Source organism: Dactylosporangium sp. NPDC049742 (genome assembly GCF_040674675.1).
Taxonomy (GTDB): Bacteria; Actinomycetota; Actinomycetes; order Mycobacteriales; family Micromonosporaceae; genus Dactylosporangium; species Dactylosporangium maewongense.
This window is the reverse complement of sequence record NZ_JBFANF010000025.1, coordinates 57672-160408: the sequence shown is the minus strand read 5'-3', so window position 1 is coordinate 160408 and position 102737 is coordinate 57672. Positions and strand designations below refer to the sequence as shown.

Here is a 102737-nt window from a genome sequence, read left to right as displayed (position 1 = left end):
CAATGCGAACGCTCAACGTCGGCGTGTCCGGTCGGCGGCGGCGAGGACGGCGGGCCGGTGCGCGACGACGAGCACGGCGCAGCCACGGGCGGCGAGGGCGTGCAGTTCGGCGAGGGCCCGACGTTCGGCGGCGGCGTCGAGGTGGGCGGTCGGCTCGTCCAGCAGCACGACGGCGGGCGCGGCGGCGGCCTGGCGCAGCAGCCGGGCCAGGGCGAGCCGCTGCCGCTGCCCGGAGGAGAGGCCCTGACCGCGTTCGCCGAGGGGCGTGTCGAGGCCGCCGGGCAGGGCCAGGATCTCCGTGTCGAGGCCGACGGTCCGCAGCGCGCCGAGCACGACCGCGTCGGCCGGGCGGGTCTCGCCGTCGAGGGCGACCGCCTCGGCGACCGTGCGGGCGTGCGGCAGCGTCGGGTCCTGCGGCAGGTACAGCGGCCGCCCCCCACCCACGGCGACCGACCCGGCCGACACGGGTTGCAGCCCGGCCAGCACCCGCAGCGTCGTGGTCTTCCCGGCGCCGGACGGCCCGCGCAGCGCCACGAGCTCTCCACTGTGGACGGCCAGGGCGGGCAGCCGCAGCGCGTCGACGGCGGCACCGGGGTGCCGGACGCGGACACCGGCCGCCACCACGCCGGGCGCTTCACCGGTCGTGGTGGACCCCCGCGAGGGGGCGGCGTCGGTCAGGATCTGGTCGACGTCGGCGATGACGGCGGCCGCGTCGGCGCTGGCGTGGAAGCGGGCGGCGACCTCGCGCAGCGGCCGGTACGCCTCGGGGGCGAGCAGGATCACCAGGAGCGCGGGGCCGAGGTCGAGGTGGCCGGCGGCGACGCGGAGCCCGGCCTCGACCGCGACGAGCCCGACGGACAGCGTGCCGACCAGGTCCAGGGCGGTCGAGGAGAGGAACGCGACCCGCAGCACCCGCACGGTCGCGGCGCGGTGGGCGTCGGTCATGCGGGCGACGGCGGCGGTCTGGCGTTCGGCGCGGCCGTACAGGCGCAGCGTCGCGATGCCGCGGACGGCGTCGAGGAAGTGTCCGGCGAGCCGGGCGCTGGCCTGCCAGCGTTCCTGGGCGCGCCGCTGGGTGGCCCAGCCGATGAGCGCGCCGAGCAGCGGCACGAGCGGGAGGGTGGCGAGGACGACGACGGCGGAGGCGGGGTCGGCGAAGAACATCGCGGCGACGACGAGCGGCGGCAGGGCCACGCCGAGGACGAGCGACGGCAGGTATCCGCTGAACCACGGCCGGAGCGTGTCGATGCCGCCGCCGAGGACCGCGACGAGCCGCCCGCTGCCGTGCCCGGCGACCCAGGCGGGCCCGCGCCGCAGCGCCGCGGCCAGCACGGACCGGCGCAGCTCGTCGGTGACGCGGGCGGCGGTGCGGCGGCCGGCGACCTGCTCCGCCCACGTCAGGGCGGCCCGGGCGGCGTACACCCCGGCGAGCGCGGCGAGGGCCCCGGCGCCGACGGGCTCCGCCGCGGCGAGGCGCACGACGATGCCGGTGACCACCACGGCGAGCGCGACGGTCGCGGCGGCCTGCGCGGCCCCGATGGCGGCGAGCAGCGCGATCCCCGCCCGGCTGCTGCGCGCGTGCCGCAGCAGCCTCGGGTCGACGGGCCCCCGGCTGCGACGCCCGCCCTCCGCGACGGCCGTCCCCGCGACGCTGGTCACGAGGCGACCCGCTCGCTGGCGACGCGCTGCCGGAAGACGCGGTACGACCACGCCTGGTAGACGAGGACGCCGGGGAGCACGACGACGGCGGCGGCGCTGATCAGGCGCAGCGCGGGGCCGGTCGCGGCGGCCTCGGACATCGTCAGCGACCACGCGCCCGACAGGGTGCTCGGCAGCACCACGTCGCCGTTGGCGGTCAGCGTGGCCACGACGGCGCCGGCGACCGCGATCGCGACCAGGGCGAACGAGCCGGCCTCCCACCGCGTCCCGGCCCGGCGGGTCAGGACGGCGACCCCGGCGAGGGGCACGGCGACGGCCGACGCGACCAGTACCGTGGCGGCGGCCCCGGCCAGTGCGGCACCGGCGGCGACGACGAGCGCCGCGACGGCGGCCGCGAGGGCGACCCGGCGGGCCAGCAGCCCGGCCCGCCGGCGGACGGGGCCGGTGGTGCGCAGGGCCAGGAAGGTGGCGCCGAGCAGGACGGCGGCGGTGAGGGCGAGCAGCGCGCCGAGGCCGGCCGCCGGGGTGAGGACCGGCGTGAGGGTGCGGGCCAGGCCGCCGCCGGTGACCTCGCCGCCGGCGTCGAGGGCGAGCCCGCGGACGAAGACGGTGAGCACGGCGCCCCACAGCAGCACGACGCCGGCCGAGCAGGCGGCGAGGACCAGGTCGCACCGGCGGCGCCAGCGCGGCGAGTCGTGCTTGCCGCGGAACTCCAGGGCCACGCCGCGGCCGGCGAGCAGCAGCAGGATCGCCACCATCGGCAGGTACAGGCCGGACAGCAGCGCCGCGTACCAGGACGGGAACGCGGCGAACGTGACGCCGATCGCGGCGACCAGCCACACCTCGTTGCCGTCCCAGAACGGGCCGATGGTGCGCACGGCGGCGGCGCGTTCGTGCTCGTCGCGGCCGAGCAGCGGGGTGAGCAGCCCGACGCCGAAGTCGAACCCCTCCAGGACGAAGAACAGGACCCAGCAGAGGACGATCAGCGCGTACCAGATGACGACGAGGCTCATCGGGGTCTCCTCAGTAGCTCAGGGCGGGTTCGGGGTCGGCGGCCACCGGTACGGGTGCCGACAACGGCTTGCGGGCGAGGTGCCGCACGAGGCGCAGCCAGACGACCGCGAGGACGCCGTAGACGGCGGTGAACGCGAGCAGCGACGCGAGGACCTCGCCGGCGGTGAGCCCCGGGGAGATGCCGTCGGCGACCTTCGACAGGCCGAACGCGATCCACGGCTGCCGGGCGGTCTCGGTGAAGATCCAGCCGAGGCTGTTGGCGGCGGCGGGCAGCAGCGGCAGCAGGATCGCCACCCGGAGCATCCACGCCGCGGGCCGGCGGCCGCGCCGGGTGCGCCACAGGTACAGCAGCGCGAACCCCATCGCGAGCATGCCGGCGCCGATCATGAGGCGGAAGGTCCAGAACGCCACCGGGATCATCGGCACGTAGCTGCCGGGACCGTACGCGGCGCTGTACTGCGCCTGGAGGTCGTCCATGCCGGCGACGGTCGCGTCGGGGCTGCCGTACGCGAGGATCGACAGCAGCCGGGGCACCTCGATGCTGAAGCCGGGGACCGCGAAGATGGAGAACGGCGCGCCGGTCGTGGTGGCGTAGAGCGCTTCCGCGGCGGCCATCTTCATCGGCTGCACCTGCGTGATGACCTTGCCGAGGTGGTCGCCGGTGAGCGCGGTGAGCGCGCCGCCGGCGGCGGTCATCCAGGCGCCGACCCGGGCCAGGGTGGCGAACGCGGCGCCGTCGGCGGCATCCCTCAGGCGCCAGGCGCCGACGGCGAGCAGGAGCGCGCCGCCGACCATGACCGCCCCGGCCATGGTGTGCGGGAACGCGGCGAGGTTGACCTTGTTGAGCAGCAGCTCGCTGAAGCTGGTGAGGCGGGCGCGGCCGGTGGCGGGGTCGAGCTCGTATGCGACCGGGTGCTGCATGAACGAGTTCGCGGCGAGGATGATGAACGCCGACAGCAGGGTGCCGACCGCAACAACGACGATGGTCGCCAGGTGGACCCGGCGCGACAGCCGGTCCCAGCCGAAGTACCACAGCGCGAGGAACGTGGCCTCGAGGAAGAACGCGAGCATGCCCTCGATGGCGAGGGTGGGCCCGAAGACGTCGCCGTAGAAGCGGGCGAACTCGCTCCAGGCGAGCCCGAACTGGAACTCCTGCACCAGGCCGGTGACGACGCCGACGGCGAAGGTGACGATGAGCAGCTTGCCGACGAGCATCGTGAGCTGCCGGTACTTGTCGTCGCCGGTGCGCATCCAGGCGATCTGCAGGCCGGCGGTCGCCGCGGACAGGCTGATCGACAGCGGCACGAACAGGTAGTGGTAGAGCGTGACGACCGCGAACTGCAGCCGGGTCAGGTCGAGCACGTCCATGAGTCCCCCTCTACGACATCTCGTAGTAGATACTACGGGTTGTAGTACGACGCGCACCGTAATCCCGGTTACACTGGCTGCATGGCCGGACTTGGGGACCTCGAGCGCGAGGTCATGGCGCAGCTGTGGGACGCCGGGGAGCCGCTGACGGTCCGGCAGGTGCACGAGCGGCTCGACCCTTCGCGCGGCCTCGCGTACACGACCGTGATGACGGTGCTGGACCGGCTGGCCAAGAAGGGCGTGGTCACGCAGCAGAAGGCGGACCGCGCCTACCGCTATGCCGCCGCCCAGACGCGCGAGGAGATGACCGCGGCCCTCATGCTCGACGCCCTCAGCGGCGCACCGGACGGCGCCGCCCGCGACGCGGCCCTCGCGCACTTCGTCGGGCGGATCGGCCCTGACGCGCTCGCCGCGGCGATCAAGGCCGCCAGAGACCGGTGACCGCGCTCCTGCTGGGTGCGCTCGGCCTGACCCTGTCGCTCGTCGTCCCCGGCCCCCTCGCCAGGGCGCGCTGGACGGCCCGGGCCCCCGGCGCCGCCGTCGCGCTGTGGCAGGCGATCACCCTCGCCGCCGTCCTGTGCGCGCTGGGCGTGGTGCTCGCCGGCCCCGAGGAGCTGGTCCGGGCCCGCGGCACCACGCTCGCCGTCGCCGCCCTCGTCGCGGCCCTGGCCGTCGCCGCCGTCATCGTCGTGCGGCTGCTCGTGTCGCTGTTCCTGGTGGCGTACCGGTCGCGGGTGCGCCGTGCCCGCCACCGCCTGCTCGCCGACCTGCTCTCCCGGGCCACGATCGACGGCGACGTGCCGCTGCGGGTCCTGGAGGGCGGGCTGCCGTTCGCGTACTGCGTGCCGGGCCGCTCCCCCAGGATCGTGCTCAGCGAGGGCACCCTGCGCCTGCTCAGCGAGCCGCAGGTGGCCGCGGTCCTCACCCACGAGCGGGCCCACCTGCGCGCCCGCCACGACGTGGTGATGGAGTCGTTCACCGCCTTCTACCGCGCGGTCCCGGCCCCGCTGCGCAGCCGCGCTCCCCTGGACGCCGTCCACCTGCTCCTGGAGGCCCTGGCCGACGACGCCGCCCGCCGCGTCCACGGCGACGAGCCGGTGCACGCGGCCCTCCGGTCACTCAGCGGCCCCGCCGGCGACCTCGAGCTGGAGCCGCACGACACCGACCGCGAGCGCCGGTGGCGCCTCGACCGCCTGGCTCCGGGCGCCGCCCCCACCGACCGCCGCCTCGCCGCCGCCGTCTACACCCTGGCCGCCGCGATCCTCGTCCTGCCGACGGTCCTGCTGGTCGTCCCCTGGCTGGACACCGCCGTGCGGCACTGGCCGCTCTAGGTCTCGACCTGGCCCGAGCGCCCTGCCGAGCCACTGCAGTGTGGGGGGCCGGTTGCGCGGCTACGGGCGGACAGCCGATGCGTCGCCGGCCGCCGCCCGTCCGGGTCACCCGGCGGCACGGATAGGAGCGGACGACCCGGGGTATCCGCAGGGGCCGTGACAACCGACGCCCAGGTTTCGCTCAGGCCGGCCAGGCGCGACGACGTTCCGCCCGCACGCCCCAGGCGCCTGGCTCGACCGCGTACTGCCGGCCCGACCCGGGCGGTGCTGACGGTCGCCGTGCTCCTGGCCGCGCTCTTGACGCCGGGCCGGGCGCACGCCGCCGAGCCGCACATCGGCATCCAGGTTCGTGACGGCCGGCTCGTCGAGGCGAACGGCAGCGACCTCGTGCTGCGCGGCGTCAACCACGACTTCATGTGGTACCCGGACCACAACAGCTCCTTCGCGGCCATCAAGGCGGCGGGCGCCAACGCGGTGCGGGTCACCCTCGGCATCGGCCACCAGTTTCGGCGGGCCCCGGCACGGGAGGTGGCAACCGTCGTCGAGCTGTGCCAGCAGAACCGGTTGATCTGTATCTTCGACGCCCACGACACCGCCGGCTTCGGCCAGGACAAGAAGGCGGCACCGATGTCGGAAGCGGTGCAGTTCTGGCTCAGCCTGCGCGACACGCTGGCCGGCCACGAGGACAACGTCCTCGTCAACATCGCCGACGAACCGTTCGCAAACGGCACCACGTGGCCCTGGGTGCAGCAGACCTCCGACGCGATCCGCCGGCTGCGCGCCGCCGGCTTCAAGCACACGCTGCTGGTCGACGGCCCCGGCTGGGGCCAGGACGAGTCGTTCATCATGCGCGACAACGCCGAGCGGGTGCTCGCCGCCGACCCCACCGGCAACACCGCGTTCGACATCCACATGTACGGCATGTTCAACACCGCGCCGAAGGTCAGCGGCTACCTCACCTCGTTCACCGAGCGCCACCTGCCGATCCTCATCGGCGAGTTCTCCAGCCAGCACGAGTGGGGCAAGCCGGACGAGGACGCCATCATGGCCACCGCGCAGGCACAGCACCTCGGCTACCTCGGCTGGTCCTGGAGCGGCAACGACAAGCAGTTCAGCTACCTGGACCTGGTGAACAACTTCGACGGCAACAGCCGCACGGCGTGGGGACGGCGGTTCATCGACGGCCCCAACGGCCTTGATTCGGACACGCGCGAGGCGACGGTGTTCCGCAACACCGCGGCCGCGGTCGGCGTCGACCCCAAGAGCCGCGCCCCGCGGGGGTTGACCGTGACGGACGTGACCCCGAGCAGCGTCCGACTTACCTGGCAGCGCCGCCCGGACAGGTTCGGCGGCACGACGTACCTGGTGGTCGCCGTCAACGGCGCGGCCGAGACACGGGTCGTGACGACCAACCGCGCCGACGTGACGCTCAAGGGCCTGAAGGGCTCGACGGAGTACACCTACGCCGTGTATGCCCGGAGCCTGCTCGGCAAGCGCTCACCGCGCTCGGCCATGGTCGCCGCGGTCACGCCCCCGGCCCGCTAGGCGGCGACGGTGAGGCGGAGGGTGACGGTGTCGCCGAGGTCGATGGTCTCGGCCCTGCGGACGCGGTCCTTCAGCGGGACCACGTAGCCGCCGTCCTTCGGGAAGAGCGACGTCGTCCAGGTGGTGCCGCCGATGCGGGCGGTGACCGGGATCATGCCCCAGCCGTAGGTGACGAGGGCGGCCGCGGAACGCAGGGCCGCGCACTCGTCCTCCGGCACCGTCACGAAGTGGAACGGGGACGGGCCGCGCCAGTGCCACACCTCGCCGCTGAACTCCAGGTCCACGCGGACCAGCCTAGAAGACGCCGGTCAGCGGCGGCGGCCCCGCTGGGCGCGGCGGGCGAGCGGGGCGTTGTCGAGGATGACGACGCACTTGTGCTCCAGGCGGACCCAGCCGCGGGCGGCGTACTCGGCGAGGACCTTGTTCACCGACTCCCGTGAGGCGCCGACGAACTGGGCGAGCTCCGTCTGCGTGAGGTCGTGCACGACGCGGGTGGCGCCGTCCTCGGCGACCCCGAAGCGCTGGGCGAGCTGGACGAGCCGTCCGGCGACCCGGCCGGGCACGTCACTGAACAGGCGGTCGTCGACGGCGGCGCGGTGGCCGCGGATGCCCCGGGCGATGACCCGCAGCAGCTGCTCCGCCACGTGCGGGTGGTGCGCGATCCACCGGTCCAGGACCGTCTTGGGCAGCACGGCGAGGCGGGCGTCGGAGACGACGGTCGCGGCCGCGACCCGGGGGCCGCCGTCGAGCAGCTCGAAGTCGCCGAAGTGGTCGGTCGGGCCGAGCAGCGCCATGAGGCCCTCGCGGCCGTCGCGGGAGCGGCGGCTCAGCTTCACCTTGCCCGACAGCACGATGAAGAGCCGGTCGCCGGGGTCGCCCTCGGTGAACAGGACCGTGCCCCGGTCCGCGTCGACCCGCTCGAACTCCTGGGCCAGCGCGGCGGCGGAGTCGGGGTCGACGCTGCGGAACAGGTCCGTGGAACGCAGTACCGGGTCGTAGGCCAGCGCGCGGGCCGTAGCGGCGCTGGAACCGAACGTCAGGACCATGTGTCCTCCCCAGATCGATGCGGTACTGCGTACCATTAGGACGGTACTGGATACCGGGACCGGAAAGCAACAGGTCAGAGCGATGCGGGAGGATGGGGACTGTGACCGCGATTCCCGTACGTGACCGGCTCGTCGACGCCGCCCTCGCGCTGTTCGACGAACGCGGCTACGAGCAGACGACCGCCGACGACATCGCCGACCGGGCGGGCGTCGGCCGCACCACCCTGTTCCGCCACTACCGGTCGAAGGAGGACGTGATCTTCCCCGATCACGACCGCCTCCTCGCGACCGTGAAGGAGCGCCTCGCGACGTCGACGGCGGACACGGCGATCGTGGCGGTCACCGAAGCGGTGCGCCTCGTCCTGCTGCGGTACCTGGAGGAGGGGGACCGGGCCCGCCTGCGCTATGCGCTCACCAGCCGGATCGCGACCCTGCGGGACCGGGAGATCGCCAGCGTCGCGCGGTACCAGCGACTCTTCCGCGAGTTCATCGCCGAGTCGTGGGGTTCCGCTCCCGGCGCGGCGCTGCGGGCCGAGCTGATGGCGGCCGCCGTCGTCTCCGCCCACAACCACGTGCTCCGGCGGTGGCTGCGGCGCGACACCGCCGAGCCCGTCGCGGAGCTCGACGCCGCCATGGCGCAGGTGGTGTCGCTGTTCGCGACCACCGAAGCGAACCCCGGAGCGGGCCTTGGAGCGGTGTCTGGAGCGGGCCCTGAGACGGGCGCGGGAGCCGCCGGCGCCACGAGCAAGGGCAACGGGACCGCCGTCATCGTCGTGCATGACCAGCGCGACCCCGAGCACGTCGCCGCCGCCATCCGCCGGGCGCTCCAGCAGGTCTGAAGCGCCCGGCGGCGGAGGACCTCAGGCGGCGGCGCAGCCGGTGGCGGCGAGACCCGACACCGGCCCGGTGCCCTGGAAGCCGAACTCGGTCGACGCCCCGGCGCCGAGCGATCCGTTCCAGGTCGCGTTGGCCACCGATGTACCGGTGAGCCTGCCGTTCCACACGTTGGTGATCGCGCTGCCGGCGGGCAGGGCGAGCCGGACCGTCCACCCCGAGATCGGCGCGCCCCCGGCGGTCACGCGCCCGGCGGCGACGAACCCGCCGTCCCAGACGTTCTGCACCGTCACCACCGCCGTGCACCCCTGCCCCGCGGACTGCGAGGCCGGCGGCGACGGGGACCGCGACACCGACGGCGACACGGACGGCGACACGGAGACCGACGCGGACGGCGACGGCGACTGCGACTGCGGGGGCCCGTCGCTCAGCACCGGGGTCTGCCAGTCGGACCAGTCGGACAGCCGCCCCGCCGCCCGGCTGGAGATGCGGAACGTGCCCGCGCTGCTGCCGGTGTGCAGCAGGAACCGCTGGATGTGCTGCTGCAACGGGGTCCGCCACTCGGGCCGGTTCGCGCAGTGCGTGCCGTCCTGCACGTCCGACCAGTACGTGATCGCGTCGCCCGCGCCGAGCGCCTTGTACACCTCGGCGCCGCCCAGCGCCGCGACGCTCGCCGAGCGCGGCCCGAGGTTCGCGATGTGCGGGTTGTCCATGATGAACAGCCCGCGCGGCGCGACCATCGCGACCATCTCGTGCGTGTCCACGGGCAGCCGCGCGGGGTTGCCCGTGAAGCTGCCAAAGGCGTCGCCGAGCCACGGCTGCTCGCCGTAGGCGCTGCTCAGGCTCTGCGCGCCCTCGCCGGGGATGCCGCGGAAGATGGGCACGCCGGCGCTGCCGGACTCGATCGGCATCGTCAGCGCGATCCGCTGGTCGAACGCGCCGACCACGAACGCGCCCTTGCCGAAGCGGGAGCATCCGGTGACGCCCATCGCGTCGGCCCTGAGGATCCGGCCGTCGGACTGGGCGACGACGTCGATGATCCGGCTGACGCCCCACGCCCACGCCATCAGCAGCCCGGTGCCGCTCTGCGCGCCGTAGACGCTGTAGAACGCGCCCTGCTTGTTGGTGCGGGGCGTGCCCTCCTTGCCGACGGCGTACGGGTCGTAGCTGATCACGGCGGCGCCGGCGGCCTTGATGGCGGCGGTGTCGGCGCCGAACCCGCCGAGCACCACCACGGCCGGGAACGGGCCGGTGCCGCCGGGCAGCTCCACCCGGGCGGAGAACGAGGCGCTCTTCCCGTTGTGGGTGACGTTGACGGTGACGCCGGTGCTGGACACGGTGCCGGTGACGCTCTGCGGCCGCGTGGGCTTCTCGCCGTAGACGAACTTCTCCGCCAGCTTCTTCACCTCCTCGCGCCGGCACCGCCAGTCGGACTTCGCGGTGATCCTGGTGCCGTCGAGGCGTTTGAACGGGTCGGGTAGCTTCGCGTTGGTGGGCAGCGCGCCGGCGTCGGGCAGCGCCGGCACCGGGCAGTCGGCGCCCTCGTCCTCCACTGTGGATGCCGCTGCGGACACGGTGACGGCCGCGCCGGCGGACGCGATGGTGACGCCGGCCGCGACCGTCATCGCCACGGCCAGCGCGACGGCGATCAGGCGGGGTCTGGTCATCGGTGCTCCCTTCGGGTCAGGGGATCCGGCGTCCGTGGGCGTCACGGACGCCGGACTTGCGGTAGAAGTACGCGTTGATCTGGTCGCGCCACTCGGCGGCGCTGCGCACCTGCTCGTCGAGCAGCGCCGACACCCGCGCGGCGAACGCCGGGCCGACCGATGCCGCGGGCAGCCGCGCCCAGCGGTCCCGCATCGCCACGACCGCGCCGGCGCCGGCGAAGTGGGTGTCGTAGATGTGCTGGATGACGGTGCCGCCGTCGTGCAGGATGTGCCCGTACGGCACGTGGTGGAAGAACAGCAGCAGCTCGTCGGGGCAGTCGTAGACCGACTCGTACACGCGGGCCAGCGCCGGCGGGTACTGCCCGGCGAAGCCGGTCCCGGTCGCGCACGTGCGGTCCACGCCGACGCCGTCGCGGTCGGCGAAGTGGTAGGTCCCCCACGGGGTGTACTCGTAACCGTCGACGTCCGGGCCGTAGTGGTGCCCGGGGCGGACCATGAACCCGACGCCGAGCGGCGCGGTGTAGGCCTCGTAGGTGCGCCACGAGTCGTCCATGACCGCGTGCAGCGTCTCCCGCAGCTCGTCGGGGGCGCCCGGGAACGTCAGGCCGATCCACTCGTCGAGGATCGCGACGGGGTCCAGGTCCGGCGCCCACGCGAGCCGGCCGAACGCGTACAGGTTGGCCTGCGCGAGCGGGTGCCCGGTCCAGAACGGGTCGTCGCCGGCGTTGGAGACGCCGGCGAGACCGTCCAGCGCCGCCATCCCGCGGGCGCACCGGAGCACCTCGCTCCACATCGGCGCGAGGTAGCACACGTGGCGCTGCTGGCCGGTGTATTCCTGGGTCACCTGCAGCTCGACGGCGACGTTCGTGGCGGGCACGGCGGCGATCAGCGGCGACACCGGCTCGCGCGGCTGGAAGTCGATCGGGCCGTGCTTCACCTGCAGCACCACGTTGTCGAGGAACCGGCCGTCGAGCGGCACGAAGTGGTCGTGCGCGGCGCGGGCCCGGTCGGTGCGCCGGTCGCGCCAGTCCTGCCGGTGGTCGTAGACGAAGGCCCGCCAGTGCACGACGCCGCCGTGCGGGGCGAGCGCCGCGGCGAGGACGTTCGCGCCGTCGGCGTGGGTCCGTCCGTACGCGAACGGTCCCGGCTGCCCCTCGGAGTCGGCCTTCACGACGTACCCGCCGAAGTCGGGGATCGCCGCGTAGACGGCGTCGGTCGCGAGGGCCCACCAGGCCCGCACCCGCGGGTCGAGGGGGTCGGCGGTGCCCAGGTCGTCGCGCGGCGCGGCGAAGTTCACCGACAGGTGGACGCGGATTCCGTACGGGCGGAAGACGCCGGCGAGGGTGGCGACGTCGCCGAGCCGGTCGGTGAGCAGCCGCGCCTCCGTCGCGTGGACGTTGACGTTGTTCACGGTCACGGCGTTGATGCCGCACGCCGCGAGCAGCCGCGCGTAGCCGGTGACCCGGCCGAGGTCCTCGCGCAGGGCGCCGTCGTGCCAGAACAGCGAGCCGCCCGAGTAGCCGCGCTCGACCTGGCCCATGACGGGGTGCACGGCGACGTTGTCCCAGTGGTCCAGCATGCGGCGGGCGTACCCGGGCCGGTGCACCTCCGGCGGGAACGGGTCGCCGAACGCGGCCTCGCCGAGCCGCGCGAGGTGGAACAGCCCGTACAGCAGCCCGGCAGGGTCGGCGGCGGCGATGGTGGTGACCCCGCCGTCGCGGGACACCGCGAACCCCTCCGGGCCGCAGGCCGGCGTGGACACCGTGAGCACCAGGTCGGCGCCGTCGGACACGACCGCGCCGCCGTAACGCCCGCACGCCTGCGCGACCTCGGCGATCACGGTGCGCACGAGCAGGCCGTCGCCGCGGACGGACACGCGGCGGGAGCCGATCGCCCGCAGCGCCGCCGGGGGCAGCCAGGCCGGGTGGACATCCGTCATGGGACCTCGACGACGGCCACGCCGAGCGGCTCCAGGGTCACCGCGCCCTCCAGGATCCGGCCGGTGAGCAGGTCGGTGCCGTCCGCCGGCACCGTGACCGCCTCGGCCGTCGAGTGGTTGAGCAGGAACAGGAACCGGCCGCGCCGGGTCGCCTCCACATGGGACGGTGCGCCCGCGACGACCGGCTGGACGCCCGCGGCGGCGACCGCGCCGAGGATCACGTCCCGCAGCGCCTCGGGTTCGAGCCGCGTGCCGATGTACGTGACCCGGCCGTCGGCGATGATCGCGGGCCACCCGGCGAGGTCACCGTCCACGTAGGAGGCGACGACGGACGCGGTCGAGGGGTGGATGCGCTCCTGCCACCAGTCGGCCCGGACGGTGCGCCCGCCGGTGAACCGCACGCCGAACGAGGACCCGGCCGGGAGGTACTCGTCGATCCAGGCGCCGATGAGCCGCCCGAACGCGCCCGGATAGGCGGGCTGCCGCACCTGGTTGGCCTCGTCGACGACGCCGGAGAAGAACGAGCACACCACGGTCCCGCCGGCGGCGGCGAAGTCCTCGAGGGCCGCCGCGCAGCGGTCGTCGACGAGGTACGCGTTCGGCACGACCACCACCCGGTACCGGCCCAGTTCGGAGCCGAACGACACCAGGTCGACCGCGTGGTGCGCCTCCAGCAGCGGCCGGTAGTGCGCGGTCACGGTCGCCGGGTAGTCGAAGTCGTTGCGCGGCAGCCCGTGCGTGACCTCCAGCCCCCACCAGGCGTTCCAGTCGAACAGGACCGCCACCTCGGCGCGCGAGCCGGTGCCGGCGACGGACGCGATCCGCGGCAGCTCGGCGCCGAGCGCCGAGACCTCCCGCCAGGTCCGGGCCCGCGGGCCGGAGTGCGGCAGCATCGCGGAGTGGAAGCGTTCGTGGCCGCCGCGGCCCGCCCGCCACTGGAAGAACAGGACGCTGTCGGCGCCGTGCGCGACCGCCTGGTAGGAGCCGAGCCGCATCAGCCCGGGGCGCTTCGCGTGGTTGACCCGCCACTGCGAGACGGCGCCGGCGGCCTGCTCCATGAGCAGCCACGGCTCGCCGCGCAGCGACCGCATCAGGTCGAAGTTGAGCGCGGCGGCGACGTGCGCGTCCGGCTGCCCCGGGTCCGGGTAGATGTCGAGGGCCGCGGCGTCGACGTGCGGCGCCCACCGCCACAGGTCGGCGCCGCGGTGGAAGCGCATGAAGTTGGTGACGACCGGCAGGTCGTCGCGGTGCGCGCGGACGATGTCGCGCTCCATGACGAAGCACTCCAGCAGCGCGTCGGAGGCGAACCGGTGGAAGTCGAGGCGGCGGGCCGGGTTGGACCACGACCGCGGCACCTCCGGCGGGTTCACCTGCTCCCAGGCGGTGTAGCGCTGGCTCCAGAACGTCGTGTACCAGGCGGCGTTGAGCGCGTCGAGGTCGCCGTACCGGCGGCGCAGCCACTCCCGGAACGCGGCCGCCGCGGACGGCGTGTACGCGACCGGGCCGTACTCGTTGCCGATGTGCCACATCGCGAGGGCCGGGTGGTGGGAGTACCGCTCGGCGAGCGCGGTCGTGATCCGGGCGGCGTGCTCGCGGTACCGCGGCGAGGTCGGGTCATAGTGCATCCGGTTGCCGAACCCGAACACCTCGCCGTCCTCCATGACGGGCAGCACCTCGGGGTGCCCGTGGGACAGCCACACCGGCGGCGCCGCGGTCGGGGTGGCGAGGTCGACGCTGATCCCGTTGCCGTGCAACAGGTCCATGACCTCGTCGAGCCATTCGAAGGTGAAGCGGCCGGGCGACGGCTCCAGGGCCGCCCACGCGAACACGCCGACGGTGACGAGGTTGACGCCGGCCTCGCGCATGAGGGTGACGTCCTCGTCCCACACGGCGCGGTCCCACTGCTCGGGGTTGTAGTCACCGCCGAACGCGATCCCGCCGAGCCGGGCCCGCAGCGCGTCCGATCTGAAACTCATGCCCGTGCTCATGCCAGGAACCGTTCGGTGATGCCGGCGATCATCGGCCGGCAGACGACCAGCAGCGCGGCGGCGAACCCGGCGGCGAGGAGCAGCAGCACCGCCTCGGACAGCAGCACCGTGACGCCGAGCGCCGCCAGCAGCAGGCCCGCAGTGCCGAGGGTCACGGCCGGCCGGGCGGCGAGGAAGTGGGCGGCGAGCCGCAGGACGTCGGCGGGCCGGAACACGAACAGCGACGCGATGACGAGCGCGGTGACGGCGACCAGTGCGGCCGCCGCGGCGAGGAGCACGAGCAGGCCCGACCACCACACCGGTACACCCGCCGCATCCCGGTGCAGGAGACTGACGGCCACCACGGTCAGCACCGCCACCAGCGGCGCCCAGATCCGCAGCGCCGCGGCGGCGTTGAGCCGGTAGCCGCGCCAGAACGCGGCGGCGGGGTGCAGGTCGGCGAGATCGGCCGGCTGCCGGTGCAGCGCGTAGAGCGCGGCGGACAGCGCCGGCCCGACCGGCAGGACGCCCACGGCCACGAGCACGCCCCGGTCGAGCAGGACCAGCAGCGCCAGGCCCGGCACCGTGGTCGCGACCAGCAGGAGCTCCACCACCAGCAGCGTGTAGACCCGCGCCGCGAACCGCCCGAGCTTCATGCCGGGCCGCCCAGGAGCCGCGTGTCGTCCCACCACGGCGGCGTCTCGTCGCGCACCGCGGTCACCTCGACCAGGGTCACCTCGTGCGTGGCGAGGGTCAGGTCGAGCTCCGCCAGGCCGTTCACGACCGGCGCGCTCCAGTGGCGGCGGGCCGGCTCGGACGCCTCCCGCAGCGCGTCGAGCTGCCGCACACCGGGCGATCGCGGGCTCCCCATCTCCCGCCACGCCGCCCAGGCGTTGCCCGCCTCCTCCGACACCGACGAGCGGGCCACGTACGCGGTGACGGCCGGGGATCCGACGGGCACCGACAGCCGGACGCGGTGTCCTTGCCCGGCGGCCCACGCCAGGACGGTGACCCGGCCGGTGCCGTCGCGGGTGACGAGGTGGTCGCCGCCGCGCGCGAGGACCTCGCCGCCCATCCGGGCGAGGAACGCGTACAGGTGGAAGGTGGGCTTGCGGATCTGCCGGTGGGTGAGCAGCCCGAACCCGCCGTGGAACAGCGCCGCCGGGACCCCGGCCTCCTCGAACACGTCGCAGAACGTCCAGTAGGAGAACGAGTCCACGAGGTCGCCCGCCGCCGCGACGACCGGCGCCAGGTACGCGGCGTGGAACGCGGTGTCGTGGACGGGGTTGTCGGGGCGGTAGGAGGAGTTGAACTCGGTGATGTGCACCGGCAGCCCCTCCAGGGCCGTGCCGGCGAGCTGCCGGCCCGGCGCGGCGAACTGCTCCAGGAGCGTCGCCGCCGGCGCGAGCGTCTGGTGCACGCCGAAGGGCACGTGCTGGGCGGCGCCGGAGGTGTACGCGTGGCGGCTCACGAAGTCGATCGGGACGCCGCGCGCGGACACGAACTCGGCGAACCGCGGCAGCCAGCCGTCGTCCGCGCCCGGCGACAGGGCCGGCCCGCCCACCTGGAGCCCGGCGTCGACGTCCTTCACGGCGTGCGCGGTGACCTCGTACAGGTCGTGGTAGGCGTCCTGGTCGGCGTGCTGCCAGAAGTCCTTCAGGTCCGGCTCGTTCCACACCTCGATCGGCCAGCCGCGCACCTCGTCGAGGCCGTACCGGTCGACGAGGTGCGCGACCGTGCCGCGGACCAGCGCCGCCCACTCGGCCCGGTCGCTCGGCGGCGTCACGTTGCCCCGCCACCAGAACACCGTCTGGTCCCCGGACGCGAGGCCCGGCGGCATGAAGCCCAGCTCGACGAACGGCCGGATCCCGAGCTCCAGGTACATGTCGACGACCTGGTCGACGTAGGTGAAGGAGTGCAGGACCCGCCGCTCGCCGCCGTACTCGTACGGCCGGTGCACGCCCGCCCCGGCGCTGAACAGCCCGTGCTGGCGGATGTGCCGGAACCCGATCTCCCGCTGGAGCAGCGCCAGGGAGTCCTGGTAGTCGCGGCGCAGCGCGAGCTCGAACCGCCCGGCCCCGATGCAGTGCCGCCACGCGTCGCCGAGCTGCCCTGTCATCCGTGGGCTTTCTTGTACCGGTTGTACGCGGCGTTGACGACCTCGATGTAGCGGGTCATGTTCTTGCCCTTGAGCTCGCTCACGTAGGCGTCCCACTCGCTCAGCGGGCGCTGCCCGAGGATGAACTTCAGCGTCTGCTGGTTGACGTGGTCCTTGAGCGTCGTCTCCCACAGCGTCGCCTGCTCGCGCTCGTCGGCGTTGAGCGGGTGCGGCGGTGCGAGGGGCTGGTTCTTCCGGGCGTTCATCACGTCCTGGAACGCCTGCTCCTCCTTGGGGAACTGGGAGTTGAGCAGCTTCGTGGTGCCGCCGTAGACGAAGACGCCGTTGAGGAAGCCGTACTCGACCTGGAGGTTCTTCGTGCCGGCGGGGTTGAGGCCGCCCCAGTTGACGTCGGGCGCGAGCTTCAGCGTGCCGTCGTCGACGCTGCCGGTGTACGTGGTGCCCTCCACGCCCCACTTGGCGAAGAGCTTGCCCTGCGGCGAGTAGTACAGCCAGTCCATGAACTGCATGAGCGCGACGAAGTTCTTGCTGTCGCGGGCCTTCGCCGAGATCATGACGCCGCCCTCGAGGCGGCTGCCGGCCTTCGTGTCGCCCATCGGGCCGGTCGGCGTGGGGATCTTCAGGACGGTCGCCCCGGGGATCTTCGCGATGCTGGGGCGCAGCTCGTTGACGAGGGTCTGGGCGTTGCAGCTCATCACGAACGACCGGCCGTTGGCGAACTTCTGCTTGGCGATGTCGTCGGACTGGGTGAAGCTCTCCGGGTCGACGAGCTTCTCGGCGACGAGCGAGTTGAGGTACTCGACCATCTGCTTGTACTGCGGGGTCGTGCCGGTGTAGACGAACGCCTTCGCCGCGTCGTCCCAGCTGGCGTGCTGGTAGCTCCAGCCGGCCAGGGTGCCGTACGCGGTGCCGGCGATCGACAGCAGGTTGTTGCCGCCGGGGTTCGGCGGGCTGCTCCAGCGGTCCGACAGCGGGTACACGTCGGGGTGCGCGGCCTTCATCGCCCGCAGCACCGTCCGCAGGTCCTCCCAGGTCTTCGGGATCTGCAGGCCGAGCTGCTGCAGCACGTCGGTGCGCACCGCGAGGGAGTAGTCGGCCCAGACGTCCTCGTGCAGGCCGGGCAGCAGGTAGAACTTGCCGTCCTCCTGCCGGAACTGGTCGAGGTCGGCCTGCAGGTTCCACTTGGCGACCTGGTCGCGGAAGTTGGGCATGAGGTCGAGGTGGTCGCTGACCGGCAGGATCGCCCCGCTGGCGATGTATGCCTCCTCGTCGGGGTGGTACGTCTTCGGGATGATCATCGGTGCGTCGCCGGCCGCGACGACGACGCTGCGCTTCTGGTTGTAGTCGCTGCCGGGCACGACCGTGGCCTGCAGCGTCACGTTGGTGCGCTTCGCGAGCTCCTTGAAGAACAGCCAGTCGGCCTTGTACGGGTAGCCGGCGTTGCTCAGCATCATGATGGAGAACGTCAGCGGCTGGGCGGCGGTGAACTGCTTGCCCATGGCGTAGCCGTCCATGGCGCCGTCGCGGTGCCCGGTGTAGTCCTGGCCTTTCGCCTGGTCGTCGTCGTCACCGCAGCCGGCGAGCGAGACGAGCGCGGCGGCGCCGGCCGCGCCGAGCAGGGTGCGCCGTTTCAAGTGCGACATGGGGAGCTCCTTGAAGGGGTGCTGCGACTGATGAAGGGCGGCGCGTCATCCCTTGACCGCGCCGAGGGTGATCCCGGAGACGAAGTACCGCTGGACGAAGGGGTAGACGAGCATGATCGGCAGCGCGGTGAGCACGATCGTCACCGCCTGGATGTTGGCGGCGATCTGCAGCGCCGTGTCCGACGGCGTGGAGATGTCGGACCCGCCGGTCGAGCCGGCGATGAGGTTGCGCAGGTAGATGGTGACGGGGAACAGGTCGGCGTCGTCGAGGTACAGGAACGCCGGGAACCACGAGTTCCAGAAGGCCACCGCGTAGAACAGGACCATCGTGGCGATGACGGCCTTCGACAGCGGCAGCACGATCCGCCAGAGGATGCCGTAGGTGCCGAGGCCGTCGACGGCGGCGGCCTCCTCCAGTTCGACCGGCAGCCCTTCGAAGAACGACTTCATGACGAGGAGGTTGAAGACGCTGATGGCGTTGGGCAGCACGACCGCCCACATGGTGTTGCGCAGCCCGAGCCCGCTGACGAGCACATAGTTGGGGATCAGGCCACCGTTGAAGAACATGGTGAACACGGCGACGCCGACGAGCAGCGCCCGGCCCTTCAGGTGCCGCTTCGACAGCACGTACGCGTAGCAGGTGGTCAGCAGCATCGAGATGGCGGTCGCGACGACCGTGTAGACGACGGTGTTGCGGTAGTTGGTCCAGAACACGGGGTCGGACATGACCACCTGGTAGGTGGTCGTGTTGAAGCCGCGCGGCAGCAGGTTGACCTCGCCGGCCTGGATCGCCTGCTCCTCGCTGAACGAGCGGGCGATGACGTTGCAGAACGGGTACAGCGTCAGCACCACGACGGAGGTGAGGACCAGCCCGATGACGGCGCGCTTCACCACAGCCCCGCTCCGACCGTCCGCTTCGACACGAAGTTCGCCGTGAGGACGAGGGTCAGGCCGATCACCGACTCGAAGAGGCCGATCGCGGCGGCGTAGCTGAAGCTGCCGGAGACCACGCCGACCCGGTACAGGTAGGTGGAGATGACGTCGGCGGTCGGGAACGTGAGCGGGTTGTACAGCAGCAGGACCTTCTCGAACCCGACCGACAGGAACGTGCCGACGTTGAGGATCAGCAGGGTCACCATCGTCGGGCGGATGCCGGGCAGCGTCACGTGCCACGTCTGCCGCCACCGGCTGGCGCCGTCGATCCGGGCCGCCTCGTAGAGCTCGTGGTCGATGGTGGTGAGCGCGGCGAGGTACAGGATCGTGCCCCAGCCGACGGTCTGCCACACCTCGGAGGAGATGTAGATGGTGCGGAACCAGCCGGGCCGCTGCAGGAACGGCACGGCGTCGGCGCCGACGGCCCGCAGGCCCGCGTTGACCGCGCCGTCCAGGGCGAGCAGCTGGAAGACGATGCCGGCCACGACGACGATCGACAGGAAGTGCGGCAGGTAGGAGACGGTCTGCACGAAGCGCTTGAGCCAGCGGGTGCGCACCTCGTTGAGCAGCAGCGCGAGCACGATCGGCAGCGGGAAGACGAACAGCAGGGTCAGGCCGCCGAGGACCAGCGTGTTGGTGAAGACGTGCCAGAACGTCGGGTCCTGCCAGAACATCCTGAAGTAGCGCAGGCCGACCCAGGTGTCGCCGAAGAGGTCGCCGCCGGGGCGGAACCGCCGGAACGCGATGACGTTGCCGGCCATCGGCAGGTACCGGAAGACGACGAAGAACAGCAGCGGCAGCACGGCGAGGGAGTACAGCTGCCAGTCGCGGCGCAGCGCGGACCGCCAGGTGCGACGTCTCATGCCCCTCCCTCCACGGTCGAAAGTTTCGGCAAACATTCGGAAGGCATCGGGTAATGTAGATTCATCACTACGCCCTGTCAAGGACTCGATCTAGGCGGCATGACCTGCGCACACTGTTCCTGGTCAATGGATGGACCGCCCTGGAAACTTTCGGTCGAGGAGACCCATGCCGCAGTTCGACCTCCCACTGCCCGAGCTGCTGCGGTACGCCCCCGCGGTGGCCGAACCCGCGGACTTCGACGCGTTCTGGGCCGCGACGCTCGGCGACGCGCGGGCCGTGCCGCCGGTCCTCGCCGCCGACCGGGTGGCCACCGGGCTGCGGCTCGCCGACACCTGGGACGTGACCTTCGCCGGCTTCGGCGGCGACCCGGTCCGTGCCTGGTTCAGCCGGCCCGCAGACGTGTCCGCGGGGCTGCCCGCCGTGGTGGAGTTCGCCGGCTACGGGCGCGGCCGGGGCCTGCCGCACGAGCGCCTCACCTGGGTCACGGCCGGCTACGCGCACCTGCTGATGGACAACCGCGGGCAGGGCGACCTGTACGGCAACGGCGGCGCCACCCCCGACCCGCACGCCGGCGGGTACCGGCCCGTCACCGAGGGGATCCTGGCGCCGCACGACTACTACTACCGGCGGCTCGTCACCGACGCCGTCCGGGCCGTCGACACGGTCCGGGCGCTGCCGGGCGTCGACCCGGCGCGGGTCGCGGTCGCCGGCAACAGCCAGGGCGGCGGGCTCGCCCTCGCCGTCGCGGGGCTCGTCCCCGACGTCGCGGCGCTGCTGGCGACCGCGCCGTTCCTGTGCCACTTCCAGCGGGCGGTCGCGCTGACCGACGCCTCGCCGTACGGGGAGATCGCCCAGCACCTTGCCGTGCACCGCGGCATCGAGGACCAGGTATGGCGCACGCTGTCCTACGTGGACGGTGTCAGCTTCGCCCGGCGCGCGAGGGCACCCGGCCACTTCGGCGCCGGCCTGCGCGACACCGTGTGCCCGCCGAGCACGGTGTTCGCCGCGTACAACGCGTACGGGTGCGCCGACCGCGTGATGCACGCCTACCCGTACAACGGCCACGAGGGCGGCGACGCGGTCCACGTGCGGCGCCAGCTGGACTGGCTGCCATCGAAACTTTCGGCGTAGACTCGCGGGCTATGCCTACTCCGAGGCCGACCCCCAGGCCGCCGCACAGCAGGGCCACCATGTCGGAGATCGCGGCCGAGGCCGGGGTGTCCGTCCCCACCGTGTCGAAGGTGCTCAACGGCCGGCGCGACGTCGCCCCGGCGACCCGGGAGCGGGTCGAGGCGCTGCTGCGCGCCCGCAGCTACCTGCCCCGCCGCACGCCGCCGGCCCGCACCGCCGGCCTCATCGACGTCGTCTTCGTCGACCTCGGCAGCCCGTGGGCGATGCAGATCCTCGCCGGCGTCGAGGAGGTCGCGCACCGCGCCGGCACCGGCGTCGTGGTCTCCGCCGTGCACGGGCGCACCCGCACCGCGCCCGACCGCCGCTGGCTGGAGCACCTCGCCGCGCGCCGCTCCGACGGGGTCCTGCTCGTGCTGTCCGAACTCGCCGCCGACCAGCGCGAGCGCCTCGCCGACCTCGGCATCCCCGTCGTCGTCGTCGACCCGGCGGGGCAGCCCGACCCGAGCGTCCCGTCGGTCGGCGCCACCAACTGGACCGGCGCGCTCACGGCCACCGAGCACCTGATCGGCCTCGGCCACCGGCGGATCGCCGTCATCGGCGGCCCCGGCGACGTGCTGTGCGCCCGCGCCCGCGTCGACGGCTACCGGGCGGCGATGCACGCCGCCGGCCTCGACGTCCCCGCCGGCTACGAGCGCACCGGCGACTTCACCAGCCCGACCGGCCACCGGGAGACCCTCGCCCTGCTGGACCTCCCGGAGCCGCCGACCGCGATCTTCGCGTGCGCCGACGAGATGGCCCGCGGCGCCTACGAGGCCCTGTACGAGCGCGGCCTGCGCGTCCCGGACGACCTGAGCGTCGTCGGGTTCGACGACCTGGAGCAGGCCCGCTGGTCGATCCCGCCGCTGACCACCGTGCGGCAGCCGCTGACCGAGATGGCCGGCCTGGCGACCCGGATGCTGCTGTCCCTCGCCGCCGGCGAGACCCTGGACTCGACCCGCCTGGAGCTGGCCACCCCGCTCGTCGTGCGCTCCAGCACCTCGCCGCCTGGAAATGTTTCCATGTCCTTCGAACGACGGCGGCCATAGACTGGCGTCGTGGACTCCGCGAGCGCGCCAGCCCCCGGCGGCCGCCGGCGCCGCGGCGAGGTCACCGTGGCGACCATCGCCCGGCTCGCCGGGGTGTCGCCGCCGACGGTTTCGAAAGTTCTGAACGGTCGGTCCGGCATCGCCGTGGAGACCCGCGACCGGGTCGAGGCGCTGCTGCGCGAGCACGGCTACCGGCGCGGCGAGCAGCACGGCGGCGCGGCCGCGACGCCGAGCGTCGAGGTCGCGTTCTACGGCCTGGAGAGCCACCTGGCGATGGAGATCCTGCGCGGCGTCGAGCAGGTCGTCCGCGACCGGGGCCTCGCCGTCGGGTTCACCGACCTGCAGGGCCCCGCGCCCGGCGGGCGCCGCACCGCCGACCGGCTCCTCGCCCGCCGCCCCACTGGCGTCATCGCGGTCAACTCGGCGTTCCGGGCCCGCCAGTACGAGCAGCTCGCCGCCGGCGGCGTGCCGATGGTGGTGCTCGACCCGACCGGCGAGCCGATGCACCCGATCCCGTCGGTCGGCGCGACGAACTGGAGCGGCGGCATCGCCGCGACCCGGCACCTGCTCGACCTCGGCCACCGGCGGGTCGGCGTGATCACCGGCCCGATGGAGTACCTGTGCGCCCGGGCCCGCCTCGAGGCCTGCCGCGGCGCCCTCGACGCCGCCGGCGCCCCGCTCGACCCGGCCCTGGTCCGGCACGGCCGGTTCGACTTCGACGACGGCGTCCTGCTCGGCCGGCAGCTGCTGTCGCTGCGGCACCCGCCGACCGCGATCCTGTGCGGCGACGACCTGCAGGCCCTCGGCGTCTACGAGGCCGCCCGCCTGCTCGGCGTCCGCATCCCCGACGACGTCAGCGTCGTCGGCTTCGACGACATCGAGGTGACCCGCTGGTGCGGGCCGCCGATGACGACCGTGCGGCAGCCGTTCGCGGAGATGGGCGCGACCGCCGCCCGCATGGTGCTGCAGCTGGCGGTCGGCGAGCCGGTCGAGCCCACCCGCGTGGAGCTCGCCACCAAGCTCGTCGTCCGCGCCAGCACCGCACCCCCGCCGTCGTGAGCGGCCCCACTTCGGACCGGCCGGCGAAGGCCGTCATCTCCGAGCTGCTCGCCCGCGACGTCGTCCCCGTGCTCAAACGGCACGGGTTCGCCGGGCGGGGCCGCAACTTCCGCCGTACGCGGGAAGGCCGGCAGGAGCTCGTCACCGTCGAGCCGCACCGGTGGAACGACCGGCACGGCGGCGCGTTCGCGATCGACCTCGGCGTCTTCATCGACGCCCTCGACGCCGCCGAGTCCCTGGTGCCGCCGGCCGAGCCGCCGGCGCAGCACGAGTGCCACCTCCAGGTCGGCAGCGGCTTCCGGTGGACGTTCGACGCGGCCACCGACCTGCGCGCCCTGGGCGCTTCGGCCGGCGAGTGGGTGCGGCGGGAGGCGCTGCCGCGCTTCGACCGGCTCGCCACCGGCGCCGGCGTCCTGGACTGGCTGCGGGACCGGACCGACCCGCCGGGGCTGCGGCAGGTGTACCTGGCGGCCACCGCGGGCGCGCCGGAGCCGGCCCAGGCGTGGCTGGACCGGGTCGTCGCCGAGGCCGCGCCGTGGCCGCTGCCCGTGCGCCGCGAGGCGGCCAGGTTCGCGGCGCTGCTCGGGCTGCGCTGCCCGCCGCCGGTCGACTCCCCCACCCTGACGGTGACGTTCCGGCTCCCCCACGACGCCCAGCCGCGGCAGCGCGAGGAGGCGCTGCGGCAACTCTCGTACAAGCTGAACCAACACCTCACCGAGCTGCGTGCGGGCCGCCCGTCCGCGGAGGCCGGCGCCCTCTACCACTCGCTGAGCAGCGACGGACCCGTGTGCACCGCCGACTTCTACGGCGCGCCCGCCGAGGACCTCCTGCGCCCGCTGCGGCGCGCGTTCGCGAAGCTTGCCCCGCACTTCGCGGAGATCCGTGAAAGTTCCACACCGTGCGGCGCGTCACCGGCCCCGCCGCCACCACCTGATTGACACACCGCACCGGGGTGCACACGCTCTGCGCGTGGAGACAGTGACGAGCCACGCCGTCGCGTTCCAGGGCGACGGAGCGGGCGTCGAGGAGCTGACCTGGGGCCAGCGCGACGTGTGGGACCTCATGCGGCGCACCGGCCGGACGATGAACATCGGCGGCGCCGTCCGCGCCGGCGACGGCGAGACCGTCGAGGGGGTCGCGGCCGTGCTGCGCTTCCTCGTCGGGCGGCACCAGGCCCTCCGCACCCGGCTGTCCCCAGTGGACGGTGGCCCGCCGCGGCAGGTGGTGTCCGCCTCCGGCGAGATCGCCCTCGAGGTCGTGGACGTCGTGGACGACGAGCCGGACCTGGTCGCCGAGCGGCTGCGGGTGCGGTACCAGACGACGCCGTTCGACCCGTTCGCGGAGTGGCCGGTGCGGATGGCGGTGGTGCGCTCCGGCGGGACGCTCACGCACGTGGTCGTCATGTACTACCACGTGGTCGTCGACGGGTTCGGCATCAATGCGATCGTCCGCGACCTCGCCCGCCTCGACCCGGCGACCGGTCTCGCGACCGAGCCCGCCGAGGGCACGCAGCCGCTCGACCTCGCCCGCCAGCAACGGGCGCCGGAGGCGCTGCGGCAGAGCGGGAAGTCGCTGCGGTACTGGCAGCGCCAGCTGCTGCGGGTCCCGCCCGCGCCGGCGCCGGCCACGCCCCCGGACGGCCCGCGCTTCCGGGAGATCGTGTGCGTGTCGCCGGCGCTGGCCCTTGCGGTCCGGCGGCTCTCCGCGTGGACCAGGGTGGCGTCCGGGCCGATCCTCCTCGCCGCGTACGCCGTCGCCACCGCCCGCCTCACCGGCGCGGACACCGCCGTCGTGCAGGTCGTCGTCAGCAACCGGTTCCGGCCCGGGTTCGCCGACGCGGTCGGCAGCCTGCGGCAGTTCGGGCTGTGCGTCATCGACGTCGGCGGCCCGTTCGAGGAGGTGGTCGCGCGGGCGTGGAGCGCGGCGATCGGCGCCTACAAGCACGGCTACTACGACACCGCGGCGCACCAGTCGCTCGTCGCCGGCCGCGAGTCCGACCTGTCGTGCTACCTCAACGACCGCCGCATGGAGACCCGCGCCGACGACGCGGCCGTGGACCCGCCGGACGGCGACGTCGAGGCCGCGCTGCCGCTCACGAAGCTGGACTGGGGCGTGCACGAGGAGACCTACGACGGCTCGCTCTACCTGCACGTCGAGGACACCGCGGACGCGGTGGACGCCGTCATGTTCACGCTGTGGGGCGACACCCGCCGGTACCCGCCGGAGGCGCTGCTGCGGTGCGCCCGCGACATCGAGGCGGTGGTCGTCGACCCGTTCAGAAGTCGCGAACCTCGTCGAACCAGCGGGCCGCCGCCTCGGTGAGGTCCCCGCACGGGGTGGTGGCGGTCAACCGGTGGACGGCCTCGCCGGCGTCCTCGCGCTCCGTCGTCTCGATGCCGGGCAGCGCGTTCACCGCGCCGACGAACCCGCGCACGGCCGCCTCCACGTCCTGTCGCGTCGTGGCCGCCCCGATCGCCTGCTCCGCCGCGCGGTACGCCGCCGTCGCCGCCTTCCCGGTGCGCGACGGCCAGCCCGCGAACGGCAGGCCGTGCCCGGCGGCGAACCACTCGGGCCTGCGCAGCCTGGTGACGGTGCCGTGCCCGCGCAGCCGCTTCCCCACCACGGCGTCCACATCGGACGCGAACAGCCGGGTCAGGTCCGGCCAGGCGTCCACCGCGGGCAGGCCGGTGAGGTCGGGGCACAGCTGCAGGTGCAGCGCGGTCAGCCGGCGCAGCCCGCCGAGCGCGTCCACATTGGCCAGTCCCCCGCTGAGCGTCAGGGTGCGCAGCTCCGGGAACTGCAGCAGGCTCGCGCAGTCGAACGGCTGCCGCAGCGGCGGCACGGTGACCCTGACCGAGTGCGCGCCGGCGAGCGCGGGCAGGTCCGGCAGCCGCAGCGGCGGCCTGCCCGGCCCCGGCCGGGTGTCGGGGGCGAACGACAGCCCGGGGCAGGCGGCACCCGGGGCGAGGTCAGGGACCAGCAGGTGCGGGTCACCGGTGACCATGACGTGCCCGCGCGCCGCCGGCAGCGTCAGCCGCAGCGGCGCGTCGCGCAGGGTGATGCCGAGCGTGCCGATGTCCGCCGCGGCGGCGTCGACGGCGTGCGCCGCGCGCGGCCGCCAGTCGAAGGTCTCGATCGGCCGGCGCCCGGCCCAGCGGAAGAAGCCGGTGTCGTCGCCGTCGTAGACGATCCGGCGCGGCCACGGGTACCCGGCCGGAACGGTGAACGGGTCGAACACCGACCAGTCGATCGCGTCGCCGGGCGCGACGACCAGGTCCGGGCGTGGGGTGCCGCCCTCGGGCCCGATGACGACGACGCCGACGCCGGGCCGGCGCTCCAGCCGGTGACTGTCCGGCCCGGTCAGGGAGATCTTCACCGGGCCTCGACGAACGCCTCTTCGTCGTTCAGCGCGCGGTACTCCTCCATGCCCAGCAGCGCGACGGCCGGCGCCACCTGGGTGTGCATGGCGAGCAGCGCCGCGATCTTGCGGTCGAGCTCCGCTCCCGTCAGGTGTACGCGCAGCGCCAGCTCCTCCGCCGCGACGCCGACCGGCCGCTCGTCGGTCATGAAGACCTGCCACTGCTCGTACCGCTCGCTCCAGGCGGCCAGATGCTCCTGGGTCATGGCGGCGTGCAGGAGCCGCCCGGGCCGGCCGGCCCGCTCCCAGGCGGCGCCGACCCACGCGGAGATCGTCTGATGGTCGGGGTGGAACGTGCCGCCGTCCGGCCCGAACGTCAGCACCGTGTCGGGGGCGACATCGGCCAGCAGCGCCGCGATCCGCTCGACCGGCTCGGCCGGGTCCATGCCCGCCAGCCCGCCGTCGGGGTAGCCGAGGAACCGGTGGTCGGTGACGCCGAGCACGGCCATCGCGGCGGCGGCCTCCCAGCGGCGGGTGCGGCCGAGCCGCTCCGGCGGCCACCCGACCGGGTCGTCGGTGCCGAGCTCGCCGGCGGTGGCGCTGACGCACACGACCCGCTGCCCGTTGGCGACGGCGGCCGCCATGATGCCCCCGGCACCGTACGTCTCGTCGTCGGGGTGCGCCCAGATGGACACGATCGTGCCGAGCTTCTCCGCCTGCTCCGTGACCCGCTGCTCCACGCGTCCATCTTGCCGGTTCCGCTCGACCGCCGGGCGCCCGCCGCGGTGTGACGGAGCTCCCGCAACGCTCCGTCACGCGCGGTGAGCGACAATACTGCGGTGAGCCGGATCCTCATCGTCGACGACGACGAGCCGCTGCTGCGCGCGCTGCGGATCAACCTCACCGCCCGCGGCTACCAGGTCGACACCGCCGGGACCGCCACCGCCGGCCTCATCTCGGCCGGCAACCACCGCCCCGACCTCGTCATCGTCGATCTAGGCCTGCCCGACCTCGACGGCATCGAGGTGGTGAAGGGCCTGCGGGCCTGGAGCGACGTGCCCATCGTCGTCCTGTCGGCCCGCCACTCCGAGCCCGCCAAGGTGGCCGCCCTCGACGCCGGCGCCGACGACTACGTCACCAAACCCTTCGGCGTCGACGAGTTCCTCGCCCGCATCCGGGCCGCCCTCCGCCGCGGCGCACCCCCGGCGGCGACGGCCACGGCGACGGTCGTGAGGACCGACGCCTTCGTCCTCGACCTGACCGCCAAGCGCGCCACCCTCCCCACCGGCGACGTCCACCTCACCCCGACCGAGTGGCACCTCCTGGAGGTCCTCGCCCGCACGCCCGGCACCCTCGTCGAGCACCGCCGCCTGCTCCGCGAGGTCTGGGGCCCCCGGTACGAGACGGAGACGAACTACCTGCGGGTCCACTTCGCCAACCTCCGCCGCAAGCTCGAGCCCGACCCCGCCAACCCCCGCCACCTCCTCACCCATCCGGGCCTCGGCTACCGGCTGGAGCTCTGACCGCCGCGGCGTCACGGCGACGAGAACCTGTCCGCCAGCGCCGGGTCGTCGAAGAGCGTGATCGCGGTGATGCCCGCCTCGGTGACCGTGAGGACGGCCAGGCCGAACAGTTCGCCGCGGCACCAGGCCAGGGCGGCGGGTTGCGTGTTGGACTCGGTCGGGGTCATCCGCCAGTCGCCGGGGGCGCCCATGGCCGGGGAGGCGAAGGCCAGGCAGGCGTCGCGGCCGGACGACGACGTACGCGCGCCGACGGGTTCGATGACGGCGTCGGCGCGCAGAACGGCGCGGAAGGCGGCGGCGTCGGAGGACTCCCAGGCGGCCATGTAGCCGGCGAGCAGCTCCTGGGCGCGGGGTGACGCCGCCTCCAGGACGTCGTCGCGGTCCGGGGCGGCCTCGGCGAGGCGGGCGCGGGCGCGCTGCAGGGCGCTCTTCACGGCCGGCACCGACATGTCCAGGACCTCGGCGGTCTCGGTCGCGGAGAAGGACAGCACCTCCCGCAGCAGCAGGACGGCGCGCTGGCGCGGGGCTGCTCGAAGGAGGACCACCCGCGCAGCGCCCGCACGTAGGTGTCCTGGACGGCGTCCTCGGCCTCGTGGAAGGCGCCGAGCATCCGGTACGCGTGCGCGAACAACCCACGGCGCTCCGATTCGAAAGCCTCGGTCAGGGGCCGGGTCGCTGGCGCGCTCATCGGGCCGTCCTCCTGGTCGCCTCGCCGGGCGGCCATCGTTCTGATCGTGTCCATACCGTACTGACCGCCGGCACCGCCGGAAGGAATCGGTCCGGCGCGACCGGAAGGCTGGTAGACAGGAGAACCGAGGCTTCGCTTCGTGAAGGCGGTGACCGTGACGCGTGGGCTGCTGCGGGTGTACCTCGGCGCCGCGCCCGGCGTCGGGAAGACGTTCCGGATGCTGGAGGAGGCGCACCGCCGCCGGGACCGCGGCACCGACGTCGTCGTCGGCGTCGCCGAGACCCACGGCCGGCCGCGCACCGCCGGCCTGCTCGACGGCCTCGAGGTGCTGCCGCGCCGGGAGGTGCGGCACCGCGGCGCCGGGTTCACCGAGCTGGACCTCGACGCGGTCCTGGCCCGCCGGCCCGAGGTGGTCGTCGTCGACGAGCTCGCCCACACCAACGTCCCCGGCTCCCGCAACGCCAAGCGGTGGCAGGACGTGCAGGAGCTCCTCGACGCCGGCATCACCGTGCTCACCACCGTCAACATCCAGCACCTCGAGTCGCTCAACGACGTCGTCCAGCAGATCACCGGCGTGCCGCAGCGCGAGACCGTCCCCGACGCCGTCGTGCGCCGCGCCGGGCAGATCGAGCTCGTCGACATGGACCCGGAGGCGCTGCGCCGCCGCATGGCACACGGCAACGTGTACGGCGCCGAGCAGGTCGACGCGGCGCTCGGCGACTACTTCCGGGTCGGCAACCTCACCGCGCTGCGCGAGCTGGCCCTGCTGTGGCTCGCCGGGAAGGTCGACGGGCAGCTCGACCGGCACCTGGCGGGGCCGGCCGTCGAGGCGACGTCGGAGGCCCGGGAACGCGTCGTCGTCGCCCTCGCCGGCGGACCCGAGGGTGAGACGGTGCTGCGCCGGGCGGCCCGGATCGCGGCCCGCACCAAGGGTGCCGACCTCCTCGCCGTCCACGTCGTGCGCGGCGACGGTCTCGCCGGCGCCGACCCGGCCCGGCTGGCCCGCCAGCAGGTGCTCACGGAGCGGCTCGGCGGCACGTACCACCAGGTCGTGGGCACCTCCGTGCCCACCGCGCTGCTCGACTTCGCCCGGGGCGTCGACGCCACCCAGCTCGTCCTCGGCACCAGCCGCCGGCACCGGCTCGCGCGGCTGCTGTCGCCGGGCGTCGGCGTCACCACCGCCGCGGCGGCCGGCCCGATCGACGTGCACCTCGTCCCGCACCTCGTCACGCACGAGGGGACCCGGCGCGGCCGCTCGCGGCCCGTGCCGCCGCTGGTCGCCGGCGGGCTCACCCCGCGCCGGCGGCTCGCCGGGTTCCTGCTCGCCGGGCTGGGCCTGCCGCTGCTCACCGCGGGCCTGTCCGCCACCCGCGGCGAGGTGTCGCTGTCCCTGGACATCCTGGCGTACCTGCTGCTGACGGTCGCCGTCGCGCTCACCGGCGGGCTGTACCCGGCGCTGCTGGCCGCGGTCGGCGGATTCCTGCTGCTCAACTACGTGTTCACGCCGCCGGTGCACGGGTTCGCCGTCGCCGACCCGGAGAACCTCCTGGCGCTGCTCGGGTTCATCGTCGTCGCCGTGGCCGTGTCCACGGTGGTCGACCTGGCGGCCCGCCGTACCAGGGAAGCCACCGCCGCCCGGGCGGAGGCCCAGACCATGTCCACGCTCGCCGCCGCCGTCCTGCACGGTGACCGGCCGCTGCCGGCGCTGCTGGCGCAGGTCCGGGAGGCGTTCGCCCTCACCGCCGTCACCCTCCTCGCCCGGTCGGAGACCACGGGCTGGGAGGTCGCGGCGGCCGTGGGCGACCGGCCCTCGACGCCGCCCGCCGTGAGCGACCCGCCTTCGACGACCCCCTTCTTGAGCGATTTTCCCGCGACGGCGCCCGCCGGGGACGACCTTCCCGCGACGACGCCCGCCGGGGACGACCTTCCCTCGACGACGCCCGCCGGCGGTGAGATCGAGGTGCCGATCGACGACGACCTCCGTCTGGTCCTGCGCGGCCGTACGCTCGCCGCCGCCGACCGCCGGCTCGTCGAGGCGTTCGCCGTGCACGCCGCGATCGCCCTGCGCCAGCAGGACCTCGCCGCCCAGGCCGCGGCCGCGGAGACCCTCGCCGAGGTCGACCGCCTGCGCACCGCCCTGCTCGCCGCCGTCAGCCACGACCTGCGCACCCCGCTCGCCGCGGCCAAGGCCGCCGTCGGCACCCTGCGCAGCGACGACGTGCCGCTGTCCGCATCCGACCGCGCGGAGCTGCTGGCCGCCGCCGAGGAGTCCCTGGACCGCCTCAACCGCCTCGTCGAGAACCTCCTGGACATGAGCCGCCTGCAGGCCGGCGCCCTGGGCCTGCAGATGCGCCCGGTGTCCGTCGCCGCGGCGGTCCGTGACACCGCGGTGCCCGTCCACGTTCCGGACGACCTTCCCCCGGTGCTCGCCGACCCGGCGCTGCTGGAGCGGATCCTCGACAACCTGCTGTCCAACGCGCTGCGGTACAGCCCTCCTTCGCGCCCGCCGACGATCACCGCCGGCACCCACGCCGGGCGCGTCGAGATCCGCGTCGTCGACCACGGCCCCGGCATCCCCGCCGAGGACCACGACCGCGTCTTCCAGCCCTTCCAGCGCCTCGGCGACCGCGACAACACCGCCGGCGTCGGCCTGGGCCTCGCGCTGTCCCGCGGCCTGGCCTCGGCGATGGGCGGCACCCTGACCCCGGAGCCCACCCCCGGGGGCGGCCTCACCATGGTCCTGAGCTTCCCCTTGATCTCAACCTAGGTTGAGGTCCTACGGTCCACGGGTGTCATCGAGCGCGCAACCGAAGGACCTGCTGACCGTCGGTGAGGTCACCGCCCGGACCGGGGTGGCCGCGTCCGCCCTGCGGTTCTACGAGGCCGAGGGCCTCATCACGGCCGAGCGCAACCGTGGCAACCAGCGGCTGTACCGGCGGCACATGCTGCGCCGGATCTCGCTCATCCTCGCGGCCCGGCGGCTCGGCATCCCGCTCGCCGACGTCGCGCAGATCTTCACCACCCTGCCCGCCGACGAGGCGCCGAGCCACCGGGACTGGGTGCGGGTGTCCCGGGTGTGGAAACGCGAGCTCGAGGACCGCCGCCGGTACATCGTCAATCTCGAACGCCAGCTCACCGCCTGCATCGGCTGCGGCTGCCTCTCCATGCGGTCGTGCGACCTGCTCAACCCGGACGACCGGCTCGGCACGCGCGGCCAGGGCCCGGTCCGCCTCGACGATCCGGCCTGACTACGCCAGGGCCTCGTCGTGGACCTGCGGGGGCAGGGCCGCCACGAACGCGTGGTCGCCCGGGATGCGGTCCACCCGCGAGGCCCCGCCCGGCGAGCCGACCCCGGCGAAGAACCCGGCGTTGACGGCGGTGAACTGGCTCCACTCGGCGGGCAGGTCGTCCTCGTAGAAGATGGCCTCGACCGGGCAGACCGGCTCGCACGCGCCGCAGTCGATGCACTCGTCCGGCTGCACGTACAGCATCCGGTCGCCCTCGTAGATGCACTCGACCGGGCACTCGTCCAGGCACGCCTTGTCCATCAGGTCCACACACGGCAACGCGATCACGTAGGTCATGCCGCGGAGACTATGAGCTCAACCGCACTTGAGCTCAAGTACCGATAGGGTGGTGCGATGACGTCGGTCAAACAGTTCCAGGTCACCTTCGACTGCGCGGACCCGCAGCGCGTCGCCCTCTTCTGGTCCCAGGTGCTGGGCTACGTCCTGCCCCCCGACCAGAAGGACCCGGCGTGGGCGTCGTGCTCCGACCCCACCGGCGTCGGCCCCCGCCTGTTCTTCCAGCGCGTCCCCGAAGGCAAGGTCGTCAAGAACCGCGTCCACCTGGACGTGCGCGTCGGCACCGGCCTCGTCGGCGAGGCACGCCTGGCCGCCCTCGAAGCCGAATGCGCCCGCCTCCTCCCCCTCGGCGCCGTCCGCGGCAACCTCCTGCTCGCCGACGGCGTGAACGAGTCCTGCCTCGTCATGCAAGACATCGAAGGCAACGAGTTCTGCCTCGACTGACACCCCGTCAGCCGTAGAACTCAACCCACTCACGGACGCTCGCCCGCTCCCGCCCACCCACGAAGCCGAGGGGTTCCCGTTCGGCGATGACGGGGAGGTCGCCGATGTCGTAGTGGACGGTCGGGTCAGGCTCGTCACGGGCGATGAGGGCCCTCCAGACGCCCTGATTCTCCGCACCGATGTCGACCCGGCCGTCCTCACCGACCCTCAGCCGTGGCTGCGCGCCTACAAGGAAGTCCGCCGCCCGGTCGACCCCGCCGTCCTCGACCGCGTCGCCGGCTGGCTGGCCGACCAAGGTGCGGCATCGCGGACTCAAGCGGGTCGATGAGCGGCGGTTCCGGGCGGGTGCTCCGGCCGGGTTCTGCTCAACCTTGTCCGGCTCGCGCACCTCGGGCAGTTGGGCGCCGGGGTCGACTACAGCCGGGAGACGGTCGAGGAACGCCGGGCGTTGATGAACCAGATGCGGGCCGACCTGGGCCGGCCGGCCGTGCTCCGGCGCTGGTCCGCCGGGGCGGTGGGGGACGCGGAGGATGTGCCTGAGAGCCCTTACGACGACGAACGCCAGGGCAGCGGGTCGTAGCGGAGCGGCGGTGGTTGCCGGGCGTCGAGGTGGGTTGGGACCATCGTGAGGTGACGGTCGGGGATGCGCGGGACGCGGCTGGGCTGGTTGCCCGGGGCGTCTGTGATGCGGTCGGGGAATCCGTGAAGTCGGTGCTGCTGCACGGGTCGCTTGCGGCCGGTGGGTTCCGGCCGGGGTGGAGCGACATCGACCTGCTCGTGGTTGTCGACAGGCAACTCACCGACGCGGAGGCGGAGGGCGTCGAGCGGGTGGTCAGGGACGCCGGCGTGGGCAGTGCGGCGGGGATCGACCTGCACGTGGTGACGGCGGCGGTGGCTGCGGCGCCGGGGCGGGAGCCTGCGCTGGAGCTGCACGTCGGGAGGTACGGGCAGGGGGAGGTCGAGGTCGAACGGGCGGTCGGCGCGTACCCGGACCTGCTCGCGGAGCTGTCCATGGCGCGGGACGATGGGCGGGCGCTCGCCGGGGCCGCGCCGCGGGACGTGCTCGCACCTGTGCCGGCCGAGTGGGTGGTCGATCGGGGGCGGCACTGGTTGGCGGTGTGGCGGTCGCTCACGGACGACACCGAGCACGCCGCCTTCATGGTGCTCACCGCGTGCCGGATCTGGCAGTTCGCGGTGGAGCACGAGCACCGCTCCAAGGCGCAGGCGGCGCGGTGGGTGCTCGACCGTCGGCCCGCGCTCACCGCGGTACACCAGGCGCTCCTGCAACACGAGCAGGGGACGGCGACCGTGATCGACGAGCGGGGCATCGCGGAGCTGCTCGACCTGGTGCTGCGGGAGACGGGGTGAGGGTTCAGTTCCAGTTCGAGGCGGCGGACGTCGTCAGGTGGCAGGTTTCGCAGATGTACAGGCTGCGGAAGCCGTCGCCGTCGCCGCGGAGGTGGTTGGTCACCGTGGCGACGTGGAACATGAGCCGGTGGCAGGAGCGGCACGACGGGTTCGAATAGACGCCGATGGGTGGGCCGCCGACGGTGCCGAACACGTCCGGTGTCGACATGATGTGGCCGTTGCAGTAGGTCAGGGTGTCGTCGTACGGGCGGAGGACGACCATGGCGCGGCCGTCCGGCCCGTCGTTGTCGCGGTCGTCCTCGTCGTCCGGCGTGCCCGCGGCCTCCACGGACTCGTCGTGCCAGCGGCCGTCCTCGCCGACGGCGCCGGTGACGCCCCAGCTGAGGTTCGTGTCGACCAGGTGCAGGTGCTCGGCCGGCCACGCCGGCACGCCGGGGAGGGCGGCGGCGCGCAGGGACAGGTAGTGCCAGTTGACCGGGGTGGTCTCCGGGTCCCGGACGACCCGGTCCAGCGGCAGGCCGACCGGGTGCTCCGCGGCGAGCAGCTCGGCCAGGTCGGCCACCGGCCGGCGCTCCACGGCCAGCTGGTGCGACGAGAACCGTTGCTGGAGCGGGCCCGTCGGCGGGGTCCAGAAGCCGATGTCCTCCAGGCGGCTCGCGCTGCCCTGGCCGCGGACGAGGTCGGCCGCCACGGTGAGTGCCGCTTCGGTGCCGATGGCCGCGAGCACCTCGAGCACATACGGTGACGGGCGGGCGGCCAGGTGCTCCACGCAGTGTTCCGGGGCGCCGTGGAGCAGCACGCACATCGCGCCGAACGGGACCGACAAGCCGCTGAGCAGCTCCAGGATGACCCGCTCCTGATGCGGGCGGAACCACTCAGGATGCGCACCCGCCACATAGTCGAAGTGGTCGTAGAGGGTGCTGCGGAGCTCCCTGTCGGTGGCGGCCGGGACGAGCAGCTCGACCAACGCCGTGACGTCGGCCGGGCTGTCGACCGGGAACACCGGGCGACGGTGGGTCTTGAACGGCATGCGCCGGACCGTACCGCGCCCTCCTTGCAATTCACGTGCAGCTAAGGCCGAGGGCCGCGGGCCACGAGGATCCCGACGACGGCGAAGATCGCGCCGGCCACGAGGCTGCCACCGGCCTGGGACAGGATGATCGAGGTGAGCCACACCACGGCGAGGCCGGCGGCGAGGGTACGCGGCAGCGTCCCGGCGCGCCAGGTGGCGACCGCGAGCAGCACCGAGCCCGCCAGCCAGGCCAGGTTCGCGGGGGCGGCCACGACCGGGAACCAGGAGTAGTCCTCCCCGTGCAGGTTCGTCGACGTCATGCCTGCGGCCAGGATCGCGGCGCCGGCGACGGCGAGGTAGCCGCCGACGAGGCCGAGCCGGCTCGACGTCCGGCCGAGGCGCACGTACGCCGGCAGCCACAGCAGCAGCGACAGCGCGACGAGCGTGAGGACGACGTGTTCGGACAGGCCGACCTTCGGGTTGCCGTCGTCGACGCGGACGACCTGGATGGCGCCGGCGACGGCGGAGGTGATCGCCCCGAGGACGGCGGCGTAGCCGGCGAGGCGGGCGGATGAGGTATCGGTGGTGACTGTGGTTGTCGTGGTCATGGCGCCGACGGTACGGACGGCGCGGGCCCCGGCACGTCGGCCGCGAGGTGCCGACCCGACCGGTCCGGCGTCGCGACCCCGGTACGTCTGAAGGCTGACGCGCGTGCGACCGCGGGATGACGCGGGCACACCGTGGCGGGGCCTAGGCTCGTCGGTGTGGACGCGCTCACCACACTCGCGCGGGTGCCCCGCCGGCCGACGCGCGCCGACGTCACCCTCACCGCCGTGCTGTTCGCATGGGCGTTGCTGGAGGCGGCGACCGCGGCCGGGCCGGGCGCGTGGTGGCAGCGGGCGCTGTTCGCCGCCGGGGTGACGCTGCCGCTGCTCGTGCGCCGCCGCGCGCCGACGGCGGTCGTGGTGGCGCTCGTCGCGGTGCTCATGGTGCGGGTGTTCGCGGTGCCGGGGGTGGAGGAGAGCACGTTCCCGTTCCCGAGCATGCTCGTCGCGGTGTTCTCCGCGGCCCTGCACGCGCGCCGGCCGGTCGTCGCCGTCGCGGGTGGCGTCGTCACGCTGGCGGCGATGCTGTCGCTGTACCCGCTCGGCTACTACGAGACCGACACCCCGGGGCAGCTGTTCATCCTCGCGTTCTTCATCGCCGGCGCGTGGACCGGCGGCTGGCTCGTCCGCCTCCGCGCCGCCCAGGCCGCCACCGCGCACCGGGAAGCCAGGGCCCGGGCCGAGGACGCCGACACCGCCCGCCGGGAGGCCAAGGCCCAGGCCGAGGACGCCGACACCGCCCGCCGGGAAGCCAGGGCCCGGGCCGAGGACGCCGAGACCGCCCGCCGCGAGGCGGAAGCGCGTGCCGCGGAGGCGGAGGCCGCCCGGAGGGAGGCCAGGATCCGGGCCGCCGAGGCCGTCGCCGCCGAGCGGGAGCGGATCGCCCGCGAGCTGCACGACGTCGTCGCCCACTCCCTGTCGATCGTGGCGGTGCAGGCGGGCGCCGCCGAGGAGCTGATGGCCATCGACCCCGACCTGGCGCGCCGCCACGTGGCCGCCGCCCGCAGGACCGCACGGGAGGCGCTGACGGAGATGCGGCACGTCCTCGACGTCCAGCGCGTCGACGCCGTCGACGCCGCGTCGGCGCTGGCGCCGCAGCCCACCCTCGAGCGGGTCGCCGACCTCGTGGACGAGGTCCGCGCCGCCGGCCTGCCGGTCACGCTGGCGGTCGGCGGCGCGCGCGGCGACGTCGCGCCGGGCCTCGACCTGGCCGGGTTCCGGATCGTGCAGGAGGCGCTCACCAACGTCCGGCGGCACGCCGGGCCCGCCGCCACCACCGTCCACATCGGCTACACCGCCCGCTGGATCGACGTGGCGGTCCGCAACGCCGCCCCGGCACCGGGCCACCATCACCACCAGGGTCCGCCGGGCAGCGGAAGGGGACTGATCGGCATGCAGGAGCGCGCCCGGCTGTACGGGGGGACGGTCACCGCCGGCCCCGACGGCGAGGGGTTCGCGGTCGAGGCACGCTTGCCGAGGGGGTCCGCGTGAACACAGTGCTCGGCACGGACGGCGTCATGGTCGAGGCGCGGCTGCCGAGGGGGTCGGCGTGATCACGGTGCTCGTCGCGGACGACCACGCCCTGATCCGGTCCGGGCTGTCGGCGATGCTCGGCGCGCAGCCGGACCTGACGGTCGTCGGTGAGGCGACCGACGGCGCGGAGGCGGTCCGGCTCGCCGGTTCCCTCGCCCCCGACGTGGTCATGATGGACATCCGCATGCCGGTGATGGACGGCATCGAGGCGACCCGCCGCATCCGTCACCGGCAGGACGGGCCGCGGGTGCTGGTGCTCACCACGTTCGACCTCGACGGCTACGTGTACGAGGCGCTGCGCGCGGGTGCGGCCGGCTTCCTGCTCAAGGACGCGCCGCCGGGCCAGCTGGCGGAGGCGGTCCGGACCGTCGCGGCCGGCGACGCGCTGCTCGCCCCGGCCGTCACCCGGCGGCTCATCGACCGGTTCCTGCGCGTCCCGCCGGCCGGCACGGCCGCCGCCCTCGCCGCCGACCGGCTCACCGAGCGGGAGCTGGAGGTGCTGCAGCTGGTCGCGCGGGGGCTGAGCAACGCCGAGATCGCCGCCGCGCTGCACCTGTCGGAGGCGACCGTCAAGACGCACGTGAGCCGGGTGCTGACGAAGCTCGACCTGCGCGACCGCGTGCAGGCGGTCGTCCACGCCTACGAGCACGGGCTCGTCACCCCGGGCGGCCCCTGACCGCCGCGACCAGCACCCGACCCGGGAAACGTCCACGCGCTCTGGCAGGATCGGCCGGATGATGAGGCTGTGGCCGGTGCTGGTCGTCCTCGCGCTCGCCGGTTGCGGCGGGGCGGCGGCCGAGGAGAAGACCGAGCAGTTCACGCAGGGCGGGGTCAGCATGGAGCCGGCGGTCAAGGCCGGCCAGGTGATCACCGTGCGGAAGGTCGCGAAGGAGTACACGCCGAAGCGCGGCGACGTCGTGCTGTTCCGCGGCGACCAGGCCGGCTGGGTCAACACCACGACGCCGCTGCTGAAGCGGGTCGTGGCCGTCGGCGGCGAGACGGTCGCCTGCTGCGACGTGGCCGGCAAGGTGACGGTCGACGGGCAGCCGCTGGACGAGCCGTACGTGGTCGAGAACGCGCCGCTCGACGTGCCGCCGGAGCCGCAGTCGTGCGAGCCGCGCCGGTTCGGGCCGGTGAAGGTGCCCGCGGACGCTCTGTTCCTCATGGGCGACAACCGCACGCGGTCCAACGACTCGCGCTGCGCCGGCCCGGTCCCCGTCACCGCGGTGTACGCGGTGATGACGACGAGCTAGGCGGCATCGACGTCGAAGATGCGCACCGCCGACCACAGCGCGCCGCACCCGGTGCGGAACGCGTCGTGCACCGGGTCGGCCTGGTAGGCGTCGTGCGCCGCCTCGTCGGCGAAGGTGAGCACGAGGCCGTACGAGTAGGCGCGGTCGATGACCGGGCGGTCGGTGCCGGCGGGCCGGCCGAGGTGGCCGCCGAGGACCGCGCCGATGGTCAGGAGACTACGGGCGCCGGCGAGGAACGTGTCGTGCTCGGCCTGCGTGAGGTCGGGCCGCAGCGTGAAGTACACGGAGTGGATGAACACGCGCGCACGCTACCGCAGCGGCGCCCGGCCGGGGCGCAGGGCCCCGGCCGGGCGGACCGCGTCAGACGAAGCTGATGCTGTCGATGGTGATGGTGGAGCTGCCGCCGTACCAGAAGCCCATCGTCAGCTGCGACGGCGAGTTCCGGCTGATCCCGTTGGCCACCAGCGGGATCCGGATGTCCTGGTAGGACGTGGTGAGGGCGGGGTGGGCGCCGCCGTCGAGGGTGTAGTCGGCGAACACCTTCGTGGTGCCGCCGAGGCCCAGGTTGAAGTGGGTCTGCTCGCCACCGGCCGCGCCCTTGACCCGGATCACCAGGTAGGTGCGGTTGCTGAGGTCGACGCCGACGTCGGAGCCGAACCAGCCGCAGTTGTCGTACCGCAGGCTCAGCGCCCCGCCGGTGACGACACCGGAGCCGCCGCCGTCGAGGAAGCAGTTGCCGCCGGTCCACCTGCCCAGGTCGTTCTGCGCCGCCGACGGGTACGCCGGGCTGCCGTCGAAGTCGTCCAGCAGCAGGCCGGCCGGGGCGGCCGGGGTCGTCACCGTCACCGCGCCGGAGGCCGGCGAGCGGTTGCCGGCCGCGTCGCGGGCCTTCACGGTGTACGTGTACACAGTGGACGGAGTCAGGCCGGTGTCGGTGAACGAGGTGCCGGTCGGTGTGCCGACCAAGGTGGACCCCCGGAGCACCTCGTACCCGGTGACGCCGACGTTGTCGGTCGACGGGGACCAGGACAGCGAGACGCCGGTGCCCCCGGCGGACGCGGTCAGGCCCGTCGGAGCGGTCGGCGCCGTGCAGTCCCCCGCGCAGCCGGTCGTCGTCGCGCTGACGGCGGCGGACGGGCCGGACACGTTGCCGGCGGCGTCGACGGCGCGCACCGTGTACTGCGACGTCTGCCCGGGCGGGCGGCCGGTGTCGGTGAACGTCGTCCCGGTCGCGGTGCCGACCTGGGTGCCGTCGCGGAGCACCTGGTAGCCGGTGACGCCCACGTTGTCCGTCGACGGCGACCAGGACAGTCCCACGCTCGACGAGGTCACGCCCGTGACCGCCAGCCCCGCCGGTACCGACGGCGCCACACAGTCACCGGTGCAGGTGCCGGACGTCGAGACGGCGCCGAGGTTCACCCACCCGTCGGTGCCCTGGTTGGCGTTGGCGAAGGACAGCGGCAGCGTGGGCCGCCACTGGTCGATGACCCAGTCGGTGAGGCGGCTGGCGGCGGGCCGGGCCCGCAGCACGGCCGGCGTGACCGTCTCCAGCGGGTTGCGGACCTTCAGCACCAGGCTGTACGACCCGGCGGGTACCCCGGCGGTGCTGAGCGTGGTGGAGAAGTTCACCGGGCGGCCGTAGTCGAGGTAGCCGGCGCCGGCGTTCCAGTCCGGGAACGCCCGGATCTTCAGCGGCTGCACCTGCCGCAGGTCCCAGCTCGTGTCCCAGGTCTTCACGATGGTGCCGGCGGCGTCGCGCAGCCCGATGACGGTCGTCCACGGGTAGTAGAACGGCGCGACGCCGGTGTTCTGCATCGTGACGCCGACCTTGAACGTGCCGGCCGCGGTGGCGTTGAAGTTGGCCTGCGGGATGTGCAGGTTGTAGCCCATCTTGCGGACACCCGCGGCGACCTTCGGGTCGCTGGTGCTGTACCCGCCGGCGCCGGTCTGGTTGATCATCCAGGTGATGTGGGTGAGCTCGGTCGCGGCGAGGACGTCGTCGACCTGGTTGGACCCGTTGGGCCAGTCGGTGTAGAGGCTGCCCTGGATCTCGGGCCGGGCCTCGCCGCCGATCGACTGGGTGGTCCACCGGTTCTCGGTGCCGGTGTTGAGCTGCAGCTGCAGGAACGCGTCGTCCCAGCCGTTCATCGACATCGGCAGGGTCATGCCCTTGAGCTGCCCGCCGCGCCATTCCTTGTACGGCCACGAGTCGTCGTGGAAGCCGATGTTCGCGGTCTCCGTGCCGGCGAGGGGGTAGCGGACCTCCAGCTGGATGTTGCTGAAGGCCGCGTCGTACGCGCCGATGATGGTGCGGATCGTGGCGTCGGTCGGCATCAGGTCCGGGTAGCCGTCGGCGGCGTCCCGGTCGTAGGGCCAGGTGTGCCACTCGCCCCACAGCCCGACGAGGCCGAGCGACATGAACCCGATGCGCGGGTCGGCGGTGCCGCCCGGCCCGGCCCGGTCGTAGCGCTGGGCGAACGCGTTGATGAAGCTGGTGAGCGCGGCGATGACGTCGGGGTCGTCGTAGTCGGGGCTGACGGTGCCCCAGAAGCCGTTGGTGCGCAGGGCCATCTTGCCGTTCAGGCACGGCGGGATGCCGTTGCCCGGATGAGTGCCGCTGCCGCCGGGGTATTCGAGGTAGAAGCGGAACGCGACCTGGCGGCCCCAGACGGCGGCCTCGTCGAGGGCCTTCTCGAACACGCTCCAGTCGAACACGGCGCAGCTGGCCGGGTCCTTCATGACCTCGTTGAGGGCGAAGTAGCTCCAGACGAGGCCGCCGGGGTACTTCGTGGACAGGTTGTCGCCGGGGAACAGGTAGGGGGCGAAGCCTTTCAGCGGCTGCCCGAGCGGGGCGTCGGCGTAGGTGTACGCGTGGGTGGTGAGGCTGGTGTCGGGCCCGGGTCCGGCGGCGGGCCGGGGTGGCGGCCCGGCCGGGGCCGCGGTCGCGGCGGACGCGGGTAGCAGGGACAGGACCAGGGTCGCCGCGGCGGCCAGGATGCGCAGGGATCGCATGGGCGGTGCTCCCTTTCAGCGGTCAGAGGGTGCCGAGCGTGAGCCAGCCGGTGCTGGTGTTCTGGGTGGTGTTGGCGAACCGCAGCGGGATCCCGTTGCGGAGCGGGTTGTCCACCCGCATCACGACGGTGTGGCGGCCGGGGCGCAGGCCGCGGGTGTCGATGCGCGCGGACAGCGTCGTCGCGTCCTGACCCGGCTGGATGCCGGCCATGCTCCATCCGGTGTGCCAGCGCCGTTCGACGCGGCCGCGACTGTCCACAATGGCCAGCTCGGCCCGCCAGTCGGCGTAGAACGGCGCGACGCCGCGGTTCTCGACGCGGACGGTGACGCGGTCGCGGCCCACCGCCGCCCCGGTGACGGTCAGCTCGTAGCCGAGGGACCGCGCGCCGGCGAGGGCCCGCTGGTACTTGTCGCCGGTGAACCCGCCGCCGGTGAACGCCGCGTGGTTGATCAGCCACGAGGCATGGGTCTGCGCGACGGACTCGGCGTAGCTCTCGTACTGCGGGCAGGAGACGGGCTCGTCCCACAGGCAGGACTGGATCTCCGGGCGAAGCTCGCCGCCGACGGGCTGGGTGCGCCACTTGTCGGTGACGCCGTTGTCGATGAGGCGCTGCACGAAGTGCCACGACGTGGGCGGCAGCGTCTCGAACGCGAACGAGTCGTCGTGGTAGCCGACGTTCAGCGGCTTGTTCTCCGGGCTGGGGTAGCGGGCCAGCAGGAACGTCTTGTCGAACGCCGCCTCGTACCGGCCGAGGATGCGGGTCAGCACGTCGGTGCCCGGCATCCAGTTCTCGGGCTGGGTCCAGCCGTCGTAGGGCCAGGTGTGCCACTCGCCCCAGAAACCGATGAGGCCCAGGGTGATGTACCCGATGCGGGGGTCGCCGTCGTACCGGCGGCCGAGCGCGGTGATGAAGTTCTCCAGCGCCGTGACGAGCCGCGGGTCGCTGTAGTCGGGCGCGACGCTGACGCCGTTGTTGCCGAAGTCCTGGTACGGGCGGGTGACGAGCCCGGCGTCGAGCAGGTACTGCGGGATGCCGGTCGGCTTGCCCGGGTAGTCGAGGTAGAACCGGAACACGGCCTGGTGGCCCCGGCCGGCGACGGCGTCGAGCTGCCGCTCGAAGGCGCCCCAGCGGAACTGCTCCGGTCCGGTCATGACGTCGCGCAACGGCAGGTAGAACCACTCCATGCTGTGCGGGAACGTCTCGTAGTCGCCGGCGAACGGCATGAACCCCTTGAGCGGGTTGTCGGCAGGTGCGGCCGTGTAGGCGAGGGACTTCCACTGCGGTGTGGCGGAATGAGCGGCGGCGGGGGTGGCCGCCGTGGCGAGCGTGAGCGCGGTGAGCAGGGCGACGGTGAAGCTTCGTCTCATGGGATTCCTCAGCTCGGAGGGGGTGTCGGTGCCGGCCTTGCGGGCGCACGGGCGCACGGCGTCATCGCCGCGGCCCGGGCGGTGGGGCGGCGGCACGACACCGACAATACGCAGAGATGTAGGCGAACTTCCGAAGGACTACATCATTATTGGAGGACGGGCCGACTGGCAAGAGGCCATTTGTCGTCGGTGTCCGGCCCGCCGGTCAGGCGTCGGCGCGCGGTGACTCCGCCGCCCGGGCGAGGTGCAGGGCACCCTCGGCCACGACGGTCTCCGGCTGCTCCAGCACGATCGGGCGCAGGCCGGTGTCGCGCAGCAGCAGGGTCGCGACGAGCGGCACCCGGGTCGAGCCGCCGACGAGGAAGATGCCGGCCGTGCCGTCGGGCGGGACCTGCGCGGCGCGCAGCACGGCCGCGGCGGCGCGGACCGTCCGGATGATCAGCGGCTGCGCCGCCACCTCGAACTGCTCGCGGGTGACGTGCGTGTCGGCGCCGAGGCTCGGCAGCGACAGCCCGACCGACGACTGCCGCGACAGCGACTCCTTCGCCGCCCGGGCGTCGTCCCACAGCAGCCGGGCGAACCGGCGGTCGGCGGTGTCGCGCGGGTCCCGCAGCCGCCGCCACTCCTCCCGGTCCTCGAAGGTGGCGCCGACCAGGTCGACGACGAGCGCGTCCAGGTCGAGGCCGCCCAGGTCGTCCAGCCCGTCGGCGGCCAGGATGTCCAGGCCCGTGGACGACCGCCGGACGACGGTGGCGTCGAACGTGCCGGCACCCAGGTCGTAGACGAGGACGCTCTGGCCCTCGGCGAGCCCGTGCCCGAGGACGGTGACGAAGTAGGTGGCCGCCGCCACCGGCTCCGGGACCAGGACGGCGCCCGGGAGCCCGGCCCGCTCGGCGGCGTCGAGGAGGACGGACCGGCGGATGGCGCCCCACGCGGCGGGATGGGTCAGCACCGTGCCGGCCGGTGCCGCCGAGCCGGACACCCGCCGCATCTCGTCGACGACCCGGCGCAGCGTCGCCGCGATCAGGTCGGCCACCTCGTGCTCGCGGTCGCCGAGCAGCACGGTGCCCTCGTCGATGCGGCGCTTCGGGTTCTGCTCGTGCCGGCTCGGGTCGAGCCGTCCCGCGTTGACCGCGTCACGACCGGTGGCGAGCTGGTCGCCGAGGTCCTGCACGGCGGACGGCAGCAGCGGCGACGAGTCGAACAGCAGCGGCCGGACCCGCCCGTCGGGCCAGCGCAGCATCGCGACGGTGTTCGAGGTGCCGTAGTCGACGGCGAGCAGCGGCGCCTCGCCGGCGGCCGCCGGTTCCGGCGCCGCGGGGCGCCCGACGGCCGCCACCGGCACCGCCCTCACGGAAGCGGCGACGACCGGATCCGCCTCGTCCGGATCCGCCGTGACGGCCGGGGCCGCGTCGACCGGAGCCGTTTCGACGGGATCCGGGCCGAATCCGGACGGCACCGGGTCCGGCTCGCGCGCCGCCTCCACGCCGGTCCGGCGCCTGCGGATCAGCCAGAGCCCGCCACCGGCGAGGGCGACCACGACGACCGCGAGCCCGGCCCAGACCCCTGTCGGCAACCCGCCGTCCGCCGGGACGACCGTCAGCACCGGCGCGTACAACGGTTCGTTCCCAGGGGTGCCCGCGGGGTCGGTCACCCACAGCGACCTTTGACCGTCGCCGTACCCCTGCGTGATCCGCACGACGAACCGGCCGCCCGCGGCGGGCACCGTCTTCAGGTGGACCTGGATCCGCACCTCGCCCGGCTGTTACGCGCCCGAGAACCGCACCCCGTCAGGGCCGTAATGGTCGAACTTCCAGCCCGACGGAGCGCTCACGTACGCCACGTCGTCCGCGCGCGCGAGCGCCTGCGGCAGCACGAGGATCACCTCGTTCGTGCCGCTGGAGTTCTCCGAGTCGTCCACGACCACCGTCAGCAGCGCCTGCTGGGTGCCCCCGGTGAGCTGCGCCGGCTCATCCGCGGCTCGGCCCGTGCCGTCCCCGGCCAGCCGAGCACGGTCGCGGCGGCCACGGCGACGGCGACGGCACGACGGCCCAGGATGCCCATGGCAAGCACTCTAAGGAGATCGTCAAGAACAGCCAGGTGGCGTCCGGGCGGCCTCGATGAACGCGCGGACGTGGGGGGTCTCGGCGGCGGTGCGCCACACGAGCGCCCAGCGGATCGGCGCGGCGTCCTCGACCGGCACGTAGGTGATGTTCGGCCAGGGGTAGAACTGCGCCGATTCGGCCGCGACGATCGTGACGGCCTGGCCGGCGGCGACGACCGAGAGCTCCTCGTGCCAGCTGGAGACCTTGGGGCCGCGTGGGATGGGGCGACCCGACGGGGTGTGGAACTGGCTGACGCGGGCCGTCGTAGCCGGAGCCGGTCGGCGGTACGGCCGAAGTGCAGCTCCTCCGCCAGGGTCAGGAAGATCTCGATGTCGCGCAGCTCCACCGCCCGATTATCAACCTTCGCTAAACAGTGCGTTGCCGAAGCCGTCGCTGATCACGAGCGCGCGGCGGCGGACGCTGTGCGGGCCCGTCAGGCCGCGTCAGTGCGCTGTTGGTGCGCTGTCAGCGGCGGCGGCCATGGTTCTGGCGTCACAGCAGGAAGCGCACAAGGAGACCACGATGCAGCAGTTCGCCACCCCCGCCCCGATCTCCACGCTCCTCGACATCCCCGCGGGGCGCGTGCGGCTCATCGCCGCCGACCGGGCCGACACCACCGTGGAGGTCCTGCCCGCCGACCCCGGCAAGCGCCGCGACGTCGAGGTCGCCGGGCAGACCACCGTCGCCTACGCCGACGGCGTCCTGCGGATCCAGGCCCCCGCCGGCAACCAGCTCTTCGGCCCCTCGGGCGCCCTGGAGGTGACCGTCCAGCTGCCCGCCGGCTCGCGGGTCGAGGCGACGACCGCCGGCTCCGAGCTGCACGGCGTCGGGCGCCTCGGCGACGTCGCCTTCGACGGCGCGTACCGGCAGATCAGGATCGACGAGGCCGCGAGCGTCCACCTCACCGCCGTCGACGGCGACGTCGAGATCGGACGGCTCAACGGCTCCGCCGAGATCAGCACCGCACGGGGTGACATCCGCGTCGGCGAGGCCGCGGGCGGCACGGTCGTGCTGCGCACCGAGTCCGGTGACATCTCGATCGCCGCGGCCGGCGGCGTCTCGGCCGCCCTGGACGCCGGCACCGGCCACGGCCGGATCAGCAACGCCCTCACCAACCACGGGACCGTCGAGCTCGACATCCGCGCCACCACGTCCCGCGGCGACATCACCGCCCGCAGCCTCTGAGCACACCGATCCCGAAGGAGCACGATCATGGAACACGGCACGAGCGGATTCACCAAGGCGGGGCTGGGCAGGCTGCGCGACGTGCTGGCGCGGCACGTCGACTCCGGGAAGATCCCCGGCCTCGTGGCCCTGGTCGCGCGGGGCGACGAGACGCACGTCGAGGCGCTGGGCACGATGTGCCACGACGGCGGCCCGCCGATGCGCCGGGACACGATCTTCCGGATGGCCTCGACGTCGAAGCCGGTCTCGGTGGCGGCGGCCATGGTGCTGCTCGACGAGTGCCGGCTGCGGCTGGACGACCCGGTGGAGCCGTGGCTGCCCGAGCTCGCCGACCGGCAGGTGCTCAAGCGGCTCGACGGCCCGCTGGACGACACCGTGCCGGCGCGCCGGCCGATCATCGTGCGGGACGTGCTGACCTCGACATTCGGGCTCGGCATGGATCTGACGGCGCTGGGCACCCCGATCATGGGCGCGGTGTTCGAGCAGGGGCTCACGCCCGACCTGCCGACGCCGATGCCCGAGCCGGACGAGTGGCTGCGCCGCCTCGGCACGCTGCCGCTGATGCACCAGCCCGGCGAGCGCTGGCAGTACCACATCAGCAGCGACCTGCTCGGTGTGCTCGTGGCCAGGGTGACCGGCCAGTCGTTCGAGACCTTCCTGCGGGAGCGCGTCTTCGAGCCGCTGGGCATGAAGGACACCGGCTTCCACGTCCCCGCCGGCGATCTCGACCGGCTGCCTCCGCTGTACGCCCCGGACCCGCAGACCGGCGAGTTCCACGTCTGGGACCCCGCCGACGGCGGGCGCCACAGCCGGCCGCCGGCGTTCCCGGGCGGCGGCGGGGGCCTCAACTCCACCGTCGACGATTACCACGCGTACTTCCGGATGCTGCTCAACCACGGCACGCACCGCGGCGAGCGGATCCTGTCCCGGCCCGCCGTCGACCTGATGACGACGAACCGGCTGACCCCCGCGCAGCAGGCCGCCCGGCACACCATGGCCACCGACAACGTCCACCTGTCGTTCGGCCAGGGGCAGCACGGCGGCTGGGGCTTCGGGATGGCGGTGCGGACCCACCGCGGCGACTACGCGCCCGTCGGCCAGTTCGGCTGGGACGGCGGCAGCGGCACCTCGACCTACGCCGACCCGCAGCACCAGGTCGTCGGCATCCTGCTCACCCAGGTCGGCATGTCCGTCCCGGACGCGGCCCGCCTCATCCACGACTTCTGGACCACGACCTACCAGGCGATCGACGAATAGGACCGGAGGGCGGGGGCAACGTATTGACAGAAATCTGTTAGTCAGGTTACCTGTCCGTTGTCCCCGCCCCGCCTGACGACGTCTGGAGCCCGCCATGCGCAGACCGATCCTGGCGCTCGCGTCCGTCGCGCTGTCCCTGGTCGCGACCGCCGCCTACGCCCTCACCACCCAGTCCGCGGCGCTCGCCGCCGGACCCACCGCCGACCAGCTGCTCGCCAAGACCTCCACCTGCAACCAGGTCTCCAACGGCCGCTACGCGACCGACGACGGCGGCGCGGAGACCGTCGCGATCTGCAAGAACGGCTCGGCGTACTTCTGGACCGCCGACATGGACATCGACTGCGACGGCATCTCCACCGCCCGCTGCAACGCCTCGACCGACCCGTGGTACCAGGCGCAGACCTCGTTCACCACGTCCACCGGCGCGTACTTCACCTCGGACGTGACCCGCTACTTCGTCGTGCCGCTGCCCAGCAGCCGCTTCACGTACTCCGCCAACGGCATCCGCGCCGGCAGCGTCGCCGCGGTCGTCTACAACGGCAGGGTCGCCTACGCCGTCTTCGCCGACGAGGGCCCCAGCAACATCATCGGCGAGGGCTCCTACGCCCTGGCGGTCGCGCTCGGCATCGACCCGAACCCCGCCAGCGGCGGCACCGCCGGCCCGGTCACGTTCATCGTCTTCCCGAGCAGCGTGCCGAGCCCCGTGGAGAGCAACACCGCCATCGACGCCACCGGCTCCGCGGCCGCCACCGCCTGGGTCGGGAGCACCACCCCGCCGCCCACCACGACCCCGCCGGGCTCCGTCGGCCCGATCCACGGCTACGGCGGCAAGTGCGTCGACGTCGCCGGCGCGAGCAGCGCCAACGGCACCGCGGTCCAGCTGTACGACTGCAACGGCACCGCCGCCCAGAGCTGGGCCCGCCTGGCGGACGGCACCGTGCGCGCCCTCGGCAAGTGCATGGACGTGACCGCCGCCGGCACCGCCAACGGCACCAAGGTCCAGCTGTACGACTGCAACGGCACCGCGGCGCAGCGCTGGACCCGCACCGGGTCGACCCTGGTCAACGCGGGCTCCGGCAAGTGCCTCGACGCGGCCGGACCCAGCTCCGCCAACGGCACCCGCCTGCAGATCTGGACCTGCACCGGCGCGGCCAACCAGGTCTGGACCTACTGAACCCGCATCATCACACGGCCGGAGGGCGCCGCCCCGCCGGCCGTGTGATGATGCGGCGGTGCAGCCACCGCCACCGCCACGACCGTCCAGGGTCTTCCGCGCCAACGACATCGCCACCGGCCGCGCCGTCCTGGACGGCTACCCCTTCCGGTACATCGTGATCGGCCCCTCCATGTCGTTCTCGACCGCGCTCGGCGCCGCCGTCAACCCCAGCGCCGGCCAGAACGCCATGCTCGACGAGGTCCTGACCGCCGTGGAGTACCTGGAGACCCGTGGCTGGGAGCTGGTCAGCATGGACCAGGGCTTCGTCGCGTGCCTCCGCCGCGTCGCCCGCTGAGCCCCGGCCCACGGCGCGCGGCTCAGGTGCGGGCGGGCAGGTCGAGCTGGGGCCGGGACTGCCACAGCGCCCAGTCGGAGCTGATCGCGCCGGCCGCCCGCTGCAGGTGTGGCAGGTGCCGGTCCAGCAGCGTCTTGGTGGTGGTCTCCGCGGAGTTGACCGTCACGTTCATCGCCGCGCGGACCTCGCCGCGGCCGTCGCGGATCGGCACGGCGACGGAGCGGATGCCGGGGGCGAGCTCGTTGTCGGCCACGGCGAAGCCGCGCGCGTTGACCTCGCGCAGCATGGCGTCGAGGGTGGCGCGGCTGTGCCGCACCCACGGCTCGATGCCCGACCGGCTGGGCGTGGCGAGGACCTCGTCGAGCCGCGCCGGGGGCAGCGCGGCGAGCAGGACCTTGCCCTGTGAGGTGACCGCCGCCGGGAAGCGGGTGCCGATCTGCACCCGCAGGGCGATGATCTTCGGTACGGCCACCCGGGCCAGATACACGATGTCGGAGCCGTCCAGCTGGGTGATCGAGGAGGACTCGCCGGTGGCGGCCACGAGCCGCTCCATGTGCGGGCGGGCCATGTCCCACAGCGAGAGCGCACCCACATACGCCATGCCGAGCTCCAGGACCCGCGGGGTCAGCTCGTGGCCGCCGGCCGTGGCCCGCACGTAGCCGAGCTCCTCCAGGGTCAGCAGGATGCGGCGGGCGGTGGGGCGGGCCAGACCGGTGGCGGCGGCGACCTCGGCGAGCGTCATCCTGGGGTGGTCGGCGTGAAACGCGCGGATCACGTCCAGCCCGCGGGCCAGGGCCTCGATGAAGTCCGGTCCTTCTCCGCGCTGTGCCATCGCCGCCTCAAGGTGTTGTGATTGATACGCAGAGCGAGACTAACCCGAGCCCGCACCGGTCACGGGACGACCACCAGGCGCCGGGGCGCCTGCCCGGCCGCCTGGGCGGCCCACGCGGGGCCGATCTCGGCGAGGGGAACCGCGTCGTGCTCGACGACGAGCCGGCCGGCGGCCGCGTGGTCCGCGAGGTACCGCATCGTGGTGGCCTTCTCCGCCGCGCTCAGCTCCGTGTTGGTGTAGCCGAGGATCCGCAGCGACCCGCCGCGCAGCGTCGCGGAGTCCAGCGGCGCCACCTCGCCCGCGGCGCTGCCGAGGTTGACCAGGCGGCCGCCGCGGCGCAGGGTGCGCAGCGCGGCCGCGGCCGGGGTCCCGAACAGCGGGTCGAGCACGAGGTCGACCGGGCCGTCGGTCACGTCCTGGAGGCGGCGGGCGAGGGTCGCCACGTCGTCGGCGTCGCGGATGGCGACCACTGCGTCGGCGCCGAGGCGGTGCGCGCGGTCCCGGGCGGCCGCGGACCGGCAGGCGGCGATGACCCGGCGCGCGCCCGCGAGCCGGGCGAGCTGGATCGCGGCCTGCCCGACGACCCCGCCGCCGCCGAGGACGAGGACCTGCTCGCCGGGGTGCAGCGCGCCCCGCCACGTGAGGGCCTGCCAGGCGGCGACCGCCGACAGCCCGAGCGCGGCGATGAGCCGGTGGTCGGCGCCCGCGGGCAGCGGCACCACGTCGGCCGACGGCACCGCGACGACCGAGGCCATGCTGCCGTCGCCGGGGCGCATGCCCGCGTCGGTCGGGAACCACACGGCGGTGCCGTCGTCGAGGGTGCCGACGCCCTGCACCCCCGGCACGTACGGCACGGCGGGCGCACCGAAGTACGAGGTGCCGGAGGCGCACAGCACGTCGAGGGGCGTGATGGGCGCCGCGGTCACCGTGACGGTCACGAGGCCGGCCGAAGGCACCGGAAGCGGTCGCTCGACGACGAGCGGCGGCGAACCGCAGCGGACGATGGTGGCGGCGCGCATCAGGTGGCGATGTCCGGGTAGGGCAGGTCGAAGTGGGCGAGCCGGGCCGCGTACTGCTTCTGGAAGGCGAGCGGCTCGTCGTGGTCACGTTCGAACATCGCGATGAACAGCGTCAGCGTCAGGAACGGGTGGGCGCCGAGGGAGAACAGCGCCACGTAGTCGTGCCCGGTCAGCGCGGCCCGCTCCTCGTCGGTGAGCCGCTGCCAGGTGCTCGCCTCGCCGGTGTGGCCGTTGAGCAGCGCGTTGGCGACGTTCGCCTCCCACCAGGCAACCGTCCCCTGTGCATCGTCGCGGTAGCGTTCGACCAGGGAAGGATCTCTGTCCACTGTGTACAGGAACTTGTTCAGGAGGTATTTCGTCACGACAGAGCTCCTTCCGGGTACCAGGTGAAGTAGGCCTCCATCGTGTGGAAGAGGTCGTAGGTGTCGACGTAGTCGGCCTTCGCGCCGTCGCCGGCGACGCCCATCATGAGCATGAAGTCCATGAACCCGTGGGTGGCATTGCCCGGCGCGTGCAGGCTGTCGAGGGTCACCTCCGACAGGCAGCCGTCGAGGTCGCCGTTGGCGATCCACTCCACGGCCCGCCGGTCGAACTCGGGGTCGGGGCCGTGCGGGCCGAACTGCCTGGGCCCGCCGAGCTCGAGGGAGAGGTGCCCGGTGCCGATGACGGCGACCCGCAGGTCGCTGGGCCACGACTCGACGAGCTCCCGGATGGTCCGGCCGAGCTGCACGAACCGCTGGGGGCGCGGCAGCGGCGGGGCGAAGATGTTGGTGTAGATCGGCACGATGGGCAGGTCCGCCTCGGGCCGCAGGGTGATGATCGGGCACGTGATGCTGTGGTCGATCCGCAGCTCGTTGCTGAAGGCCAGGTCGAAGCCGGCGTCGAGGCCCTCGCGCAGCACGTGCGCCGAGAGGTCCTCCTGGCCGCGCAGCGTCATCCGCGGCAGGCCGAACTCGCGCTCCTCGTTGTACCAGTTGGCGTCGTAGAACGGTGCCTTGCCGACGAGGAACTGCGGCATGTTGTCCAGCCACAGCTGGTGGAAGTGGTCGGAGCCGACCATGACGAGGACGTCGGGCCGGGCACGGGTCAGGGTCTCGCGGAACGCGGTGACCTTGCGGACCCACTCGTCGGCGAACGGCGGGCGGTCCTCGCCGGCGGAGGTGCTGGCCTTGTAGTAGAACGGATGATGGGTCGAGGCGATGACCGCGACTACCTGGGCCATGGCGCCGGTCCTTTCATTCGGGGGTGACGTAGCGGGCGTTGCGGTCGACGGTGCGGTAGATCGACAGGCCCAGGCCCGTGCGCTGCTCCTCGGCGAGGTGCCCGAGCAGCCCGGCGGCCCGCGCGAGGAGCGCGAAGCCGCGTAGCAGCGTCACCGGCAGGCCGAGGTCGGCGAGGGCCGCGCCGCAGACCCCGGCGCCGTTGAGCGGCAGGGTGCGGCCGAGGACCGCCGGGTGCGCCCGGCCGATGGCCTCGAACAGGCGCAGGTGCGGACCCCGTACACCCTCCTCGGCGGCGATCCGGATCAACACCGGCGTGCGCGGGTCCTGGACCTTGTGCACGGGATGGCCGAGGCCGGGCACGAGCTTCCCGGCGGCGCGCTGGGCGGCGATCGCGCCGGCGGCGACGGCGTCCCAGCCGGCGTCGTCGCCGGGATGCGTGTCCAGCCCGGACAGGACGGCGTGGAGGAACACGCCGCAGTCCTCGGTGACGCCGAGGAAGCGGGAGCCGCCGCCGAGCAGCCCCGCGGCGAGGGCGCCCTGCAGCGCCTCGGGTGCGCTGGCGTAGGTGACCCGCGCGGCGATGGCGGTGGGCGTGAACCCGTGGTCGGCGAGCGCGACGAGCACCGCCTCGAACACCCTGGTCTCGCCCGGTGCGGGCCGGCGCCCGGCGACGAGCCAGAACGCCAGTTCCCCGAAGCCGACCTTGCCCATCAGGTCCGCGGCCAGGTCCTGGCCGAGCAGCGTGATGCGGTCGGCGGAAGAGGTGCCGATGCCGGTCGGGAAGCTCAGTTCTTCAGCCATTGCCGGATCTCCTCGCCGTGTTCGTCCAGGCCGGGCGGCGGCAGCTCGTAGCGCGGCGGGGTCGCCGACAGCGTGATCGGGTTGCGGATGCCGGGCACGGCGCCGGCCTCGACGACGGGGTCCAGGCCGAGCGACGCGGCGAGGGCGACACCGCCGTCGACGGTGTTGATCGGTGCGCACGGCACACCGGCGGCCATCAGCTCGTCGAACCACTCCTGTTTGCCCTTGGCGCGCAGCCGCTCCACGAGCAGCGGGCGCAGCGCCTCGCGGTGCGCGGTGCGGTCCTGGTTGCGCTGGAAGCGGGGGTCGTGCAGGAGTTCCTCGCAGCCGAGCACCGCGCACAGCTTGCGGAACTGCCCGTCGTTGCCGGCGATGACGATGAGGTCACCGTCGGCGGTGGGCAGCGGCTCGTAGGGGAACAGGCTCGGATGCGCGTTGCCCATCCGGAACGGCACGGTGCCGCCGGCGACGTAGCCGCTGCTGTGGTTGACGAGACCGGACAGCGCCGACGACAGCAGGTTGACCTCGACGTGCTGGCCGGCGCCGGACGCGGTGCGGTGGTGCAGCGCGGCGAGGATGCCGATGCCCGCGTGCATGCCGGCCATCACGTCGAAGACGGAGATCCCGGCGCGGAACGGCGGGCCGTCCGGGTCGCCGGTGAGGCTCATCAGCCCGGAGACGGCCTGCACCATCAGGTCGTACCCCGGCATCGCCGCACCGGCGCCGGAGCCGAAGCCGCTGATCGAGGCGTAGACGACGGCGGGGTTGACGGCCGCGACCGAGGTGTAGTCGAGGCCGAAGCGGCGCAGCCCACCGGGCTTGAAGTTCTCGATCACGACGTCGGCGCGGGCGGCGAGGGCCCGCGCGGCGGCGAGGTCGTCGTCGTCGCGCAGGTCCAGGGCGATGGAGCGCTTGTTGCGGTTGATGCCCAGGTAGTAGGTGGCGACGCCGTCGCGGGTCGGTGGCATCCACGTGCGGGTGTCATCGCCGCCCGGCCCCTCCACCTTGATCACGTCCGCGCCGAGGTCGGCGAGCAGCATCGTGGCGTAGGGCCCGGCGAGGATCCGCGAGAAGTCGGCGACCAGCAGCCCGGCGAGTGGTCCGCAATTCCGTTCCGGTGCCGCCATCGGCTCCCTCTCGTCCGTCAAGCGGACAATCGTCCGCCAAATCAGTCTCGTCCCGGCTCCTTCTGGTGTCAACCAGGCTCCTGTCGGCGTTTGCGGCGTCGGTACGACTGCCGCCACGGCAATCCGGACGCCTTGACAGCACCCGTGACGCGGCACACACTTTCGCCGACCGCTATACGGACTCTTGTCCGGAGGGAGTTGACAGCGATGGACGCAGTGCTGTTCCGCAACGGTCTGGTGCTGACGATGGACGACGCGCACACGGTCCTGCCCGGCGCCGACGTCCTGGTCGTCGGCGGACGCATCGCCGAGGTCGGCGTCGGCCTCACCGCACCGCCGGGCGCCACCGAGATCGACGCCACCGGTGGCATCGTCATGCCCGGCATGATCGACACCCACCGGCACCTGTGGCAGACCGCGATGCGCGGCTACGGCGCCGACTGGACCCTCACCCAGTACTTCGTCTGGTACTACCTGGAGTCAGGCCGCCACTTCCGCCCCGAGGACATCTACGCCGGCAACGTCCTGGGCGCGCTGGAGGCGCTCGACGCCGGCGTCACCACCACCGTCGACTGGTCGCACGGCCTGCAGACCCCGCAGCACGCCGATGCCGCCGCCGACGCCCTCGAGTCGGTCCCGGGACGGTTCGTGCTCGCCTACGGCAACATCCAGCAGGGCCCGTGGGAGTGGGCGACCAGCCCCGGCTTCCGCGACTTCGTGGAGCGGCGCATGCGCGGCAGGCTCGGCTTCCAGATGGCGTTCGACGTGACCGGTGACCCGGCGTTTCCGGAGCGGGCCGCGTTCGAGGTCGCCCGCGAGCTCGACGTGCCGGTCACCACGCACGCCGGCGTGTGGGGCGCCACCAACGACGACGGCATCCGGCTCATGCACGAGCACGGGTTCATGACCCCGTCGACGATCTACGTGCACGCCGCGACGCTGTCCGGCGACTCCTACCAGCGCATCGCCGCGACCGGCGGCTCGGTGTCGGTGTCGACCGAGAGCGAGCAGAGCGCCGGGCAGGGCTACCCGCCCACCTGGCAGCTGCGCGACCACGGCATCCCGGTGTCGCTGTCGATGGACACCAGCGTCTGGTGGAGCGGTGACCTCTTCTCCGCCATGCGCGCCACCCTCGGCGCCGACCGCTCCCGGGAGCACCTGCAGGCGCACGGCCGCGCCGAGACCGTCACCCACGTGCACCTGCGCGCCGAGCAGGTCGTCGACTGGGCGACCCGCGGCGGCAGTAGGGCCCTCGGCCTCGACGGCGTCGTCGGCAGCCTCCAGCCCGGCCGGGCCGCGGACGTGGTGCTGCTGCGCAACGACAACTCCCCCGTGATGTTCCCGATCCTCAACCCGTACGGCCACGTCGCCTTCCAGGCGCAGCGCGGGGACGTGCACACCGTGCTGGTCGACGGCCGGATCGTCAAGCGCGACCACAAGCTCGTCGGCGTCGACCTCGGCAAGGCCCGCGCCGACGTCGAGCGGACCGTCGAGCACCTCATCGCCATCATGGGCCCCGACGCCTGGCAAAAAGGCATGAACCCGGACATCCCGGCGACGAAGATCCTCGACAACCCCTACACGTACACCGAATGGACGAACACCTGACGTGCCACCCGTCCGGTCGGCCGCGGTGGCACGTTCCGGGGATTCGAGCGATCTACGGCGTGCCTAACGTTCTTCCCGGCAGCACACCACGACTTCCCCGAGGCGGACGACAATGAGCGAGTACGACGACGGCACCCAGCTCGACCCCGGCTACACCGGCGACGAGCAGCCCGACACGTACGGCGGCGGCGACGGCGGCACCGACTACGGTCAGTACGCGACCGGCCAGGACCACCAGTCGCTGGACCAGCTGCACCAGGTCGACGCCAGCGAGAGCAGCTACGACAACCAGTTCAACGTGTACGAGCAGGACCACGCGTCGGCCGAGTCGACCTCGTTCGACCAGGGCCACCAGGTGTCCTACACCGACCCGAGCGGCGCGCACTACGAGGAGTCGGACTTCACCTCGTACGACCACTCCTCCGCCGAACAGGACCACGTCTTCGCCGCCGAGGGCAGCGAGTCCTCGCACCAGGCCGAGCTCTCCACCCTGGACAGCCTGCGCGAGCAGCTCGACTCCGCGTTCACCTCGCTCACCGAGGGCCACATCGGCGGCGGCGACCCCGAGGCCGGCAGCGCCGGCCTGGGCGTCGCGTCCAACTGACCGTTCCCCGACACAGGCCGCCCCGGGTGCTTCCGGGGCGGCCTGCCGTCGTTTCAGTGCACCTCGGCGGGGTCCAGGTTGGAGACCTCGGTGTCGAGCATGTGCTGGACGTGCTGGAGGGCGCGGGAGGTGTACGTGCCGGACTCGCGCGCGTCCAGGAGCACGGCCTGCGCCGACTCGAGCAGCAGCCGGTGCAGCTCACGGCGCTGGTGCGCGAGGTCGCTCTCCGCGGGATCCTGCGGCTGGGTGAGGGCCTGACCGATCGCGGCGTTCTCCCGGCGGGCCGCCTCGAGTGCCTCCTCGTCGAACGGCACGCCGCTGGCCTGCCGCAGGTCGGGGTTGTCCAGGACGTCCTCGCCCTCGGCGGTGATCTCGCCGATCAGCCGGGCCAGCTCGCGCCGGTCGGCCTCGGCGTCCGTGCCGGCGATGCGCAGCCGCTTGATGAGCACCGGCAGCGTCGCGCCCTGCCCGAGCAGTGTCACGATCGCGACCGTGAACGCGATGAGGATCAGCTGCGAGCGGTGCGGGACGCTCTGCGGCAGCGACTGGGCCGCGGCGAGCGTGACGACGCCCCGCATCCCGGCCCAGGCGAGCGCCGCGCCGCCCCGCCAGCCGAGGCCCTCCGTGGTCAGGTAGGCGTCGTCGGCCTGCCGGCGGCGCACCAGCGACGCGACCCATCCGGCCCGCCGGGCCGACTTCGGCGACTCGTGCTGCCGCTCCGTCAGCCTCGTCAGCATGCCCTGCAGGCGGTCCTTGCGGGCGCGGGCGCGGCGCTGGTCGTGGCGCAGCATCGCGGTCAGCGGCGCGACGAACATGACCCGCAGCAGCACCAGCAGGGCGGTCACGGCCAGGCCGATGCCGACGGTCACGACGACGTCGTCCTCGCCGTGGTGCACGTCGCCGACGACGGTGACGATCTGGTACCCCATGAGCAGGAACACGCCGTTGTCCAGCAGCAGCTGGATGGTGCGCCAGTTGGTGCGCTCGCTGATGCGGTCCTGCGCGGTGAAGTGCCGCGCGCTCTGATGCCCGGTCACCAGCCCGGCGACGACGACGGCGAGGACGCCGGACGCGTGGATCTCCTCCGCGGGCACGAACGCGAGGAACGGCACGATGAACGAGATCGCCGTGGTCAGCACCGGCTCGGCGAGCTTCGCCCGGATCCACACGGTGAGCAGGCCCGCGACGAGCCCGATGACGAGCCCGCCGGCGACGGCGAACGCGAAGTCGCCGAGCACGTCCCACGCCGACACGACGCCGGCCGTCGCGGCGACCGCGGACCGCAGCAGGACCAGGGCGGTCGCGTCGTTGATGAGCCCCTCGCCCTCCAGCACGATGACGAGCCGCGGCGGCAGGCCCAGCCGCTTGCCGATCGAGATCGCCGCGACCGCGTCCGGCGGGCTCACGACCGCGCCGAGCGCGATCGCGGCGGCCAGGCTGAGGTCCGGGATGAGCGCGTGCAGCAGGAGCCCGACGGCGAGCGCGGAGATGACGACGAGCAGCACCGACAGCCCGCCGATCGCCTTCACGTTGCGCCGGAAGTCGGTGGCGTGCACGTTGACCGCCGCCGAGTACAGGATCGGCGGCAGGACCACGGTCAGGATCAGGTGCGGGTCGACGTTGACGTTCGGCACGAACGGGATGTAGCTGACCCCGATGCCGACGACGACGAGCGCGATGGGCACGGCCACACCGACGCGTGGCGCCACTTTCGCGACCGAGACGATGGCGAGAACCGCCGCTATGGCGAGAAGCCCGTGCTGGAGGTGCATGCCACAGTCTGTCATGGGCCCTGCTGGCATCATGGGTGCCATGACCACCTGGCAGGACGTCGAGCGGGCCGAGCCGGAGTTCGCCGGCCGCGTGCGGACCCTCTTCGACGCGCACAAGCACAAGACGATCGCCACGCTCCGTGCTGACGGCTCCCCCAGGATCTCCGGCATCGAGGCGCAGTTCGCCGACGGCGACCTGGTCTTCGGCTCCATGCCCGGCGCCCGCAAGGGCGCCGACCTGCGCCGCGACCCGCGCTTCGCCCTGCACAGCGCCACCGTCGACCCCGTCGACGGCGCCGAGGCCGACTGGCCCGGCGAGGCGAAGATCACCGGCCGCGCCACCGCCACCGAGGGCGAGAAGGGCAGCGACCGCTTCGTCGCCGACATCACCGAGGTCGTCCACACCCACCTCGACCCGAAGGCCACCCTGCTCGTCGTCGAGTGGTGGACCCCGGCCCACGGCCTGCGCCGCGTCGAGCGCGAGTAGCCGGTCGGGGCGGCACCCGAGGTTCACGACCCGGGGCTACCATGGCGGTCCTTCGGGGGCGTGGTCCGGACACACCTGCAGAGAGGGAACTGCCATGAGCGAATCTGTCGAGACCCGGGGCGACCAGCGCGACGAGCTGCTCGCCGTCGACACGAACCAGGACGGGGTCGCGGACGTGCTCGCCATCGACACCGACGGCAACGGCAAGGCCGACCTGTTCCAGCTCGACAGCGACGGGGACGGGCAGGTCAACGTCACCATGGTCGACCTCGACGAGGACGGCGTGATGGACGTGAAGGTCGACGGCGACGGCGGGCACCCCCTCGCCGGCTGACCGCGGCCCCGTGCGAGCCGTGTGCCGGGGCGCGCGAACGCCCCGGCACACGCGGGTCAGGACGAGCAGGTGTTGAGCATCGTCTGCAGCGCGGACTTCTCCGACGACTGGAGCTTCAGCGCCCAGTAGTACTTCACCGCGATCCACATCTTCGCGTACGTGCAGCGGTACGACGACAGCGGCGGCTGCCACGTCGACGGGTCCTTGTCACCCTTGGACTGGTTCACGTTGTCGGTGACGGCGATCAGCTGCGGGCGGGTGAGGTCGTTGGCGAAGCTCTGCCGCTTCGCGGTCGTCCAGGAGCTCGCGCCGGAGCGCCACGCCTCGGCGAGGGGCACCACGTGGTCGATGTCGACGTCGGACGCGGCGGTCCAGGTCGCGCCGTCGTACGGGGAGTACCAGCGGCCCGAGGTCGCCGCGCACGAGCTGCTGGTGACGACGGACGTGCCGTCGCGCTTGAGGACGGTCTCGCGGGTGTCGCACGCACCGCTGATGGTGATCCAGTGCGGGAACAGGTCGCGGGAGTACCCGCTGCTGGAGCCCTCGGTGGCGACGGTCAGCGCGGTGAGCCAGCTCTGTGCGGTCGCCTTGGACGGGATCCCTGACGGGGCCGCGTGCGACGGGGCGCCGAGGACGAGGGCGGCGAGCACCCCGGCCAGCAGCGCGGCGATCAAACGGGACGGTCGGGTCATTCCAGCTCCGATCAGACGGTAAGGCGGCGTGGCTTCGCCGCCGCCAATATCGACGATCACCAGTGTCTGGTGCGACCGCCGCCGCGTGAACATCCCGTGGCCGTCCTACGACGGGAGGGATGGTCGTTTGCCCCTGAACGACCGCGGCGGTTTCAGCGCCGTTTCAGCGCCGGGCGGCACGGTTCTCGGTGCGCGCCGCCAACCCGGGCGGCGCCCCGACCGACAGGAACCGATCATGTTCACGTCTGCCCGCCGCATGCTGCTCGCACTGGTCCTCGGCGCCGGCCTGGCCGCCGCGCCGGTCGCCGCCGCCCACGCCGACACCGCTCCCGTCTGGAGCTCCTGGGACGTGGCACACAGCGGCCAGTGCATGGATGTGCCCGACTGGGGCACAGCCAACAAGCTGCAGCTGCAGCAGTCGCCGTGCAACGGCTCCACCGCCCAGCTGTTCGACCTGGAGCCGGTCGGCACCGAGGGCTTCTACCTGATCCGCAACTACAACAGCGGCAAGTGCCTCGACGTCCGCGACCGCAGCAAGTCCAACAACGCGGCGGTCCAGCAGTACACCTGCCACGGCGACCTGAACCAGCAGTGGTTCAAGATCGACATCCTGACCGTGCCCGGCTACTTCCACTTCGTCAACCACAACAGCTGGAAGTGCCTGACGGTCAAGGACGGCAGCATCCTCGCCCTGGCCAAGCTCGTCCAGTACGACTGCAACCCCGGCAACGTCACCACCCACCAGGCCTGGCGCTGACCTCCGAACCGCACCGACCGCACGCCGGCCCTCCCCCGAGGGCCGGCACGCGGGCAAACCCGCCAGGGCACGAGTCCGCCACTTGCCACCGTCTCCGGCTGTGACCCTGCGCCACATCGGCTACTGGGACGGTCCAGCCCGGGCACTGAGACACCGGTGCGCCGCGATCGCCGGGCAGGGCCGCGCCGGGCTGGGGACACGACAAGGCCGCCGGACCGGGCGGGGCGGCGGCCGTGCCGAGGTGAGACGGGGTCACATGCCGTCGCCGGACCAGGGGCCTCTGGAGCGGGAGCGGACGGGGAGGGTGGAGATGACCGGGGCCTCGTGGGTGTGGTAGTTCTCGGCGTTGCCGCCCCACTTGACCCATTCGTCCGTGGTGTACCAGTTGATCAGCTCGCCGTCGGAGCGGATGATCCAGTCGATCTCGGTCTCGGCGATGAAGTGGCCGTGCTTCACGCCGGCGGGGCGGAAGCAGTAGGTGCCCTCGTCGATGTCGCCGAAGTTGTACGCCATCTTGCCGCTGAGCGTGTAGAACTCCTCGTAGCAGGGGTGGTGGGCGAGGCGGTGGTCGCTCCAGCCCTTCGGCGCGCGGATCAGCCGGGTGTAGAAGCCGGTCACCGGGTCGCGGTGCAGCAGCTTGATGTAGAGCGGCGTGAGCGGGCCGACGGTCGGCGCCGCCACCCAGTCCATCGCGTCGGAGTCGACGATCGACGGGGCACCTTCGGCCCGGCGCGGGCCGTCGGGGTCGAAGCCGGCGTCGCCGTACTCGCGCCAGTGCAGCACGTGGCTGCCCTCGCGGACCTTGATCCAGTCCATCGGCACGCCCTTGGGCACCTGGAGGTAGCCACCGGGGCCGACCTCGGTCCCGCCGTACACCAGCGAACCCGACACGACGTAGAACTCGGTGTCGGCGTGCGGCACGCCGGGGCCCCGTCCCCAGTCGGCCGGGAACTGCAGGGACAGCGACGACGAGCCGTCCTCCTCGTCGGTGGACAGCCGGCGCTCGACGGCCTTGCCCTCCCCGAACGGCAGCTCGGCCGCGTGCCAGATGTAGTCGTCCTCGTGGATCAGCTCGACATGTGCCCTCAACCCGCGCTCCTCAGCTCTCGTTTCAGCACCTTGCCAGCCGCGTTGCGGGGCAGCGCCGCGATCGGCCGGATCTCCTTCGGCACCTTGTGTCCGGCGAGCCGGCCCCGCAGGTGCTCGCGCAGCGCGTCGGGCCGCAGCTCGGTCCCGGGCCGCACCACGACGTACGCGACGACCCGCTCGCCCCACCGGTCGTCGGGCTCGCCGACGACGGCGGCCTCCACGACCGACGGGTGCGCGGCCAGGGCCTCCTCGACGTCGCGCGGGTAGACGTTCACCCCACCGGTGATGATCAGGTCCTTCTTGCGGTCGACGATGGTGACGTACCCCTCGTCGTCGACGACCACGACGTCCCCGCTGGTCAGGAAGCCGTCCGCGGTGGTGCACTCCGCGGTCGCCGCCGGGTTGTCGAGGTAGCCGTTCATGAGGAACGGCGACCGGCTGAACAGCTCCCCGGGAGTGCCGCGGGGCACCGGCACGCCGTCGTCGTCGACGACCCGGATCTCGGTCATGAACCACGGGTGCCCGACGGAGCCGGCCTTGCGCCGCGCGTCGGCGGGGCGCAGGTTGGTGATGACGCCGGCCTCGGTGGAGCCGTAGAGCTCGTGCACGCCGACGCCGGGGAACGCGGACAGGACCCACTCCTTGAGCGCGACGGGCAGCGCGGCGGCGTTGAAGTACAGCGTGTCGAGGCTGCGCAGGTCGTGCCCGGCCAGGCCGAGCTCGCGCAGCCCGACGGCGTGCGTCGGCACCAGGAACACCGACTGCAGCCGGTCGCGCTCCACCATCGCCAGCAGCGCGCCGGGGTCCCACGCGCGCAGCATCGACACCGTCCCGCCGGTGAAGACCGACGCGTAGGCGAAGGCGAACCCGGCGCCGTGATACATCGGCGCGACCGCGACGGTGCGCCGGCCCGGCCCGAGGCCCCATTCGAGGGCGGTGCAGTAGAAGGTCAGGCAGCGGGAGCGGTGACTGATGAGCACGCCCTTCGGCGCGCCGGTGGTGCCGGACGTGTACGCGATGCAGAACGGGTCCTGTTCGCCCACCGGCACCCACGGGTCGGTCCTCGCGGCGCCGGCGAGCGCGGCCTCGTAGTACGGGCCGAGCGGCAGCGTGAAGCCGAGGTCCACCGCGCGGTCCTCGAGCGCGGGGTCCAGGATCAGCGCCCGCGCGCCGGAGTGCCCGGCGATGTAGGCGGTGTCGGCGGCGGTCTGCCGCGGGTTCAGCGGCACCATCGGCAGGCCGGCCTTCGCCAGCCCGGCGGCGATCTCGCAGTATTCGAGGCGGTTGCCGGACAGCACCGCGACGGGGTCACCCGGTCGCAGGCCGACGGCCAGCAGCGCGTTGGCGAGGCGGCTCGCGCGCTCGTCGAGGGCGGCGTAGGTGAGCGTGCGGTCGCCGTCGATCACCGCGACGGTGCCCGGGGTCGCGCGGGCGAACTCCCGCACGCCGTTGGCGATGTTCAGCTGAGCGCCTGTCACGGCGTAATGGAAACACCGTTTCCATTCTCAATCAAGGGTCCGGCCGAGCATGGCCGGTGCCTGGATGCCGAGCCGCGCCGCGATCCAGGTGCCCGTGCCGGCGAGGGCGGGCAGGTCCAGGCCGGTCTCGACGCCCATGCCGTGCAGCAGGTACGTGAGGTCCTCCGTCGCGATGTTGCCGGTCGCCCGCGGCGCGAACGGGCAGCCGCCGATCCCGCCGATGCTGGCGTCGAGCGTCGCCACCCCCGCCTCCAGGGCGGCGACGGCGTTGGCGTAGCCGGTGTTGCGGGTGTTGTGGAAGTGCGCCCGCAGCGGCACGCCGAGGTCCCGCAGCCCGTGGACCAGCTCCCGCACCTGGGTGGGCACGCCGACGCCGATCGTGTCGGCGATCGCGATCTCGCGCGGGCCACTCTGGAGCGCCGAGGCCGCGATCCCGAGCACGCGGTCCACCGGCACGGCACCGGTGAAGGGGCAGCCGAACGCGGCCGCGATGGTCAGCGAGGCGGGGATCCCCGCGGCGGCGACCTCGTGCCACACGTCGAGCGCCGCCGCGGTGGTGGTGCCCTGGTTGCGGCGGGAGAACTCGTCGGAGGCGACCACCACCATGTTGACCTCGTCCACCCCGGCGGCCAGGGCCCGGTCCAGCCCGCGCCGGTTGAGCACGAGGCCGATGTACGTGACGCCGGGCCGCCGCGGCACCGCCGCCATCACCGCCTCGGCGTCGGCCATCTGCGGCACGCGGCCGGGGTGCACGAACGCGACCGCCTCCAGACGGCGGATGCCGGCGTCGAGGGCGCGCGTGATGTAGTCGACCTTCACCTCGGTGGGCAGCAGGACCTTCTCGTTCTGCAGGCCGTCGCGCGGGCCCACCTCGACGATCTCCACCATGGCCGACGCACTCCCGGTTCCTCTAGCGAAACAACGTTTCCCAACCGTACACTGCCGAACCATGGGTGGTCCGCTGTCTGATATCCGTGTCCTGGAGACCGGGACGCTGCTCGCAGGCCCGTTCGCCGGGCAGCTCCTCGGCGACTTCGGTGCCGAGGTCATCAAGCTCGAAGACCCCGGCAAGGGCGACCCGATGCGCGAGTGGGGCCGGGAGAAGCCGCACGGGCAGTCGCTGTGGTGGCCGGTCGTGGCCCGCAACAAGAAGTCCGTGACCTGCAACCTGCGCACCGCCGGCGGGCAGGACCTGGTGCGGCGGCTGGTCGCGTCGTCGGACGTGCTGGTCGAGAACTTCCGGCCCGGCACCCTGGAGCGCTGGGGCCTCGGCTACGCCGAGCTGTCGGCGATCAACCCGCGGCTCGTCCTCGTCCGGGTCACCGGCTACGGCCAGACCGGCCCCTACGCCCCGCGTGCCGGCTTCGGCTCGATCGGCGAGGCGATGGGCGGCATCCGGCACGTCACCGGCGAGCCCGACCGCCCGTCCAGCCGGGTCGGGGTCTCCCTCGGCGACGCGCTCGCCGGCACGATGGCCGCCTACGGCGCGGTCATGGCCGTCCACGCGCGGGCCCGGACCGGTCGCGGGCAGGTCGTCGACTCCGCCATCTACGAGGCCGTGCTCACCTACATGGAGTCGCTGCTGCCCGAGTGGGTCGTCGCCGGGTACCAGCGCGAACGCACCGGCGCGATCCTGCCCAACGTGGCGCCCAGCAACGCCTACCCGACCGCCGACGGGGTCGACATCCTCATCGCCGGCAACCGCGACACCGTGTTCGTGCGGCTGTGCGAGGTGATGGGCCGCCCCGACCTCGCGCTGGACCCGCGCTACGCGACGCACGGCGCCCGCGGCGCCAACCAGCAGGAGCTCGACGACCTGATCGCGGCCTGGACCGCCACCCTGCCGGCGAACGAGACCCTCGCGTTGCTGCATGCGGCCGGTGTACCGGCGGGCAAGATCTACCGACCGGCCGACATGCTCGAGGACCCGCACTTCGCGGCCCGCCAGTCCATTGTGGACGTCCCGCACCCCGACTTCGGCGCGCTGCCCATGCAGGCGCCGGCGCCCCGGCTGTCGGACACCCCGGGCTCGATCCGCTGGGCCGGGCCGGCGCTCGGCGAGCACAACGCCGCCGTGTACGGCGAACTGCTCGGCCTGTCCGCCGACGAGCTCGGCAAGCTGCGCGCGGACGGCGTGATCTGATGTCGCTGGACGATGACTACGTCGGGGCCGGGTTCTCCGCCCGGCTGGGCTGGGGGGCGCGGCCGGCGCTGCTGCTCGTCGACCCGGTCGTCGCCTACCTGTCGCCGTCCTCGCCGCTGTACTGCGCCACCGCGGCCGACGCCCTCGCCGCGATGGCGTCGCTGCTGGCGTCCGCCCGGTCCGCCGGGCTGCCGGTGGCGTTCACCGCCGTGGGGTTCGCCGACGAGACCTGCTCCGAGGCGCCGCTCTTCGCCGCCAAGGTGCCGGGCCTGCGGGTGTTCGCCGACGGCTCACCGCTCGCGGCGCTGCCCCCGGAGCTGGCGCCGCTCCCCGGCGAGCTGGTGCTCCGCAAGCACTACGCGAGCGCGTTCGCCGGGACCGCGCTCGCCGCGTGGCTGACCGCCGCCCGCGCCGACACCGTCGTCATCGGCGGCTACTCGACGTCGGGCTGCGTGCGGGCCAGCGCCGTCGACGCGCTGCAGGCGGGCTTCCGGCCCATGGTGGTGCGGGAGGCGTGCGCCGACCGTGCCCCCGGCCCGCACTCCGCGAACCTGTTCGACCTGGACGCGAAGTACGCGGACGTCGTCTCCCTGGAGTCGGCGCGGCGCGCCATCGCAGGATGAGGTTCGATGTGAGGCGCTTCCGGACCGCCCTTGTGGATGCGCATCGTTCGTTAAAAAACTGGGGTGGATCGTAACAGCCGCCTGCCGTCGCTCACCGGACTGCGCTGGGTTGCCGCGTTCATCGTCTTCGGCCAGCACCTGCTCGAGCAGTACTACAACCCGCAGCTCGTCGCCCCGAAGCCCGTCCGGTCCGCGGTCTGGGCCCTGCTCGCGCACGGCGGCGGCCTCGGCGTCTCGTTCTTCTTCGTGCTGTCCGGCTTCGTGCTCGCCTGGTCGTTCCGCCCCGGCACGCCGGCGACCACCTTCTGGTGGCGGCGCTTCACCAAGGTGTACCCGCCCGCGATCGTCACCACCGTGGCGGCGGTCTTCATCGTCGGCGGCGCCGGCCCGCTGCAGCTGGCCACCCACCTGACCCTCACGCAGAGCTGGCTGCCGCGCCGCGACGTGTACGCCGCGCTCAACATCGTCAGCTGGTCGCTGTCCTGCGAGGTGTTCTTCTACCTGTGCTTCCCGCTCCTGCTCGCCGGCCTGCGCCGGCTCGGGCCGGCCGGGCTGTGGGCGATCGCGGTCATGATGGTCGAGTGCGTCGCCGCCCTGGCCACGAACCTCGTCCACGCCTCGCCCGACACCGCGACCTGGGTCGGCTACGTCCTGCCCCCGGTCCGCATGGCGGAGTTCACACTCGGCGTCACGGTCGCGCTGCTGGTCCGCAAGGGCGCGTGGCGCGGCCCCGGCCTGCGCTGGTCCCTGGCGCTGGTGCCCCCGGCGATGGTCGCGGGCCTGTTCGTCCCATACCCCCTCAACGAGCACGCCCTGATCCTCGTCCCCGTCACCTGCGTCGTGGCCGCCGCCGCCCGCGCCGACCTGTTCGGCCGCAAGACCTTCTGGTCGCGCCCCGCCATGGTGTACCTGGGAGAGCTGTCCTTCGCGTTCTACCTGGTGCACTTTCTGGTGATCATCGTGTTCAACCGCACCGGACTCCTGCCGCACCAGGCCGGCCCGGCGCAGGCCCTGGTCGCGACGGTGTCTGTGCTGTGGTTCAGCCTCATCGCCGCCATGCTGCTCTACCACTGCGTCGAGCTGCCCGCCCTCCGCCTGATGCGCCGCACCGCCGCCGCCCCCGCCGCCGGCCGTCACCGCCGCGTGGCCCTGACGTCCGCGCCCGCTGTCCCAAGGCAACGCCGGGAGCTGCCGGCCCACGCGGTGCCGGCCCAGCGCGCCCCCGCCGCCAGACCACGATCGCGCGCCCGGCACGCGCTGTAGCCGCCCCGGCCCGGGTCAGGGCGGGTCGGTCGGTGTCGTCGGCGGGCGGAGCGCGGAGGCCGGCGGGCGACTCGCGCCACGGGTCAGGGGCCGTCGGCCCCGGTCGTCGGCGGGTGGAGCGCGCGGAGGCCGGCGACTGCGAGCACGGCCGTCGCGGCGGCCGCGGCGAGCGCGACCAGCAGGCCGCCGCGGGCGCCCGAGCCGTCGACCGCCACGCCCGCCGCGGTCGCCGCGAGGGCGGACCCCGCCGCGCTCGCCGAGCCGAGCCAGGCGAACGCCTCCGTCAGCACCCCGCGGTCGACGACGGCGTCGGCGAGGACCGAGCCGAGGACGATGACGACCGGCACCGCGGCCGCGGTCAGCACCGCTCCCGCCGCGACCCCCGCCAGGCCGCCGGCCGCCAGCGGCAGGGCGCCGAGTCCCAGCGCGGCTCCCGCCAGGGCCAGCTGGGTGCGTGGGGGGACGGGCCAGGGGCGCAGGCCGTACAGGAGGACCGCGACGAGACCGGTGCCGTTCGACGCGGCGAAGAGCACCGCCGCCAGCTCCGGCGTGCCGCGCTCGACGGCGAACGCGGTCACGGCGATCGACATCGTGCCGAAGAAGCCGCCGATGGCGGTGTTCACGCCGACCAGCAACAGGAACCCCGGTCGGCGCAGCGCCCGGCGGTGGTGCGACCGGTGGCGGCCGTCGGTCGCCACCACCGGCGGCGCGGTCCGCCGTTGCAGCGCGAGCAGCGACCCGCCGGCGACCACCAGCACGGCGGCGGTCAGCGTGCCGAGGACGGGCCGGCCCGCCGCGGCGATCGCGCTCACCAGCGCCGGCCCGACGAGGTACGCGACGCTGTTGCTGAGCGACTCCAGCGCGTACGCCGACGGCAGCGCGGCCCGCCGCTCCCCGTCCAGCAGCGCCGACCACCGGGCCAGGGCGACCGCGCTCAGCTGCGGCAGGCTCGCCCCGACCAGCGCACCGGCGGCGGCGAGCAGCCAGCCCGGCGCATGCCCGGCGGCGCCCGCCACGAGCGCACCGACCGCCACGGCGTGCACGAGGGCCCCCGGCAGGAGCACCCTGGCCTGCCCGAACCGGTCGATCAGCCGCCCCACCTGCGGCCCCACCACGGCGTCCGCGACGGCGAACGCCCCGGTGACCAGACCGGCGGTCGCGTAGGACCCGGTCGCGTCCCGGACCAGCCACACGATGCTGAGGCTCGTCATGGCGATCCCGACCCGGCCGCCGGCCGCCGGCACGAAGAACGCCGCCGCGCCCGGCGTCCGCAGCAGCGCCCGGTAGCTCGCCGCGCCGGTCACCGGAGACCGCCGGTGGGTGCGGCGGTCACCGGTACGCCTGCCAGCCCAGATGGACGGCGAGGCCGAGGCCCAGGGCGGCGATGACGCCGCGGAGCGCGGCCGGCGGGCTGCGGCGGATGACGACCGGGCCGAGGCGGCCCCCGATGAACAGGCCCACGCCGAGCGGCAGCACGGCGAGCCAGTGCACCGGGCCGAAGAGCGCGAACGCGAGCGCGGCGACCGCGTTGGCCGCGCCCAGCAGGACGTTCTTCTCGGCGCTGCCCTGCGCGAACGTCGCCGGGGTCAGCGCCAGCAGCAGCGCGAGCAGCACGATGCCGGCGGCCGCGCCGAAGTAGCCGCCGTACACGCCGACCAGGGCGACCCCGCCCGCCAGGAACCACCCGTGGTGCCGGTGCGGCTCGGCGTCGGCCGGCCGGCGCGGCAGCAGGATCGCCAGGGACGCGCCCGCGATCAGCCACGGCACCACCACCTCGAACGTCTCCGCCGGCGCGAGCAGCAGCAGCGCGCTGCCGGTGACCCCGCCGGCGACCGCCGCGACCGCCAGCCACCGCAGCCGCGCGGCCCGCCCGGCGAGCTCGGGGCGCGACCCGGCGATGGACCCGGCGCTGCTGAAGACGAGCGAGACGCTGTTGGTGACGTTCGCCGTGACGGGCGGCAGCCCGATCGCCAGCAGCACCGGGTAGCTGATCAGCGACGCCAGCCCGGCGACGCTGCCCACCAGCCCGGCGCCGACCCCGGCGAGGGGCAGCAGCGCATACATCCACCACGACACGCACCGGAGTCTTCCCCGGCGGCCCGGCGGCGCCGCCGGCAGGCCACCCGGGCCGGAGATCCGTCACACCGAGGATCGCCCGGGGGGGGTGTCAGCGGGCGACGAACGCGCCCCGGGGGTCGCCGACGACGGCGCCGTCGCGGTACGCCACCTGACCGCGCAGCACCGTGGCGACGGGCCAGCCGCGGACCTTGCGACCGGCGAAGGGGCAGTGGTCCTGGCCGGACAGCAGCAGCTCGCCGGTCACCTCCTGCTCCAGGTCGGGGTCGACGACGGCGAGGTCCGCGTCCTGGCCGACGAGCAGCGAGCCCTTGCGCGGCCAGAGGCCGTAGGCGCGGGCCGGGTTGCCGGAGACCAGCTCCGCGACCCGGTGCGGGGCCAGGCCGCGCTTGTGCATGCCCTCGCTGAGCAGCACCGGGTAGAGCAGGCCGGTGCCGCCGAAGCCGGGCAGCGCCGGCCAGAGCTGGTCGCCCTTGTGCTCCTCCAGGCAGCAGGCGTGGTCGGAGGCGACCCAGTCGACCTTGCCGGACAGGACGCCGTCCCAGAGCGCCGCGGTGTCCTGGGCGCTGCGGATGGGCGGGTTGACCTTGCCGCCGAGGCCGGAAAGCTCGTCGTAGTTGAGGCAGAGGTGGTGCAGGGTGACCTCGGTGCGCAGGTCCAGGTCCGGGCGGGCGAGCCGGGCCTCGGTGGCCGCCGCCAGGGCCTCGCCGCTGGACAGGTGCAGCAGGTTCACCGGGCAGGCGGTCGCGGCCGCGAGGGTGGTGGCCTCGCCGATCGCGACCCGCTCGGTGAGCGGCGGGCGGGCGTCGGAGTACGCCTTCAGCGTCTGCGGGTCGCCGGCGGCACGGACCCGCTCGATGAACAGGCGCATCAGCTCGGCCTGCTCGCAGTGCAGCGACAGCGAGACCCGGCGGCCGGCGTCGCGGGCCGCGGCGGAAACGGCGGCGGCGGAGACGGCCTCCATGATCTGGTAGAGGTGGCCGAGGTCGTACTCGTCGCTCATCGTGAACGCCTTCGCGTCCCGGGAGTCGGCGGACAGGTTGAAGCCCTTGTAGAACATGTAGTACTTGAACGAGCTGATCCCGTGCCGGTCCACGAGCGCGGGCACCTCGCCGACCTGGCGGGTGTCCATCGGCGCGAGGTGGAAGCCGAAGTCGGTCCAGGAGCGGCCGGACACGGCGGCCAGCACCTCGGGGAGGATGTCCTCGTAGGCGCCGGTCTTGTTCAGGTAGTGCTGCCCGGTCCGGAAGTAGGACAGCACGGTGGTGGCGCCGCCGACGAGCGACGAGCGGGTCTCCTCGGCCGCGTCCACCTCCAGGGGCCGGTAGATGCCGAGGTGGTAGTGCGCGTCCACGGCGCCGGGGAAGACCAGCTTGCCGGTCGCGTCGAGCACCTCGTCGGCGTCCGTGAGGTCTTCGCCGATCGCGGCGATCCGGCCCGCGCGGGTGGCCAGATCGGCCCGGATCTCCCCCGTGTAGGGCAGCACCAGCGTGCCGTTCTTGATGATCAGGTCGTACCGCGACACGTGAAGCCCCTTCCCGGCGTTTCCCTCAATGTAACGGGGTTTCCATTTCGGCGGAAGTGCCGTTAGGCTCGGGTGGTGGAACCGCAGCCCGCCCTGGCAGGCATCACCGTGGTGGACGTGTCCACCCTGTTCGCCGGCCCCCTCGCCGCCACCATCCTCGGGGACTTCGGCGCCGACGTCATCAAGATCGAGCATCCCGTGAAGGGTGACCCGTCCCGGGGCCACGGCCCCGCCAAGGACGGGGTGCCGCTGTGGTGGACCCTGCTGGGGCGCAACAAGCGCTGCGCGACCCTCAACCTGTCCAAGCCCGCCGGCGCCGAGCTGCTCAAACGCATCCTCGCCGGCGCCGACGTGCTGATCGAGAACTTCCGGCCCGGCACCCTGGAGCGGTGGGGCCTCGGCCCCGACGTCCTCGCCGAGGTCAACCCGCGCCTGGTGATCGCGCGGGTGACCGCGTTCGGGCAGTTCGGCCCGTATGCGAACCGGCCCGGCTTCGGCACCCTGGCGGAGGCGATGAGCGGCTTCGCGGCCATCACCGGCGAGCCCGACGGGCCGCCGACCCTGCCGCCGTTCGGGCTCGCCGACGGGATCGCCGCCATCGCGGCCGCGCAGGCGGTGACCACGGCGCTGCTCGCCCGGCACGCCACAGGCCGCGGGCAGGTGGTCGACCTGGCCATCATCGAGCCGATCCTGACCCTGCTGGGGATGCAGCCCATGGTGTACGACCAGCTCGGCGTCGTCCAGGCGCGCACCGGCAACCGCAGCGTCAACAACGCGCCGCGCAACACGTACCGCAGCCGCGACGGGAAATGGCTCGCCGTCTCCACCTCCGCCCAGGCCGTCGCCGAGCGCGTGCTCCGTCTCGTCGGGCATCCCGAGGTGATCGCCGAGCCGTGGTTCGCGGCCGGGGCCACCCGCGCCCAGCACGCCGACCTCCTCGACGGCTACGTCGGCGACTGGATCGCGGCCCGCGACGCCGCCGACGTGATCGCCGCGTTCGAGGCGGCGGAGGCGGCGGTCGCCCCGATCCACGACATCGCCGCCGTGTTCACCGACCCGCAGTACGCGGCGCTCGGCACGCTGCGCGCCGTCGACGACCCGGTCCTCGGCCCGGTCCGCATGCAGAACGTGCTCTACCGCCTGTCCGCCACCCCCGGCGACATCCGGTGGACCGGCCCGCGGCTCGGCGCGCACAACGACGAGATCTACCGCGACCGGCTCGGCCTCAACGGCGAGGACATCGAGAAGCTGCACGCGGACGGGGTGCTGTGATGTCCGGATTCCTCGAGGGTGCCACGGTCCTGGACCTCGCGCAGCCGATGCGCCGGGGCATGCCCCAGTCGCCCAACCACCCGCCGTTCCGGATGGCGCTCGAGCGCCGCCACGGCGACCTGGTCCGGCCCGACGGTGGTTCGGCCGCGAACGAGCTGATCGTCACCGGCGGCCACGTCGGCACCCACGTCGACGCCCTCGCGCACGTGTCGCAGGACGGCCTGCTGCACGGCGGCGTCCCCGCCGCCTCCGTGCAGAGCCACCTCGGGTTCACCTCGCACGGCATCGAGTCCTTCGAGGTGTTCGTCGGCCGCGCCGTCGTGCTGGACGTCGCCCGCGTGCACGGCGTCCCGGTCCTGCCCGCCGGCTACGAGATCACCGCCGCCGATCTCGACGCGTGTGCGGCCGATGTACGGCCCGGCGACGCCGTCCTCATCGGCACCGGCTGGTCGCGCCGGTGGGAGGAGCACGACGCCTTCATCGGGCAGCGCGACGGCACCCCCGGCCCGGGCGTCGCCGCCGGCGAGTGGCTCGCGTCGCGCGGCGTCCGGGTGGTCGGGGCCGAGACGATCGCCTTCGAGCACATCCCGCCGGGCAAGGGGCACGCGGTGCTGCCGGTCCACCGGATGCTCCTCGTCGAGCGCGGCGTGCACATCGTGGAGACGATGCGGCTGCACCCGCTGCTGGACACCGGCGCCCGCGAGTGCCTGCTGGTGCTCAACCCGCTGCCGATCGTCGGCGCGACCGGCGCCCCGGTCCGCCCGCTCGCCATCCTGCCGCCGGCCGGGAGCACAGCCGCGAACACGGGGGGTGCGGCATGACGTTCGTGGAGCGCCTCGCCGGGTTCGCGGTCGCGTGCCGGGACGAGCCGTTGCCGGCCGAGGTGACCGCCGACGTGCCCGCCCGGGTCCTCGACATCCTCGGGCTCGCGCTCGCCGCATACGGCGACCCGGACGCCGACGCCGGTCCCGCGGTCCTGCGGTCGGTGCGCCGCTGGGGCGGCACCGCGGAGGCGACCGTCATCGGCTCCGGCGACCGGCTGCCCGCCCCGGCCGCCGCGCTCGTCAACGGCACCCTGGCGCACTCCCTCGACTTCGACGACACGCACCTGCCGTCGGTGCTGCACCCGTCGGCATCCGTCGTCCCCGCCGCCCTCGCCACCGCCGAGGCCACCGGCGCGCCGGGCGCGGCGGTGCTCGCGGCCGTCGCCGCCGGCGTCGAGCTGACCAACCGGCTCGGCATGGCGGCCTACGACCCGGCGATCGCCAACAGCATCTTCTTCGAGCGCGGCCTGCACGCCACCTCGATCTGCGGCGCGATCGGCTCCGCGGCCGCCGCCGCGCTGCTGCTCGGCCTCGACGCGCCCGGGGTCGCCTCGGCGATGGGCGTCGCCGCCAGCATGGGCGCCGGCCTCATCGAGGCGAACCGCACCGGCGGCACCGTCAAGAAGCTGCACTGCGGCTGGGCCGCGCACGCCGGCGTGTCCGCCGCCTACCTGGCCGCCGACGGGCTCACCGGCCCGCCGACCGTCCTGGAGGGCAGGTTCGGCTTCTTCACCGCGTACACGGACGGCCGCCGCGACGACGACGCGCTCCTGGGCGACCTCGGCACCCGCTGGGAGCTGCTGCGCACCGCGTTCAAGCCCTATCCGTCCAACCACTTCACCCACCCGGGCATCGACTGCGCCCTCGCCCTGCGCGCCGCCGGCCTAGATCCCGCGGCCGTGGACTGGATCGAGCTCGGGGTGGCCGCGCCGACGCTGCGTACCATCGCCGAACCCGCCGCCGAGAAGATCCGGCCGCGTAGCACCTACCACGGGAAGTTCTCCGGCCCCTACACGGTCGCCACGGCCCTGCTCGGCGGCGGCGGGCTCGGCGTCGGCCTGGACGACTTCACCGGCCCGCTCGACCCCGCCCGCCTCGACCTGGCCGCCAAGGTCCGCTGCGTCGCCGACGACCGCGCCACGAGGATCTTCCCCCACGCGTTCGCCGCCGTCCTGCGGGCCGGCGCCGGCGGCACCGTCCACGAGCACCGCGTCGACGCCTCGCTCGGCAGCGCCGAGGCGCCCCTCTCCCCCGCCGCCCTGACCCGTAAGTTCCAGCTCAACGCGGCCCGCGCCCTCACCCCCGACGCCGCCGGGGCGCTCGCCGCCCGCACCACCGCCCTCGCCACCCTGCCCACCGTGGACACCCTGCTCGGACAGTCGTGAAGCCGTCGCTCACGTGACGGAGCGTGACCGCGCTGCTTCCATGTGCGCATGCCCACACGGAACGCGACCGTCATCGGTGCACACGTCCTCAGTCACAGCGGCGAACACGCCCCCACGCTGATGGACCTCCAGCTGTCCGGGCGGGGCCCGTCGGTCCAGATCGCCCGGACCTACCGCTCGCAGACCGGGCCGCCCGACGGCCCCTTCGGGCGGGGCTGGTGCTTCGCCTACGACAAGCGCCTGACCTGGGCCGGCGACGGCCTGATCATGCGCGACGGCACCGGACGCGAGCTGCGGTTCACCGACCGCGCCGACGGCCCCGGCTTCGACCCGCCCGACGGCGTGTACGCGCGGCTGGAGCGGGCCGGCGACGGGCTCGCGCTGCTCCAGCCGCGCGGCAACCGGCTGGTGTTCACCGACCCGGAGGCCGGCGGCCGGCTCGTCGCCGTCGCCGACCGCAACGGCAACACGGTGCGCCTCTCGTACGAGGACGACGCCATCCTCGTGACGGACCCGTTCGACCGCGAGGTGCGGCTGCGCCTGCGCGACGGCCGGATCCACGAGATCGACGACGGCGGCCGCCGCTGGCAGTACGCCTACGACGGCGACGGGTGCCTGGTGACGGTCGTCCAGCCGCCGCGCAACAACGGGCTCGAGCGGCCCACGGTGCGGTACACGTACGACGAGCGGCTGCGGCTGGAGAGCGTCACCGACCCGAACGGCGGCACGTTCCTGCGCAACGTCTACGACGACGAGGACCGGGTCGTGACGCAGCTGCACGGCGGCGGCACCATCACCTACGGGTACGAGGGCCGCCTGACCCGGCTGACCGGCAAGAACGGCGGGCGGGTCGAGCTGCGCCACGACCACCGTGGGCACGTGGTGGAGCAGACCGTCTGGTCCGGCGGCGTCGCGCTGACCACCAGCAGCGAGCACGACCGGCACGGCGAGCTGGTCCGGCGGGTCTACCCGGCCGGGCACCGCGACGAGTGGCGCTACGACCCCGACGCCGACGACCCCCGCGACCGGGGGAACCTGACCGAGGCGGCCCGCGTCGACGCGTCCGGCTCGGTCCGGCAGGTCCGGCGGTACGCGTACGACCCGGCGCACCAGGGTGTCGTGACGATGGTGGACCCGCACGGGCGGCGGTGGCGCTGGTCGTACGACGAGCGCGGCAACCTCGTCGAGCGCACCACGCCGCCGGCGACGGTGTCCCTGCCGGGCGAGGAGGCGGCGACGGTCACGCTGACCGAACGCTTCGAGGTCAACGACGGCGGCCAGCTGACCCGGTACACCGACGCGCGCGGGGCGACCACCGAGTACCTGTACTACGCCGACGACGACCCGACCGGCGCCCGGACGGCACCCGGCGACCCGGCCGAGCCGCCGGCGCGCGGCGGCTACCTGCGCCGGGTCGTCCGGGACACGGTGACGGCCGCGTTCACCTACGACGCCGCCGGCCACGTGACGTCCGTCGTGGACGGCAAGGGCGCCGCGACCGGGCTGGTCCGCGACGCCCACGGCGACGTCACCGAGCTGCGCTCGCGGGCCGGCGACGCGTACCGGCAGGCGTACACGTACGACCTCAACGGCAACCTGGTCGAGCGCACCGTGTCGTTCGTCCGCGGCGCGTTCGACGGCGCCGAGGCCGCGGACGAGCCGGCGGTCGTGGTCGAGCGCTTCGCCTACAACGACCTGAACAACCCGATCCGGCGCACCGTCGCCGGCGAGGGCCTGGAGCAGGTCACCGTGCTCGAGCGGGACGCCGCGGAGAACGTGGTCCGCGAGGTGGACCCGACCGGCGCGGTCACCACCTACACGTACGACGAGCGCAACCTGCCGGTGGCCGCGGTCGCCGCGGACGGGACCGCGCTGCGCTGGACGTACACGGCGAACGGCCAGCTGGAGTCCGAGACGGACGGCCGCGGTCACACCACCCGGTTCCGCTACGACGGGCTGCACCGGTACGCGGGGTACGACGGCCCGGACGGCACCTCGCTCGACCAGTGGCGCGACGAGGCGGACCGGGTCGTGCGGGTCCGGCTGACCGGCGACGCCGGGAACGCCGACCCGGCGGTCCTCGCCGAGGCGTTCTACTCCTACGACGAGCTCGCCCGGCTGGTCCGCATCGACCGGTCGTGGCACGACCCGGCGACCGGGGCGCCGCTGGGCGGCAACGGCCTGGTCTCGGCCTTCGTCGAGTACGGCGGGCACGGCAAGCCGGTCCGCTGGTGGACCCCGGCCGGCGGCGCGCTCACGATGACGTACGACGGCGCGAACCGCATCACCTCCGTCACCGACGAGTCGGGCCTGACGGCGGCGGTCGGCTACGACGAGAACTCCAACCCGGTGCACCTGCGGCGGGGCGCCACCGTGGTGACGCAGACATTCGACGAGCTCGACCAGCTGCGCACCCGCCGGCTCGGCGACGACCCCGCCGACCTGTTCGTCCACAATGGACTTGGTCGGCTGGTCGGGCACGTGGACGGCGCCGGTGGGTCCACCCGGTACGTGCACGACGGGCTGGGCCGCCCGACCGGCCGGGTCCGCACCGCCGCGCCCGGGCAGGTGCTGTTCGACCAGGTGAGCTACGACGAGGCCGGTCGCGTCACCGCCCGCACCGACGCGGCCGGCAACCTGACCCGCGCCACGTACGGGCCGCGCGGCCTGGCCACGGTGATCGAGGCCGACGGCGCCGTCACCGAGTTCGAGCGCGACGCCGGCGGCGACGTCGTCCGGCTCACCCAGCCCGACGGCACGGTCGTCACCAGCGACCGCGACCCCGCCGGCCGGCTCGTCGCGCAGGCCGTCACCGCCCCGGGCGGGGTCGCCGTCCCGGTGACCGCGCTGCGCCACGACGGGCTGGGCCGGACGACGTCCACCTGGACCCCGGACGCGAGCACCGCCGTCACGTACGACTCGCTCGGCCGGCCGCTCACCGAGACGCAGTTCGGCCGGACGATCCGATACTCCTACGACACGGCGGGGAACCTGACCGGGCTCGTCTACCCGAGCGGCCGCCGGGTGGGCCGCGCCTACGACCGCCGGGGCCGGCTGACCGGCGTCGCCGAGGACGGCGTCACGATCGTGTCGTACGAGTACGACGCCGACGGCCGGCCGGTCACCGTCCACTTCGGAACGTCGCTGGTCGCCGAGCTGTCGTACGCGACGGGCACGGGGCGGCTGACGGCGCTCACGTACCGGTCCCCGGGCGGGGCGGTCGCCGACGCCTTCTCCTACCTGTTCGACGACGCGCGGCGGCCGGTCGCCGAGGACCGCACCGGCGTTGCGGGCGGCACCGGCGACCGGTTCGGCTACGACGCCGCGGGCCGGCTCACGGCCGCGGCCTACGGGGACTCCGGGGTCTCCGTCCGTTACGAGCTTGGCCCGCTCGGGCTGTGGCAGCGGCGGGTCGAGACGCTGCCCGACGGCACCGAGGTGGTCGACGCGGCGACCGTGAACGCCCGCGGCGCGTACGTGACGGCCGGCGGCACCGCGTACACCTACGACGACAACGGCCGCCGCACCGGCGAGACGACGGACGGCACCGGCCGCACGTACGAGTACGACCACGACGGCCAGATCGTCGGCGTCGACGGCGGCGCGATCCGGTACGGCTACGACGCCCACGGCCGGCAGGTCGGCCGCAACGGGGTGACCCGGGTGTGGAGCGGCGACCAATTGCTGGAGGAGTGGGACGGCGAGCGCCTGCTGCGCAGCTACACCTACGGCGACGGCCCCGGCCAGCCGGTCCAGGTGGCCACCGAGGACGGCGCGCGCTACACGTACGTGCTGAGCGGCCGCGGCCTGATCGCCGGCCTGGCGGACGCGGCCGGCGCGCCGGTCCGCAGGTACTCCTACGACGCCTACGGCCGCCCGGCGGGCGCCGCGGCGGACGGCGCGCTGCTCGGCGGCGCCGTGCTCTGGGACCCGGCCGCCGGGCTGTACTACACCCGCGGCGGCGGCGGATACGCCACGACGTCGATGCTGCCGTTCAAGCCGCCGAAGCCGGACCCGAGGCGTCCGGGGGTCGACTACCGCGACGCCTGGGACAAGATGTCCGACGTCGGCGAGGGGCTCATCGTGCTCGGCATCATCGGCGAGTTCTTCCACGTGCCCGGCTCGGAGATCGTGCTGCTGGTCGGCGCGGTGCTGGTCGCGCCGCACCAGGTCGACAAGATCGGCCAGCGCTTCGGCTGGTGGGGCCCGCCCCCGGCGAAGCCCGCCAAGCCGGGCGACCACTCGGGGCGCAGCGACGGGTTCGGCGACGGCTTCGGCGGCCTCGGCGACGGCTTCGGCTACGGCGGACCCGGCTACGGCGGACCGGGTCACAGCGGCGGCGGGTACGGCGGCTCGGGTTACGGCGGCACCGGGTACGGCAGCCCGGGCGGCGCGGACAGCGGCGGCGGGTACGGCGGCGGCGGGGAGCCGGCGGGCCCGTGGGGCGACCGGCCCGACCGCGAGCCGTCCGGCTCCGGCTCCGGTTCGGGTGGCCCGCGGGCGCCGGAGTACGGCGACCCCGGCGGCGGCTCGTCGACGCCCGAGTCCCCCGAGCCGACCCCCAAGCCCGATCCCAAACCGTCCGGCGGCGGATCCGGCAGTGGCGGCGGCGGCGGGAAGAAGGACGAACCGAAGGGCGGCGGCGACAAGCCGGTGCCCGACGACAAGACGCCAGTGCCGCCCGGCACGCCGATCGCCACGCCGAACCCGGTCGACGGCACCGGCGAGGGCGTCGACAAGGACTGGTGGCGCGGCCTGCCCGGGCGCAGCGCCCTGACCGCCCTGTCCGGCACCAAGGTCGACGAGCGCGAGGCGACGCCGCTGTTCCAGGCCCCCACCGCCGCCTCCGTCGTGGAGATCCTGGCACCGCGGTTCATCACGACGGACGAGGGCGGCGAGGGCGTCACCGTCAACCTGCACACCGTCCACTCGGCCTGGGTCGCCGGCGGCAGCGGCAGCGGCTCGTCGGACGGCTGGGGCGACCGGCCCCGCTCTCTCGCCGAGAGCCTCGCCGCCCCGCGCATCCGGGACGCCTCGATCGCCCGCTTCTGACCCGGCACCCCGGGGCCGACGCGCTGCTGCCCGCGGCCGCCACCGGCGGCCGCGGGCGCCGCCGCATCGCTAGGGGGTGGCCTCGAACTCGTACTGATACCAGTCGGTCCAGCCGGGACGGTCGAGCGCGTGCGCCCGCGCCCGCTTCAGCCGCACCCCGTCGTCCATCGTGGCCGTCCGCTCGAACCACACCACGACGGCGGTCAGGACGACGAGCATGGCCAGCACCCCGAACCCGTCGTGGACGGCGTCGCTGCCGAACACCCAGACCATGCCGCCCACCCCGGCACCCGCCGCGACGAGGCAGGCCACGCTCACCAGCACCTTCTCCCGCCGGACCGCCGAGCGGCTCAGGACGGCCACGGCGACCCGCTCCTCGCACGTCGGGCAGGTGACGACCACCTCGGTCCGGCCGCGGTCCGGCCGTCCCCTCCCGATCGCCACCCCGTCGTCCAGGGGCGCCCCCTTGTGGACCAGCCGCACCCGTGAGTCCGTCATTCCGCCAGCATAGAAGTCCGGCGATGCGTGCTCCTCGACTCCGGTGTCCGGTCCTTGTCCGGAGGTACGCCACCGGACGGCCCCGATCCCGCTGGTTCCGCCGCGGCCGGGGTCAGCCGCGGCGGAGCCGGGCGCAGGCGTCGAGGGCCTGGTGCAGGGCGTTCTCGGCGGTGGTGAGGTCGTGCCGGTCGAGGGCGTGGCGGACCCGGGTCAGGCACGCGGCGAGCAGGCGGGCCTCGCCGCGTGGTGGCTGGGCGCGGGTGGCGCCGCCGCGGACCCGGGCCAGGGCGCCCGTCGTGGCCAGCCGCGCCAGGTCGCGTTGCGTGGTCGCCAGGGAGGCGCCGGTGGCGTTGCGGATGTCGGCGATCGTCACGTACTCGGTCTGGGCCAGCAGCTCGATGATGCGCTGGTGGCGAACGGCCGGCAGCAGGGGCTCCGGGCTGGACTCCGTCTTGGGCATCGGGCGGCACCGCCTCAGGAGATGGGGTAGAGCTGGCCGTCGGTGGCGACGGCCGGGGCGAAGTCGACCTCGCGGCCGTCGAGGGTGAACCGGTAGCGGCCGAGCCGGCGGATGACCGGCTTCGCGTCGAGGTACTCGCGCATGTCCTCGACCTCGGCCGGCGTGAGCCAGCTCGGCGGGTCGGAGACGGCGCGGAAGCCGCAGACGTCGGCGAGGTCGCGCAGCCAGCGGGTCTGCTGGGTGGTGAGCAGGTTGAGCTTGCTGCGGAAGTAGATGACGTCGGGGTCGACCTCGACGAGCGGGGACTGCCAGAGCCGGTGCACGCTGTTGACGACGGCGTTGCGGGCGGTGGCGTCGGAGGGGTCGACGGAGGCGTAGTTGTCCCACATGGGCGCGACGTCGGGGCCGCTGCGCAGGCCGTCGAGGATGCCGAGCGACGGCAGCAGGATCGCGCCGGAGCCGAGCAGGTAGACGTCGTCGCCGGCGGCCTCCCGCATGACCCGCAGCCCCTCCCGGTAGAGCCGGTCGCGGTCGCGGCCCGGCAGCGGCGCGGCGCCGGCGTTGACGAAGTCGAGCTTGAGGTAGCGGTACCCCCAGTCGTGCACGACCGTCCGGATCAGCTCGGCGACGTGCGCCAGGGCGTCCTCGCGGGCGAGGTCGAGGGCGTAGTAGGGGCCGCCCCAGTTGTACCCGGCGACGACCGGCTGCCCGGACCCGTCGCGCAGCAGCAGCTCGGGCCGTGCCGTGGCGAGGCGCGAGTGCGGCAGCGCGATGAACGGGGCGAGCCACAGCCCCGGCGTGAACCCGGCGTCGGCGATGCGGTCGGCGACCGCCCGCATGCCGCTGGGGAACTTCGCGTTGGGCTGCCAGTCGCCGACCAGCTCCTCCCAGCCGTCGTCGATCTGCACGACGTCGAAGGGCAGCCCGGCGAGGTCCGCGACGTCCTTCGTCAGCTGGGCCTCGGTGACGTTCTCGTAGTAGGCGTACCAGCTGCACCACACGTTGCCGGCTTTCCGCGTGCCGGCGCCGAACCGCGACGCGAGCGCCGCGGCGTAGGCGGCGAAGACGTCCTCCTCCGGGCCGTAGGCGAGGAACCAGTCGGCGCCGGCGGCGGCGTACCAGCCGGTGAGGGTGTCGTGGTCGGCGATGAGCCGCGGCGTGTCGAGGCCGAGCGCGCCGAGCAGCAGGGTGCCGCCGTCGGGGCCCTGCAGCGCGGCGACGGCCGAGGAGTGGTGCCGCGCCGGGTCGTCGAAGGTGGGGTCGTCGGCGGTGACCAGCCGGGTCGGGTTCGGCACGCGCAGCGGGGGCTCGCTCAGCCGCCGCCAGCCGCACGGACTCCACGAGTTCTGCCCGTGCCGGTAGAACGACGCATCGCCGAGGCCGTGCAGGATCGCCACCCGGCCGGGGGGCAGCAGGACGCCGCCGGGGGCGGAGCCGATCTCGACTGCCGGTGCGGCGGAGTGCTGGACGGCGAAGCGGTGTCCGCCGACCTCGACGAGCTGTGCCATGGTTCTCCTCATCAGGTTGTGTGGCGGCGGGACGCGGGCCGAGCGCCCCGCCGCTTGGTTCAAGGTGCTACTTGAACAGGGCGTTGACCTGGTCGTTGGCCTTCTTCAACGCGTCGGCGGGGGCGGCCTGGCCGAGCACGACGGACTGGATCGCGTCCTGCACGATCTGGCTGACCTCGTTGCCGTGGTCGGTGATCGGCAGGAAGAAGGTGCCGCCGGACGCGGTCGCCTGGTCGGTGAATGCCTGCACGTTGCGGCCGGCGGCCTTGTGGGCGGCGAGGGCCTTCTCGGTGCCGGACTTGACGGCGGGGAAGACGACGGCCTTCTCGCCGACGATGTCCTGGCAGGCGGACGAGCCGAGGAACTTCACCCACGCCCACGCCTGGTCGGGGTGCTTGGTGCCGGCGTAGATGGCGTCGGAGAGGCCGTTGATGGCGGTCTTGCGCCCGGACGGGCCGGTGGGCAGCGGGGCGAAGGCGTACTGCTGCTTGGCGCCGGTGCCGAGGTAGGTGCCGATGGTCCAGGAGCCGACGATGGTGTACGCCGCCGTCCCGGTGTCCATCACCGCGTCCCGGCCGAGGTTCGACTGCTTGTCGAACTTCGGCGCGTAGCCCTTGTCGATGAGGTGCTTGAACCAGCCGATGGTCTCGGCGAGCTTCGGGTCGTCGTACTTGTACCTGGTGCCCCACGGGTTCTTGTCGAGGTAGGTGAAGCCGTTGGCGACGGCGAGGTCGCCCCAGCCGTTCTGGCCCTGCGAGCCGTCCGCCCACTCCGGCAGGAAGCCGTGGACCTTCACGTTGTTCTTGTCGAAGGCCGGGTCGAGGCCGTTGCGGCCCTGGCTGTCCACGCTGGCCTTGGCGATCGCCTGCTCGAAGGTGCCGCCGTCGCCCGGGTTCCAGGTGAGCTTGTCCAGGCCGGCGGTGTCGGTGACGAGCTTGGTGTTGTAGACCAGGGCCATCGTGTCCCAGTCCTTCGGCAGGCCGTAGCGCTTGCCGTCCTTGACGAACAGGTCCGCGAGGCCGGCCTGGTACTGACCGAGGTCGACCTTGTCCTTCGTGACGAACGGCTGGATGTCGAGGATCTGGTTGCTGGACACGAACTGCGGGTAGTAGGACGCGTGGTCGGTCCACACGTCGGGCGCGCTGCCGGCGGCGAGCTGGGTGGTCAGGTTCTGCCAGTACTGCGACCACGCGGTCTGCGTGAACTTGATGGTGATGTTCGGGTTGGCCTTGGTGAACGCGTCGGCGCACGCCTGATAGGGCGGGAGCTGCTTGTCGTCCCAGAGCCAGTAGTTGAGCGTGACGTTGCCGGTGTCGCCGCCGGACTCGTCGGAGCAGGCGGCCGCGAGGGGCAGGACGATCGCCGCGGCGGACAGCGCGGCGGCCGCCATGCGGATTCTGGACATGGAAATCCCTTTCGAGGATGGGGTGGGGGGTGTCGGCTACTTGATGCCGGTGAAGTTCAGCGACTGGACGAGCCGCTTGCCGAGGAAGATCAGCAGGAGCAGGACGGGCAGGACGGACAGGGTGGAGCCGGCCATGAGCCCGGTCCAGTCGGGTGCGGTGTTCGGTGACTGCTGGAGGAACACGCCGAGGGCGACGGTGAGCACCCGGTTGTCCTCGCCGCGGCCGACGAGCAGCGGCCAGAGGTAGTCCTTCCACGCCCACACGGACGTGGTGAGGCCGATGGTGATGAGCGGGCCGCGGCTCATCGGCAGGATGACCCGCCAGAAGATGCCCCAGCGGCTCGCGCCGTCGATGACGGCCGCCTCCTCGACCTCGCGCGGCACCGACAGGAAGAACTGGCGGAGGAAGAACACCGCGAACGGGGTCATCAGCAGCGACGGCGCGACCATGCCGGCGAAGGTGTCGACGGCGTCGAATTGCCGCATGAGCGCGAAGTTGGGCAGCAGCGTGAAGATCGGCGGGACCATCAGCGCCGCGACGAACAGCCCGAAGAGCAGGTCCCGGCCGGGGAACCGCAGCCGGGCGAAGGCATACCCGGCCATGGCACAGCAGAAGGTCTGGACGGTCGCGATGAGCCCGCTGTAGATCAGGGAGTTCAGCGTGTACCGGAAAAAGTTGATCTTCGCGCCGGAGCCGCCGGCGGCGCGGGCGGTCTGGTCGTCCACGAGCCCGAGGACGCGCTCGAAGTTGATGAGGGTGGGATGCTCCGGCACGAGGCCGGTGCTGTCGCGGTAGATGTCGGCGGCGGGCGTGAGCGCGGTGCGGACCATCCAGTAGAAGGGCACGATCGTCACCACGAGGAAGGCGATCAGCGCGGTCCAGGCCAGCAGCCGGCCAGGCGTCAGGCGGCGGAACATGAGGCCCCTCTCAGGTGAGGTCGGATCGGGAGGCGCGCAGCAGCCACATCTGCACGGCGGTGAGCAGGCCGAGGATCAGCACGAGCGCCATGGCGACCGCCGACGCGTAGCCCATGTGGAAGTACGTGAATGCCTGCTGGTAGATGTAGTAGTAGATGACCCGGGTGGCGCCGACCGGCACGATCTTGTCGGTGACGGCGACGGTGTCGAAGATCTGGAACGAGCCGATGAGCGACACGACGAGCACCAGCGCGAGGATCGGGCGCAGCAGCGGCAGCGTGATCATGCGGAACATCCGCAGCTCGCCGGCGCCGTCCAGGGAGGCGCTCTCATAGAGGTGCGGCGGGATCTGCAGCATCCCGGCGTAGAGCAGCAGCGCCGTGTAGCCGGTGTAGGCCCAGGTGTTGATGAGCGCGATGGACGGCATCGCCAGGTCCGGCGAGGTGAGGAAGCCCTGGCTGTCCAGCCCCGCGGCGGTCAGCAGGTGGTTGACGAAGCCGAGGTTGGCGTCCAGCAGCCACATCCACAGCAGCCCGACGGTCACGTTGGGCACCAGCCACGGCAGCAGCAGCGTCGCCCGCAGCACGACCGAGCGGGTCAGCCGGTGCATGAGCGCCGCGACGCCGAGGGCGAGCAGCGTCTGCGACCCGATGTTGACGACCACGTAGTACGCCGTGATCCGCAGCGACTTCCAGAACTGCGCGTCGCTCACGAGCTTGGCGTAGTTGTCGCCGCCCACGTATGACGGGGTGTTGAGCAGGCTGTAGTCGGTCAGCGAGTACCAGACGCCGCGCACCGTCGGGTACAGGTAGAACACCGCGAAGCCGACCAGCACCGGCAGCAGGAACAGCCAGGCGACCCGCCGGTCGTCGCGGTGACGGCGCGGTCCGGCGGCGCCTGACGGCCCGCCGGGCGGGTCCGGCGCGGGCGGCGCGGTCACCGCCAGGGAGTTACGCATCGTCACGGTCCGGCCTCGATTCGTCCATCGAAAGTCTTCGAGATTGATGTCTTGCGGCGGGGGGTGGGCGGCCGCTAATAATGATGAAGCTCAGGGAAACTTTGTCAACACCTCCTCGTATCAAATCGAGGTACGGGGACTTCACCCCACGTCCCGGAGGCCCATCCATGCGTACCGCCCCGCGGCGGCGAGCCCTCGCGTTCGCCGCCGCACTCTGCACGGCCGCCGCCACGGCCGTGCTCGCCGTGACCGTGCAGGCGCAGCCCGCCGGCGCGGCACCGGCCGGCCCACCGGCCAGACCGGCTCCGCCCGCCACGCCGAGCCCGTCGCTGACCGACCACCCGCTCACCGCCGCCCCGAGCCCGCTCGACAACCCACTGAAGGGCTTCGCCCGGTTCTACTTCCCGGGCGACAACCAGAACTCCGGCTACCCGCGGTCCCTCGCGTGGAGCTACTTCGGGCTGTCCGAGGTGATGACCAACGCAGCGAACTGCGGCAGCTACGACTGGTCGATCGTGGACAGCGCGCTCAACGAGATCGCGTCGTACGGCAACCAGGCCGCCATCCGGTTCTTCATGGAGTATCCCGGCGGCACCGGCAGCCATCCCGGAAACTCCATTCCGCACTGCTTCGACGGGCACGTCACGTACCGCAACAACACCTTCTGGGGGACGGTGTCGCCGGACTACGACAGCCCCTACCTGCTCAGCGCGCTGTCCAACTTCATCGCCGCGTTCGGCGCCCGCTACGACGGCGACCCCCGGATCGGCTTCATCAACCTCGGCATCGTCGGCCTGTGGGGCGAGTGGCACACGTGGCCGTTCGACACCGACACCGCCGACGGCTACCCGAACCTGATGCCGACCGACGCGCACGGGGCGCAGATCATCCAGGCGTTCGACACCGCGTTCAACAAGACGAAGCTGGAGATCCGCTACCCGGACTCCGCCGGCGGCGCCGCGAACACCCGCGACATCGGCTATCACGACGACTCGTTCTGCTACAAGGAAGGCTCGCCGCTGGCGGGCGTGACCCTGCCGCAGTCGCTCGGCGGCGCGAGCTACTCGCAGCTGCAGCGCGCCGTGAACATGGGCGTGGAGAACAAGTGGATCACCAGCTCGATGGGCGGCGAGGTCCGGCCGGAGATCCAGAGCTCCGCGTTCACCTCGTGGCCCGGCGGCTCGGGCCAGGTCGACAACATGAAGGCCTGCATCGAGCTGGAGCACACCACCTGGAAGATCAACCAGACCAGCCAGAGCTACTCGCCGTCCGACCCGAACGTGGCCGCGGCCGTGCGGCTCATGGGCTATGACCTGTCCGCGACCCACGCGTACTTCCCGAACACCGTCAGCGGGAGCAGCGCGACGGTCGGCGTCACGCTCGTCAACAACGGCGTGGCCCCGTTCTACTACCCGTGGACGGTCACGCTCGGCCTGAAGAACTCCGCCGGGACCGTGGTCAAGACCTGGGACACCCCCTGGGACCTGCGGACCGTCCAGCCGCTGAAGATCCGGGCGTTCCCCGACTGGGGCGTCGGCGCCGACCCCACGTACCGCGACTTCGGCTACCCCCAGCACTTCCAGGCCGGCGTCAGCCTCACCGGGGTGGCGACCGGCTCGTACCAGCTGGTGCTGCGGGTCAGGAACCCGCTGGAGGCGGTGAGCGCGAACGCGAAGAAGCTGCGCTTCGGCAACGCCACCCAGAACGCCGACGGGTGGCTGGGCCTCGGCGCGATCGGGGTCGGCGGCGGGGGCGGCGGCGACACCACGGCGCCGACCGTGCCGACCGGGCTCGCCTCGCCGGCGAAGACGGCCAGCAGCGTGTCACTGACCTGGAACGCGTCGACCGACGCCGTCGGCGTCACCGGCTACCGCGTGCTGCGCGGCGGCACCCAGGTCGGCACGTCCGCGACCACGTCCTACACGGACAGCGGCCTGTCCGCGTCGACCGCCTACACGTACACCGTGCAGGCCTACGACGCCGCGGGCAACGTGTCGGCGGCGTCCGGCCCGCTGACCGTCACGACCTCCGCGAGCGGCGGGGGCGGGGGCGGCGGCATCGGCCTGGACGACTTCGACGGCAACCCCGCCTACCCGTCCGCGGCGAAGAACGACCTCGCGAAGTGGACCGGCGGCAACTGCTTCGGAAACGGCGGCGGCAACGGCGTCGTCGCCGGCGGGGCGCTGACCCTGCAGTACAACAACTGCGGCTGGTTCGGCAGCGACGTCGCCACCGACGTCTCCGCGTACACGTACCTCGTCGTGCGGGTCCGCGGCGCCTCCGGCGGCGAGCAGAGCCACTTCAACCTGAGCCTCGGCGGCGCCAGCAAGGTGTTCGGCGACTACACCCTCGACGGCGGTGCGCACCCGGTCATCACGACGTCCTACCAGGACATCAAGATCCCGATGGTCGCCAACGGGATCAGCCGCACCAGCCCGGCGCAGCTCGCCATGGGCTTCTGGTACGGCGGCAACAGCTCCATCTCGATCGACAGCCTCTCCTTCAGCAACTGACCCAGGTGCCGGCGCCGTCCACTGTGGACGGCGCCGGCCTCGCCAAGGAGCATGATGCACCGGACCAGAATCGCGGCCGCGCTCCTCGCCGTCGCGCTGCTGTTGACGCCCGGCGCCGCCCACGCGGCGGCGCCGACCACCACCGCCACCTACACCGCCGACCTCGGCACCGTGTTCACCAACCCCGAGCGCGGCTTCCACAACCGCTACGAGATCGTCGACGACCCCGCCGTCAACGACTACGCCAGCAACACCATCCCCGGCTTCAACCCCGACATGCTCGACCGCACCTTCGCCCGCGCGAAGGCGAACGGCAACACCCTCATCCACAGCTACCTTCACCTCGACAAGTACCAGACCGCCGACCTGCCGCCCGCCCTGATGACCAACCTGGGCACCGGGCTGGCCGCGATCCGCGCCCAGGGCATGAAGATCGTCCTGCGGGTCGCCTACGTCTGGGACGGCTACTCCGCGGTCACCGAGCCGCAGATGGAGCGCCACATCGACCAGCTCGCGCCGGTCCTCGCGGCGAACGCCGACGTCATCCTGCACCTGGAGGCCGGGTTCTTCGGCGCCTGGGGCGAGTGGCACTCCAGCCCCTACACCGCGTCGTCGGAGGAGAGCCAGGCGCCGGTCCGCTACCGCCTCGTCAAGAAGCTGCTCAGCAGCACGCCCGCGACGATGCCGATCGCGATCCGCTACCCCATCTTCAACTACGAGTTCGCCCAGCGGACCACGCCGCCGCCCGGCTGCCCGCTGCCCGACAACTGCCTCATGACCACCCAGGACAAGGACCGGCTCGGCTTCCACGACGACTGCTTCCTCGCCGACTCCGCCGACATGGGCACCTACGACCAGAACTCCTGGCTCGGCTGGTTCGACGTGTCGGTCAAGAAGCAGTGGGTGTACGACATGGCGACCAGCACCGGCGGCAACAAGATGATCGGCGGGGAGACCTGCAACGCCAGCGGCGGCAACGACAGCGCCGGCGTCAACGCCCAGTACGAGCTGTCCCACCAGCACTGGACGGAGATCAACGAGGACTACGCGCCGGTCAACACCGACATCTGGAAGGCCGCGCACCTGGCGGCGGCGGGCAGCGACCCGGCCGAGACCCTGTTCACCCGCATCGAGCGCAAGCTCGGCTACCGGCTGCGCCTGCAGGACGCCACGTACACCACGCAGGCCGTGGCCGGCAGCCCGTTCACGTTCGCCGCGCACCTGACCAACGACGGCTACGCGGGCATCATCAAGCCCCGCCCCGTCTTCCTGGTCTTCGACAACGGCACCCAGCGCTACAACGTGCCGCTGCCGGGCCTCGACCCGCGCACCTGGCGGCCCGGCGCGGTCACCGTCCCCACGCAGACCGTGACCCTGCCGTCGATGACCGCGGGCACGTACAAGCTCGCGCTGTGGCTGCCCGACCAGGCCACCGGGCTGCGCGGCAACCCCGCGTACTCCGTGCGCCTGGCCAACACCGGCACCTGGGACGCGACCAAGGGCTACAACGTGCTCGCGGGTGCGATCCAGGTCGGCTCGTGCACGGCCGACTGCGCGCCGCCCACCGCGCCCACGCTGACCTCGACCGGCACGACCACCACGTCGGCGTCGCTGTCGTGGACCGGCGCCACCGACAACGTCGGCGTCACCGGATACACGGTGTTCCGCGACGGTACGCAGGTGGCCTCGGTGTCCGGCACGTCGTACACCGACACGGGGGTCCCGGCGGGCTCCCACACGTACACCGTCACCGCCCGCGACGCCGCCGGCAACGTGTCGGTCCCGAGCAACGCCGTCACCGTCGGCGTCGGCTGCACCGACTGCGCACCGCCGTCGACGCCGGCCGGGCTCGCGGTCACGGGCACCACCACGACCTCGATCTCCCTGGCGTGGAGCCCCTCGACCGACAACGTCGGCGTCACCGGGTATCTGGTGTTCCGCGACGGTACGCAGGTCGGCACGCCCACCGGCACGGCGTACACCGACGGCGGCCTGAGCGCCGGCAGCTACACGTACACCGTGAAATCGCGCGACGCGGCGGGCAACCTCTCACCGGCGTCGGCACCGCTGACCGCCTCCACCGCCCCGCCCGTGCCGGCCGGCCTGGTCGTCGACGACTACGACGGCACGCCCGCCTACCCCTCGGCGGCCAAGAACGACCTCGGGAAGTGGACCGGCGGCAACTGCTTCCTCAACGGCGGTGGCAACGGCGCCGTCGACGGCGGCGCGTTGACCCTGCAGTACAACAACTGCGGCTGGTTCGGCAGCGACGTCGGCGTCGACGTCTCCACCCGCACCTACCTCGTCGTGCGCATCAAGGGCACGGCGGCGGCGCACTTCAACCTCAGCCTCGGCGGCACCACGAAGGTGTTCGCCGACTACACCCTCGACGGCGGCGGGCACCCCGCCCTGACCGGCACCTTCCAGGACATCAAGATCCCGCTGGTCGCCAACGGCATCAACCGCGCCAACCCCGCGCAGCTCGCGATGGGTTTCTGGTACGGCGGCAGCGGCACCGTCACGATCGACAGCATCTCCTTCGTCTGATCCTGTTCACAGCCTGACCACGGTGCTGGTCAGCCGGGCCCGCTCGGCTGACCAGACCACCCGGTGCGAGGCGAGGCTCGTCGCCATGTCGGAGCTGAGCTTCGTGGGGTCGCCCGCCGCGACGGCGGCGACGAAGGCCGCCACGAGCCCCTCGTCGCCGCCGTCGTGGCCGTCCTCGTGCTCGCCGGTGTCGACGGTGCTGGTGGTGCCGGTGCGGAAGTCGGTGACGGTGAGGTGGCGGCCGTCGCCCTCGATGCTGCCGTGGCTGCCGAAGAGCCGGGTCTGCCGGCGCTGCATGGGCGTGAACGCCGTCATCGTGAACGTGGCCGTCACGCCGCCGTTGTACTGCATGGCGACGACCTGGTGGTCGACGACGTCGTTGTCGCAGTCGTACACGCAGCGGCCGTAGGGTCCTGTTTGGAGTGCGCGTCCCAGATCGCGCGGATCGTCGGTCACCGCGTCCACCGGCCACCTCAGCCTGCCGTCTTCTGCCTTGTACAGCCTGACCGCCGAGTACGGACACGTCGGCTCCACCTCGCAGTCCACGCACCGCGCTGCGGCTTTGTGCGGTCGCTTGCCGGCGTGGAAGTGGGCCAGGCCGCCGAACGACGCCACCTGGCTGGGGGTGTCGCCGACGACGTACGCCAGCCAGTCGAGATCGTGGCAGGATTTGGTCAGCAGCATCGGCCCCGACTCGTCCTCGCGCCGCCAGTTGCCGCGGACGAACGAGTGCGCCTGGTGCCACCAGCCGACCGGCTCCAGGTGCTGCACGCTGACCAGGTCGCCGATGCTGCCCATCGTCGCCTTCAGCGCTTTCGTGTAGGGCGTGTACCGCAGCACGTGGCAGACCGCGCCGATCACGCCCGCCGCCTCGACCGCCTCCGCGATCCGGCGCGCCTCCGGCTCCGTCGGCGCCATCGGCTTCTCCAGCAGCAGGTGGTACCGCTGCCGGGCCAGCGCGACGGCCGGCTCGACGTGCAACCGGTCCTGGGTGGCGATGACGGCCGCGTCGGCGAGCCGTCCTGCCGCGCTCATCGCCTCCCAGCCGTCGAAGACCGCGCCCGCCGGGATGTCGTGGGTCCTCGCGAAGGCCGCCCGGCGCTCGGGGTCCGGCTCGGCGACCGCGACGATCCTGGCTTGTCTCGCCGCCGCGAGCCGCGCGTACTGGCGCCCCCGCAGACCCGCGCCGACCACCGCGATCGTGACAGGGTTGCGATCCCCCGAGTACTTTGTAAACTCCATAGCAATATTGGCGCGCCGCCGGCACGAAACGTCAAGGGGAAACTGTGACAGATCAGGTCATCAGCGGCACCGATCTGTCCCGGCTGCGCGAGCTCAACTCGCTGACGGTCGTCCGGGCGCTGCGCGACCAGCCACCTGCCACCGTCACGGAGCTGGCGAAGGTGACGGGGCTGTCCCGCCCCGCCGTCGACGTCATCGCGCAGGGCCTCGTCACCGGCGGCTGGGCCACGGTCGTCGAGCCGGGCGGCAGCAGCGTCGTCGGGCGGCCCGCGCGGCGGTACCGGTTCCGCGCCACCGCCGGGTACGTCATCGGCGTCGACGTCGGCGCCCACAAGATACTGACGTTGCTGGCCGACCTCGACGGCAACGTCGTGCACACGGCCCGCCGCACCGTCGCCGCCGACGCCGACCCACTGTCGCGGCTCGCCGCGCTCGACGCCGTGCTCGCCGCCTGCCTGTCGGAGGCCGGGAAGACGGAGCAGGACATCTGGGCCGTCACCATCGGCGTCACCGGCCCCGTCGACGCCAGCGGCAAGACCACCCTCTTCACCCCGCTGCCCGGCTGGCAGACCGTCGACCTCGCCGCCCACCTCAGCGACCGCTTCACCTGCCCCATCGTCGTGGAGAACGACTGCAAGCTCGCCGCCCTCGCCGAGCGCTGGCAGGGCGCCGCCCGCGACGCCAACGACATCGTCTTCCTCCTCGCCGGCATGCGTCTCGGCGCCGGCCTCATCATCGACGGCGTCCTGCGCCGGGGCTACGGCGGCGCCGCCGGCGAGATCGGCGCCCTGAAGGCCGTCCGCTGGCTCACCGCCCCCTCCCACCTGCAGCAGTGCCCCGGCGTGCCGGCCACCGTCAGCCCCGACGACGCAGCCGCCTGGGTGTTCAACGCCGCCCGCGACGGCAACCGCGACGCCCGCTCCGCCGTCAACCGCTTCGTCAAGGACCTCGCCATCGGCACCGCCGCCCTGGTCCTCGCCCTGGACCCCCAGGTCGTCGTCTACGGCGGCGGCTTCTCCCGCTCCGCCGACCTCGTCCTCGACCCGCTCCGCCGCGAGCTGGCCCGCCTGTGCCTGCGCCTCCCCGACGTCCGCGCCTCAACTTTGGGCGCCGACAGCGTCGCCCTGGGCGCCCTCCGTCTCGCCCTCAACGAGGTCGACCAGCGCCTCTTCACCCTCGGCCTCAGCGCCCCAGTAGCCCCCCGCCGCTGAGCTGTAATCCCCCACCGCTCCCGCGGCGGGGGATTCTCACCCGCACCCCAAGCGGCGCATACGCGCCGCATCCGGTGCTCGCCCGCCGCGACCCCATGATCCGGAAGAGTTTGTGTCGCCATAGCAGCACAAAGTCTTCCGGATCACGAGAAACCGCCCCGGGACCGACCAGCCCAGCAAGCGGCGACCACCACTTCCCCATCCCGCGCGGTTCCGGTGGACAGGACCACCACAACCATTCGGAATCACCAGCCGCCAAGCCCGCCCCATGATCCGGAAGACAAATTGCTGCTATGACGACGAAAAGTCTTCCGGATCATGAGGAACGGGCCCAGCACCGACCAGTCCAGCAAGCGACGGCCATCACTTCCCCATGATCCCGCGCGATTCCGGCAGCCACAGCCACCACAACCATTCGGAATCACGGGCCGCCAAACCCACCACCATGATCCGGAAGACTTTGTGTCGTCATAGCAGCACAAAGTCTTCCGGATCACGAGAAACCGCCCCGGGACCGACCAGTCCAGCAAACGACGGCCATCACTTCCCCATCCCGCGCGGTTCCGGTGGACAGGACCACCACAACCACTCGGGATCACCAGCCGCCGAGCCCGCCCCATGATCCGGAAGACAAATTGCTGCTATGACGACGAAAAGTCTTCCGGATCATGAGAAACGGGCCTGGGATGGCTGGGTGGTGGGGGTGCTGGGAGGATCTGGGGGTGGTGAGGTTTGCGCTCACGGAGCGGGTGCGGCTCGGGCTGGTCGACGACAGCCTGGCGGGGTTGTCGGTCGGGGATGCGCTCGGGGCGCAGTTCTTCATGGTCGGGCGGTCGGTCGGCGACCTGGTCGCGGGGCGGGTGCCCGACGGGCCGTGGGAGTGGACCGACGACACGCACATGGCCTGCTCCGTCGTCACGGAGCTGCGGGACGGGCCCGCCATTGACCAGGACAGGCTCGCGGCGCGGTTCTCGCTGCGGTACGAGTCGCACCGCGGCTACGGGGCCGGGGCGGCGACCGTCCTGCACGAGATCCGTGAGGGCGTGCCCTGGCGGGAGGCCGCGCGGCGGGCGTTCGGCGAGCAGGGGTCGCTCGGGAACGGGGGTGCGATGCGGGTGGCGCCGGTCGGGGCGTACCACGCGGACCGGCCCGCACGGGCGGCCGAGCAGGCGGCCCGGTCCGCCGAGGTCACCCACGCGCACCCCGATGGGGTCGCCGGGGCGGTGGTCGTCGCCGTCGCGGCGGCGCACGCGGCGGCGGCGAGGCTCGGTGGGGCGCGGCCGGAGCCGAGGGCGTTCCTGGAGCTGCTGCGGCCACACACACCCGGAGGTGCCGTGGAGCGGGGGCTCACGAAGGCGGGCCGGCTGATCGGGCGGACCGCGCAGGAGGCCGCGTACGACCTCGGCAACGGCAGCAGGGTCACGGCGCAGGACACGGTGCCGTTCGCGGTGTGGGTGGCGGCGACGCACCTCGCCGACTACCCGGCGGCCGTGACCGCGTGCGTCCTCGCGGGTGGGGACATCGACACGACCGCGGCGATCGCCGGCGGGATCGTGGCCGCGTACACGGGAGTCGGTGAACGCACCGACACAGGCGCCGGTGTGCCGCCGTCGTGGATCGACGCCAGGGAACCGCTACCGGACTGGGCTGGGTGACGGTGACGGGGACGGGACGTCGGGGAAGGAGCGGTCGCCGAAGAGGATCCTGGCGGCGGCGGAGCGGCCGGGGCGGGTGCGGAGGAGGGCGATCGCGGCCTCGGCGGCGGCCGGGGACGTGACGGACGCGAGGGCCCGGCGCAGGGCGAGGCGGCCGCGGAAGCGGGAGCGCAGGGCGTTGCCGTCGTAGGCGCGCAGCACGTGGTCGTCGCCGGTGCGCAGGTAGTCGGACGTGACCGTGGCGGCGAGCTCGGACAGGCGCAGGCACGGGTCCAGGCCGCCGGCGGTCAGCGGGGAGACGGCACCGGCGGCGTCGCCGACGAGGAGGCCGGACGGGCACGCGAGGCGGCGCAGGACCCCGCCGACGGGGATCGGGCCGCCGCGGCGCTCCACGGGGCCGGCGGGCGCGGTCAGGCCGGGGGCGTCGGACGTGAAGGCCGACAGGAGGTGGCGTACGCCGAGGCGCATCGCGGACGGGTAACCGGCGACGCCCGCGTGGACGTGGTGCCCGTCGTCGATGACCCAGCCGAGGTAGCCGGGGGCGACGCGCGGGTCCAGGACGCAGTGGAACGCGGGGACGGTCGTGGCGGATCCGCTCGGGTGGATGAGCTCGGCGCCGACGAGCAGCCGGCGGTTGACGTCGAGGCCGAGGTCGCGGGCGACGGCGGAGCGGGCACCGTCGGCGCCGACGACGAACCGGGCCCGGACCGGCTCGGCGCCGTCCAGGTGTGCGATGCCTGCGGTGATGCCGGTGTACCGGACGCCGAGCAGCACCCGCGCGCCGGCGGTCTCCGCGGCCCGCCGGGCGTGGTCGTAGACGGCCGGCATGTCGGCGACGCGGTACTCGTCGCGGTCGCTGGTCAGGTGCACCGGGTCGCGGCGGGACGGCGGGTAGAGCAGCACGTCGCGGACGCCGGGGCCGAGCAGGTGGCCGGGCAGGTCGAAGTCGTCGAGGGTGCGCCGGACGAAGATCCCGGTCGTGCGGACCCCGGCCGCGAGGGACCTGCGCCGGTCGACGACCAGGACCCGCAGGTCCCGCTCCGCGAGCAGGCGGGCCGTGTGCAGGCCCGCCAGTCCGGCCCCGACCACCAGTACGTCAACCGTCTCCACGGGACGCACGGTAGAGCCGATCCGGGCCGCACGGGCGGCCGTGCACGGGACCCGCCCGACACCTTCGCAGCAGGTTCACAACGCCACCCGGGCGTGCGTTGACACGGCGCGTGACACTGTCGGCATGCTCGCATCGAAGCCCGTGCGTACGGTGCTCGCCGCACTCACCGCCGTGACGCTGGCGGGCTGCCTGCTCCGCCCGCGCGACGAGCCCGACGACCACGTGCTCGATCCGGCCGCGACGGCGGCGACCCCGGACCCGTGCGGGCTGCTCACGCCGGAGGAGGTGCAGCAGGTGCAGGGCGGCACGATCGAACCCGGCGAGGAGATCCGCGGCAACCGGACCGGCGAGCGGGTCTGCTCCTTCGACCAGCAGGGCACGAAGCTGCTCACCACGGTCAGCGTCTACCCGGAGGACCGCGCCGGGTTCGACGGCGAGTTCGAGACCGTCAAGGCCAACTTCCCGGACAGCGAACGGGTCCCCGGCATCGGCGAGGCCGCGTTCATCAGCACCGTCTTCCTGTTCTCGCTCAAGGGCGCGTTCGTCGTCGTGGTGGTCGCCGCGGGCGACGTCGACGCCGCGAAGCCGAAGCTGCTCGCCCTGGGCCCGAAGGCGGTGGCGAGGCTGCCGTGAAGCCTGCAATCCTTCCCCGCCGCTTGATCGAATGACGAATCTGGCTGTGATGACGACCAGAACTGCAATTCGATCACCGCGGAGCCGCGGAGCCGCGGAGCCGCGGAGCCGCGGAGCAAGCGAAGATCGGCGGCCGGGCACCGGATGCCGCTTGCCCTGCCACGCGGCTCAGCGCGGGTCGGCGGTTGCGCCGGCGAGGTCCAGCACGCGCCGGGCGGCGCGGACCACGGCGGCGTCGACCATGCGGCCGTCGGCGCCGACGAGCACGCCCGCGCCCGAGGAGACCGCCGCGTCGAAGCGCTCCACCAGGTCGGCTGCCACCGCGATCTCGACCGGGGACGGGGTGAAGACCTCGTTGACGACCGGGATCTGCGCCGGGTGGATGCACGCCCGGCCGACGAACCCGAGCCGCCGGAACGCGGCCGTCGACGCCCGCAGCGCCGGCAGGTCGCGGTAGTCGGTGCTGACGGACGCGACCGGCGCGGCGATCCCGGCGGCGGCGCTCGCGAGGACGACCTGCGAGCGGACGAAGAGCAGCTCACGCTCGTCGGGGCCGAGGGTGACGCCGAGCTCGGCACGCAGGTCCGCCTCGCCGATCTGCAGCCGCGCGACCCGCGGTGCCCGGGCGATCTGGGCGGCGTCGAGGACCGCGGTCGCCGTTTCCAGCAGCGGTACGACGGGGACCGCGCCGACCGGAAGCCCCCGCTCCTCCTCGGCCGCGGCCAGCACCGTCCCGAGCGCGGCGACCTCCGCGGCGCTGCCCGCCTTGGCGAGGCAGATGCCGGCCAGCCGGGGGCCGACGACCGCGCGGACGTCGTCGAAGCCGGCGGGGCCGGGGTTCACCCGCACCCAGACCGCAGGACCCGGAGCGGGACCGGCGGGACCGGCGGCCGGCAGGTCGGACAGCCAGGCGGCGACGATCGCGCGGGCGCGGGCCTTGCCGGCCAGGGGCACCGCGTCCTCCAGGTCGACGATGAGCGCGTCGGCGCCCCGGTCCAGGGCCTTGTCGAGCTTCGCGGGCGCGTCGCCGGGCACGTACAGGTAGGACCTCATCCGATGCTGCCCTTCCCGCTGGTGAGCGCCTTGGCGATGACGATGCGCTGGATGTCGTTGGTGCCTTCGCCGATCATCATCAGCGGCGCGTCGCGGTAGAGGCGTTCGACGTCGAACTCCTTGGAGTAGCCGTAGCCGCCGTGGACCTGCATCGCCGACAGCGCGCACGCGGCGGCCGCCTCCGACGCGAACGCCTTCGCCATCCCGGCTTCCATGTCGACGCGGCGGCCGGCGTCGGCGCGGGACGCCGCCCAGTACACCATGAGCCGCGCCGCCTGGACCTGCATCGCCATGTCGGCGAGCCGCAGCTGGATCGCCTGGAAGTCCGAGATCTGCGACCCGAACGCCTTGCGCTGCCCCGCGTAGCGCAGGGCCTCGTCGTAGGCGGCCTGGGCGATGCCGAGGGCGCGGGCGGCGACGTTGATCCGGCCGGTCTCCAGGCCGGACAGGACCTGCTGCATGCCGCGCCCCTCGACGCCGCCGAGCAGCGCGGAGGCGGGGACCCGGCAGTCGTCGAAGAGGATCTCGCACGACTCGGTGCCCTTGTAGCCGAGCTTCGGCAGGTCCCGGAGCACCTCGAAGCCGGGGGTGCCGGCCTCGACGAGCAGCACGGACATGCCGCGGTGCGCGGGGTCGGCCGACGGGTCGGTCTTGACGAGGACCGGCAGCGGGTCGGCGTGCCGGGCGTTGGTGATCCAGGTCTTGCGGCCGGTGATGACGTAGTCCTGGCCGTCGCGCCGGGCGACGGTGCGGATGCCCTGCAGGTCGGTGCCGGCGTCGGGTTCGGTGAGCGCGATCCCGGTGCGGCGGGCCCCGGTCGCGAGGTCCGGCAGGTACGCGCGGCGCTGCTCGTCGGTGCCGTGCCGCGCGATCAGCCAGCACGACAGGGAGTGGCTGCCGAGGATGCCGGCGATGCCCATCCAGCCCTTCGCGATCTCCTCGAAGACGAGGGCGAAGGAGACCATGTCTGCGCCGAGGCCGCCGTACTCCTCGGGGACGGTCAGCCCGAACAGCCCCATCCGCCGCATGGTCTCGACGATCTCGGCCGGGTAGCGGTCGGTCGCCTCCCATTCGCGGGCGACGGGCCGGATCTCCCTGTCGACGAACGCGCGCAGCGCGTCACGGAACTGGCGCTGCTCGTCAGTGAGCTCGAAGTCCACGGGTCACCCCAAACGGAAGACGGGAAGGTTGCGGCCGTCGTCGAGCGGCCGCCAGTGCACGACGACGGTGGCGCCGATCGCGGCGTCCTGCCACGGCTCCACGTTGGACACCAGGCGGGGGCCTTCGGCGAGCGCGATGACGGCGACCGCATACGGCTCCGACGCGCGGCGCACGACGGTGTACGTCTCGATCACGCCGGCGCCCGAGGTGTCCACCAGGGGCGGGTCCGGCTCCCCGCAGCGCAGGCACAGCGGGCGTGGGTAGTGCTGGTGGTGCCCGCAGGCGGCGCAGCGCTGGACGGTGAGCCGCCGCTGCCTCGTCGCGTCCCACCACGCGGCCGTCGTCTCGTCCACCGGGATGCTCACGAGGTCCGTCCGAGCAGGACGGTGCCGTGGGTGGAGAGGATTCCGCCGGTACCGTGGGCGAGCGCGACCCGGTCCGCCGTGCCGCGCAGCCGGCGGACGGCCTCGACGAGCAGCAGCACGCCGAGCTGCCCCGGGTGGCAGTAGGACAGCCCGCCGCCGGACGTGTTCATCGGCAGCGTCCCGGCGGCGACGAGGTCGGGTGCCTCGCCGAAGCCGCAGAAGCCGAGGGCCTCGAGGGTCAGCAGCACGGTGATGGTGAACGAGTCGTAGATCTGGGCGCTGTCGACGTCGGCGGGGGTGAGCCCGGCCATGGCGAACGCGCGGCGGCCGGAGTCGACGGCGCCGGTGCGCAGCAGGTCGCCGACGCCGACGATGGAGGTGCCGGTCGTCGCCTCGCCGTAGCCGAGGACCTCGACCGGGACGGCGGGCAGGTCACGGGCCCGCTCGAGGGTGGTCAGCACGACGGCGCCACCGCCGTCGGTGACGAGGCAGCAGTCGGCGACCCGCAGCGGGTCGCTCACCAGCGGACTGGCCTCCATGTCGACCGGTCCCGCACCGTACCGGTAGGCGCGCGGGTTCTTCAGCGCCCACTCGCGGGCCGCTACGGCCACCGAGGTCATGCCGGCCCGGCCGCGGTCGGCGCCGTACGCGTGCAGGTAGAGCTGCGCGGCGAGCGCGTACGCCGACACGGGGTACAGCGGCCCGTACGGCTGCTCGAACTGCGCCTCCGGCGTGTGCGCCTCGTAGGGGTCGAAGGTGCGGCTGCGGGCGGAGCGCTGGTTGGACCCGTACGAGATGACGACGACGGACGCCTGCCCGGCCTGGATCGCCTGGACGGCGTGGCCGACGTAGAGCTCGAACGCCGCGCCGCCGGCGAACGTCGAGTCCGTCCACCGTGGACGCAGCCCGAGGTGCTCGGCGACCTGGGTGGCGGAGAAGCGGGACACGCCGTTGGTGGCGAGCCCGTCGACGTCGGCGAGGCGCAGCCCGGCGTCGGCGAGCGCCCGGGTGACCGCCTGCGTCTGCAGGTGCAGCGCGGTCTTGCCGGTGACCCCGAGGTCGGACTCGGCCGCGCCGACGATGCAGACCCCGGTGGTCATCGCAGTTCCACTGTGGACGACGCGGGCGCCACGGCGATCCGACCCTCGGCGAGGACCTGGTGCTCGATGGTGACGAGGTTGCCGGCGACCGCGCTGACCGTGCCGACGCAGCGGACCGTGTCGCCGGCGTACACCAGGTTCTTGAACCGGAACCGCAGCGTGCGCAGGGTGCCACGGGCGCCGATCCAGTCCTGGACCTGCTCGGCGAGCAGCGCCCCGAACACCTGCCCGTCGACGACCGGCCGGTCCAGGCCGCGCGGCGCCAGGTAGGACGGATCGTAGTGCAGCCGGTGCCAGTCCCAGGTGGCGCCGGCGTAGGCGATCATGTCGGGCAGCGCGATCAGCCGTTCGAGGGGCGGCAGTTCGAGGCCGGGCTTCACGGCGTCACCGCCAGGTAGATGATGGTCTCCTCGTTGGTGGCGAGGAGTTCGCCGTCCTGGTTGGTGTAGGTGGCGCGCGAGGTGAACACCAGCATCGGCTGCCCGGCACCCGTGGCCCGCTCGGTGACGTCCACGAGCCGCCACACGGCGGTGACCACGTCGTCGGGGCGCACCGCCCGGTGGAACTCGTAGGCGTTGCCGCCGCGGACCTGGCGGGTGCCGGGCAGGTCGATCCCCCACGTGTGGCCGGCGTAGCCGTCGGCGTCGCGGGGCAGCCCGGCGTACTGGTTGGTCTCGCAGATCAGCGTCGGCGGCGCGACGACCCCGTCGTGGCCGGCGGCCCGGGCGGCCGCGTCGTCGGTGTAGACGGGGTTGTCGTCGCCGACCGCGAGGGCGAAGTAGCGGATCGCCGCGCGACCGAGGGGTTCGGGCGCGGTGTAGGTGGCCTCGCGGCCGATGAGGGCCCGGATCTCGTCGGTCATCATGCGAGCACCGCCGTCGGCACGACCTCGATCAAAAACTGGGGGCGCAGCAGCGCCGAGCAGACGACGGAGGTGACGGCGGCGTGCGGGTAGCGCTCGGCGCGCGCGGCGGCAAGGCGAGGATAGTCGGCCACCGCGGCCGGGGTGACGTACTCGAGGAGGCGGGTGACGGTGGCGCCGGCGGCGACCAGGTCGATGTTGTCGTAGACGAACGCGGCCTGCGCCGGCAGGTCGTCCTCGTGCACGGCCAGCTGTGACTCCGGGTCGAGCGCGCCGAAGCCCGACATGACCAGGGTGCCGCCCGCCAGGACGCCGGGGAGGTAGGTGAGGGTGTCGTACCGGGACCAGCCCGGGTTCACCGGCCGCAGCGGCCCGCGGGCGGCGAGCGCGTCGAGCGACACGGCGGCGCCGGCCTCGACGGGCGTGTCGACGAGGATCCCGGCGGCGCCGGGAAAGACGGGGCCGAGCAGGTCCCGCCGGGGGCGACCGCACCGGGGGTAGTCGGCGCGGGTCGCGGTGGCGGTGAAGTCGGTCGTGCGGACCAGCGCGTCGAGGCCCAGCCCGGCGTGGCCCAGCAGCTCGCCGATGCGTTCGAGGCACCAGGTGTACTGGTCCCGGAAGGCGCCCGTGGTGGTGTGGACGCTCGGCAGGTGCACGAGGTCCCCCGCGACGCGCAGCAGGCCACCGGCGACCGCCTCGCCCCCGCCGGGGTGCACCGTCAGGTCGACGGCGAAGCGGTGCCCCGGATCCGGGAACCCGGCGACGGGCACGACCGACACCGGCGCCAGGTGCCCGTCGAGGAACCGCTCGCGCGCGCCCGGTGGGGCGCCGGCGGTGACGTACTCGGCGACGTGGACGACGTCGCCCGGCCCGAACCCGGCGTCCGCGAGGTGACGGGCGGCCGACGCGTAGACGGTCGCGGGGTCGGGGCCGGCGATCCCCGGCAGGTAGGTGGTCATGCGGTCGCTCCCAGCGCGTCGAGCAGATCGGTGAGGTCGGGCGCGGCCGGCAGGGCGGCGACGGCGGCGAGGACCGCGGGCCCGCCCGGGCCGAGGTTCGCGAGGGCCTTGCCGCGCACCGTCGCTTCGAGGCCGGGCGCGCCGGGCCCGCCGCCGCTGCGCGGCACCGCGGCGGTCAGCGTCCGGCCGTCCCGGAGCGTCACCGTGACCCGGCCGGGCTGTTCGGCGGCCGGGCCCGCGAAGTCGGCCACGCGGTGCCGTACCGACGCCGCCAACGCCGACACGTCGGGCCGGTCGACGCGGGTGAAGGTGTCCACGGTGACGGCCCGGTCGACGAGCATCGCGGCGACACACCACGCCAGGGCGAACTTCGCCTGGTACGCGGTGCGGGGCGCGGCCTGGTCCGGCCCGCAGACGATCGCCTCGGCGTCGGGGTGGATGTCGACGACCACGGCGACGACGTCGGCGGGGTCCAGGCGCAGGGTGGCGGCGGCGTCGAGCGGGGCGTGCAGCAGCTGGCACGCCGGGTATGGCTTCACGGTGATCTGGGTCAGCTCGAACCGCTCGCCGAGGCCGTCGAGGACCGCTTCCGGCGCGACCCGCCGGCCGGCCAGGGCGGCGTAGAATCCTGACGCGCCCTCGATCGCGCTCGCCGGCCCGCTGGCGCCCGCGGCGGCGAGGCGGGCGGCGAGGATCCCGTGGTGCGCCGCGAAGCCGGTGTGCAGCTGCTTCGTCGACGACCCGGTGTGCAGGAACTCCAGGAGCCCGCCGGCCTGGCTGGCGGCGATGCCGATCGCGTCGACCGTCTGCGCCCGGGTGAGGCCGTGCAGCCGGGCCGCCACGAGCGCCGCGGCGATCACCCCGCAGGCGGCGGTGGCGTGCACCCCGCGCGCGTGGAACGCGTGCGGCGCCGCGCCTCCGAGCCGGCAGATCGTTTCGAGCCCGACGACCGCGGCCGCGACGGCCTCCGCCCCGCTGACCCGCAGCTGCTCCCCCACCGCGAGCACCACGGGCAGCACCGGTGCCGTCGCGTGGACGAGGCCTCCGGCGTGGGTGTCGTCGAAGTCGAGCGCGTGGACGAGGACCCCGCCGGCGAGCGCGGCGGCGGGCGCCCCGACCCGGACCCCGGTGCCGAGGATGCGTGCCTCGGGCGCTCCCCCGAGCCCCCGCGCGACCGCGAGCGCGGGCTCCGCGGCCCCGCCCCGCAGCGCGGCGACGGCGGTCCCGCACCCGTCGAGCAGGTGCCGCAGCGCCGCGTCGACCGCCTGCCGCGGCAGCCCGTCCGGCGTGACCGCCAGCCCCCACTCGGCGAGCCCGGCCGCGACCGTCATGCGGGTGGTCCGAAGGCGCCGGCGGCTTCGAGGGCGGCGACCCGGGTGTCGTCGTAGCCGAGGACGTCGTGCAGGACGTAGCCGGCGTCCTCGTTGCGGCGGGGGGCGCGGCGGTGCGGGACCGGGTCGGTGCCGACCCGCACCGGCGACGCCGGCTGCCGGACGGTGCCGAAGCGCGGGTGGTCGGTCTCCACGACCAGGCCGCGGGCGGCGGTGTGCGGGTCGGCGAGCGCGGCGGCGACGTCGTTGA

Annotated in this window: 98 protein-coding genes (1 of these 98 only partly in view); 39 read left to right on the top strand and 59 right to left on the bottom strand. The window is 73.5% G+C overall.

Annotated features, from left to right (window positions below):
• Positions 1-12 precede the first annotated feature (12 nt).
• Genes cydD through AB0J72_RS28600 form a run of 3 tightly spaced genes read right to left on the bottom strand, consistent with a single transcriptional unit; the run spans position 13 to position 4041 of the window.
• Positions 13-1659 carry a thiol reductant ABC exporter subunit CydD gene (gene cydD / locus AB0J72_RS28610; protein ID WP_363403838.1) on the bottom strand — a complete coding sequence of 549 codons (1647 nt, stop codon included), beginning with the start codon at positions 1657-1659 and terminating at the stop codon, positions 13-15.
• Positions 1656-2672 (bottom strand): cytochrome d ubiquinol oxidase subunit II, encoded by a 1017-nt coding sequence (cydB, locus tag AB0J72_RS28605; protein ID WP_363403836.1) that lies wholly within the window; start codon positions 2670-2672, stop codon positions 1656-1658. The genes cydD and cydB overlap by 4 nt, the downstream gene beginning before the upstream one ends.
• A 10-nt stretch (positions 2673-2682) precedes the next feature.
• On the bottom strand, positions 2683-4041 hold the full coding sequence (locus tag AB0J72_RS28600; protein WP_363403834.1) for a cytochrome ubiquinol oxidase subunit I: 1359 nt from the start codon (positions 4039-4041) through the stop codon (positions 2683-2685).
• Positions 4042-4122: 81 nt separating this feature from the next.
• Between AB0J72_RS28600 and AB0J72_RS28595 the strand changes: the two genes are divergently transcribed.
• From AB0J72_RS28595 to AB0J72_RS28585, 3 genes are all read left to right on the top strand, one after another.
• The gene (locus tag AB0J72_RS28595) at positions 4123-4482 is read left to right on the top strand and encodes a BlaI/MecI/CopY family transcriptional regulator (protein WP_363403832.1); all 360 of its coding nucleotides are present in this window, start codon (positions 4123-4125) and stop codon (positions 4480-4482) included.
• Positions 4479-5372 (top strand): M56 family metallopeptidase, encoded by an 894-nt coding sequence (locus AB0J72_RS28590; RefSeq protein WP_363403830.1) that lies wholly within the window; start codon positions 4479-4481, stop codon positions 5370-5372. The genes AB0J72_RS28595 and AB0J72_RS28590 overlap by 4 nt, the downstream gene beginning before the upstream one ends.
• Before the next feature lie 264 nt (positions 5373-5636).
• Positions 5637-6917, top strand: a complete 1281-nt coding sequence (locus AB0J72_RS28585) for a cellulase family glycosylhydrolase (RefSeq protein ID WP_363403828.1) — start codon at positions 5637-5639, stop codon at positions 6915-6917.
• Here AB0J72_RS28585 and AB0J72_RS28580 read toward each other — a convergent pair.
• Both AB0J72_RS28580 and AB0J72_RS28575 read right to left on the bottom strand, forming a co-directional pair.
• A complete protein-coding gene (locus tag AB0J72_RS28580; RefSeq protein WP_363403826.1) occupies positions 6914-7201 on the bottom strand; it encodes a DUF1905 domain-containing protein in 288 nt (95 codons plus the stop codon). The genes AB0J72_RS28585 and AB0J72_RS28580 overlap by 4 nt on opposite strands.
• Before the next feature lie 24 nt (positions 7202-7225).
• Positions 7226-7963: a Crp/Fnr family transcriptional regulator gene (locus AB0J72_RS28575; protein ID WP_363403825.1), complete on the bottom strand. Its 738-nt coding sequence runs from the start codon at positions 7961-7963 to the stop codon at positions 7226-7228.
• A gap of 101 nt (positions 7964-8064) precedes the next feature.
• Here AB0J72_RS28575 and AB0J72_RS28570 point away from each other — a divergent pair, with 101 nt between their 5' ends.
• On the top strand, positions 8065-8802 hold the full coding sequence (locus tag AB0J72_RS28570) for a helix-turn-helix domain-containing protein (protein ID WP_363403823.1): 738 nt from the start codon (positions 8065-8067) through the stop codon (positions 8800-8802).
• A 21-nt stretch (positions 8803-8823) separates the two neighbouring features.
• Here the strand turns inward: AB0J72_RS28570 and AB0J72_RS28565 are convergent, their stop codons facing one another.
• Genes AB0J72_RS28565 through AB0J72_RS28530 form a run of 8 tightly spaced genes read right to left on the bottom strand, consistent with a single transcriptional unit; the run spans position 8824 to position 19928 of the window.
• Positions 8824-10464, bottom strand: coding sequence for a cellulose binding domain-containing protein (locus tag AB0J72_RS28565; RefSeq protein WP_363403821.1), 1641 nt, complete (start codon positions 10462-10464; stop codon positions 8824-8826).
• 16 nt (positions 10465-10480) lie between these two features.
• The gene (locus tag AB0J72_RS28560) at positions 10481-12403 is read right to left on the bottom strand and encodes an alpha-glucuronidase (protein ID WP_363403819.1); all 1923 of its coding nucleotides are present in this window, start codon (positions 12401-12403) and stop codon (positions 10481-10483) included.
• The gene (locus AB0J72_RS28555; protein ID WP_363403817.1) at positions 12400-14379 is read right to left on the bottom strand and encodes a beta-galactosidase; all 1980 of its coding nucleotides are present in this window, start codon (positions 14377-14379) and stop codon (positions 12400-12402) included. The genes AB0J72_RS28560 and AB0J72_RS28555 overlap by 4 nt, the downstream gene beginning before the upstream one ends.
• Before the next feature lie 8 nt (positions 14380-14387).
• Positions 14388-15026 (bottom strand): hypothetical protein, encoded by a 639-nt coding sequence (locus AB0J72_RS28550; RefSeq protein ID WP_363403815.1) that lies wholly within the window; start codon positions 15024-15026, stop codon positions 14388-14390.
• Positions 15023-16489: a xylan 1,4-beta-xylosidase gene (locus AB0J72_RS28545; RefSeq protein WP_363403813.1), complete on the bottom strand. Its 1467-nt coding sequence runs from the start codon at positions 16487-16489 to the stop codon at positions 15023-15025. Before AB0J72_RS28545 ends, AB0J72_RS28550 begins: the two co-directional genes overlap by 4 nt.
• Entirely contained in the window at positions 16486-18132 is a 1647-nt protein-coding gene (locus tag AB0J72_RS28540) for an extracellular solute-binding protein (RefSeq protein WP_363403811.1), read from the bottom strand. The genes AB0J72_RS28545 and AB0J72_RS28540 overlap by 4 nt, the downstream gene beginning before the upstream one ends.
• A 45-nt stretch (positions 18133-18177) precedes the next feature.
• Positions 18178-19026, bottom strand: coding sequence for a carbohydrate ABC transporter permease (locus AB0J72_RS28535; RefSeq protein ID WP_363403809.1), 849 nt, complete (start codon positions 19024-19026; stop codon positions 18178-18180).
• Entirely contained in the window at positions 19020-19928 is a 909-nt protein-coding gene (locus AB0J72_RS28530; RefSeq protein WP_363403807.1) for an ABC transporter permease subunit, read from the bottom strand. The genes AB0J72_RS28535 and AB0J72_RS28530 overlap by 7 nt, the downstream gene beginning before the upstream one ends.
• 166 nt (positions 19929-20094) lie before the next feature.
• Here AB0J72_RS28530 and AB0J72_RS28525 point away from each other — a divergent pair, with 166 nt between their 5' ends.
• The 5 genes from AB0J72_RS28525 to AB0J72_RS28505 are packed head-to-tail and all read left to right on the top strand — an operon-like array spanning position 20095 to position 25526.
• On the top strand, positions 20095-21060 hold the full coding sequence (locus AB0J72_RS28525; protein ID WP_363403805.1) for an acetylxylan esterase: 966 nt from the start codon (positions 20095-20097) through the stop codon (positions 21058-21060).
• A gap of 59 nt (positions 21061-21119) precedes the next feature.
• On the top strand, positions 21120-22145 hold the full coding sequence (locus AB0J72_RS28520; RefSeq protein WP_363403803.1) for a LacI family DNA-binding transcriptional regulator: 1026 nt from the start codon (positions 21120-21122) through the stop codon (positions 22143-22145).
• 9 nt (positions 22146-22154) lie between these two features.
• Entirely contained in the window at positions 22155-23204 is a 1050-nt protein-coding gene (locus AB0J72_RS28515; RefSeq protein ID WP_363403801.1) for a LacI family DNA-binding transcriptional regulator, read from the top strand.
• Positions 23201-24142: a DUF4304 domain-containing protein gene (locus AB0J72_RS28510; protein ID WP_363403799.1), complete on the top strand. Its 942-nt coding sequence runs from the start codon at positions 23201-23203 to the stop codon at positions 24140-24142. Before AB0J72_RS28515 ends, AB0J72_RS28510 begins: the two co-directional genes overlap by 4 nt.
• Positions 24143-24173: 31 nt before the next feature.
• Positions 24174-25526: a condensation domain-containing protein gene (locus AB0J72_RS28505; protein WP_363403797.1), complete on the top strand. Its 1353-nt coding sequence runs from the start codon at positions 24174-24176 to the stop codon at positions 25524-25526.
• Here AB0J72_RS28505 and AB0J72_RS28500 read toward each other — a convergent pair.
• The gene (locus tag AB0J72_RS28500; RefSeq protein ID WP_363403795.1) at positions 25480-26580 is read right to left on the bottom strand and encodes a hypothetical protein; all 1101 of its coding nucleotides are present in this window, start codon (positions 26578-26580) and stop codon (positions 25480-25482) included. The two genes, AB0J72_RS28505 and AB0J72_RS28500, sit on opposite strands and share 47 nt — an antisense overlap.
• Complete coding sequence (locus tag AB0J72_RS28495) at positions 26577-27302, bottom strand: PIG-L family deacetylase (RefSeq protein ID WP_363403793.1); 726 nt, start codon at positions 27300-27302, stop codon at positions 26577-26579. Before AB0J72_RS28495 ends, AB0J72_RS28500 begins: the two co-directional genes overlap by 4 nt.
• A 99-nt stretch (positions 27303-27401) precedes the next feature.
• Between AB0J72_RS28495 and AB0J72_RS28490 the strand changes: the two genes are divergently transcribed.
• Entirely contained in the window at positions 27402-28085 is a 684-nt protein-coding gene (locus tag AB0J72_RS28490; protein ID WP_363403791.1) for a response regulator, read from the top strand.
• A gap of 11 nt (positions 28086-28096) precedes the next feature.
• On the opposite strand, the gene AB0J72_RS28485 is transcribed toward AB0J72_RS28490, so the two are convergent.
• Positions 28097-28630: a sigma factor-like helix-turn-helix DNA-binding protein gene (locus tag AB0J72_RS28485; RefSeq protein ID WP_363403789.1), complete on the bottom strand. Its 534-nt coding sequence runs from the start codon at positions 28628-28630 to the stop codon at positions 28097-28099.
• Positions 28516-28773, bottom strand: a complete 258-nt coding sequence (locus tag AB0J72_RS28480; RefSeq protein WP_363403849.1) for a sigma factor — start codon at positions 28771-28773, stop codon at positions 28516-28518. The genes AB0J72_RS28485 and AB0J72_RS28480 overlap by 115 nt, the downstream gene beginning before the upstream one ends.
• A gap of 154 nt (positions 28774-28927) precedes the next feature.
• On the opposite strand from AB0J72_RS28480, the gene AB0J72_RS28475 reads away from it, so the two are divergent.
• Both AB0J72_RS28475 and soxR read left to right on the top strand, forming a co-directional pair.
• Entirely contained in the window at positions 28928-31540 is a 2613-nt protein-coding gene (locus AB0J72_RS28475; RefSeq protein WP_363403848.1) for an ATP-binding protein, read from the top strand.
• 22 nt (positions 31541-31562) lie between these two features.
• Positions 31563-32021, top strand: a complete 459-nt coding sequence (gene soxR / locus AB0J72_RS28470; protein WP_363403787.1) for a redox-sensitive transcriptional activator SoxR — start codon at positions 31563-31565, stop codon at positions 32019-32021.
• Here soxR and fdxA read toward each other — a convergent pair whose 3' ends face one another.
• Positions 32022-32357, bottom strand: coding sequence for a ferredoxin (gene fdxA / locus AB0J72_RS28465; RefSeq protein WP_344498743.1), 336 nt, complete (start codon positions 32355-32357; stop codon positions 32022-32024).
• Between the two features lie 57 nt (positions 32358-32414).
• On the opposite strand from fdxA, the gene AB0J72_RS28460 reads away from it, so the two are divergent.
• Complete coding sequence (locus tag AB0J72_RS28460) at positions 32415-32801, top strand: VOC family protein (protein WP_363403785.1); 387 nt, start codon at positions 32415-32417, stop codon at positions 32799-32801.
• 7 nt (positions 32802-32808) lie between these two features.
• Here the strand turns inward: AB0J72_RS28460 and AB0J72_RS28455 are convergent, their stop codons facing one another.
• Complete coding sequence (locus tag AB0J72_RS28455) at positions 32809-33096, bottom strand: hypothetical protein (protein WP_363403783.1); 288 nt, start codon at positions 33094-33096, stop codon at positions 32809-32811.
• 102 nt (positions 33097-33198) lie between these two features.
• On the opposite strand from AB0J72_RS28455, the gene AB0J72_RS28450 reads away from it, so the two are divergent.
• Together AB0J72_RS28450 and AB0J72_RS28445 are read left to right on the top strand one after the other, a co-directional pair.
• The gene (locus AB0J72_RS28450) at positions 33199-33381 is read left to right on the top strand and encodes a hypothetical protein (RefSeq protein WP_363403781.1); all 183 of its coding nucleotides are present in this window, start codon (positions 33199-33201) and stop codon (positions 33379-33381) included.
• A gap of 29 nt (positions 33382-33410) precedes the next feature.
• Entirely contained in the window at positions 33411-34169 is a 759-nt protein-coding gene (locus tag AB0J72_RS28445) for an aminoglycoside adenylyltransferase domain-containing protein (RefSeq protein ID WP_363403779.1), read from the top strand.
• A 4-nt stretch (positions 34170-34173) separates the two neighbouring features.
• Here the strand turns inward: AB0J72_RS28445 and AB0J72_RS28440 are convergent, their stop codons facing one another.
• Positions 34174-35199, bottom strand: a complete 1026-nt coding sequence (locus tag AB0J72_RS28440) for a hypothetical protein (RefSeq protein WP_363403777.1) — start codon at positions 35197-35199, stop codon at positions 34174-34176.
• Between the two features lie 41 nt (positions 35200-35240).
• A complete protein-coding gene (locus tag AB0J72_RS28435; RefSeq protein WP_363403775.1) occupies positions 35241-35789 on the bottom strand; it encodes a hypothetical protein in 549 nt (182 codons plus the stop codon).
• A gap of 156 nt (positions 35790-35945) precedes the next feature.
• Here AB0J72_RS28435 and AB0J72_RS28430 point away from each other — a divergent pair, with 156 nt between their 5' ends.
• Genes AB0J72_RS28430 through lepB form a run of 3 tightly spaced genes read left to right on the top strand, consistent with a single transcriptional unit; the run spans position 35946 to position 38572 of the window.
• Complete coding sequence (locus AB0J72_RS28430; RefSeq protein ID WP_363403773.1) at positions 35946-37277, top strand: histidine kinase; 1332 nt, start codon at positions 35946-35948, stop codon at positions 37275-37277.
• 58 nt (positions 37278-37335) lie between these two features.
• On the top strand, positions 37336-37995 hold the full coding sequence (locus AB0J72_RS28425) for a response regulator transcription factor (protein WP_363403771.1): 660 nt from the start codon (positions 37336-37338) through the stop codon (positions 37993-37995).
• 58 nt (positions 37996-38053) lie between these two features.
• Entirely contained in the window at positions 38054-38572 is a 519-nt protein-coding gene (gene lepB / locus AB0J72_RS28420) for a signal peptidase I (RefSeq protein ID WP_363403769.1), read from the top strand.
• On the opposite strand, the gene AB0J72_RS28415 is transcribed toward lepB, so the two are convergent.
• The 7 genes from AB0J72_RS28415 to AB0J72_RS28385 form a co-directional block, all read right to left on the bottom strand.
• Positions 38569-38871, bottom strand: a complete 303-nt coding sequence (locus tag AB0J72_RS28415; RefSeq protein ID WP_363403767.1) for a Dabb family protein — start codon at positions 38869-38871, stop codon at positions 38569-38571. The two genes, lepB and AB0J72_RS28415, sit on opposite strands and share 4 nt — an antisense overlap.
• 61 nt (positions 38872-38932) lie before the next feature.
• Positions 38933-41584: a fibronectin type III domain-containing protein gene (locus tag AB0J72_RS28410; protein WP_363403765.1), complete on the bottom strand. Its 2652-nt coding sequence runs from the start codon at positions 41582-41584 to the stop codon at positions 38933-38935.
• 22 nt (positions 41585-41606) lie between these two features.
• Complete coding sequence (locus tag AB0J72_RS28405) at positions 41607-42953, bottom strand: DUF4832 domain-containing protein (protein WP_363403763.1); 1347 nt, start codon at positions 42951-42953, stop codon at positions 41607-41609.
• A gap of 205 nt (positions 42954-43158) precedes the next feature.
• The gene (locus tag AB0J72_RS28400) at positions 43159-44706 is read right to left on the bottom strand and encodes an Hsp70 family protein (RefSeq protein WP_363403761.1); all 1548 of its coding nucleotides are present in this window, start codon (positions 44704-44706) and stop codon (positions 43159-43161) included.
• Between the two features lie 12 nt (positions 44707-44718).
• A complete protein-coding gene (locus AB0J72_RS28395; RefSeq protein ID WP_363403759.1) occupies positions 44719-44874 on the bottom strand; it encodes a hypothetical protein in 156 nt (51 codons plus the stop codon).
• An 8-nt stretch (positions 44875-44882) separates the two neighbouring features.
• The gene (locus AB0J72_RS28390; protein ID WP_363403757.1) at positions 44883-45017 is read right to left on the bottom strand and encodes a hypothetical protein; all 135 of its coding nucleotides are present in this window, start codon (positions 45015-45017) and stop codon (positions 44883-44885) included.
• A gap of 22 nt (positions 45018-45039) precedes the next feature.
• Positions 45040-45279 carry a LysR substrate-binding domain-containing protein gene (locus AB0J72_RS28385; RefSeq protein WP_363403846.1) on the bottom strand — a complete coding sequence of 80 codons (240 nt, stop codon included), beginning with the start codon at positions 45277-45279 and terminating at the stop codon, positions 45040-45042.
• A gap of 301 nt (positions 45280-45580) precedes the next feature.
• Between AB0J72_RS28385 and AB0J72_RS28380 the strand changes: the two genes are divergently transcribed.
• The 4 genes from AB0J72_RS28380 to AB0J72_RS28365 all read left to right on the top strand — a co-directional run bounded on the left by AB0J72_RS28380 (position 45581) and on the right by AB0J72_RS28365 (position 49011).
• Positions 45581-46243 (top strand): DUF4097 family beta strand repeat-containing protein, encoded by a 663-nt coding sequence (locus tag AB0J72_RS28380; protein ID WP_363403755.1) that lies wholly within the window; start codon positions 45581-45583, stop codon positions 46241-46243.
• Positions 46244-46270: 27 nt separating this feature from the next.
• The gene (locus tag AB0J72_RS28375) at positions 46271-47500 is read left to right on the top strand and encodes a serine hydrolase domain-containing protein (RefSeq protein WP_363403753.1); all 1230 of its coding nucleotides are present in this window, start codon (positions 46271-46273) and stop codon (positions 47498-47500) included.
• Between the two features lie 94 nt (positions 47501-47594).
• A complete protein-coding gene (locus AB0J72_RS28370) occupies positions 47595-48674 on the top strand; it encodes a ricin-type beta-trefoil lectin domain protein (RefSeq protein WP_363403751.1) in 1080 nt (359 codons plus the stop codon).
• 58 nt (positions 48675-48732) lie between these two features.
• The gene (locus AB0J72_RS28365; protein ID WP_363403749.1) at positions 48733-49011 is read left to right on the top strand and encodes a hypothetical protein; all 279 of its coding nucleotides are present in this window, start codon (positions 48733-48735) and stop codon (positions 49009-49011) included.
• A 22-nt stretch (positions 49012-49033) separates the two neighbouring features.
• Here AB0J72_RS28365 and AB0J72_RS28360 read toward each other — a convergent pair whose 3' ends face one another.
• Genes AB0J72_RS28360 through AB0J72_RS28335 form a run of 6 tightly spaced genes read right to left on the bottom strand, consistent with a single transcriptional unit; the run spans position 49034 to position 54034 of the window.
• Positions 49034-49843 carry an IclR family transcriptional regulator C-terminal domain-containing protein gene (locus AB0J72_RS28360; RefSeq protein ID WP_363403747.1) on the bottom strand — a complete coding sequence of 270 codons (810 nt, stop codon included), beginning with the start codon at positions 49841-49843 and terminating at the stop codon, positions 49034-49036.
• A 59-nt stretch (positions 49844-49902) separates the two neighbouring features.
• Positions 49903-50862 (bottom strand): zinc-binding alcohol dehydrogenase family protein, encoded by a 960-nt coding sequence (locus AB0J72_RS28355; protein ID WP_363403745.1) that lies wholly within the window; start codon positions 50860-50862, stop codon positions 49903-49905.
• Entirely contained in the window at positions 50862-51224 is a 363-nt protein-coding gene (locus AB0J72_RS28350) for a hypothetical protein (protein ID WP_344498706.1), read from the bottom strand. Before AB0J72_RS28350 ends, AB0J72_RS28355 begins: the two co-directional genes overlap by 1 nt.
• Positions 51221-52084, bottom strand: coding sequence for an extradiol ring-cleavage dioxygenase (locus AB0J72_RS28345; protein ID WP_363403743.1), 864 nt, complete (start codon positions 52082-52084; stop codon positions 51221-51223). Before AB0J72_RS28345 ends, AB0J72_RS28350 begins: the two co-directional genes overlap by 4 nt.
• A 13-nt stretch (positions 52085-52097) precedes the next feature.
• Positions 52098-52886, bottom strand: coding sequence for a citryl-CoA lyase (locus AB0J72_RS28340; RefSeq protein WP_363403741.1), 789 nt, complete (start codon positions 52884-52886; stop codon positions 52098-52100).
• On the bottom strand, positions 52871-54034 hold the full coding sequence (locus tag AB0J72_RS28335; protein ID WP_363403739.1) for a CoA transferase: 1164 nt from the start codon (positions 54032-54034) through the stop codon (positions 52871-52873). Before AB0J72_RS28335 ends, AB0J72_RS28340 begins: the two co-directional genes overlap by 16 nt.
• 186 nt (positions 54035-54220) lie before the next feature.
• Between AB0J72_RS28335 and AB0J72_RS28330 the strand changes: the two genes are divergently transcribed.
• Both AB0J72_RS28330 and AB0J72_RS28325 read left to right on the top strand, forming a co-directional pair.
• A complete protein-coding gene (locus AB0J72_RS28330; protein WP_363403737.1) occupies positions 54221-55621 on the top strand; it encodes an amidohydrolase family protein in 1401 nt (466 codons plus the stop codon).
• A gap of 112 nt (positions 55622-55733) precedes the next feature.
• A complete protein-coding gene (locus tag AB0J72_RS28325) occupies positions 55734-56225 on the top strand; it encodes a hypothetical protein (protein ID WP_363403735.1) in 492 nt (163 codons plus the stop codon).
• Between the two features lie 53 nt (positions 56226-56278).
• Here AB0J72_RS28325 and AB0J72_RS28320 read toward each other — a convergent pair whose 3' ends face one another.
• Positions 56279-57997, bottom strand: a complete 1719-nt coding sequence (locus AB0J72_RS28320; RefSeq protein WP_363403733.1) for a sodium:proton antiporter — start codon at positions 57995-57997, stop codon at positions 56279-56281.
• Positions 57998-58037: 40 nt separating this feature from the next.
• On the opposite strand from AB0J72_RS28320, the gene AB0J72_RS28315 reads away from it, so the two are divergent.
• Together AB0J72_RS28315 and AB0J72_RS28310 are read left to right on the top strand one after the other, a co-directional pair.
• On the top strand, positions 58038-58484 hold the full coding sequence (locus AB0J72_RS28315) for a pyridoxamine 5'-phosphate oxidase family protein (RefSeq protein ID WP_363403731.1): 447 nt from the start codon (positions 58038-58040) through the stop codon (positions 58482-58484).
• 94 nt (positions 58485-58578) lie between these two features.
• Positions 58579-58818: a hypothetical protein gene (locus AB0J72_RS28310; protein ID WP_344498689.1), complete on the top strand. Its 240-nt coding sequence runs from the start codon at positions 58579-58581 to the stop codon at positions 58816-58818.
• 56 nt (positions 58819-58874) lie between these two features.
• Here the strand turns inward: AB0J72_RS28310 and AB0J72_RS28305 are convergent, their stop codons facing one another.
• A complete protein-coding gene (locus AB0J72_RS28305) occupies positions 58875-59510 on the bottom strand; it encodes an HNH endonuclease family protein (protein ID WP_363403729.1) in 636 nt (211 codons plus the stop codon).
• 235 nt (positions 59511-59745) lie between these two features.
• Here AB0J72_RS28305 and AB0J72_RS28300 point away from each other — a divergent pair, with 235 nt between their 5' ends.
• Entirely contained in the window at positions 59746-60267 is a 522-nt protein-coding gene (locus AB0J72_RS28300; RefSeq protein ID WP_360561989.1) for an RICIN domain-containing protein, read from the top strand.
• Between the two features lie 252 nt (positions 60268-60519).
• On the opposite strand, the gene AB0J72_RS28295 is transcribed toward AB0J72_RS28300, so the two are convergent.
• Genes AB0J72_RS28295 through AB0J72_RS28285 form a run of 3 tightly spaced genes read right to left on the bottom strand, consistent with a single transcriptional unit; the run spans position 60520 to position 63722 of the window.
• Entirely contained in the window at positions 60520-61356 is an 837-nt protein-coding gene (locus AB0J72_RS28295; protein WP_363403727.1) for a DUF4437 domain-containing protein, read from the bottom strand.
• Positions 61353-62834 carry an AMP-binding protein gene (locus AB0J72_RS28290; protein ID WP_363403725.1) on the bottom strand — a complete coding sequence of 494 codons (1482 nt, stop codon included), beginning with the start codon at positions 62832-62834 and terminating at the stop codon, positions 61353-61355. The genes AB0J72_RS28295 and AB0J72_RS28290 overlap by 4 nt, the downstream gene beginning before the upstream one ends.
• Positions 62835-62861: 27 nt before the next feature.
• Positions 62862-63722, bottom strand: coding sequence for a hydroxymethylglutaryl-CoA lyase (locus AB0J72_RS28285; RefSeq protein ID WP_363403723.1), 861 nt, complete (start codon positions 63720-63722; stop codon positions 62862-62864).
• Between the two features lie 61 nt (positions 63723-63783).
• On the opposite strand from AB0J72_RS28285, the gene AB0J72_RS28280 reads away from it, so the two are divergent.
• The 3 genes from AB0J72_RS28280 to AB0J72_RS28270 all read left to right on the top strand — a co-directional run bounded on the left by AB0J72_RS28280 (position 63784) and on the right by AB0J72_RS28270 (position 66863).
• Positions 63784-64977 carry a CoA transferase gene (locus tag AB0J72_RS28280; protein ID WP_363403721.1) on the top strand — a complete coding sequence of 398 codons (1194 nt, stop codon included), beginning with the start codon at positions 63784-63786 and terminating at the stop codon, positions 64975-64977.
• Positions 64977-65600 (top strand): isochorismatase family protein, encoded by a 624-nt coding sequence (locus AB0J72_RS28275; RefSeq protein WP_363403719.1) that lies wholly within the window; start codon positions 64977-64979, stop codon positions 65598-65600. The genes AB0J72_RS28280 and AB0J72_RS28275 overlap by 1 nt, the downstream gene beginning before the upstream one ends.
• A gap of 63 nt (positions 65601-65663) precedes the next feature.
• Entirely contained in the window at positions 65664-66863 is a 1200-nt protein-coding gene (locus tag AB0J72_RS28270) for an acyltransferase (RefSeq protein ID WP_363403717.1), read from the top strand.
• A gap of 83 nt (positions 66864-66946) precedes the next feature.
• On the opposite strand, the gene AB0J72_RS28265 is transcribed toward AB0J72_RS28270, so the two are convergent.
• The 3 genes from AB0J72_RS28265 to AB0J72_RS28255 all read right to left on the bottom strand — a co-directional run bounded on the left by AB0J72_RS28265 (position 66947) and on the right by AB0J72_RS28255 (position 70464).
• The gene (locus tag AB0J72_RS28265; RefSeq protein ID WP_363403715.1) at positions 66947-68167 is read right to left on the bottom strand and encodes an MFS transporter; all 1221 of its coding nucleotides are present in this window, start codon (positions 68165-68167) and stop codon (positions 66947-66949) included.
• 25 nt (positions 68168-68192) lie between these two features.
• A complete protein-coding gene (locus AB0J72_RS28260) occupies positions 68193-68939 on the bottom strand; it encodes a sulfite exporter TauE/SafE family protein (protein ID WP_363403713.1) in 747 nt (248 codons plus the stop codon).
• A 91-nt stretch (positions 68940-69030) separates the two neighbouring features.
• The gene (locus tag AB0J72_RS28255; protein ID WP_363403711.1) at positions 69031-70464 is read right to left on the bottom strand and encodes a dihydroorotase family protein; all 1434 of its coding nucleotides are present in this window, start codon (positions 70462-70464) and stop codon (positions 69031-69033) included.
• 75 nt (positions 70465-70539) lie between these two features.
• On the opposite strand from AB0J72_RS28255, the gene AB0J72_RS28250 reads away from it, so the two are divergent.
• From AB0J72_RS28250 to AB0J72_RS28235, 4 genes are read left to right on the top strand one after another with little or no spacing between them, the layout of a single operon-like run.
• Positions 70540-71736 (top strand): CoA transferase, encoded by a 1197-nt coding sequence (locus AB0J72_RS28250; protein ID WP_363403709.1) that lies wholly within the window; start codon positions 70540-70542, stop codon positions 71734-71736.
• Positions 71736-72557, top strand: coding sequence for a cyclase family protein (locus tag AB0J72_RS28245; protein WP_363403707.1), 822 nt, complete (start codon positions 71736-71738; stop codon positions 72555-72557). Before AB0J72_RS28250 ends, AB0J72_RS28245 begins: the two co-directional genes overlap by 1 nt.
• The gene (locus tag AB0J72_RS28240; RefSeq protein WP_363403705.1) at positions 72554-73945 is read left to right on the top strand and encodes an MmgE/PrpD family protein; all 1392 of its coding nucleotides are present in this window, start codon (positions 72554-72556) and stop codon (positions 73943-73945) included. Before AB0J72_RS28245 ends, AB0J72_RS28240 begins: the two co-directional genes overlap by 4 nt.
• A gap of 48 nt (positions 73946-73993) precedes the next feature.
• The gene (locus AB0J72_RS28235) at positions 73994-78997 is read left to right on the top strand and encodes a DUF6531 domain-containing protein (RefSeq protein WP_363403703.1); all 5004 of its coding nucleotides are present in this window, start codon (positions 73994-73996) and stop codon (positions 78995-78997) included.
• Between the two features lie 69 nt (positions 78998-79066).
• On the opposite strand, the gene AB0J72_RS28230 is transcribed toward AB0J72_RS28235, so the two are convergent.
• The 6 genes from AB0J72_RS28230 to AB0J72_RS28205 form a co-directional block, all read right to left on the bottom strand.
• Positions 79067-79495: a hypothetical protein gene (locus AB0J72_RS28230; protein ID WP_363403701.1), complete on the bottom strand. Its 429-nt coding sequence runs from the start codon at positions 79493-79495 to the stop codon at positions 79067-79069.
• Positions 79496-79607: 112 nt separating this feature from the next.
• Positions 79608-79955 carry a DeoR family transcriptional regulator gene (locus tag AB0J72_RS28225; RefSeq protein ID WP_363403699.1) on the bottom strand — a complete coding sequence of 116 codons (348 nt, stop codon included), beginning with the start codon at positions 79953-79955 and terminating at the stop codon, positions 79608-79610.
• A 14-nt stretch (positions 79956-79969) separates the two neighbouring features.
• Entirely contained in the window at positions 79970-81463 is a 1494-nt protein-coding gene (locus AB0J72_RS28220; protein ID WP_363403697.1) for a glycoside hydrolase family 36 protein, read from the bottom strand.
• Between the two features lie 67 nt (positions 81464-81530).
• Positions 81531-82868: a sugar ABC transporter substrate-binding protein gene (locus AB0J72_RS28215; RefSeq protein ID WP_363403695.1), complete on the bottom strand. Its 1338-nt coding sequence runs from the start codon at positions 82866-82868 to the stop codon at positions 81531-81533.
• 36 nt (positions 82869-82904) lie between these two features.
• Positions 82905-83786, bottom strand: a complete 882-nt coding sequence (locus tag AB0J72_RS28210; protein ID WP_354904924.1) for a carbohydrate ABC transporter permease — start codon at positions 83784-83786, stop codon at positions 82905-82907.
• A 10-nt stretch (positions 83787-83796) separates the two neighbouring features.
• Entirely contained in the window at positions 83797-84744 is a 948-nt protein-coding gene (locus tag AB0J72_RS28205) for a sugar ABC transporter permease (protein WP_363403845.1), read from the bottom strand.
• Positions 84745-84911: 167 nt separating this feature from the next.
• Between AB0J72_RS28205 and AB0J72_RS28200 the strand changes: the two genes are divergently transcribed.
• Positions 84912-87257 carry a DUF4832 domain-containing protein gene (locus tag AB0J72_RS28200; protein ID WP_363403692.1) on the top strand — a complete coding sequence of 782 codons (2346 nt, stop codon included), beginning with the start codon at positions 84912-84914 and terminating at the stop codon, positions 87255-87257.
• A gap of 54 nt (positions 87258-87311) precedes the next feature.
• Positions 87312-89804, top strand: coding sequence for a DUF4832 domain-containing protein (locus AB0J72_RS28195; RefSeq protein WP_363403690.1), 2493 nt, complete (start codon positions 87312-87314; stop codon positions 89802-89804).
• Positions 89805-89810: 6 nt separating this feature from the next.
• Here AB0J72_RS28195 and AB0J72_RS28190 read toward each other — a convergent pair whose 3' ends face one another.
• Positions 89811-91046 carry a Gfo/Idh/MocA family oxidoreductase gene (locus tag AB0J72_RS28190; protein WP_363403688.1) on the bottom strand — a complete coding sequence of 412 codons (1236 nt, stop codon included), beginning with the start codon at positions 91044-91046 and terminating at the stop codon, positions 89811-89813.
• 44 nt (positions 91047-91090) lie between these two features.
• Here AB0J72_RS28190 and AB0J72_RS28185 point away from each other — a divergent pair, with 44 nt between their 5' ends.
• The gene (locus AB0J72_RS28185; protein ID WP_363403686.1) at positions 91091-92257 is read left to right on the top strand and encodes an ROK family transcriptional regulator; all 1167 of its coding nucleotides are present in this window, start codon (positions 91091-91093) and stop codon (positions 92255-92257) included.
• A gap of 725 nt (positions 92258-92982) precedes the next feature.
• Complete coding sequence (locus tag AB0J72_RS28180; protein ID WP_363403844.1) at positions 92983-93912, top strand: ADP-ribosylglycohydrolase family protein; 930 nt, start codon at positions 92983-92985, stop codon at positions 93910-93912.
• On the opposite strand, the gene AB0J72_RS28175 is transcribed toward AB0J72_RS28180, so the two are convergent.
• Positions 93892-95022 (bottom strand): NAD(P)/FAD-dependent oxidoreductase, encoded by a 1131-nt coding sequence (locus AB0J72_RS28175; protein ID WP_363403684.1) that lies wholly within the window; start codon positions 95020-95022, stop codon positions 93892-93894. The two genes, AB0J72_RS28180 and AB0J72_RS28175, sit on opposite strands and share 21 nt — an antisense overlap.
• Before the next feature lie 124 nt (positions 95023-95146).
• Here AB0J72_RS28175 and AB0J72_RS28170 point away from each other — a divergent pair, with 124 nt between their 5' ends.
• Positions 95147-95656, top strand: coding sequence for a hypothetical protein (locus AB0J72_RS28170; RefSeq protein ID WP_363403682.1), 510 nt, complete (start codon positions 95147-95149; stop codon positions 95654-95656).
• 168 nt (positions 95657-95824) lie between these two features.
• Here AB0J72_RS28170 and AB0J72_RS28165 read toward each other — a convergent pair whose 3' ends face one another.
• The 9 genes in view from AB0J72_RS28165 to AB0J72_RS28125 are tightly spaced (at most 3 nt apart) and all read right to left on the bottom strand, a layout consistent with a single transcriptional unit that may run on beyond the window.
• Positions 95825-96709 carry a CoA ester lyase gene (locus AB0J72_RS28165; RefSeq protein WP_363403680.1) on the bottom strand — a complete coding sequence of 295 codons (885 nt, stop codon included), beginning with the start codon at positions 96707-96709 and terminating at the stop codon, positions 95825-95827.
• The gene (locus tag AB0J72_RS28160; protein WP_363403677.1) at positions 96706-97869 is read right to left on the bottom strand and encodes an acyl-CoA dehydrogenase family protein; all 1164 of its coding nucleotides are present in this window, start codon (positions 97867-97869) and stop codon (positions 96706-96708) included. The genes AB0J72_RS28165 and AB0J72_RS28160 overlap by 4 nt, the downstream gene beginning before the upstream one ends.
• Before the next feature lie 3 nt (positions 97870-97872).
• Complete coding sequence (locus AB0J72_RS28155) at positions 97873-98235, bottom strand: zinc ribbon domain-containing protein (protein ID WP_360561943.1); 363 nt, start codon at positions 98233-98235, stop codon at positions 97873-97875.
• Positions 98232-99335, bottom strand: coding sequence for a thiolase (locus tag AB0J72_RS28150; RefSeq protein WP_363403675.1), 1104 nt, complete (start codon positions 99333-99335; stop codon positions 98232-98234). Before AB0J72_RS28150 ends, AB0J72_RS28155 begins: the two co-directional genes overlap by 4 nt.
• Positions 99332-99715 carry a MaoC/PaaZ C-terminal domain-containing protein gene (locus AB0J72_RS28145; RefSeq protein WP_363403673.1) on the bottom strand — a complete coding sequence of 128 codons (384 nt, stop codon included), beginning with the start codon at positions 99713-99715 and terminating at the stop codon, positions 99332-99334. The genes AB0J72_RS28150 and AB0J72_RS28145 overlap by 4 nt, the downstream gene beginning before the upstream one ends.
• Complete coding sequence (locus AB0J72_RS28140; protein ID WP_363403671.1) at positions 99712-100200, bottom strand: MaoC family dehydratase N-terminal domain-containing protein; 489 nt, start codon at positions 100198-100200, stop codon at positions 99712-99714. The genes AB0J72_RS28145 and AB0J72_RS28140 overlap by 4 nt, the downstream gene beginning before the upstream one ends.
• A complete protein-coding gene (locus AB0J72_RS28135) occupies positions 100197-101156 on the bottom strand; it encodes a RidA family protein (RefSeq protein ID WP_363403669.1) in 960 nt (319 codons plus the stop codon). Before AB0J72_RS28135 ends, AB0J72_RS28140 begins: the two co-directional genes overlap by 4 nt.
• Positions 101153-102487: an MmgE/PrpD family protein gene (locus AB0J72_RS28130; protein ID WP_363403667.1), complete on the bottom strand. Its 1335-nt coding sequence runs from the start codon at positions 102485-102487 to the stop codon at positions 101153-101155. The genes AB0J72_RS28135 and AB0J72_RS28130 overlap by 4 nt, the downstream gene beginning before the upstream one ends.
• Positions 102484-102737, bottom strand: the final stretch of a protein-coding gene (locus tag AB0J72_RS28125; protein ID WP_363403665.1) for a CoA transferase. 958 nt of this gene lie beyond the right edge of the window; the window shows 254 of its 1212 coding nt (coding positions 959-1212); its start codon lies beyond the right edge, outside the window; the stop codon is at positions 102484-102486. Before AB0J72_RS28125 ends, AB0J72_RS28130 begins: the two co-directional genes overlap by 4 nt.

Excerpts from the sequence above, each read along its gene's own strand:
- AB0J72_RS28245 (WP_363403707.1), top strand. The coding sequence starts at position 71,736 with ATGTCCGGATTCCTCGAGGGTGCCACGGTCCTGGACCTCGCGCAGCCG.
- AB0J72_RS28150 (WP_363403675.1), bottom strand. The coding sequence starts at position 99,335 with ATGACCACCGGGGTCTGCATCGTCGGCGCGGCCGAGTCCGACCTCGGG.
- AB0J72_RS28540 (WP_363403811.1), bottom strand. The coding sequence starts at position 18,132 with ATGTCGCACTTGAAACGGCGCACCCTGCTCGGCGCGGCCGGCGCCGCC.
- AB0J72_RS28325 (WP_363403735.1), top strand. The coding sequence starts at position 55,734 with ATGAGCGAGTACGACGACGGCACCCAGCTCGACCCCGGCTACACCGGC.
- AB0J72_RS28275 (WP_363403719.1), top strand. The coding sequence starts at position 64,977 with ATGTCGCTGGACGATGACTACGTCGGGGCCGGGTTCTCCGCCCGGCTG.
- AB0J72_RS28200 (WP_363403692.1), top strand. The coding sequence starts at position 84,912 with ATGCGTACCGCCCCGCGGCGGCGAGCCCTCGCGTTCGCCGCCGCACTC.
- AB0J72_RS28285 (WP_363403723.1), bottom strand. The coding sequence starts at position 63,722 with ATGGTGGAGATCGTCGAGGTGGGCCCGCGCGACGGCCTGCAGAACGAG.
- AB0J72_RS28340 (WP_363403741.1), bottom strand. The coding sequence starts at position 52,886 with ATGGCTGAAGAACTGAGCTTCCCGACCGGCATCGGCACCTCTTCCGCC.
- AB0J72_RS28205 (WP_363403845.1), bottom strand. The coding sequence starts at position 84,744 with ATGCGTAACTCCCTGGCGGTGACCGCGCCGCCCGCGCCGGACCCGCCC.
- AB0J72_RS28315 (WP_363403731.1), top strand. The coding sequence starts at position 58,038 with ATGACCACCTGGCAGGACGTCGAGCGGGCCGAGCCGGAGTTCGCCGGC.
- AB0J72_RS28210 (WP_354904924.1), bottom strand. The coding sequence starts at position 83,786 with ATGTTCCGCCGCCTGACGCCTGGCCGGCTGCTGGCCTGGACCGCGCTG.
- AB0J72_RS28560 (WP_363403819.1), bottom strand. The coding sequence starts at position 12,403 with ATGACGGATGTCCACCCGGCCTGGCTGCCCCCGGCGGCGCTGCGGGCG.
- AB0J72_RS28305 (WP_363403729.1), bottom strand. The coding sequence starts at position 59,510 with ATGACCCGACCGTCCCGTTTGATCGCCGCGCTGCTGGCCGGGGTGCTC.
- AB0J72_RS28280 (WP_363403721.1), top strand. The coding sequence starts at position 63,784 with ATGGGTGGTCCGCTGTCTGATATCCGTGTCCTGGAGACCGGGACGCTG.
- AB0J72_RS28520 (WP_363403803.1), top strand. The coding sequence starts at position 21,120 with ATGTCGGAGATCGCGGCCGAGGCCGGGGTGTCCGTCCCCACCGTGTCG.
- AB0J72_RS28355 (WP_363403745.1), bottom strand. The coding sequence starts at position 50,862 with ATGCGCGCCGCCACCATCGTCCGCTGCGGTTCGCCGCCGCTCGTCGTC.
- AB0J72_RS28195 (WP_363403690.1), top strand. The coding sequence starts at position 87,312 with ATGCACCGGACCAGAATCGCGGCCGCGCTCCTCGCCGTCGCGCTGCTG.
- AB0J72_RS28375 (WP_363403753.1), top strand. The coding sequence starts at position 46,271 with ATGGAACACGGCACGAGCGGATTCACCAAGGCGGGGCTGGGCAGGCTG.
- AB0J72_RS28370 (WP_363403751.1), top strand. The coding sequence starts at position 47,595 with ATGCGCAGACCGATCCTGGCGCTCGCGTCCGTCGCGCTGTCCCTGGTC.
- AB0J72_RS28220 (WP_363403697.1), bottom strand. The coding sequence starts at position 81,463 with ATGGCACAGCTCGTCGAGGTCGGCGGACACCGCTTCGCCGTCCAGCAC.
- AB0J72_RS28380 (WP_363403755.1), top strand. The coding sequence starts at position 45,581 with ATGCAGCAGTTCGCCACCCCCGCCCCGATCTCCACGCTCCTCGACATC.
- AB0J72_RS28165 (WP_363403680.1), bottom strand. The coding sequence starts at position 96,709 with ATGAGGTCCTACCTGTACGTGCCCGGCGACGCGCCCGCGAAGCTCGAC.
- AB0J72_RS28480 (WP_363403849.1), bottom strand. The coding sequence starts at position 28,773 with ATGAGCGCGCCAGCGACCCGGCCCCTGACCGAGGCTTTCGAATCGGAG.
- AB0J72_RS28140 (WP_363403671.1), bottom strand. The coding sequence starts at position 100,200 with ATGATGACCGACGAGATCCGGGCCCTCATCGGCCGCGAGGCCACCTAC.
- AB0J72_RS28410 (WP_363403765.1), bottom strand. The coding sequence starts at position 41,584 with ATGCGATCCCTGCGCATCCTGGCCGCCGCGGCGACCCTGGTCCTGTCC.
- AB0J72_RS28190 (WP_363403688.1), bottom strand. The coding sequence starts at position 91,046 with ATGGAGTTTACAAAGTACTCGGGGGATCGCAACCCTGTCACGATCGCG.
- AB0J72_RS28595 (WP_363403832.1), top strand. The coding sequence starts at position 4,123 with ATGGCCGGACTTGGGGACCTCGAGCGCGAGGTCATGGCGCAGCTGTGG.
- AB0J72_RS28545 (WP_363403813.1), bottom strand. The coding sequence starts at position 16,489 with ATGACAGGGCAGCTCGGCGACGCGTGGCGGCACTGCATCGGGGCCGGG.
- AB0J72_RS28525 (WP_363403805.1), top strand. The coding sequence starts at position 20,095 with ATGCCGCAGTTCGACCTCCCACTGCCCGAGCTGCTGCGGTACGCCCCC.
- AB0J72_RS28135 (WP_363403669.1), bottom strand. The coding sequence starts at position 101,156 with ATGACCACCTACCTGCCGGGGATCGCCGGCCCCGACCCCGCGACCGTC.
- AB0J72_RS28390 (WP_363403757.1), bottom strand. The coding sequence starts at position 45,017 with ATGGGCATCCTGGGCCGTCGTGCCGTCGCCGTCGCCGTGGCCGCCGCG.
- AB0J72_RS28600 (WP_363403834.1), bottom strand. The coding sequence starts at position 4,041 with ATGGACGTGCTCGACCTGACCCGGCTGCAGTTCGCGGTCGTCACGCTC.
- fdxA (WP_344498743.1), bottom strand. The coding sequence starts at position 32,357 with ATGACCTACGTGATCGCGTTGCCGTGTGTGGACCTGATGGACAAGGCG.
- AB0J72_RS28460 (WP_363403785.1), top strand. The coding sequence starts at position 32,415 with ATGACGTCGGTCAAACAGTTCCAGGTCACCTTCGACTGCGCGGACCCG.
- AB0J72_RS28550 (WP_363403815.1), bottom strand. The coding sequence starts at position 15,026 with ATGAAGCTCGGGCGGTTCGCGGCGCGGGTCTACACGCTGCTGGTGGTG.
- AB0J72_RS28565 (WP_363403821.1), bottom strand. The coding sequence starts at position 10,464 with ATGACCAGACCCCGCCTGATCGCCGTCGCGCTGGCCGTGGCGATGACG.
- AB0J72_RS28215 (WP_363403695.1), bottom strand. The coding sequence starts at position 82,868 with ATGTCCAGAATCCGCATGGCGGCCGCCGCGCTGTCCGCCGCGGCGATC.
- AB0J72_RS28575 (WP_363403825.1), bottom strand. The coding sequence starts at position 7,963 with ATGGTCCTGACGTTCGGTTCCAGCGCCGCTACGGCCCGCGCGCTGGCC.
- AB0J72_RS28530 (WP_363403807.1), bottom strand. The coding sequence starts at position 19,928 with ATGAGACGTCGCACCTGGCGGTCCGCGCTGCGCCGCGACTGGCAGCTG.
- AB0J72_RS28405 (WP_363403763.1), bottom strand. The coding sequence starts at position 42,953 with ATGAGACGAAGCTTCACCGTCGCCCTGCTCACCGCGCTCACGCTCGCC.
- AB0J72_RS28225 (WP_363403699.1), bottom strand. The coding sequence starts at position 79,955 with ATGCCCAAGACGGAGTCCAGCCCGGAGCCCCTGCTGCCGGCCGTTCGC.
- AB0J72_RS28330 (WP_363403737.1), top strand. The coding sequence starts at position 54,221 with ATGGACGCAGTGCTGTTCCGCAACGGTCTGGTGCTGACGATGGACGAC.
- AB0J72_RS28235 (WP_363403703.1), top strand. The coding sequence starts at position 73,994 with ATGCCCACACGGAACGCGACCGTCATCGGTGCACACGTCCTCAGTCAC.
- AB0J72_RS28320 (WP_363403733.1), bottom strand. The coding sequence starts at position 57,997 with ATGCACCTCCAGCACGGGCTTCTCGCCATAGCGGCGGTTCTCGCCATC.
- AB0J72_RS28440 (WP_363403777.1), bottom strand. The coding sequence starts at position 35,199 with ATGCCGTTCAAGACCCACCGTCGCCCGGTGTTCCCGGTCGACAGCCCG.
- AB0J72_RS28240 (WP_363403705.1), top strand. The coding sequence starts at position 72,554 with ATGACGTTCGTGGAGCGCCTCGCCGGGTTCGCGGTCGCGTGCCGGGAC.
- lepB (WP_363403769.1), top strand. The coding sequence starts at position 38,054 with ATGATGAGGCTGTGGCCGGTGCTGGTCGTCCTCGCGCTCGCCGGTTGC.
- AB0J72_RS28130 (WP_363403667.1), bottom strand. The coding sequence starts at position 102,487 with ATGACGGTCGCGGCCGGGCTCGCCGAGTGGGGGCTGGCGGTCACGCCG.
- AB0J72_RS28300 (WP_360561989.1), top strand. The coding sequence starts at position 59,746 with ATGTTCACGTCTGCCCGCCGCATGCTGCTCGCACTGGTCCTCGGCGCC.
- AB0J72_RS28310 (WP_344498689.1), top strand. The coding sequence starts at position 58,579 with ATGAGCGAATCTGTCGAGACCCGGGGCGACCAGCGCGACGAGCTGCTC.
- AB0J72_RS28360 (WP_363403747.1), bottom strand. The coding sequence starts at position 49,843 with ATGGCACAGCGCGGAGAAGGACCGGACTTCATCGAGGCCCTGGCCCGC.
- AB0J72_RS28555 (WP_363403817.1), bottom strand. The coding sequence starts at position 14,379 with ATGAGTTTCAGATCGGACGCGCTGCGGGCCCGGCTCGGCGGGATCGCG.
- AB0J72_RS28345 (WP_363403743.1), bottom strand. The coding sequence starts at position 52,084 with ATGGCCCAGGTAGTCGCGGTCATCGCCTCGACCCATCATCCGTTCTAC.
- AB0J72_RS28230 (WP_363403701.1), bottom strand. The coding sequence starts at position 79,495 with ATGACGGACTCACGGGTGCGGCTGGTCCACAAGGGGGCGCCCCTGGAC.
- cydB (WP_363403836.1), bottom strand. The coding sequence starts at position 2,672 with ATGAGCCTCGTCGTCATCTGGTACGCGCTGATCGTCCTCTGCTGGGTC.
- AB0J72_RS28170 (WP_363403682.1), top strand. The coding sequence starts at position 95,147 with ATGCTCGCATCGAAGCCCGTGCGTACGGTGCTCGCCGCACTCACCGCC.
- AB0J72_RS28435 (WP_363403775.1), bottom strand. The coding sequence starts at position 35,789 with ATGACCACGACAACCACAGTCACCACCGATACCTCATCCGCCCGCCTC.